The organism is Serratia sp. PL7 (assembly GCF_945957435.1).
This window is the reverse complement of record NZ_CAMFLB010000010.1, coordinates 1-115,343: the sequence shown is the minus strand read 5'-3', so window position 1 is coordinate 115,343 and position 115,343 is coordinate 1. Positions and strand designations below refer to the sequence as shown.

General features: G+C 54.8%; 96 protein-coding genes, 2 tRNA genes and 7 pseudogenes (1 of these 105 running past the window's edge). 51 read left to right on the top strand and 54 right to left on the bottom strand.

The window, feature by feature from the left end:
* Positions 1-1,279, bottom strand: the 5' portion of a protein-coding gene (locus tag N6G83_RS31080; RefSeq protein ID WP_211135722.1) for an arsenic transporter. It extends 11 nt beyond the left edge of the window; only the first 1,279 of its 1,290 coding nucleotides appear in the window; the start codon lies at positions 1,277-1,279; its stop codon lies beyond the left edge, outside the window.
* Positions 1,280-1,332: 53 nt separating this feature from the next.
* Positions 1,333-1,683: a transcriptional regulator gene (locus N6G83_RS31075; protein ID WP_024528714.1), complete on the bottom strand. Its 351-nt coding sequence runs from the start codon at positions 1,681-1,683 to the stop codon at positions 1,333-1,335.
* A 350-nt stretch (positions 1,684-2,033) separates the two neighbouring features.
* Between N6G83_RS31075 and N6G83_RS31070 the strand changes: the two genes are divergently transcribed.
* The 7 genes from N6G83_RS31070 (at position 2,034) to N6G83_RS31040 (ending at position 10,304) form a co-directional block, all read left to right on the top strand.
* Positions 2,034-2,390, top strand: coding sequence for a YdiL family protein (locus N6G83_RS31070; protein ID WP_021805556.1), 357 nt, complete (start codon positions 2,034-2,036; stop codon positions 2,388-2,390).
* A 193-nt stretch (positions 2,391-2,583) separates the two neighbouring features.
* Positions 2,584-3,792 (top strand): MFS transporter, encoded by a 1,209-nt coding sequence (locus N6G83_RS31065; protein ID WP_024528715.1) that lies wholly within the window; start codon positions 2,584-2,586, stop codon positions 3,790-3,792.
* 579 nt (positions 3,793-4,371) lie between these two features.
* Positions 4,372-5,607, top strand: coding sequence for an MFS transporter (locus N6G83_RS31060; RefSeq protein ID WP_024528716.1), 1,236 nt, complete (start codon positions 4,372-4,374; stop codon positions 5,605-5,607).
* A 62-nt stretch (positions 5,608-5,669) separates the two neighbouring features.
* Positions 5,670-6,536 carry a quinate/shikimate dehydrogenase gene (gene ydiB, locus N6G83_RS31055; protein ID WP_065683860.1) on the top strand — a complete coding sequence of 289 codons (867 nt, stop codon included), beginning with the start codon at positions 5,670-5,672 and terminating at the stop codon, positions 6,534-6,536.
* Positions 6,537-6,612: 76 nt separating this feature from the next.
* Positions 6,613-7,365: a type I 3-dehydroquinate dehydratase gene (gene aroD / locus N6G83_RS31050; RefSeq protein WP_199061365.1), complete on the top strand. Its 753-nt coding sequence runs from the start codon at positions 6,613-6,615 to the stop codon at positions 7,363-7,365.
* A 178-nt stretch (positions 7,366-7,543) separates the two neighbouring features.
* Positions 7,544-9,139, top strand: coding sequence for an acyl CoA:acetate/3-ketoacid CoA transferase (locus tag N6G83_RS31045; protein WP_199061366.1), 1,596 nt, complete (start codon positions 7,544-7,546; stop codon positions 9,137-9,139).
* Between the two features lie 13 nt (positions 9,140-9,152).
* A complete protein-coding gene (locus N6G83_RS31040; RefSeq protein WP_024483672.1) occupies positions 9,153-10,304 on the top strand; it encodes an acyl-CoA dehydrogenase in 1,152 nt (383 codons plus the stop codon).
* Between the two features lie 70 nt (positions 10,305-10,374).
* Here the strand turns inward: N6G83_RS31040 and N6G83_RS31035 are convergent, their stop codons facing one another.
* Complete coding sequence (locus N6G83_RS31035; protein ID WP_024528720.1) at positions 10,375-11,259, bottom strand: AraC family transcriptional regulator; 885 nt, start codon at positions 11,257-11,259, stop codon at positions 10,375-10,377.
* Positions 11,260-11,620: 361 nt separating this feature from the next.
* On the opposite strand from N6G83_RS31035, the gene N6G83_RS31030 reads away from it, so the two are divergent.
* The 5 genes from N6G83_RS31030 (at position 11,621) to fadK (ending at position 16,941) form a co-directional block, all read left to right on the top strand.
* Positions 11,621-12,385: an electron transfer flavoprotein gene (locus N6G83_RS31030; protein WP_211136428.1), complete on the top strand. Its 765-nt coding sequence runs from the start codon at positions 11,621-11,623 to the stop codon at positions 12,383-12,385.
* 22 nt (positions 12,386-12,407) lie between these two features.
* Positions 12,408-13,358: an electron transfer flavoprotein subunit alpha gene (locus N6G83_RS31025; protein ID WP_211136427.1), complete on the top strand. Its 951-nt coding sequence runs from the start codon at positions 12,408-12,410 to the stop codon at positions 13,356-13,358.
* Between the two features lie 59 nt (positions 13,359-13,417).
* Positions 13,418-14,707 carry an FAD-dependent oxidoreductase gene (locus tag N6G83_RS31020; RefSeq protein WP_024528722.1) on the top strand — a complete coding sequence of 430 codons (1,290 nt, stop codon included), beginning with the start codon at positions 13,418-13,420 and terminating at the stop codon, positions 14,705-14,707.
* On the top strand, positions 14,704-14,997 hold the full coding sequence (locus N6G83_RS31015) for a ferredoxin family protein (protein WP_260524080.1): 294 nt from the start codon (positions 14,704-14,706) through the stop codon (positions 14,995-14,997). The genes N6G83_RS31020 and N6G83_RS31015 overlap by 4 nt, the downstream gene beginning before the upstream one ends.
* A 258-nt stretch (positions 14,998-15,255) precedes the next feature.
* Positions 15,256-16,941 carry a medium-chain fatty-acid--CoA ligase gene (gene fadK, locus N6G83_RS31010; RefSeq protein WP_211136426.1) on the top strand — a complete coding sequence of 562 codons (1,686 nt, stop codon included), beginning with the start codon at positions 15,256-15,258 and terminating at the stop codon, positions 16,939-16,941.
* Between the two features lie 4 nt (positions 16,942-16,945).
* On the opposite strand, the gene N6G83_RS31005 is transcribed toward fadK, so the two are convergent.
* A tRNA-Glu gene (locus N6G83_RS31005) sits at positions 16,946-17,018 on the bottom strand.
* 42 nt (positions 17,019-17,060) lie between these two features.
* Positions 17,061-18,380 carry a hypothetical protein gene (locus tag N6G83_RS31000; RefSeq protein WP_211136425.1) on the bottom strand — a complete coding sequence of 440 codons (1,320 nt, stop codon included), beginning with the start codon at positions 18,378-18,380 and terminating at the stop codon, positions 17,061-17,063.
* A gap of 233 nt (positions 18,381-18,613) precedes the next feature.
* Here N6G83_RS31000 and N6G83_RS30995 point away from each other — a divergent pair, with 233 nt between their 5' ends.
* From N6G83_RS30995 to N6G83_RS30985, 3 genes and pseudogenes are all read left to right on the top strand, one after another.
* Positions 18,614-19,156 (top strand): phospholipase D family protein, encoded by a 543-nt coding sequence (locus N6G83_RS30995; protein ID WP_409529731.1) that lies wholly within the window; start codon positions 18,614-18,616, stop codon positions 19,154-19,156.
* 78 nt (positions 19,157-19,234) lie between these two features.
* Positions 19,235-19,312, top strand: a pseudogene (locus N6G83_RS30990) (aldo/keto reductase); the annotation flags it as partial.
* Between the two features lie 26 nt (positions 19,313-19,338).
* On the top strand, positions 19,339-20,328 hold the full coding sequence (locus N6G83_RS30985) for an aldo/keto reductase (RefSeq protein ID WP_211136424.1): 990 nt from the start codon (positions 19,339-19,341) through the stop codon (positions 20,326-20,328).
* Positions 20,329-20,361: 33 nt separating this feature from the next.
* Here N6G83_RS30985 and N6G83_RS30980 read toward each other — a convergent pair whose 3' ends face one another.
* Positions 20,362-21,255, bottom strand: a complete 894-nt coding sequence (locus tag N6G83_RS30980) for a LysR family transcriptional regulator (protein WP_024528964.1) — start codon at positions 21,253-21,255, stop codon at positions 20,362-20,364.
* A 112-nt stretch (positions 21,256-21,367) separates the two neighbouring features.
* Here N6G83_RS30980 and N6G83_RS30975 point away from each other — a divergent pair.
* Positions 21,368-21,445 (top strand): annotated as a pseudogene (locus tag N6G83_RS30975) (hypothetical protein); the annotation flags it as partial.
* 3 nt (positions 21,446-21,448) lie between these two features.
* On the opposite strand, the pseudogene N6G83_RS30970 reads toward N6G83_RS30975, so the two are convergent.
* Together N6G83_RS30970 and N6G83_RS30965 are read right to left on the bottom strand one after the other, a co-directional pair.
* Positions 21,449-21,611: pseudogene (locus N6G83_RS30970) on the bottom strand (alkane 1-monooxygenase); the annotation flags it as partial.
* 171 nt (positions 21,612-21,782) lie between these two features.
* Positions 21,783-22,385, bottom strand: coding sequence for a glycoside hydrolase family 16 protein (locus tag N6G83_RS30965; RefSeq protein WP_211136423.1), 603 nt, complete (start codon positions 22,383-22,385; stop codon positions 21,783-21,785).
* 327 nt (positions 22,386-22,712) lie between these two features.
* Here N6G83_RS30965 and N6G83_RS30960 point away from each other — a divergent pair, with 327 nt between their 5' ends.
* From N6G83_RS30960 to N6G83_RS30950, 3 genes are all read left to right on the top strand, one after another.
* Positions 22,713-23,285, top strand: coding sequence for a DUF1349 domain-containing protein (locus N6G83_RS30960; RefSeq protein ID WP_211136422.1), 573 nt, complete (start codon positions 22,713-22,715; stop codon positions 23,283-23,285).
* 305 nt (positions 23,286-23,590) lie between these two features.
* Complete coding sequence (locus tag N6G83_RS30955; RefSeq protein ID WP_024483657.1) at positions 23,591-23,848, top strand: YjhX family toxin; 258 nt, start codon at positions 23,591-23,593, stop codon at positions 23,846-23,848.
* A gap of 10 nt (positions 23,849-23,858) precedes the next feature.
* Entirely contained in the window at positions 23,859-25,490 is a 1,632-nt protein-coding gene (locus tag N6G83_RS30950) for a class I SAM-dependent methyltransferase (RefSeq protein WP_211136421.1), read from the top strand.
* Positions 25,491-25,577: 87 nt separating this feature from the next.
* Here N6G83_RS30950 and proA read toward each other — a convergent pair whose 3' ends face one another.
* The 5 genes from proA to gpt all read right to left on the bottom strand — a co-directional run bounded on the left by proA (position 25,578) and on the right by gpt (position 30,391).
* Positions 25,578-26,831, bottom strand: a complete 1,254-nt coding sequence (proA, locus tag N6G83_RS30945) for a glutamate-5-semialdehyde dehydrogenase (RefSeq protein ID WP_037434933.1) — start codon at positions 26,829-26,831, stop codon at positions 25,578-25,580.
* Between the two features lie 9 nt (positions 26,832-26,840).
* Complete coding sequence (gene proB, locus N6G83_RS30940; RefSeq protein WP_024483654.1) at positions 26,841-27,944, bottom strand: glutamate 5-kinase; 1,104 nt, start codon at positions 27,942-27,944, stop codon at positions 26,841-26,843.
* A gap of 111 nt (positions 27,945-28,055) precedes the next feature.
* Entirely contained in the window at positions 28,056-28,457 is a 402-nt protein-coding gene (gene crl / locus N6G83_RS30935; protein WP_211136420.1) for a sigma factor-binding protein Crl, read from the bottom strand.
* A 60-nt stretch (positions 28,458-28,517) separates the two neighbouring features.
* Positions 28,518-29,765 carry an esterase FrsA gene (gene frsA, locus N6G83_RS30930; protein ID WP_024528973.1) on the bottom strand — a complete coding sequence of 416 codons (1,248 nt, stop codon included), beginning with the start codon at positions 29,763-29,765 and terminating at the stop codon, positions 28,518-28,520.
* A gap of 167 nt (positions 29,766-29,932) precedes the next feature.
* Positions 29,933-30,391, bottom strand: coding sequence for a xanthine phosphoribosyltransferase (gene gpt, locus N6G83_RS30925; protein WP_021805588.1), 459 nt, complete (start codon positions 30,389-30,391; stop codon positions 29,933-29,935).
* A 336-nt stretch (positions 30,392-30,727) separates the two neighbouring features.
* Between gpt and pepD the strand changes: the two genes are divergently transcribed.
* The gene (gene pepD, locus N6G83_RS30920; protein WP_024528974.1) at positions 30,728-32,188 is read left to right on the top strand and encodes a beta-Ala-His dipeptidase; all 1,461 of its coding nucleotides are present in this window, start codon (positions 30,728-30,730) and stop codon (positions 32,186-32,188) included.
* A 37-nt stretch (positions 32,189-32,225) separates the two neighbouring features.
* On the opposite strand, the gene N6G83_RS30915 is transcribed toward pepD, so the two are convergent.
* The 10 genes from N6G83_RS30915 to N6G83_RS30870 form a co-directional block, all read right to left on the bottom strand.
* The gene (locus N6G83_RS30915; protein ID WP_199061379.1) at positions 32,226-33,239 is read right to left on the bottom strand and encodes a hypothetical protein; all 1,014 of its coding nucleotides are present in this window, start codon (positions 33,237-33,239) and stop codon (positions 32,226-32,228) included.
* Positions 33,240-33,328: 89 nt separating this feature from the next.
* Entirely contained in the window at positions 33,329-34,387 is a 1,059-nt protein-coding gene (dinB, locus tag N6G83_RS30910; RefSeq protein ID WP_211136419.1) for a DNA polymerase IV, read from the bottom strand.
* 371 nt (positions 34,388-34,758) lie between these two features.
* Positions 34,759-34,986 (bottom strand): (Na+)-NQR maturation NqrM, encoded by a 228-nt coding sequence (gene nqrM, locus N6G83_RS30905; protein ID WP_074030683.1) that lies wholly within the window; start codon positions 34,984-34,986, stop codon positions 34,759-34,761.
* A 6-nt stretch (positions 34,987-34,992) separates the two neighbouring features.
* A complete protein-coding gene (locus N6G83_RS30900; protein WP_233169401.1) occupies positions 34,993-36,006 on the bottom strand; it encodes an FAD:protein FMN transferase in 1,014 nt (337 codons plus the stop codon).
* Positions 36,007-36,030: 24 nt separating this feature from the next.
* Positions 36,031-37,254, bottom strand: a complete 1,224-nt coding sequence (gene nqrF / locus N6G83_RS30895) for an NADH:ubiquinone reductase (Na(+)-transporting) subunit F (protein WP_024483648.1) — start codon at positions 37,252-37,254, stop codon at positions 36,031-36,033.
* 15 nt (positions 37,255-37,269) lie between these two features.
* Entirely contained in the window at positions 37,270-37,866 is a 597-nt protein-coding gene (gene nqrE / locus N6G83_RS30890) for an NADH:ubiquinone reductase (Na(+)-transporting) subunit E (protein ID WP_021181925.1), read from the bottom strand.
* Positions 37,867-37,872: 6 nt separating this feature from the next.
* A complete protein-coding gene (locus tag N6G83_RS30885; RefSeq protein ID WP_024528979.1) occupies positions 37,873-38,502 on the bottom strand; it encodes an NADH:ubiquinone reductase (Na(+)-transporting) subunit D in 630 nt (209 codons plus the stop codon).
* Entirely contained in the window at positions 38,495-39,289 is a 795-nt protein-coding gene (locus N6G83_RS30880; RefSeq protein WP_074030679.1) for a Na(+)-translocating NADH-quinone reductase subunit C, read from the bottom strand. Before N6G83_RS30880 ends, N6G83_RS30885 begins: the two co-directional genes overlap by 8 nt.
* The gene (locus N6G83_RS30875) at positions 39,279-40,520 is read right to left on the bottom strand and encodes an NADH:ubiquinone reductase (Na(+)-transporting) subunit B (protein ID WP_024528981.1); all 1,242 of its coding nucleotides are present in this window, start codon (positions 40,518-40,520) and stop codon (positions 39,279-39,281) included. Before N6G83_RS30875 ends, N6G83_RS30880 begins: the two co-directional genes overlap by 11 nt.
* Positions 40,521-40,523: 3 nt before the next feature.
* The gene (locus N6G83_RS30870) at positions 40,524-41,873 is read right to left on the bottom strand and encodes a Na(+)-translocating NADH-quinone reductase subunit A (RefSeq protein ID WP_074030677.1); all 1,350 of its coding nucleotides are present in this window, start codon (positions 41,871-41,873) and stop codon (positions 40,524-40,526) included.
* Between the two features lie 673 nt (positions 41,874-42,546).
* On the opposite strand from N6G83_RS30870, the gene dpaA reads away from it, so the two are divergent.
* Positions 42,547-43,317, top strand: coding sequence for a peptidoglycan meso-diaminopimelic acid protein amidase (gene dpaA, locus N6G83_RS30865; protein WP_024528983.1), 771 nt, complete (start codon positions 42,547-42,549; stop codon positions 43,315-43,317).
* Here the strand turns inward: dpaA and N6G83_RS30860 are convergent.
* Entirely contained in the window at positions 43,255-44,055 is an 801-nt protein-coding gene (locus N6G83_RS30860; protein ID WP_024528984.1) for a class II glutamine amidotransferase, read from the bottom strand. The two genes, dpaA and N6G83_RS30860, sit on opposite strands and share 63 nt — an antisense overlap.
* Positions 44,056-44,139: 84 nt before the next feature.
* On the bottom strand, positions 44,140-44,721 hold the full coding sequence (gene lpcA, locus N6G83_RS30855) for a D-sedoheptulose 7-phosphate isomerase (RefSeq protein ID WP_021181931.1): 582 nt from the start codon (positions 44,719-44,721) through the stop codon (positions 44,140-44,142).
* A 256-nt stretch (positions 44,722-44,977) separates the two neighbouring features.
* On the opposite strand from lpcA, the gene fadE reads away from it, so the two are divergent.
* Positions 44,978-47,434, top strand: coding sequence for an acyl-CoA dehydrogenase FadE (gene fadE, locus N6G83_RS30850; RefSeq protein ID WP_037375284.1), 2,457 nt, complete (start codon positions 44,978-44,980; stop codon positions 47,432-47,434).
* Positions 47,435-47,509: 75 nt separating this feature from the next.
* Here the strand turns inward: fadE and mtnK are convergent, their stop codons facing one another.
* Positions 47,510-48,709 (bottom strand): S-methyl-5-thioribose kinase, encoded by a 1,200-nt coding sequence (mtnK, locus tag N6G83_RS30845; RefSeq protein ID WP_199061382.1) that lies wholly within the window; start codon positions 48,707-48,709, stop codon positions 47,510-47,512.
* 142 nt (positions 48,710-48,851) lie between these two features.
* Between mtnK and mtnA the strand changes: the two genes are divergently transcribed.
* Complete coding sequence (mtnA, locus tag N6G83_RS30840) at positions 48,852-49,880, top strand: S-methyl-5-thioribose-1-phosphate isomerase (RefSeq protein WP_211136418.1); 1,029 nt, start codon at positions 48,852-48,854, stop codon at positions 49,878-49,880.
* Between the two features lie 846 nt (positions 49,881-50,726).
* Here the strand turns inward: mtnA and N6G83_RS30835 are convergent.
* From N6G83_RS30835 to N6G83_RS30825, 3 genes are read right to left on the bottom strand one after another with little or no spacing between them, the layout of a single operon-like run.
* On the bottom strand, positions 50,727-51,269 hold the full coding sequence (locus tag N6G83_RS30835; protein ID WP_211136230.1) for a 1,2-dihydroxy-3-keto-5-methylthiopentene dioxygenase: 543 nt from the start codon (positions 51,267-51,269) through the stop codon (positions 50,727-50,729).
* Positions 51,269-51,955: an acireductone synthase gene (mtnC, locus tag N6G83_RS30830; RefSeq protein ID WP_186531101.1), complete on the bottom strand. Its 687-nt coding sequence runs from the start codon at positions 51,953-51,955 to the stop codon at positions 51,269-51,271. Before mtnC ends, N6G83_RS30835 begins: the two co-directional genes overlap by 1 nt.
* The gene (locus N6G83_RS30825; RefSeq protein WP_024528989.1) at positions 51,952-52,566 is read right to left on the bottom strand and encodes a methylthioribulose 1-phosphate dehydratase; all 615 of its coding nucleotides are present in this window, start codon (positions 52,564-52,566) and stop codon (positions 51,952-51,954) included. Before N6G83_RS30825 ends, mtnC begins: the two co-directional genes overlap by 4 nt.
* Before the next feature lie 176 nt (positions 52,567-52,742).
* Between N6G83_RS30825 and N6G83_RS30820 the strand changes: the two genes are divergently transcribed.
* Positions 52,743-53,900 (top strand): pyridoxal phosphate-dependent aminotransferase, encoded by a 1,158-nt coding sequence (locus tag N6G83_RS30820; RefSeq protein ID WP_199062981.1) that lies wholly within the window; start codon positions 52,743-52,745, stop codon positions 53,898-53,900.
* Positions 53,888-54,661, top strand: coding sequence for an amidohydrolase (locus N6G83_RS30815; RefSeq protein ID WP_024528991.1), 774 nt, complete (start codon positions 53,888-53,890; stop codon positions 54,659-54,661). The genes N6G83_RS30820 and N6G83_RS30815 overlap by 13 nt, the downstream gene beginning before the upstream one ends.
* Before the next feature lie 41 nt (positions 54,662-54,702).
* On the opposite strand, the pseudogene N6G83_RS30810 reads toward N6G83_RS30815, so the two are convergent.
* The 10 genes and pseudogenes from N6G83_RS30810 to N6G83_RS30765 all read right to left on the bottom strand — a co-directional run.
* Positions 54,703-55,002 (bottom strand): annotated as a pseudogene (locus tag N6G83_RS30810) (IS4 family transposase); the annotation flags it as partial.
* Positions 54,985-55,089, bottom strand: a pseudogene (locus N6G83_RS30805) (IS6 family transposase); the annotation flags it as partial. The pseudogenes N6G83_RS30810 and N6G83_RS30805, both read right to left, overlap by 18 nt.
* A 98-nt stretch (positions 55,090-55,187) precedes the next feature.
* Positions 55,188-56,351: a sugar phosphate nucleotidyltransferase gene (locus tag N6G83_RS30800; protein ID WP_024528992.1), complete on the bottom strand. Its 1,164-nt coding sequence runs from the start codon at positions 56,349-56,351 to the stop codon at positions 55,188-55,190.
* A gap of 34 nt (positions 56,352-56,385) precedes the next feature.
* The gene (locus tag N6G83_RS30795) at positions 56,386-56,718 is read right to left on the bottom strand and encodes an STAS domain-containing protein (RefSeq protein WP_024528993.1); all 333 of its coding nucleotides are present in this window, start codon (positions 56,716-56,718) and stop codon (positions 56,386-56,388) included.
* A 621-nt stretch (positions 56,719-57,339) separates the two neighbouring features.
* Positions 57,340-57,534, bottom strand: a pseudogene (locus tag N6G83_RS30790) (group II intron reverse transcriptase/maturase); the annotation flags it as partial.
* A 126-nt stretch (positions 57,535-57,660) separates the two neighbouring features.
* Positions 57,661-58,947 (bottom strand): allantoate amidohydrolase, encoded by a 1,287-nt coding sequence (gene hpxK / locus N6G83_RS30785; protein WP_211136231.1) that lies wholly within the window; start codon positions 58,945-58,947, stop codon positions 57,661-57,663.
* Positions 58,947-60,188: a pyridoxal-phosphate-dependent aminotransferase family protein gene (locus N6G83_RS30780; RefSeq protein ID WP_024528996.1), complete on the bottom strand. Its 1,242-nt coding sequence runs from the start codon at positions 60,186-60,188 to the stop codon at positions 58,947-58,949. Before N6G83_RS30780 ends, hpxK begins: the two co-directional genes overlap by 1 nt.
* Positions 60,189-60,379: 191 nt before the next feature.
* Entirely contained in the window at positions 60,380-61,219 is an 840-nt protein-coding gene (locus N6G83_RS30775) for a MurR/RpiR family transcriptional regulator (RefSeq protein WP_074031765.1), read from the bottom strand.
* A gap of 133 nt (positions 61,220-61,352) precedes the next feature.
* The gene (locus tag N6G83_RS30770) at positions 61,353-62,231 is read right to left on the bottom strand and encodes a siderophore-interacting protein (RefSeq protein WP_211136228.1); all 879 of its coding nucleotides are present in this window, start codon (positions 62,229-62,231) and stop codon (positions 61,353-61,355) included.
* A 1-nt stretch (position 62,232) separates the two neighbouring features.
* Entirely contained in the window at positions 62,233-63,459 is a 1,227-nt protein-coding gene (locus tag N6G83_RS30765; RefSeq protein ID WP_199062979.1) for an MFS transporter, read from the bottom strand.
* Between the two features lie 133 nt (positions 63,460-63,592).
* Here N6G83_RS30765 and N6G83_RS30760 point away from each other — a divergent pair, with 133 nt between their 5' ends.
* The 11 genes from N6G83_RS30760 (at position 63,593) to N6G83_RS30710 (ending at position 78,407) form a co-directional block, all read left to right on the top strand.
* Positions 63,593-65,323, top strand: coding sequence for an IucA/IucC family protein (locus N6G83_RS30760; protein WP_211136227.1), 1,731 nt, complete (start codon positions 63,593-63,595; stop codon positions 65,321-65,323).
* On the top strand, positions 65,320-66,270 hold the full coding sequence (locus tag N6G83_RS30755) for a GNAT family N-acetyltransferase (protein WP_211136226.1): 951 nt from the start codon (positions 65,320-65,322) through the stop codon (positions 66,268-66,270). The genes N6G83_RS30760 and N6G83_RS30755 overlap by 4 nt, the downstream gene beginning before the upstream one ends.
* Positions 66,267-68,015, top strand: a complete 1,749-nt coding sequence (iucC, locus tag N6G83_RS30750) for an aerobactin synthase IucC (protein WP_211136225.1) — start codon at positions 66,267-66,269, stop codon at positions 68,013-68,015. The genes N6G83_RS30755 and iucC overlap by 4 nt, the downstream gene beginning before the upstream one ends.
* Positions 68,012-69,337 carry a lysine N(6)-hydroxylase/L-ornithine N(5)-oxygenase family protein gene (locus N6G83_RS30745; RefSeq protein WP_065683822.1) on the top strand — a complete coding sequence of 442 codons (1,326 nt, stop codon included), beginning with the start codon at positions 68,012-68,014 and terminating at the stop codon, positions 69,335-69,337. The genes iucC and N6G83_RS30745 overlap by 4 nt, the downstream gene beginning before the upstream one ends.
* Positions 69,338-69,359: 22 nt before the next feature.
* Positions 69,360-71,555, top strand: coding sequence for a TonB-dependent siderophore receptor (locus N6G83_RS30740; RefSeq protein ID WP_211136224.1), 2,196 nt, complete (start codon positions 69,360-69,362; stop codon positions 71,553-71,555).
* A gap of 574 nt (positions 71,556-72,129) precedes the next feature.
* Positions 72,130-72,585, top strand: a complete 456-nt coding sequence (locus N6G83_RS30735; RefSeq protein ID WP_098928578.1) for a transcriptional regulator — start codon at positions 72,130-72,132, stop codon at positions 72,583-72,585.
* Between the two features lie 124 nt (positions 72,586-72,709).
* Positions 72,710-73,288, top strand: coding sequence for a fimbrial protein (locus tag N6G83_RS30730; RefSeq protein ID WP_074423324.1), 579 nt, complete (start codon positions 72,710-72,712; stop codon positions 73,286-73,288).
* An 18-nt stretch (positions 73,289-73,306) separates the two neighbouring features.
* On the top strand, positions 73,307-74,095 hold the full coding sequence (locus N6G83_RS30725; protein WP_211136223.1) for a molecular chaperone: 789 nt from the start codon (positions 73,307-73,309) through the stop codon (positions 74,093-74,095).
* 49 nt (positions 74,096-74,144) lie between these two features.
* Entirely contained in the window at positions 74,145-76,703 is a 2,559-nt protein-coding gene (locus N6G83_RS30720) for a fimbria/pilus outer membrane usher protein (RefSeq protein ID WP_211136222.1), read from the top strand.
* Between the two features lie 29 nt (positions 76,704-76,732).
* Complete coding sequence (locus N6G83_RS30715; RefSeq protein WP_211136221.1) at positions 76,733-77,851, top strand: fimbrial protein; 1,119 nt, start codon at positions 76,733-76,735, stop codon at positions 77,849-77,851.
* 13 nt (positions 77,852-77,864) lie between these two features.
* On the top strand, positions 77,865-78,407 hold the full coding sequence (locus tag N6G83_RS30710) for a fimbrial protein (protein WP_211136220.1): 543 nt from the start codon (positions 77,865-77,867) through the stop codon (positions 78,405-78,407).
* Between the two features lie 67 nt (positions 78,408-78,474).
* On the opposite strand, the gene speD is transcribed toward N6G83_RS30710, so the two are convergent.
* The 7 genes from speD to fepB form a co-directional block, all read right to left on the bottom strand.
* Entirely contained in the window at positions 78,475-79,248 is a 774-nt protein-coding gene (gene speD / locus N6G83_RS30705; RefSeq protein WP_211136219.1) for an adenosylmethionine decarboxylase, read from the bottom strand.
* A 1-nt stretch (position 79,249) separates the two neighbouring features.
* A complete protein-coding gene (locus N6G83_RS30700; RefSeq protein WP_211136218.1) occupies positions 79,250-80,410 on the bottom strand; it encodes a YncE family protein in 1,161 nt (386 codons plus the stop codon).
* Positions 80,407-82,635, bottom strand: coding sequence for a condensation domain-containing protein (locus N6G83_RS30695; RefSeq protein ID WP_211136217.1), 2,229 nt, complete (start codon positions 82,633-82,635; stop codon positions 80,407-80,409). Before N6G83_RS30695 ends, N6G83_RS30700 begins: the two co-directional genes overlap by 4 nt.
* 52 nt (positions 82,636-82,687) lie before the next feature.
* The gene (locus N6G83_RS30690) at positions 82,688-84,709 is read right to left on the bottom strand and encodes a TonB-dependent receptor (RefSeq protein ID WP_370592651.1); all 2,022 of its coding nucleotides are present in this window, start codon (positions 84,707-84,709) and stop codon (positions 82,688-82,690) included.
* 305 nt (positions 84,710-85,014) lie between these two features.
* Entirely contained in the window at positions 85,015-86,001 is a 987-nt protein-coding gene (locus tag N6G83_RS30685; RefSeq protein ID WP_211136216.1) for a FecCD family ABC transporter permease, read from the bottom strand.
* Positions 85,998-86,993 carry a FecCD family ABC transporter permease gene (locus N6G83_RS30680; RefSeq protein ID WP_211136215.1) on the bottom strand — a complete coding sequence of 332 codons (996 nt, stop codon included), beginning with the start codon at positions 86,991-86,993 and terminating at the stop codon, positions 85,998-86,000. Before N6G83_RS30680 ends, N6G83_RS30685 begins: the two co-directional genes overlap by 4 nt.
* A gap of 1 nt (position 86,994) precedes the next feature.
* A complete protein-coding gene (gene fepB / locus N6G83_RS30675) occupies positions 86,995-87,963 on the bottom strand; it encodes a Fe2+-enterobactin ABC transporter substrate-binding protein (RefSeq protein ID WP_211136214.1) in 969 nt (322 codons plus the stop codon).
* A gap of 188 nt (positions 87,964-88,151) precedes the next feature.
* On the opposite strand from fepB, the gene N6G83_RS30670 reads away from it, so the two are divergent.
* Positions 88,152-92,507 (top strand): amino acid adenylation domain-containing protein, encoded by a 4,356-nt coding sequence (locus N6G83_RS30670; protein ID WP_260524079.1) that lies wholly within the window; start codon positions 88,152-88,154, stop codon positions 92,505-92,507.
* A gap of 43 nt (positions 92,508-92,550) precedes the next feature.
* Here N6G83_RS30670 and N6G83_RS30665 read toward each other — a convergent pair whose 3' ends face one another.
* Complete coding sequence (locus N6G83_RS30665) at positions 92,551-93,873, bottom strand: condensation domain-containing protein (RefSeq protein WP_211136345.1); 1,323 nt, start codon at positions 93,871-93,873, stop codon at positions 92,551-92,553.
* Positions 93,874-94,369: 496 nt separating this feature from the next.
* On the opposite strand from N6G83_RS30665, the gene N6G83_RS30660 reads away from it, so the two are divergent.
* From N6G83_RS30660 to N6G83_RS30640, 5 genes are all read left to right on the top strand, one after another.
* Positions 94,370-95,293: an aminoimidazole riboside kinase gene (locus tag N6G83_RS30660; protein ID WP_211136344.1), complete on the top strand. Its 924-nt coding sequence runs from the start codon at positions 94,370-94,372 to the stop codon at positions 95,291-95,293.
* 165 nt (positions 95,294-95,458) lie between these two features.
* Positions 95,459-96,976: a carbohydrate porin gene (locus N6G83_RS30655; RefSeq protein WP_211136343.1), complete on the top strand. Its 1,518-nt coding sequence runs from the start codon at positions 95,459-95,461 to the stop codon at positions 96,974-96,976.
* A 137-nt stretch (positions 96,977-97,113) separates the two neighbouring features.
* Complete coding sequence (locus N6G83_RS30650) at positions 97,114-98,484, top strand: sucrose-specific PTS transporter subunit IIBC (protein WP_074031748.1); 1,371 nt, start codon at positions 97,114-97,116, stop codon at positions 98,482-98,484.
* The gene (locus N6G83_RS30645; RefSeq protein WP_199062962.1) at positions 98,484-99,884 is read left to right on the top strand and encodes a sucrose-6-phosphate hydrolase; all 1,401 of its coding nucleotides are present in this window, start codon (positions 98,484-98,486) and stop codon (positions 99,882-99,884) included. Before N6G83_RS30650 ends, N6G83_RS30645 begins: the two co-directional genes overlap by 1 nt.
* A 30-nt stretch (positions 99,885-99,914) precedes the next feature.
* On the top strand, positions 99,915-100,919 hold the full coding sequence (locus tag N6G83_RS30640; protein ID WP_074031746.1) for a LacI family DNA-binding transcriptional regulator: 1,005 nt from the start codon (positions 99,915-99,917) through the stop codon (positions 100,917-100,919).
* 292 nt (positions 100,920-101,211) lie between these two features.
* On the opposite strand, the gene N6G83_RS30635 is transcribed toward N6G83_RS30640, so the two are convergent.
* A tRNA-Asp gene (locus N6G83_RS30635) sits at positions 101,212-101,288 on the bottom strand.
* Between the two features lie 154 nt (positions 101,289-101,442).
* Complete coding sequence (dnaQ, locus tag N6G83_RS30630) at positions 101,443-102,189, bottom strand: DNA polymerase III subunit epsilon (RefSeq protein WP_021181966.1); 747 nt, start codon at positions 102,187-102,189, stop codon at positions 101,443-101,445.
* Between dnaQ and rnhA the strand changes: the two are divergent.
* Positions 102,143-102,729 (top strand): annotated as a pseudogene (rnhA, locus tag N6G83_RS30625) (ribonuclease HI). The gene dnaQ and the pseudogene rnhA overlap by 47 nt on opposite strands.
* Here rnhA and N6G83_RS30620 read toward each other — a convergent pair.
* Complete coding sequence (locus N6G83_RS30620; RefSeq protein WP_024529025.1) at positions 102,726-103,445, bottom strand: class I SAM-dependent methyltransferase; 720 nt, start codon at positions 103,443-103,445, stop codon at positions 102,726-102,728. The pseudogene rnhA and the gene N6G83_RS30620 overlap by 4 nt on opposite strands.
* Positions 103,446-103,488: 43 nt before the next feature.
* On the opposite strand from N6G83_RS30620, the gene gloB reads away from it, so the two are divergent.
* The gene (gene gloB, locus N6G83_RS30615) at positions 103,489-104,244 is read left to right on the top strand and encodes a hydroxyacylglutathione hydrolase (RefSeq protein WP_211136341.1); all 756 of its coding nucleotides are present in this window, start codon (positions 103,489-103,491) and stop codon (positions 104,242-104,244) included.
* A gap of 71 nt (positions 104,245-104,315) precedes the next feature.
* Positions 104,316-105,689 carry a murein transglycosylase D gene (gene mltD, locus N6G83_RS30610; protein WP_037434951.1) on the top strand — a complete coding sequence of 458 codons (1,374 nt, stop codon included), beginning with the start codon at positions 104,316-104,318 and terminating at the stop codon, positions 105,687-105,689.
* Positions 105,690-105,744: 55 nt separating this feature from the next.
* Here mltD and N6G83_RS30605 read toward each other — a convergent pair whose 3' ends face one another.
* Together N6G83_RS30605 and N6G83_RS30600 are read right to left on the bottom strand one after the other, a co-directional pair.
* Entirely contained in the window at positions 105,745-106,539 is a 795-nt protein-coding gene (locus N6G83_RS30605) for an endonuclease/exonuclease/phosphatase family protein (protein WP_024483606.1), read from the bottom strand.
* Between the two features lie 229 nt (positions 106,540-106,768).
* Entirely contained in the window at positions 106,769-107,944 is a 1,176-nt protein-coding gene (locus N6G83_RS30600) for an MFS transporter (RefSeq protein WP_211136340.1), read from the bottom strand.
* 105 nt (positions 107,945-108,049) lie between these two features.
* Between N6G83_RS30600 and yafC the strand changes: the two genes are divergently transcribed.
* The gene (yafC, locus tag N6G83_RS30595) at positions 108,050-108,940 is read left to right on the top strand and encodes a DNA-binding transcriptional regulator YafC (protein WP_211136339.1); all 891 of its coding nucleotides are present in this window, start codon (positions 108,050-108,052) and stop codon (positions 108,938-108,940) included.
* On the opposite strand, the gene N6G83_RS30590 is transcribed toward yafC, so the two are convergent.
* A complete protein-coding gene (locus N6G83_RS30590) occupies positions 108,937-109,809 on the bottom strand; it encodes a hypothetical protein (RefSeq protein WP_211136338.1) in 873 nt (290 codons plus the stop codon). The genes yafC and N6G83_RS30590 overlap by 4 nt on opposite strands.
* A gap of 178 nt (positions 109,810-109,987) precedes the next feature.
* Here N6G83_RS30590 and N6G83_RS30585 point away from each other — a divergent pair, with 178 nt between their 5' ends.
* From N6G83_RS30585 to N6G83_RS30565, 5 genes are read left to right on the top strand one after another with little or no spacing between them, the layout of a single operon-like run.
* Positions 109,988-111,274 carry a PTS sugar transporter subunit IIC gene (locus N6G83_RS30585; RefSeq protein ID WP_024529031.1) on the top strand — a complete coding sequence of 429 codons (1,287 nt, stop codon included), beginning with the start codon at positions 109,988-109,990 and terminating at the stop codon, positions 111,272-111,274.
* Between the two features lies 1 nt (position 111,275).
* Positions 111,276-112,241, top strand: a complete 966-nt coding sequence (locus N6G83_RS30580; RefSeq protein ID WP_211136337.1) for a N(4)-(beta-N-acetylglucosaminyl)-L-asparaginase — start codon at positions 111,276-111,278, stop codon at positions 112,239-112,241.
* Entirely contained in the window at positions 112,234-113,694 is a 1,461-nt protein-coding gene (locus N6G83_RS30575) for a M17 family metallopeptidase (protein ID WP_248006674.1), read from the top strand. Before N6G83_RS30580 ends, N6G83_RS30575 begins: the two co-directional genes overlap by 8 nt.
* A 1-nt stretch (position 113,695) precedes the next feature.
* Entirely contained in the window at positions 113,696-114,007 is a 312-nt protein-coding gene (locus N6G83_RS30570) for a PTS sugar transporter subunit IIB (protein WP_024483599.1), read from the top strand.
* A gap of 1 nt (position 114,008) precedes the next feature.
* Positions 114,009-114,320 (top strand): PTS lactose/cellobiose transporter subunit IIA, encoded by a 312-nt coding sequence (locus tag N6G83_RS30565; RefSeq protein WP_024529034.1) that lies wholly within the window; start codon positions 114,009-114,011, stop codon positions 114,318-114,320.
* A 47-nt stretch (positions 114,321-114,367) separates the two neighbouring features.
* On the opposite strand, the gene dkgB is transcribed toward N6G83_RS30565, so the two are convergent.
* Positions 114,368-115,171 carry a 2,5-didehydrogluconate reductase DkgB gene (dkgB, locus tag N6G83_RS30560; protein ID WP_211136335.1) on the bottom strand — a complete coding sequence of 268 codons (804 nt, stop codon included), beginning with the start codon at positions 115,169-115,171 and terminating at the stop codon, positions 114,368-114,370.
* Positions 115,172-115,343 lie beyond the last annotated feature (172 nt).

Here is a 115,343-nt window from a genome sequence, read left to right as displayed (position 1 = left end):
TGGATAGACGTAACGCCAAGGCCGCCAGCGTGACCAACAACACGGGCACGGTCATGATGATTCCGGTACGGAAATAATATCCCCAGGTGATCGTCATGTTTTTCTGCGACAACACATGCAGCCAGAGCAGCGTTGCCAAGCTGCCAATCGGCGTGATTTTGGGCCCCAGATCGCAGCCAATAACGTTGGCGTAAATCATGGCCTCCTTAATCACCCCTGACGCAGCACTCCCCTCAATGGACAGCGCGCCAATCAATACCGTTGGCATATTGTTCATAATGGATGACAAGAATGCGGTCAGGAAGCCAGTGCCAAGCGTGGCGGCCCATAAGCCATTATCCGCCAGTAGGTTCAGTACGCCGGAAAGGTATTCCGTTAATCCGGCATTACGTAGGCCATAAACCACCAGATACATCCCCAGCGAGAAAATGACGATCTGCCAGGGCGCATCGCGCAGCACCTTCCCGGTGTTGATGGCATGACCTCTTTTGGCCACCGCAAACAGGATCATCGCCCCCACGGCAGCAATAGCGCTGACCGGAATGCCGAGCGGCTCCAGCACGAAGAAACCCACCAACAGCAGGATTAATACCACCCAGCCAGTTTTGAACGTGGCCGGATCTTTAATGGCTTGCGCCGGTTGTTTCAGTCGTTCGAGATCATAGGTCGGCGGAATGTCCTTGCGAAAGAACAGATGCAGCATCACCAACGTCGCGATAATCGCAGCGATATCAACAGGCACCATCACCGAAGCATATTGCGTGAACCCCAGATCAAAGAAGTCTGCCGAAACGATATTGACCAGATTGGACACAATCAGCGGCAGACTGGCGGTATCAGCAATAAACCCGGCAGCCATGACAAACGCCAACGTGGTGCCTTTGCTGAATCCCAGTGCCAGCAGCATGGCTATTACTATGGGGGTAAGGATTAGCGCTGCACCATCGTTGGCAAACAAAGCCGCCACGGCTGCGCCTAGTAAAACGATGTAAGTGAACAGCAGGCGCCCCCGCCCGTTTCCCCAGCGGGAGACATGCAGCGCAGCCCATTCGAAAAAACCAGACTCATCAAGCAACAGGCTGATAATGATCACGGCGATGAAGGTCGCCGTAGCATTCCAGACAATATTCCATACCGCTGGGATATCGGCAATCTGCACCACGCCGGTGAGCAAGGCCAATCCCGCGCCAAGTGTGGCACTCCACCCAATCCCTAACCCTTTCGGCTGCCAGATCACCAGCACAATGGTCAGGATAAATATCGCCCCAGCCAATAACATACTTACCACCTCACATTTATATATGTATTTTCATATGTGTTTGCACAAAAAATTTAGCTACACAGGGTTTTACCCTCGCTGGAGCAATTCGCCGCTGCCAGCTTACGTGCCATAGTGTGGACTTCGTCCTGTTGACTCAACCAGGCTTGTTCAACAACCAGGGCTGCCCAGGCAGGAATATGCGGGGAAAGACGATAATGCACCCACTTCCCCTGCTTACGATCCAGCAGCAATCCGCACTCTCTGAGCATTGCCAAGTGGCGTGAAATCTTGGGTTGCGACTCTTCCAGCCCAGTACAAAGATCGCACACGCACAGTTCACCCAACTGTTTGAGCAGCAACACGATACCCAGGCGGGTTTCGTCCGACAGGATTTTGAACAGTTGCAAGGAAGTCAGGGTCATCGGTCTCTCCGTTACGATCGGTGGATAAAGCATACCCGCAGGCGCTTTCAAGTCAATGACACATTTGAATTTTCATATGTGTATTTTCTCTCTTCCCTTGCCCCAGAAAGCGGTCAACGTTGTGTCGATACGTCGCGTAGCAACGGTGGCCAGAAAGCCCCCTGACCACCCGATGCGTCCGGCAATACGGCTTCACATTTAAGCCAATTTAAAAGCCATAATGCGGTAATATATTCACACCCCGGCAACAAATAATATTGCACCCAATAGTGTGAGCCTGTTCAAGACGAAAAAAGCCCAATAATGCTATTTATTCTGCATGGTTTTCTCTAACGTGGATCTGCGTCATCATGAATCATTTAGAACTGCAGGCACTGCGTCAGCTTTTTTTTATGACGGTCGAAGAATGTGCGACCTATATTTCACCTGACAACAATTTAGCTACATGGCAGCAATGGGAGCGTGGTGAAAGTGAAATACCGGCCGCTATTATTGATACATTCACAAAAATGATTAAAAAAAGAAAAAACCACATCAACGCCATCATCGACAAGATCAACAATCGCATTGGTAATAACACCATGCGCTTCTTCCCCGATTATGCGTCCTTCCTGGCTGTCTATGCCCAAGGTGATTATCTGGAATGGAAAATTTATCAGTCGGTCGCCGCACAGCTTTATGCTTATGATCTAGAGCGGCTATGTTAACCCAAACTAATAGGACACATCGCGCTCGTTAACCTTGACGGGATTATATAAGGAAGGTTTATCAACACCACCTGCCCATCGTTTTGACTGACTATCACCCCTGACAGCAGGCTAACGCCTGTAACAATCTCGTGCCCAGCCGTTTTTCCCGGCACGAATAATTTATTATGAACGAGTTTCTGAGCAACAACCTATGGAAAACAAGTATGTACCAACAGCCTTGGGGCTGTATCTGAATTATCTGGTGCACGGTATGGGGGTAATATTAATCAGCTTGAATATGCCTTATCTGGCAGAACAATGGCACACCGATGCCGCTGGCATCTCGATCGTCATCTCTTCTTTGGGCATTGGCAGGCTCAGTGTGTTATTAATCACCGGCATGTTATCCGATCGTTTTGGCCGCAGGCCCTTTATTTTTCTGGGGATCCTGTGCTATTTAGGCTTCTTTTTCGGCATTCTTCTCAGCCCCACGATTATTATCGCTTATGTATTTGGTTTTTTAGCCGGCGTTGCCAACAGTTTTCTCGACTCGGGCACCTACCCTACGCTGATGGAGGCATTCCCCAAGTCGCCAGGCACCGCCAATATCCTGATTAAAGCCTTTGTCTCCGGCGGCCAGTTTCTGTTACCGATGGTCATCAGCCTACTGGTCTGGGCCGAGGTCTGGTTTGGCTGGTCCTTCCTGATCGCTGCTGGCATTATGCTGCTCAACGGCCTGTTCCTGCTGCGCTGCCCATTCCCCGCTCACCCGGTGCAACGCATAGCCACCAGGACCGATAAAAATGCAGATGAAAACCATCACTGTTCCATCGTGGATCTCATCAGCTATACCTTATATGGCTATATCGCCATGGCCACCTTTTACCTGATCAGCCAGTGGCTGGCGCAGTATGGGCAGTTTGTGGCGGGTATGAGCTATACGATGTCGATCAAGCTGCTGAGCATCTACACCATCGGATCATTGATGTGCGTGTTCATCACCGCCGGCCTGGTAAAGAAAAGGTTTAAATCAACCACCTTTCTGATGTTGTATACCTTTATCTCCTTCATTACCTTACTCACCGTTTGCCTGTATCCCAACATGTACGTCGTGATGGTTTTCGCCTTTGTTATCGGCTTCTCTGCCGCAGGTGGGGTCATGCAACTAGGGCTGACGCTGATGGCGACCCGCCTTCCCCACGCGAAAGGCAAAGCCACCGGCATTTATTACAGCGCCGGCAGCCTGGCAACATTCACCATTCCTTTGATTACCGCCAAGATTTCCGAAACCAGTATCGCCAACATTATGTGGTTCGATACCGGTATCGCGGCCTGTGGCTTTCTGTTGGCGCTGTTCATTGGCTACCGTAGCCATAAAGAGGCCAACAATCCCTTCAAGATAGCCCAAGTGATCAACTGATCCCACAGTTTTAACCTCACCCCAAACATGTCGTTAAACGGGCGCTGCATGCAGCGCCCCTACGTATAGTGAGCCGGTTGAAGAATGTGCTGTTATTCCTCTACCCCACACCAGATACAATATTATTATGCCCCCGTGCAATATGAGACAGTATTCCGCTAGTGGCTGCCACCCAGACAAAGTAAATAGCTTGTTAATTACCGTAGGTATACGTCGCTCCTAAATGGCCAGCCCCTGATAACAGTCCTCCAGACCTAATTTAGCCGGCGAAATTTCGGCACAATTCAGTAACACCATCAAACGCCGCCTCAGCATCTTTGTCTGCAATAAAGTTGAAAACTAAAACGGCATATTACGTATTTATCACCTACTGCATTACCTATACTCAGCACACGTCAGGTTGCCGGTGTATTGGCGGTTATCCATGACCCAAGTTATTTACCGCAGCGTGACTTATCGGGATATTTTCACCCATTACTTTCCCGCAATGATTAATGATTGATGAAAAAGAAAGGCCACCAGAACAACAAGTCCCCTGGATCTAGATAACGTAAAAATTAGCGACAAGCGGAGAACAGTATGAGCCAGAGCAAGGCCTTCAAAGCGCCATTTTTGTTAGCGGTCATCAGTATCTATTTGAGTTATTTTCTCCACGGTGCCAGCGTCATTACGCTGGCACAAAACATGACCCCACTGGCCGAGAAGTTCGGCACCGACAACGCGGGCATTGCCTACCTGATATCCGGTATTGGGTTGGGTCGACTAGTCAGCATTCTGTTCTTTGGCGTGATATCGGATAAGTTTGGCCGCCGCGCCGCCATTTTGATCGGCGTCGCCCTGTATATTCTGTTCTTCTTTGGCATCCCGGCCAGCCCTAATCTGATTGTCGCCTTTGGCCTGGCGGTTTGCGTTGGCGTTGCCAATGCGGCGCTTGATACCGGCGGCTATCCTGCCCTGATGGAGAGCTATCCCAAGACTTCCGGCTCGGCGGTGATCCTGGTGAAAGCCATGGTCTCTTTCGGCCAGATGTTCTATCCGATGCTGGTCAGCTACCTGCTGGTCAGCCACATCTGGTACGGCTACGCGATGGTTATCCCGGGGATCTTGTTCGTCCTCATCACGTTACTGCTGCTTAAAAGCAAGTTCCCCAGCCAGCTGGTTGATGCCTCCGTGGCTAAAGAATTGCCGCAGATGAACAGTAAGCCGCTGGCCTGGTTGGAGGGTGTCTCGTCCGTTATCTTCGGCGTGGCTGCATTCTCTACCTTCTACGTGATCGTGGTCTGGATGCCGAAATACGCAATGGCATTTGCCGGTATGGCGGAGGCCGATGCGCTGAAAACCATCTCCTGGTATAGCCTTGGCTCGCTGCTGTGCGTGTTTATCTTCGCCCTGCTGTTAAAAAGCACCGTGCGCCCGGTATGGGCCAACGTGTTTAACGCCGGCGTCTCGGTGATCGCGGCAACCATTATCTATCTGTATCCCTCACCGCTGGTTTGTAACCTTGGCGCCTTTGCGATTGGTTTCTCTGCCGCCGGTGGGATATTGCAGCTTGGCGTCTCCGTCATGTCGGAGTTTTTCCCGAAAAGCAAAGCCAAGGTCACCAGCGTTTATATGATGATGGGCGGGTTAGCCAACTTCTTGATCCCGTTGATTACCGGCTACCTCTCCAACATTGGTTTGCAATACATCATCCTGCTGGATATTGCCTTTGCCCTGCTGGCATTTGTTACCGCCATCATCGTCTTCATTCGCTATTACAGAGTATTCAAAGTCCCGCAAAGTGACCTGCGATTGGGCGAGCGCTTTTTCCAATAACCCAAAACAACGATTACGCAGGTTTGCGCCCCACACGAACATGGTTAGACAAGGAGTTTAGAATGGATGTAACCGCAAAATATGAGCTTATCGGGCTGATGGCCTATCCGATCAGACACAGCTTATCGCCAGAGATGCAAAATAAAGCGTTGGAAAAAGTCGGGTTACCTTTTACCTACATGGCTTTCGAAGTCGATACCACCACCTTCGCCAGCGCGATTGAAGGGCTGAAGGCGTTAAAAATGCGCGGCACCGGCGTCTCGATGCCTAACAAGCAGTTTGCCTGTCAGTATGTCGATGAATTAACGCCAGCGGCCAAACTGGTTGGTGCTATCAACACCATCGTCAACGACGACGGCTACCTGCGCGGCTATAACACCGACGGCACCGGGCATATTCGGGCCATCAAGGAAACCGGTTTTGATATCAAGGGTAAAACCATGGTGCTGGTCGGCGCGGGTGGCGCATCTACCGCTATCGGCGCGCAGGCGGCCGTTGAAGGCATCAAAGAGATCAAGCTGTTTAATCGTAAGGACGAGTTCTTTGATCAGGCGCTCGCCTTTGCCAAACGGGTCAACGATAACACCGATTGTAAAGTGACCGTGACCGATCTGGCAGACCAGCAAGCGTTTGCCCGCGCCATCGCCAGCGCGGACATCCTGACTAACGGCACCAAGGTCGGGATGAAGCCGCTGGAAAACGAGAGTATCGTCAGCGACATCACCCTGCTGCGCCCGGAACTGCTGGTGACGGAGTGCGTATATAACCCGCACATGACCAAGTTGCTGCAAATGGCCCAACAGGCAGGTTGCAAAACGGTGGACGGTTACGGCATGTTGTTATGGCAAGGCGCCGAACAGTTCAAGCTGTGGACTGGCAAGGATTTCCCACTGGAATACGTTAAGCAGGTGATGGGATTCGAGGCGTAGCATTCCCGTAGCGCGTGGTGATGGGCTTGAATCACCACCTTATTGATTGCGGCAAAAGAGCATGCAAAAGGTAAAAATGAAAACCATAACCGTAAAAAACATTGTGTTCGGCGAAGGCGCGCCAAAAATCATTGTCTCGCTGATGGGTAAAGATATCCCTAGTGTGGTGGCTGAAGCGCAGGATTATCGTCACGCCGATTTCGATATTCTGGAGTGGCGCGTCGATCATTTTGAGGATGTCGCCACGCTCAGCAACGTGATAGCCGCCGCACGTCAGATCAAAGAGATCATTGCCGACAAGCCGCTGCTGTTCACCTTCCGCAGCGCCCAGGAAGGCGGTGAGCAGGCGTTGCCCCCACAGGCCTATATCGCGCTCAATCTGGCTGCGGTGGACAGCGGCCTGGTCGATATGATCGATCTGGAGCTGTTTACCGGTGACGAACTGGTCAAAGAGGCCGTGGCCCATGCCCACGCCAAGAACGTTAAAGTCATCATGTCGAATCATGATTTCCATAAAACGCCGCCGCAGGAGGAAATCGTCAAGCGCCTGTGCAAAATGCAGGAATTGGGAGCCGATATTCCGAAAATCGCCCTGATGCCGCAAAACAAGAGTGACGTATTGACGTTGCTGGCCGCGACGCTGGAAATGCACGAAAAACATGCCAACGGGCCGATAATCACCATGTCGATGGCCAAAACCGGCATTGTGTCCCGGTTAGCGGGCGAAACCTTCGGCTCAGCGGCCACCTTTGGCGCGGTCAAGAAAGCCTCCGCGCCAGGGCAAATCTCCGTCACGGATTTACGCACCATATTAACGATACTGCATTAATTCAGTGGTGCACTGATATTACTGTCGGCGGGAATAATTGTATTCCCGCAAAATAAAACCAGTCACTAAAAAGAGCATTCAATTTTAATACAGCTTAATTGCGGTATCCGCACGCCTGCGTGCGGGTTGAGTTGCCCGCAAAATAAAATAAATGCATCGGTCATCAACAGGAGTAGTTATGGATCTGGTAAAACCGAAAAGAATCAATGGCAGAGTCCCGGTATTATCGGCACAAGAGGCGGTAAATTATATTCCTGACGAAGCCACCTTGTGCGTATTAGGGGCCGGTGGCGGTATTCTGGAGGCCACCACCTTAATTACCGCGCTGGCAGAGAAATATCAAACCACGCAAACCCCGCGTGACCTGTCATTAATCAGCCCGACAGGGTTAGGTGACCGGGCCGATCGCGGCATCAGCCCGCTGGCACAGGTTGGGCTGGTGAAATGGGCATTGTGCGGGCATTGGGGACAATCCCCACGCATCTCCGATCTGGCCGAGCAGAACAAAATTGCGGCCTACAACTATCCCCAAGGCGTGTTAACCCAGACCCTACGGGCCGCAGCGGCGCACCAGCCGGGGATTTTAACCGATATCGGTATTGGTACCTTCGTCGACCCGCGCCAGCAAGGCGGCAAACTCAATGAGGTGACCACAGAAGATCTTATCAAGCTGGTCGAGATCGATAACCAGGAATATCTCTACTACAAGGCCATTGCGCCCAACGTCGCCTTTATTCGCGCCACCACCTGCGACAGCGAAGGTTATGCCTCGTTCGAAGACGAGGTGATGTATCTGGACGCACTGGTGATTGCGCAGGCGGTGCACAACAACGGCGGCATCGTGATGATGCAGGTGCAAAAGATGGTCAAGAAGGGGACGCTGCACCCTAAATCGGTGCGTATCCCTGGCTATCTGGTTGATATCGTGGTGGTCGATCCACAGCAGACGCAGCTGTATGGTGGCGCCCCGGTAAACCGCTTTATTTCCGGCGATTTCGTGCTTGATGACAGCACCCAAATCGCCCTGCCCCTTAACCAGCGCAAACTGGTAGCGAGACGTGCACTATTTGAGATGCGTAAAGGGGCGGTGGGCAACGTTGGGGTGGGCATTGCCGACGGCATCGGCCTGGTCGCCCGCGAAGAGGGGTGTGCCGATGATTTCGTGCTGACGGTCGAAACTGGCCCCATCGGCGGCATTACCTCTCAGGGTGTGGCCTTCGGTGCGAACGTCAACACCCGAGCCATCCTGGATATGACCTCCCAATTCGATTTCTACCACGGAGGTGGGCTGGATGTCTGTTACCTGAGCTTTGCCGAGGTAGATCAACAGGGCAACGTTGGCGTGCATAAATTCAACGGCAAAATCATGGGGACCGGTGGCTTTATCGATATCAGCGCGACGTCAAAAAAGATTGTGTTCTGCGGCACCCTCACCGCCGGCAGTTTAAAAACCGACATCACCGACGGCAAGCTGAATATTGTGCAGGAAGGACGCGTCAAAAAATTTATCAAGCAATTACCGGAAATCACCTTTAGCGGCAAAATCGCGCTCGAGCGGGGATTAGACGTGCGTTACATCACCGAACGTGCCGTCTTTACGCTCAAAGCTGATGGCCTGCACCTGGTTGAAATTGCCCCCGGAGTGGATCTGGAAAAAGACATTCTGGCAAAAATGGATTTCGCCCCGGTTATTTCCCCGCAGTTAACACTGATGGACAAGAGATTGTTTATCGACGGCGTAATGGGTTTCACTTTACCTGAAGCGGTATATTAAAAGGAGTAAGGCTATGGACTTTTCTTTAACTGAGGAGCAGGAACTGCTGCTTGCCAGTATTCGGGAACTGATCGGCAATAACTTTTCGGAAGAGTATTTCCGCACCTGCGATCAGACCTCAACCTACCCTACCGAGTTTATGCGCGCGCTCGCCGATAGCGGTATTTCTCTGTTAGGTGTGCCAGAAGAGTTCGGCGGCATACCGGCGGACTATGTCACCCAGATGCTGGCGCTGATGGAAGTCTCCAAATGTGGCGCACCGGCGTTCCTGATCACCAATGGCCAGTGTATTCACAGCATGCGCCGTTTCGGTTCGGCCGAACAGTTGCGCAAGACGGCAGAAAGCACGCTGGCCACCGGCGATCCGGCCTATGCGCTGGCCCTGACCGAACCGGGCGCGGGCTCGGACAACAGCGCCGCGACCACCACTTACACCCGTAAAAACGGCAAGGTGTATCTGAACGGGCAAAAAACCTTTATCACCGGTGCGAAAGAATACCCGTACATGCTGGTATTGGCGCGCGATCCTGAGCCCAAAGATCCGAAGAAGGCCTTCACCCTGTGGTGGATGGAATCCAACAAGCCGGGCATTAAGGTCAATCCGCTGCACAAGATCGGCTGGCACATGCTGAGCACCTGCGAAGTTTACCTCGATAACGTTGAGGTGGATGAGAGCGATATGGTGGGTGAAGAAGGCATGGGGTTCCTCAATGTGATGTACAACTTTGAAATGGAACGCCTGATCAACGCCGCACGCAGCGCCGGTTTCGCCGAGTGCGCGTTTGAAGATGCCGCCCGTTATGCCAACCAGCGTATCGCCTTCGGCAAGCCGATCGGCCATAACCAGATGATCCAGGAAAAGTTGGCGCTGATGGCGATCAAGGTCGACAACATGCGTAATATGGTGATGAAAGTCGCTTGGCAAGCGGATCAAAAACAGTCACTGCGCACCAGTGCCGCGCTGTGTAAGCTCCACTGCGCCCGTACGGCGATGGAAGTGATTGATGACGCCATCCAGATCATGGGCGGGCTGGGCTATACGGATGAGGCTCGCGTTTCCCGCTTCTGGCGTGACGTGCGCTGCGAAAGGATTGGCGGTGGCACCGATGAAATCATGATTTATATTGCTGGCCGCCAGATCCTGAAAGACTACCAGAGCAAATAAGGTAATAAAACGCCAGGAGGCAGCCAATAAGCCAACCTCCTGGCGAGTTATCAATAAACCACCAGCTAATTCAACCCGGCAAACACGCCGGTTCTGCCAAGTTATTATTGAACTGTTTACGATAATCACTTGGGGAACAACCGACATGGCGCATAAATAATTTGGCAAAATGGTCGACGTTTTCGTACCCTACCCGCCAGGCGATCTCATTGAGGCTATTATCGGTATTGGTCAGCGTAAACTTGGCCTCGGTGATCCGGCGCTGAATAACGTAATTAATCGGTGATATATGATATTCGCGGGCAAACTCATGGCAAATATAGCTGACGCTGGCGCGAAACTTTTTAGCTAACTGTTCGAGAGTGATCTTTTCACGATAGTTATTATTCAAATAAACCAGTACATCCTTCACCAGCACATCTTTCTTTATGTATCCCAACTCTGAACGGTAAGCGTTTTTAAAGTTCTCATAAAACAGTGCGGTGAGGGCATAACCATAAGCATCGTAAATCGATGAGCTTAACTCGTTTTTCTGCTGGGGTAGCCTCACGCCGAGTTCATGAAGGATCGTTTTTATCACCTCTCCCCCTTGCCCAACGGAAACTACCGGGCAGGAGTGAGGCTGTAAAATCTGATTCTCTTCCCAGCCCTGAAACTTGAAGCCATGGACGGCACAGGTATAGGTGGTAGCCGGAGAGGTGCAGTCAGATGCTACCGCATGGAGTCGGCCAGGCTCAATAACCACGATATCACCAGCGTGTGCCACGTAGTAAGAGGAGTCGATGACCAGCCTGGCCACCCCCTGCTTAACGTAAATCAGTTCGCTCTCATCATTATGCACATGATGCCCAGACTCCCAGTTGGGATCGTCACTGATGACGAACCGCGAGAGTTTTGGCGTCATCCCCTGCGCAAAAAGGGCTTCTTTTTTATTATCGAAACAGCGCTGAAACATGGCAACCTCCACACAATACAGTTGGCTTTGGCAAAATGATCAGTGGCTAAAATAGAGCGACAGAAAACAATATACAATATGAGCCCAGACGACTAAAACAAGATAGTTTGCCCCGCATGCAAGATGGCACGAGAATAAAATCACGACGTTCGTGCCGCCGGCTTACCTTACTCACTGGCAAACCATTTTCCCGCACGGCAATCCATCCGTTGTTAGCCATTTTTTTGCAAGATTGTTAGCAACAAAAACAGATTATCCAGTCGTAAATCCCCCTGCGCACTCGCAATATATTGTCATGCTTTTTGTCCTTTCCGCTGATAGAACGCTCTCTGCCGCCAGCGAGCGCCCCACAGGAGATATCATGAAAATAATAACCTGCTTTAAGCTGGTCCCCGAAGAGCAAGATATTGTGGTTACCGCACAACGTACGCTCGATTTCGATCACGCCGAAGCCAAAATCAGCCAGTTCGATTTGAATGCGATCGAGGCTGCCACCCAACTGGCCACCGAGAACGATCAGATTACCGCGCTCTGCGTGGGCGGCTCGCTGCTGCAAAACTCCAAGGTGCGTAAGGACGTGCTGTCGCGCGGCCCTCATGAGCTTTATCTGGTGCAGGATGCGCAACTGGAAAACGCGCTGCCGATGGATACCGCACACGCACTGGCCGCCGCCGCAGATAAAATCGGCTTTGACCTGATGCTGTTTGGTGAAGGTTCCGGGGATTTGTATGCACAACAGGTGGGCCTGTTGGTTGGGGAGATCTTACAGCTCCCTACCGTTAATGCCGTCAGCCAAATCCAGTTTGCCGGTGACCGTGTGCTGGTTGAGCGCACGCTCGAAGAAGAAGTAGAAGTGCTTGAACTGCCGCTTCCAGCGGTGATCTGCGTAACCTCAGATATTAACGTTCCCCGCATTCCGACAATGAAGGCGATCCTCGGCGCTGGGAAAAAACCGGTCAATCAGTGGCAAGCCAATGATATCGCCTGGAGCCAGACGCCGCCTTTGGCCGAGCTGGTCGAGATCACCGTACCGCCGCAGAAACAGCGCCAACGCATCATTCTGGAAAACGACTCGCCGGAAGCCATTGCCGAGCTGGCGGACCATCTGAAAAAAGTGCTGAACTAACCCACGACTGGAGAAAATCATCATGAGTAAACTGACAAACGTATGGGTGTTCAGCGACAACGTTGAGCGCTACGGTGAACTGATGGCAGGTGCACGCCAGTGGGGCGAGCATGTTTATGCCCTCGTGCAGGACAGCGAACAGGTTGCCCGGCTCAAGTCTCTGGGGGCAGACGGCATCTACGTGCTGGAGAAAACCTCTGCACTGCAGCGTATTGAAAATTATGCTGAGACCCTGGTGGATATCCTGAAAGAGGTGAACGGCGAACAAACTCCAGCCTTGGTGCTGATGGCTGCCACCAAGCGTGGTAAAGCACTCACCGCCCGCCTGGGGGTACTGCTGAACGCAGCGGTGGTGAACGATGTGACCGCCGTGCACGTCGACGGGGCTGATTTCATCGCCGAACACCGTATGTATGGCGGATTGGCCTTCGGTAAAGAAAAGATCAACTCCACCACCGCCATCATCACCCTGGCTCCCGGTGTGGTGGAGCCTGCCGCTGCCGACCCGGCGCATGACTGCCTGGTCACTCAGCTCAGCTATGTTGCCCCGCGTCAGGAAATCCTCTGTAAGGAGCGCCGTGCCAAAGCGCTGAGCAGCGTCGATCTCAGCAAGGCCAAACGCGTGGTTGGTGTCGGACGTGGGCTGGCTGCACAGGACGACCTGAAAATGGTCCATGAGTTGGCAGCCCTGTTAGGAGCAGAGGTTGGCTGCTCTCGCCCTATCGCCGAGGGCGAAAACTGGATGGAACGCGAGCGCTATATCGGGGTATCTGGCGTGCAGTTGAAATCCGATCTCTACCTGATGCTGGGCATTTCCGGGCAGATCCAGCATATGGTCGGCGGCAACGGTGCCAAGATCATTGTCGCGGTGAACAAGGACAAAAACGCCCCGATCTTCAACTATGCCGACTACGGCCTGGTGGGCGACATTTACAAAGTGGTCCCAGCCCTGATCGACCAATTAGGTCATTAACCCTTTGATTCACCGCACGCATCTCGCCGCACACCCGCGGCGGGATAGGGAGCATAAGCATGTCGGATGATAAATTTGATGCCATCGTGGTCGGTGCTGGCGTCGCTGGTGCCGTAGCCAGCTACGTGATGGCGCAGGCCGGGTTGGATGTACTGGTCATCGAACGCGGCAACAGCGCTGGCAGTAAGAACATGACCGGGGGGCGCCTGTATGCCCATAGTCTGGAACGCATTATGCCCGGGTTCGCTGAGGAAGCGCCGGTAGAACGTAAAGTCACCCGCGAAAAGATCTCATTCATGACGGAAGAAAGCGCCGTCACGCTCGATTTTCACAGCGAGAAACCCGACATTGCCGCCCAGGCATCATATACCGTGCTGCGCAACCGGTTCGATCCCTGGTTGATGGAAAAAGCCGAACAGGCCGGAGCACAGTTTATCTCGGGTGTCCGCGTCGACGCGCTGATACGGGAAGGTAATCAAGTCACCGGCGTGCAGGCGGGCGACGATATCCTGAAGGCTGACATAGTGATCCTGGCTGACGGTGTGAACTCCATGCTCGGCCGCTCGATTAACCTGGTGCCCCCCTCTTCACCGCATCACTATGCGGTAGGTGTCAAAGAGCTTATCGGTTTATCCCCCTCGGTGATCGAAGATCGCTTTAACCTCTCTGGCAATGACGGAGCCGCCTGGCTGTTTGCCGGTTCCCCGTCCAATGGCCTGATGGGGGGCGGATTTCTCTATACCAACCGGGACTCCATTTCTTTAGGGCTGGTATGCGGCCTTGGGGAGATTGGCCACGCGGGGAAAAGCGTACCCCAGATGCTGGAGGACTTTAAACAGCACCCCTCCATTCGCCCACTGATCCAGGGAGGAAAACTGCTGGAGTACGGCGCGCATCTGGTTCCGGAAGGCGGCAAGGCCATGGTGCCAACGCTGGCTGACGGCGGCGTGATGATCGTCGGCGACGCGGCAGGATTCTGCCTGAACCTGGGCTTTACCATACGTGGCATGGATCTCGCTATTGCATCGGCACAGGCCGCAGCCAATACGGCCATCGCGGCCAAGCAGCGGCAGAACTTTTCCGCCAGCAGCCTGGGGGAATATAAGCACGCCCTGGAGCAAAACTGTGTGATGCATGAGGTACACCACTTTCGCAAAATCCCTGCGCTCATGGAAAACCCGCGCCTGTTTACCCAGTATCCGCGCATGGTCGCGGACATCATGGGGGATATGTTCACCATCGATGGCAGCCCCACTCAGCCCGTGCGTAAGGCTCTGATGAAAAGGGTGAAACAGATTGGGCTGATGAATTTATTGAAAGACGGCATCAAGGGGGCAACAGCGCTATGAGCAGCGAAAATCCGGTCAACGTAGACGTCAAACTGGGCATCAACAAGTTCCATGTCAATGAAGGCCATCCGCACATCATTCTGGTGGATAACCCCAATATGGACGAGTTCCGTAAGCTGATGCTGGCCTGCCCTGCCGGGCTGTATAAGCAAGACAGCGCAGGCAATATCCATTTCGATTCCGCCGGTTGTCTGGAATGCGGGACCTGCCGCGTGCTGTGCGGCAACACCATTCTTAAGCAGTGGGAATATCCTCTGGGGACGTTTGGCGTTGAGTTTCGCTACGGGTGAGCGTCTGCCTGAAAGAGCGTGCCAGCCCCTCACCCCAACCCTCTCCCGTAGGGAGAGGGAGCTGATAGCCCTTGCACTTTTGGCAGTAAAGAGACCCTCTCAGCAAACCGCTCGTCACTGATCAAAGGTGGGTCACTACAATTTCAAACACGCTCGATCGGTCCCCTCTCCCTGTGGGAGAGGGCTAGGGTGAGGGGCAATGTTTACCGGACCAGAACAGTTCACCATCCCCCCAGAAATAATGAATAGAGATAAACAATGAGTGTCACGATAAAACTCAATCCCGAACGCCGGGCCAAATACCGGCAGCAAGGTTTTTGGGGCGATGCATCGCTTGCCGATTACTGGCATCAAACCCTGCAGGCCATGCCGGAAAAGATTGCCGTGATCGACAATCGGGGGACGTCCTACACTTATGCCGCCCTCGACCGCGCGGCAAGTAGCTTGGCAGCATGGTTGATCTCCTGCGGTATCGAACCGGGTGACCGCATCGCATTTCAGCTTCCCGGCTGGTGTGAGTTTACCGTGATCTACCTGGCTTGCCTGAAAACGGGGGCGGTTTCCGTTCCCCTGCTCCCCTCTTGGCGAGAGGCCGAGCTGGTCTGGGTGCTGAACAAATGCCAGGCTAAGGTGCTGTTCGCGCCAACCTCATTCAGAAATACCCGCCCAATTGACCTCATATTGCCGCTACGCGATCAAATACCGGGCCTACTTGAGGTGGTGGCCGTCGATAAGCTTTCTCCCGCAACTACCGCCCCCGCACTGAGCCAGTTGCTGCGAGACACTCCGCCACTGACCAAGCAGGTCAACGTGCATGGCGATGAACTGGCCGCCGTACTGTTCACCTCCGGCACCGAAGGCAAACCCAAAGGCGTGATGCTGACGCACAACAATATTCTGGCCAGCGAGCGTGCCTACTGCGCACGGCTCAATCTTACCTGGTTGGATACCTTCCTGATGCCCGCACCGCTGGGGCATGCGACCGGTTTCTTGCACGGCGTGACGGCCCCCTTTCTGATTGGCGCACGCAGCGTCCTGCTCGATATCTTTAATCCGCTCGATTGCCTTGCCCTGCTGCAACAAGAGCGCTGCACTTGCGTGCTCGGAGCAACGCCTTTTGTCTATGACCTGTTATGCACCCTGCAACAGCAGCCGCACGACATCTCATCGCTACGCTTCTTCCTGTGCGGCGGCACCACCATCCCGAAAAAAATTGCCCAGGACTGCCTGCAAATGGGCATTAAACTGCTCAGCGTCTATGGCTCAACGGAAAGTTCGCCCCACGCGGTGGTCAACCTGGACGATCCCCTTTCCCGCGTGCTCAACACCGACGGTTTTGCCGCACCTGGGGTAGAAATCAAAGTGGTAGATAAAGACCGCAATCCACTCCCCTACGGCGAAGAAGGTGAAGAAGCCTCACGTGGCCCCAACGTATTTATGGGGTATCTGGATGAACCCGAGCTGAGCGCCCGTGCGCTGGATGAGGATGGCTGGTACTACAGCGGTGACCTGTGCCGCATGGACGCTGACGGCTACATTAAAATTACTGGCCGCAAGAAGGATATTATCGTGCGTGGCGGGGAAAATATCAGCAGCCGCGAAGTGGAGGATATCCTGATGCAACATCCTCGTATCCATGATGCCGCTATTGTTGCCATGCCGGATGAACGATTAGGGGAAAGGTCCTGCGCCTACGTGGTGCTAAAGGCCGCTTACGGTTCACTCACCCTGGAGGAGGTCATCGCGTTCTTCGGGCGCAAACGGGTCGCCAAATACAAATACCCGGAACATCTGGTGATGGTGGACAGCCTGCCGCGTAACGCCTCGGGCAAGATACAAAAATTCCTGCTACGTCAGGATATTATCCAGCGTCTTGGCGAAGAGGTTAAACAGGCGGCTATGGGGAAAAGAGACGATGTTCGCATTACGGAACAAGCAAAATGAAAGGCTCTGGCAACAGGGCTCGAACCTGTGTCCAGTCGGATGGAGAGCCGACTGCTCTACCACTGAGCTATACCAGAGTTAGGGCTATTATCTACGAGCCGTCAGCCCGGTCAAGCGGGCTAACCGCCTTTACCGGAAAAATAGCCCGCCTTGCGCAGTATCAGGGCGATCTCCGGCTTATCGACCACCACCCCATGAACCAGCTCCGGCGTTGGCACAAACGCCACCGCCTGCCGATTGCGGCGTGGGCCGATCCACCCCTTGTTATAAGGATCGACGCCAAACTGCTCGCAGACCCGCTGCACATCGGCTTTGGTGCAACTGCTGGCACCAGAAAACACTTCCCAAGGCAACGGCAGATGCGCCCACACCTGAGTATCCGGCTCCAACCCACCGCCCGTCTGATAGTGCCAGGCGGCGACGTCCCCAGCCATCAGGCGCAGCACTTTGCCCAGGCACATCTGTTCGACCATCTCCTCCATCCCTAATACGACAGCCAGCGCAAGCCACCCTTGCCGGGCGCTGTTCCAGGCTCCGGCCAGGGCATTCCAGGTAGAGGAGTCGTCGCCACGCTTCACAATCATGGTCTGGCGATTGAAGGTATTGCGTTGCCAAATCAATTGTAGCAATCCGGCCAGTTCATTGAGCTGTGCCAGATAGAGAGTGAACAGGCTCAGCTTTTGCCGATCGTCGAGGTGCTTTACGATGTCACGATCCGGCATGATATGGGCAATGGCGTACCAGCCTGCCGATGTCGGCGCCTGTCGTACCCGCGCCAGCAGCATCTCGCCAATCTGGTCAAAAGCACGATCCTGTGCCTGGTTGGTAAACACGCTGCGGCGGTTCAGGCGGGCGGAAAGCCAGGCAATAAAGCAGGCAACGTCCGGCGTGGAGGCAAAATCCTCATAGCGGATCATCATCGCCAGCCCAGATTTAGCCATCCGGGTCGCCTGGTATTTTTGCGTTTCCAGTTGGTAGGTCGCCAGCTTGCTCTCAAAGCGCTGCAGAAAACGGAACAGCTTGTTATAGCGCCGTTTGGAGATATCCATGCCCGCCTGCTGCCGCTGCGCACGGCTGAAACGGTCGGCGATAAAATTATTACTGCCTGGGGCTTTCTGGATCTCCACCGATAGTTGCTCAATCAGTTGGCGAACCTGTTGAATATCGCTGCAATCAATGCTGTCCAACACCGGGGCACCAGCAAACAACTCCCCTGCCTTCACCACCTGTTTCTCTGGAGCAATCGGTTGACGAAACTCCTGCATCATCGAGGTCATCTGTACCAGGCCGGACTTCAGTGACCCAGTTGCCGCCTGTCGTAGCAGAGCCGTTTCTACGGGTGTCAGGGAATCCCCCAATTGCGTGAGGATCAGTTCAGCCACGTCTTCCGGGCGAAGGCGGGCTTGCAGTGAGGAGAACAGCCGAGCGAGGTTATCCATCAGGGTTAATCCATTAAAAAGTTAAAATCTTAAGGGGGTCAGTTGATGCAGGCTTCAGCCTGAGCATCATCCAAATGACATACTGTTGACTATTTTGATAGAGGTCAATTGATCAACCCGTTTAGTCGTGAAATGCCCCCTGCGACCAAGTTAAACTCACCGAACCTGGCCCAGTGCCTGCTGCTTTGTTATTCCTACCGCGTTCACCTTGGAGCACAGAATTGTTTAAAAACCTGATAAATCGGCTAGTGCTGATCGCTGCCGTCGCCTTGCCTGCCGCTGCCAATGCGGCTCCTAACGTGCAGGTGGGGTTTTCGCCTGAGGGCTCGGCGCGGGCGTTGGTGCTGAACATTATCGGCCACGCACATCGGTCCATCCAAATGATAGGTTATTCTTTCCAGGCACCCGATATCACTCAGGCGCTGGTAGCGGCGCACAATCGGGGAGTGGAGGTGCGCGTGGTAGTCGACAAACGCCGGAATCAGGGCAAAACCAGCCAGACCGCGATTAACTTCGCGGCCACTCACGGCATACAGATGCGCATCGATGGGCATTATCATATTCAGCACGACAAGACGATTATTGTCGATGGCAAGACGGTGGAAACCGGCTCGTTTAACTATGCTTCCTCAGCTGAGACGCAAAATAGCGAAAACGTGGTGGTACTGCGCCATATGCCCGACGTTACCAGGCAGTTCATCGCACACTGGCAAAGCCGCTGGGATTTGGGCCTCCCTTACAAGGTGAGGCTTGAAGCCACGAAACGGCCACATTGATGAATTCTACTCATAGTGCCTATCCTATTATCCGTGATTATCTCCCTGCCTTTACCCGCTAACATAAGTTCATCTGCAAGCGCGACCAGTGCTTTCTTCTCGCATCGCGATCCGGCCATGGTGGAACGGCTGACCGGCCGCAAACTCGACGTTTAACGACATAAAATTGGAGAAATTCCCGAATGCAAACACGTTATCTCGGTAAATCCGGGCTGGAAGTGTCAGCGCTGGGCCTGGGCTGTATGGGGTTGAGCTTCGGCTATGGCCCGGCAACGGATACCCGTCAGGCCGTTGAACTTATCCGCGCAGCCGTTGAGCGTGGCGTGACCTTTTTCGATACCGCCGAAGTGTATGGCCCGTATCTGAATGAAGAAGTGGTCGGCGAAGCCTTAAAACCCTTGCGCGATCGGGTCGTTATCGCCACTAAATTTGGCTTTACCTTTGGTGATGATAACAAACAGCAAATTTTAAACAGCCGCCCAGAACATATCCGCCAGGCAGTGGAAGGCTCACTGCGCAGGCTTAAAACCGACGTGATCGATCTGCTGTATCAACACCGCGTCGATCACGATGTCCCCATTGAAGACGTTGCGGGCACCGTGAAGGATCTGATTGCTGAAGGTAAGGTCAAACACTTCGGCCTGTCAGAGGCTGGCGTGCAAACCATTCGGCGCGCTCATGCGATACAGCCGGTTACCGCCCTACAGAGTGAATACTCAATGTGGTGGCGTCAACCTGAGCAGGAAATCCTGCCGGTGCTGGAAGAGTTAGGGATTGGATTCGTGCCATTCAGCCCATTGGGCAAAGGCTTTTTGACCGGAGCTATCAAAGCCGGCACGACATTCGGTGAAGATGATTTCCGCAGCAAGGTGCCGCGTTTTGCCGCAGAGGCGCTGGAAGCGAATGAGCAGTTAGTCAGCCTGCTGACAATACTTGCCACAGAGAAAGGCGTGACGTCAGCGCAAATTGCTCTGGCCTGGCTACTGGCACAAAAACCGTGGATTGTGCCCATCCCAGGGACAACCAAACTGCATCGGCTGGAAGAGAATCTGGGGGCTGCAGATCTCATTCTTTCCCAGAATGATTTGCTCAAGATGACTCAAGCGCTGGAGAAGGTGAAAATCGTGGGTGAACGTTATCCGGCCGCCTTACAGGCACGCGTGGGTCGTTAAGGTTTCTCTGGCTTGCGGTTTCCCGCAAGCCATTTAATCACCCCAGCGCAACGCATCAATCAATAGAGCAAACGCGGGAGGATGCTGCTTTCTACTGGGGTAATAGAGATAGTAACCCGGGAAAGAGGGGCACCACTCTTGCAGCACCTGAACAAGTTCGCCGGATTTGACCAAGCCTTGGACCATATCCTCTGGCACGCAGGCAAGGCCAAACCCTGACAGCACCGCGTCGATTCTCTCCGACAACAAGTTCAACGTCAGTTGGCCCTCAACCCTGACGCGCAGCGGCTTGCCTGCTTTCTCAAACTCCCAGTGATATAAGCCGCCTGCGGTAGGTAAACGCATATTAATGCACTGATGATCCTGCAGTTCATGTGGTGTCTGCGGAATGCTGTTGGTGGCGAAATACGCTGGCGCGCCAACCACCACCATACGCATATCCGGGCCGATCTTCACGGCAACCATGTCCTTATCGACGCTTTCGCCAAGGCGAACTCCGGCATCGAAACGCCCATCCACAATATCGATAAATCCGTTATCTACCACCAGCTCAACGTTGATTTCCGGGTATTGCCGTAGAAACGGCTTTAGCTTTGGCCATAGCAGGCTGCGCACCGCATGTTCGCCCGCCGAAAGCCGAATATTACCGGACGCGGAACCATTCAGTTGAACGAGAGCTTCCAACTGCTGTTCAAGGTCTGCAATACGGGGTTCGAGACAGGCAATGATCCGCTCACCCGCCTCCGTGGGGGCAACGCTGCGAGTGGTTCTAGTTAGCAGACGCAGGTTTAAACGCTCCTCCAGCGCCTTTATAGCGTGGCTGAGTGCAGACTGTGAAACACCCAGCTTACCCGCCGCTTTGGTAAAACTTCTCTCCCTCGCCACGACGAGAAAAACCTGTAGCTCATTGAAGTTTTCTTTCAGCATGCGTATTCCCTTGGTTGACGTAAACCTTGCCTGTTCGGACAGAATTTATGAAACTAGTTCATAGACACTACCATTTTAGCGCCGTTGCCAACAAAGGTTGCTGATAACTCGCCAACAAAAACGGCAAATCGTCGCGCAATTCAGACAAAATTCGCTGCTACGCCTGATCTTCAATGCGCTGCCTGGCCGGGAGGCTGGCCAGGCGCGGAGTATTGTGATGCTCAGCAATCCAGAATCGATGGTAACCCCCAGGATTCGGCGTATTTAGCCAAGTACAGCGTACGCTGCAAAGCGGCAGAGGCTGTTTCCTCTTCTGCAAGCGGGCCCTTATCAGGAAGGCTGATTCGATGATAAATCTAATACACTCGTTCTGATTAACATGTCTTCATTATGGGAACATCGGGTAAGCATGCGGAACCCGGCAACATAGTCGATATAGAAACGCATATTTTCAGCGTTGTTATTTTCAAGATCATAAATATTTAACATCAGCTGCATTTCATAATCGGGTGATTGATTGATGGTTCTCACTTTTCGATCATTGATAAAGAAATCAATCTTGCTTTCCGTCCTTGCAATGGCGTAAGTGTTGAATAGAGTGACATCAATCTCAACAGGCTCCTCATAGAGTAGCCGTTACGGATATTCTTACCCTTAAGCTCGAAGAGGCAAATCTCCGCAGACCGCTCGGGGAGATCTTCGTAACCTATCATCCAGAGTGCAGCGACATTGTTTGCTGCAATAAGGCATTTGGCTCGCAGTTCGAAATAGCCATATTTTGGCAGATATTTTTTCTCAGCCACCTGTGCCTGACGCACCCGGCAGTCTGGCGAAAAGCGATGCTGACCAAGTAGTGACCCCTCCGGGCCAGAGTAAACACCGGTTTGCAGAGAAGATACTCTGACTTCCCCATTAAACTCCGGGCACCAGGGCTGTTGATCTTGCTCGATATTAAGTGAAAAGCCGTTTTCAGAAAATTCGAATCTGGGTGAGGATAACGCCCGGCTACTCCACTGCGGTAGATAGTAGGGAAGCCAATGAGACTCATCGAGATAACCGCGATCAAACCCGTCATAAAATTCCAGCTGGTATCTTTCCCCGTCAATGATTTTTTGGCTTGCAATTTTCATTATTACCCACCTGAAATATAACAGTGTTGCTTTAGAATTTATGTGTTGGTTAAAGATGCCGGTTAACCAATGGGCGATCAGAGATTATCAAACTTGAAACGAGTCGCTATCTGCGCTCAATCAATATTTGTGGGCTTGCTTGCAGAATTATTTAATCTGGAACCACCAGCCAAGGCGATAATGATACCGGCAGTCCCATTTTTGACGCTGGTCTGGCGCATCATAGCGCTGAAAGACGATGGGCTTCGGGGGGAGGTCATTGTATCAACAAAGGCATAAACTGATTTCCTGTAGACAAAGGTGTATTTTTTGGCCCTGGGAGGACCGATGCTTGATTCCTTTTACTGGATTAATGAACCCGAACAATGGCAGTGCGATAACGGCAAGTTAAGCGTTGTCACAAATGACAAAACCGACTTCTGGCGAAAAACCTGGTACGGGTTTGAGCGTTTTTCAGGGCACATCTTCGCCACCGACGTCAGTGAAGACTTCACCTTTCAGGTTAAGGTCTGCGCGGACTTCACCACGCTGTATGACCAGGCCGGGCTCATGTTCATGACCGATGACCAGCACTGGCTTAAAGCCGGCATTGAGTTTAACGACGGCACTCCCGCAATCGGCAGCGTGCTGACGCTGGAGAACTCAGACTGGGCAACCGGCACCTTTACGGGTGATCCACGTGAGTTCTGGCTTCGCTTGACCCGCAAAGGCAACAGCCTGCGGTTACAATACTCAACGGAGGGTCATCACTGGCCGTTGCTACGCCTATGTTATTTTCCGCAGGGCCCAGCGAAAATCGGTGTGATGTGCTGTACGCCTGAACGTCGCGGGTTATCGGTGGATTTCCTGAATATCACGCTAACTCCGCCGGTGGATAAAACATTACATGACCTAAGTTAATCGTTCGAGTCTGTGCGATTCGGTATGCTGGATCGCCTTCACTCTCGTCCGACAACATTAGCGTTGATGTATCAAGGATCACACTTTTAAGTGGCTGCTTATTCCCATACAAAAAACATGTGTTAACATCGTTGCGTAAAACCCTTTCAACTCATACCGAGGCTTTGATGCTGGAGAATGTAATCATCCGATAATCAGCTTCCCGACCTTTTCAGGCCGGACTGATTATCAATGCGCCGAAATCGAATGCGGACACCGCTGTGTGTTTGCACGTTTTGCACATGATGATTAACAGGTTTTTCAGCATGAATTTATCCCGTCAGGAACAACGTACCTTACACGTTCTCGCCAAAGGTGGACGTATTGCGCACGTCCGCGATACATCCGGCCGCGTCACTTCCGTTGAATGCTACAGCCGTGAAGGGCTGCTGCTCAGCGACTGCACGCTCGCCGTATTCAAAAAACTCAAAACCAAAAAGCTGATCAAGTCCGTCAATGGACAACCGTACCGCATCAATACCAGCGGGCTGAACAACGTTCGCGCCCAGTTGGACAACCGCTAAGGAGAGTGTGATGGACATCAACACGATTATTTCTGGCTCCTACCTCATAAAACTGTCGCCAGATGAAAGCAAAATCCCTTGGAACGATCCGGCGTTTAGCCAACGCATGCTGGAGAACCACTTGTCGCAGGAGCACGACTGGGCCAGCCGGAAACTACCGGTCATTGAACGACAGGTGGCATGGATCACCAGCCAGCTCCCGGCAGGCGCACGCATTCTCGATCTCGGCTGCGGCCCAGGCTTTTACACCCGCATGCTTACAGAGCAAGGCTTTCACTGTACCGGCGTGGATTTCTCTCCAGCATCTATCGCCTATGCCCGTCAGCAAGCACAGGCGGCAGGATTGGTCATTGAATATATCGAACAGGATGTACGGATGTACTCCCCGGAGAAGCGGTTCGATTTCATCATGATGACCTTTGGTGAACTGAATGTCTTCAGCGCGGTGGACGCCCATACCTTGCTTAGCCGTTGCGCACAGTGGTTAGTTCCAGGAGGCAAGCTGCTGGCAGAAGTGCATACCTTTGATGAAATAAAGCGTCAGGGCATGGCTGCACCGAGCTGGCAACGCTGTCCGCAAGGACTGTTTCTCGCCAGGCCTCACTTGTTATTGACGGAACACGCCTGGGATGAAACGGCGCAGACCAGCTCAACGTTGTTCTGGGCCATCGAAGAAAATGGTGACGTCACCCGCTTTGGTAACCAAATGACGGCCTGGCACGATGAAGAATATCTCCACCTGATCGGTGATTGCGGCCTCACCGTGCTCCCCGGCCCGGATAGTGCAGCATGGCCAGTCAGCGAAACGTTCGAAGGAAAACTGATTGCCCTGCTGGCAGAAAAAGCAATCACAGCAACCTCTGACACTACACAAATCAATGAAAGGAATTCTGCATTGGATATCCCACGTATTTTCACTATCTGCGAAAGTGCTCACCGCATCCATAACCCGTTCACGCCCGAGAAGTACGCCACTCTCGGCGCAGTATTACGTATGGCTCCAGGCACGAGAGTGCTCGACCTCGGCAGCGGTTCGGGGGAGATGCTCTGCACCTGGGCGCGCGACTACAATATCACCGGTACTGGCATCGACATGAGCCCATTATTTACTCAACAGGCCAAACTGCGCGCAGATGAACTCGGTGTCACCGATCGCGTCGATTTTATCCATAACGACGCTGCCGGTTACGTAGCCGATGAAAAATGTGACGTGGTGGCCTGCGTCGGTGCCACCTGGATTGCTGGAGGCGTCGCCGGGACTCTCGAGCTGCTGAGTAAAAGCCTCAAACCTGGCGGGCTCCTGCTAATCGGTGAGCCTTACTGGCGTCTGTTGCCGCCGACGGAAGAAATCGCCAAAGAGTGTGGCGCCAATGCCCTCTCAGACTTTCTCCCCCTGGCAGATCTTGTCACCTCTTTCGACACGCTCGGTTACGACGTCGTAGAAATGGTGTTGGCAGATCAGGAAGGTTGGGACAGGTACGTAGCAGCCATGTGGTTGACGATGCACCGGTGGTTAGAGGCAAACCCCGATGACGACATGGCGGAGGAAGTCCGGACACAGTTGACGACAGCGCCAAAACGCCACGTGGCGTTCACGCGTGAATACCTTGGCTGGGGGGTGTTTGCTTTGATGGCTCGATGATCAAAAGCGGCGAGTGAGCCAATAGCCAGAAACAACAAGGGCGCAGTATCTATACACTGCGCCCTTTCGCATCATTTAAACCTGAACCTAGCTGCGCACCAAATCGTCGCCGTAGCCAATCCACTTATAGGTGGTCAGCGCATCCAGCCCCATCGGGCCGCGGGCGTGCAGTTTCTGAGTGCTGACCGCGACTTCTGCTCCCAAACCAAACTGGCCGCCATCGGTAAAGCGGGTGCTGGCATTGACGTATACCGCAGAGGAATCCACCGCACGGACGAAATACTCGGCGTTGCTCAGCGAGCGCGTCAGAATGGCATCGGAATGGCTGGTGCCGTGGGTACGAATATGATCGATGGCCTGATCGATATCGTCCACCAGCGTCACGTTCAAATCCAACGATAGCCATTCGTCATCGTAATCTTCCGCGGCCACTGCAACCACCTTCGCGGGCCCTTCCTGCAACAACGGCATGGCGTTATCGCTGGCGTGCAACGTTACCCCAACGGCGGCCATACGCGCGCTCAGCGCAGGCAGGAAGCTGTTAGCGATAGTGCGGTTAACCAGCAGGGTTTCGACCGAGTTGCAGGCGCTTGGCCGCTGTATCTTGGCGTTTTCGATGACGGTCAGCGCCTTGTCGTAGTCTACGCTGTCGTCTACATAGATATGGCACACGCCGATACCGCCGGTGATCACCGGAATGGTCGATTGCTCGCGGCACAGCTTATGCAGCCCGGCACCGCCGCGTGGGATCAGCATGTCTACATAGCGATCCATTCGCAGCAGTTCATTCACCAGTTCACGATCCGGGCTTTCGATCGCCTGCACCGCCGCCGCTGGCAGGCCGCACTGTTCCAGCGCCTGCTGGATCACTTTCACCGTCGCCTGATTGGTGTGGTGAGTTTCTTTACCGCCGCGCAAGATCACCGCATTACCGGTTTTCAAGCACAGGCTGGCAACGTCAATGGTGACGTTGGGGCGCGCTTCATAGATCACGCCAATCACCCCGAGCGGCACACGGCGGCGCTCCAGCTTCAGGCCGCTGTCCAGCAGATTGCCGTCCAACACGTGACCAACCGGATCGCTCAGGCGGCAGACCTGGCGCACATCGTTGGCGATCGCCGCCAGACGCGCTGGGGTTAACAACAGGCGATCCAACAGGGCTTCACTCATCCCGGTGGCACGCGCCTGCGCCATATCCTGCTCATTCGCCTGTAGAATTTCTTCGCTGCGAGCCTCCAGCATGTCGGCCATTACCGCCAACACCTGGTTCTTTTTCGCCGTGCTCAGTACCGCCAACTGCCAGGAAGCCTGTTTAGCGGCTTTCCCCATCTGCTCGAGCATGTTCACTCCTTAACTTACGATCATATCGTCGCGATGCACGGCCACCGGGCCATATTCATAGCCCAGGATCTCGCTGATTTGCTGCGAGTGGTGCCCGGCGATCATGCGCATGGCATCGCTGTTATAACGGCTGACGCCATGAGCCAGATCGCGCCCCGCCAGATTGCGGATGCGGATCACCTCACCGCGTGAGAAATCACCTTTAACATCGCGGATCCCCTTCGGCAGCAGTGAACTGCCACGGGCCATCATCGCTTCTACCGCCCCATCGTCAACGGTGATCTCGCCTGCAGGCGGCGCACCGAAGATCCAGCGTTTGCGGTTCTCCAACGGGGTTTCCAGCGCATGGAAGCGGGTGCCCACCGGGTTGCCCTCAATCACATCGGCCACTACGCCCGGCTTGCTACCGGCAGCAATAATCACATCAATGCCCGCACGGCAAGCCACGTCGGCCGCCTGGAGTTTGGTGCCCATGCCGCCGGTACCCAGACCGGAAACGCTGTCACCGGCAATGGCACGCAGCGCATCGTCAACGCCGTGCACTTCACGGATCAGCTCGGCTTCCGGGTTATTGCGCGGGTCGGCGGTATACAGGCCCTGCTGATCGGTCAGCAGCAGCAGTTTATCGGCACCGGCCAAAATGGCAGCCAATGCAGACAGGTTATCGTTGTCGCCGACTTTGATTTCTGCGGTGGCAACCGCATCGTTCTCATTAATCACCGGGACAATGCGGTTATCCAGCAGCGCGGTCATGGTGTCACGCGCGTTGAGGAAGCGCTCGCGGTCTTCCAGATCGGCACGCGTCAGCAGCATCTGCCCGATATGAATGCCATAGATCGAGAACAGCTGTTCCCACAGCTGGATCAGCCGGCTCTGCCCCACTGCCGCCAGCAACTGCTTGGAAGCGATGGTGGCAGGCAGCTCGGGGTAGCCCAGGTGTTCCCGCCCGGCAGCGATCGCCCCGGAGGTAACAATAACGATGCGGTGACCCGCTGCATGTTGCTGGGCGCATTGGCGCACCAGTTCGACAATATGGGCACGGTTCAGACGCAGCGAACCGCCGGTCAACACGCTGGTGCCCAATTTCACAACCAATGTCTGGCTGCCGTTCATAATAGTTCTGCCGTTGGAGTTAAAAGGAATGCAAAGGACGTTGTAACAGGAGAGACGCGTTATGCCAACAGGCACAACGCGATTTCGGCGTAAATTTGCGGGGGAATTGATTTAGGCGGAGAGTTTTATCGGTTGCTCGATGAAATCATCGGCGGGTTCCAGCTTCAGCTCCATGGTGGCCAGCAGTTCACCCAGCCGACGATGGAACACGCGCAGCGTGGTTTCCAGCTTATCTTTCACTTCAGCATCTTTAATCTTTTCTTCGTTCCAACGCCCTTCCTTGTCAAACAGACCAAAGTGGTAGCTATAGGTGAAACGGGAATTATCGGCCTGCAGTTCGATCCACCAGCCCCAGAATTCACGTTTTTCCGGCGCGGGCTTGACGTTGACGCAGACCGCCAGGCAGTCAAAGAAAAAGCGGTCGTTCTCACATTGCCCTTCGCGCAGATAAGGGCCCAGGCTGGCAAAGCGTTTCATTAGTCGGCTTTTAGGGTGGCCACTCGGTAGCGTCATTTTTCAACCTCCACAATGTAGTCCACCCTTTTTAACAAACTGTTAAAAATTAGCAACTGGTTAGCGCATTTTATCTCTTAGCCAATCACAAATTTGCAGTAAGGATTGATGGAAACTCTGATAAACCGGCGTACGCGGGATGGCGATCAGTTTGCCGTTCAGTGAAGAAGACGCGATCAGCTGCGACTCTTCTTTTGGGCTGAGCGGATCGTCATCCCAGTAGGCGGCCAGCATCGGCGTTGGGCAGCGGCGGCCCAGCAATCCCTGGGTTTTCAGGGAATAGCGGTTGAGCTCGGTTTTCAGCACGCTGTCAGAGGCGTTGGCCATGCCCATGCGGCTGGCCAGCACGTCCATATACATATCCGGCACGTGGTCCTGGCACTTCAACTCACACAGCAGGCTGTGCACCACCGGCCCTACGCAGGCTACGCCGCGCAAACGCTGCGACTCCAGATAGGCCAGGCGCACCGCCACGTTGGCACCAAAGCGGAAGCCGAAGGCGCTGACACGCGTATGGTCAACCCAAGGCACGGAAGGCAGTTGAGCCAACACCTGCTGATGCAGGAAGCTGGAATCTTGCGTCAGCTTCCACTTATAGGATGAACCGATGGACGGCATATCGATGGTCAGCATCGCTATACCGTGTGGCGCCAGATAATCACGGAACAGGCGGTGATAATCGGTCTGCAAAGTATCCAGGCTACCGCACATCAGCACCGTTGGGTACGGTGCCTGGCCGTTATCGGGCATATGCAGGAAGCCGGTGATGGAGCTGCCCCCCTCAATGGCGAACTCCAACTCTTTAAGCTGGTATGGCAACAGCAATGCAGCTTCTTCATAGGCACGATTTGAGAGCACCTCTGCCTGTTCAGCCAGCTCATCCCCTTTTAAATGTGGATAACCGGCAATGCTGTATAGATTGGCGGCATTCAGCCAATATTGCCCGCCGACCAGCGGATCTTTTTGCTCCAATGCCCGCTGTTGCCACAGCATCCCCTGGCGCACCCATTCGTAGATCCAGTTGCCGTTTCGGTAACCGACCACGGTATCCAGCAGGTGATCGTCGCTATGTTCTGCGTTGGAGGCCGCAATGCGCGCCAACACTTCGCTGATCTCCAGCGGATCGGTCCCGCGCCAGGTCCACAGCAGATGGTTGAGCATGCGATACCAGTTGCCATCGGTGTCCCCCTCCAAGGCGGAGTGCATATCGGCACCTACCGCATGATGGGCACGGGTGACTAACGTCGAGGTTTCGACATGTTTAAATGAAGGTTTGAACAGTACTTCGGAAAGGTTGGCCTGTGCCATGGTAACAACAGCCTCCTGAGACTTACATCAAGGCTTGAATAGCCGGGATATCTAGGTGCTAGTGTACCTAACTCTGGGGGGATAAGGCGGGGAATTTAGCGAATTTGACGAAACCGCTGCATAAACAACAACGCCCGGTATTGCCGGGCGTTTGAAGCAGAGGCTGATTAACGGCCGCCGATCGGTGGCACGAAGGTCACCGCCATATCCCAAGGCTGCTCGATCCAGGTGTCCTGCGGGATATCCACCACGTAATCGTCAACCAGTGGGCGGCCAGCAGGCTTGGCGAAGATGGTCACGAAATGGGCTTTCGGGTACATGTCGCGGATCGCTTTGGCGGTGCCGCCGGTATCCACTAAATCGTCAACGACGATAAAGCCTTCACCATCGCCTTCGGCGCGCTTGAGCACCTTCATTTCGCGTTGGTTGTCATGGTCATAGCTGGAGATGCAGACGGTATCCACATAACGGATGCTCAACTCACGTGCCAGCAGTGAAGCAGGTACCAGGCCGCCACGGCTTACAGCAATGATGCCTTTCCATTGATCGGCAGGCAGCAGACGGTGAGCCAGTTTGCGCGCTTGCATTTGCAACATATCCCAGGTAACAACGTATTTTTCGCTCATAGAATGGTGTCCCAGCCAGCAATGATGTGGCTTACTCAGTAGTTCAGGGGGAAAAAAGGTTGCGCGAGATTATAGAGACTGCGCGCCACGAATACCAGTTGAACCGAGGAGTTGATGCATTTTTCCTGTGATTATCTTTGCGGCGAGCCGCGTGGCTTATCTGCGCAACCGCCCGTAAAACGGGGAGCCCAAGCCGATAAACAGCGTTATACGGGGCGCGCACAGCCGCAAATAAAATGATATTCTCAGGCTCACGTGCCTGAAGCACAGATAGCCACTCACCCTAACCGCACAGCATTCACTCCCTGCTGAAAATGCTGTCACAGGAGACTTATAGTGTCTGAATTGTCTCAACTTTCGCCACAGCCGCTGTGGGATATTTTTGCCAAAATCTGCTCAATTCCGCACCCTTCTTACCATGAAGAAGCGCTAGCGCAGCACATCCTCGACTGGGCCAAAGAAAAGAACCTGCATGCCGAGCGCGACCAGGTTGGCAATATTCTGCTGCGCAAGCCTGCCACCAAAGGTATGGAAAACCGCAAGCCGGTAGCGCTGCAAGCGCACCTGGATATGGTGCCGCAAAAGAACAACGATACGGTTCACGATTTCGCCAAAGATCCGATCCAGCCTTATATCGACGGCGAATGGATCAAGGCACGCGGTACTACGCTGGGTGCCGATAACGGTATCGGTATGGCCTCTGCGCTGGCGGTGCTGGCCGATGACAGCGTAGAGCATGGCCCGCTGGAAGTCCTGTTGACCATGACGGAAGAAGCCGGTATGGACGGTGCCTTTGGCCTGCAGCCAAACTGGTTACAAGCCGACATCCTGATCAACACCGACTCCGAAGAGGAAGGCGAAATCTACATGGGCTGCGCCGGGGGGATCGATTTCATCACCACCCTGCCACTGCAACGTGAAGCACTGCCAGCCGGTTACCAAACGCTGAAGCTGACCCTGAAAGGGTTGAAAGGCGGCCACTCCGGTGCCGATATCCATCACGGCCTGGGCAACGCCAACAAGCTGCTGGCCCGTTTCCTGTTTGCCCACACGCCAGAGCTGAACCTGCGCCTGCTGGAGCTGAACGGCGGTACGCTGCGTAATGCCATCCCACGTGAAGCCTCTGCCGTAGTAGCCGTTCCGGCCGCCAAAGCCGATGCGCTGAAAGCCCTGAGCCAGCAGTTCCTGGCAACGCTGCAAAACGAACTGTCTGCCAAAGAGAAGAACATTACCGTTCTGCTCGAACCAGCCACCACCGCTTTGCAGGCGCTAACCGCAGACAGCCAGAACCGCTTTGTGGCACTGCTCAACGGTACCCCTAACGGCGTGATCCGCATGAGTGACGAAGTGAAAGGCGTGGTAGAAACTTCGCTGAATGTCGGCGTGGTGACCACCAGCGAGCATGAAGCCGAGATCATTTGCCTGATCCGCTCCCTGCTCGACAGCGGTAAAGACTATGTGGTGGATATGCTGACCGCATTAGGCCAACTGGCCAACGCCAAAGTAGCACCGAAAGGCGGCTACCCAGGCTGGCAGCCAGATGCCAAATCTCCTGTGATGCAGTTGGTGCGTGAAACCTACCAAAAGCTGTTCAACAAGACGCCAAACATCATGGTGATCCACGCCGGGTTGGAGTGTGGCTTGTTCAAGAAACCTTACCCACAGATGGATATGGTGTCGATTGGGCCGACCATCACCGGGCCTCACTCGCCGGATGAGCAGGTGCATATCGCCAGCGTTGGCCAATACTGGACGCTGCTGACCGCTCTGCTGAAAGCGATCCCTGAGCGCGGATAAGTTATTGGGCCCGGTTAAAAGCTGGGCCCATTTTTCCTTATGACAGTTGTTCTTCTCGCTTCAGATTGCCGTTGATTTCATTCATCTGCGACTGTATCAACGCCGCACTAACAGGTGGTAACAGGAAAGCAAACAGGATAATCAGCCAGGTTTTATACCTTGCGGTTTGCCCATGGCTTTCAATGATGGCGCGTAGATTGTCGTTAAGTGTGGAAAATATCACCGGCGTGACAAAGGCGGTAATAAAAGCTGACCATCCAGCCCCTCTGGGCGTTAGCAGAGCCGCGGACTGGGTGTAATTTCTGATCTCCCCATGGATTTTTACCAACCAGTAAATATTGTAAAACGGCACCAAGAACAGCAGGAAAGTCACGGCAGGATCGCGGTATTTGACCGGCTGTGGTATTGCTTGCCGCACAGGCGGTTCGCAATTAAATAAACAGGCCTTAATCGGCAGCAGGAACAGAGTCCCGATAATGACGGGGACCAATAGCAGGGTAAAGAAGTTCTCAGGGCTGGAAAATAACCGCTCCATATCAAAAAGCCATCCGGCTATCGCCATCATGGATGAGCCAAACACCATTTTTAACGTCACCATCAGGCCAAATGACAGCACAAATGCCTCTACGCTGCCAACTGCCCCCGCGATAAAGGCCGGAACGATCAGCATGATAGCCCCAAGCCCCATCCCTATCAGGACCTCTCCCGTTATCATCAAAAAGTGATTGCTGGTATGAAAGCAGAACAAAAACAGGCCAAACAAATACAACCCGCTAAAGAGATACAGTAAATAATAACTTTTCATCCGGCTGGCCATCCAGGCCAACAAAGCTCCAAACAGCATGCCAACCTGTTGTAATCCAACTGCGACCCCAATCATCGAGATCGGTAAATCTGCAGTTTGCCGGATATAGAGTGCCGAATAGGCATTAAAGAGATATTGGCTAGTCACAATCGCGGTGAAATAAACTACCAGGCCCCAAAATCGATAGCTACTTTGTAAATCGGCCCATGTCCATCTTTTGGCCGGTTTTTGCTGAATCACGTCCATTTTTAACTCTTCCCGTTGAATGTCTTAATCCCAAAGAACTGCCAACGATTGTACCTACGGCTGTGCACTAAACACACCCGATTTTAATATCACCACGTCAGTACCAACTGCCGTTCCAACTGAGGATCGAGCAGCGTTACATGCAGGCCAACCAGGCGCACACCACGCCCTTCCCTCCGCTCCTGCCATGCCTGACGGGCAACGTTGAGCAAATCCTCAATATTGAGCACTGGCCAAACGTGCTCCTGGGTAGTTTGCTGGAAATCCTGGAACTTCAGTTTTACCCCTTGGCGAGCGATATGCAGATCCGGTTTGACCTTGCGCAGCCGCATCTCTAACTCTGGGTAGAGCTTTTCAACGATCAACGCCTCACAATCTTCCCACTCATGAATATCGGCTACCAACGTTCGCTCGACCCCTACCGACTTGCGTAAACGATCGGGAGACACCTCACGCTCATCGATACCCTGGCAGCGTTCCCACAGCACCCGGCCAAATTTGCCGAAGCGCTTTAACAAATCGGCCAGATTATAGTTCTGCACATCGGCGCAGGTGATTAACCCAACCTCTTCCAACCGTTTGGCGGTGACCTTGCCCACGCCGGGGATTTTACTCAGCGGCAGTTGCTGCAAGAAAGCGGGCACCTGGGCCGGTGTGATGACGTATTGGCCGTTTGGCTTGTTCAACTCGGAGGCTATCTTGGCGAGGAATTTGATCGGGGCAATGCCCGCCGAGGCGGTCAGGTTCAATTCAGCGGCAATGTCCTGGCGGATCTGTTGGGCGATCAGGGTGGCAGAGCCGTTGCATTGGGTGCTGTTGGTCACGTCCAGATAGGCTTCATCCAGAGAGAGCGGTTCTATCAGCGGGGTATAGCGGGCAAAGATTTCACGGATATGCAGTGAGGCTTCTTTATAGGCCGCCATGCGGCCCGGTAACAGCGTCAAGTGCGGGCAGAGCTTGAGCGCCGTGGCGGTCGGCATGGCGCTATGCACGCCATAACGGCGCGCCGGGTAGTTGGCGGTGCTGATCACGCCACGCCGATCGGCGCTGGCACCGATAGCCAGCGGGATATCGCGCAGGCTGGGGTTGTCGCGCATTTCTACCGCTGCGAAGAAGCAGTCCATATCGACATGAATGATTTTACGCATCGCGCCTCCAATAATACTGTATAAGTATACAGCCAATTATTAAAAGCTCAATATGGAGAGTGTAGACTAGTGACGCCCCTCACCCTAACCCTCTCCCACGGGGAGAGGGGACCGAACGTGCCACAAATTAGCTCCGGCACCTGACCGCAACTCCGCACTAGACCCTCTCCCCAAACAAGTGTTCATGAGGTACTCGGTATGTACATTGGGAGAGGGGACCGAACGTGCCACAAATTAGCTCCGGCACCTGACCGCAACTCCGCACTAGCCCCCTCTCCCCAAACAAGTGTTCATGAGGCACTCGGTATGTACATTGGGAGAGGGTTGGGGTGAGGGGCTGTGCAGAGCCCCTACATGGAAAACCTATGTGGCTAGAGGATCCGATGTTTTTCCAGCATTTCCCGGCGCTGTGCTTCCTTCGCCATACGCTTCTTGCGCGCATCGCAAGGCTCCGGGCAGTCACAGACCTTCTCCATCCCCAGCGCGGTAATGCCACCACAGCTACCCTGCAAGGTTTTACGCTTGAACACATAGCCCAGCGACATCCCGCCCACCACCAGCAGAAACAGCACAAAGGATGCAGCGAACATCGTCAACATAACGGTCTACCCTTTCTTCAGATAGGGTTTGAACGCATCGGAATAACGTTCTTCAAACCCCTTGGCGGTTTTCACGATCATAAACACCGGGATCCCCAGCAGGTTGGCCAGCGCCATACCCCGCTCCGGCCCCATCACGTTTAACCCGGTAGAAAGGCCGTCCGCCGTCATACACAGCGGGCTGATCACCGTGATCGACACTAAATTGTGGTGGATCGGTTTGCCGGTGAGCGGATCGATAGTATGAGAATAGCGCACTCCGTCCTGCTCGAAGTAGTTTCGGTAATCCCCGGAGGTGGCCATCGCCATCTCACCCGGCTCGATCACCAGTTGCGCCTGCTGCTCCCCCCCGGCGTTTGGCCGTTCGATGGCAATGCGCCAGGGTTTCTTCTCGCCGTTATGGCCACGGGTGCGGACCTCCCCACCAATATCAACCATGTAGTTTGCGACGTGCTGTGATTGCAGATACTGAGCAATCGCATCAACGCCGTAGCCTTTGGCAATGGAAGAGAGGTCGACATACAGCTCAGGAATACGTTTCACCAGCGCATTGCCTTCTACCGACAGCTTGTCGATCCCCGTCCAGTTGCGGCGCTGTTCCAGCTCGGCGACGCTCGGCACTTTATCAGGCCGCCCTTCTGGGCCAAAACCCCATAGGTTCACCAGCGGCCCGACGGTCACGTCCAGCGCGCCGTCGGTCACACGGTTAATGCGCAGCGCTTCCAGCACCACTTCCGTGGTGGCAGCAGAAACCGGGAAAGGTTTGCCCACTTCCCGGCTGGCGTTAAAGCGGCTCAACTCGGAATCAGGTTGATAGGTCGACATCTGATCGTTGACCTGTACCAGCCGTTTGTCGATCTCCGCTTGCAGGGTTGCCAGCGAAGGCGTTCCGTCCCCAGGGAGATAACTGATCGAGTACGACGTCCCCATGGTTTTACCCTTGAGGTTTTCCTGTTTCGGCTCACAACCGGTCAGTAACACTGCGGTGGCCAGCGCCACCACCATCATCCAAGCCTTCATTCCATCGCCGCCTGCTGCTCGCATTTAACCGCCAAAGTCATCGAGCATGATGTTTTCATCTTCCACACCCAAATCTTTCAACATTTTGATCACCGCCGCGTTCATCATCGGCGGCCCACACATATAGAATTCACAATCTTCCGGCGCTGGATGGTTACGCAGATAATTTTCCAGCAGGACATTATGAATAAAGCCGGTGTAGCCCGTCCAGTTATCTTCGGGCTGCGGATCGGAGAGCGCTACATGCCAGGTGAAGTTTTCATTCTCTTCCTGCAGGTGGTTGAAGTCGTCCTCGTAGAACATCTCGCGCAAGGAACGCGCACCGTACCAGAAGGTGATTTTGCGCTTCGACTTCAGGCGCTTCAACTGATCGAAGATGTGGGAACGCATCGGTGCCATGCCGGCCCCTCCGCCGATAAAGATCATCTCGGCGTCGGTGTCTTTGGCAAAGAACTCACCAAACGGCCCGGAGATGGTCACCTTATCCCCCGCCTTCAGCGACCAGATATAGGAAGACATAATGCCCGGCGGCACGTCCGGGTTGCTCGGCGGCGGCGTAGCAATACGCACGTTGAGCATGATGATGCCTTTCTCATCGGGATAGTTGGCCATCGAATAGGCGCGCACCGTCGGTTCTTTGACGACCGAACGATAGCGGAACAGATTGAATTTATCCCAGTCGCCACGGTACTCCTGCGGCACGTCGAAATCGGCATAGCTCACTTCATGCTCGGGCGCTTCGATCTGGATAAAGCCCCCGGCGCGGAAAGGCACATCTTCCCCATCAGGAATGCGCAGCTTCAGCTCTTTGATAAAGGTGGCTTTGTTATCGTTGGAGATCACCTCGCAGTCCCATTTCTTCACGCCGAAGATCTCTTCCGGCAGCTCGATTTTCAGGTTCTGCTTCACGTTAACCTGGCACGCCAGGCGGCAGCCCTCTTTGGCTTCACGCTTGCTGATATGAGAAAGCTCGGTTGGCAGAATATCGCCGCCGCCCTCTTTGATCACCACCCGGCACTGGCCGCAGGAACCGCCGCCGCCACAGGCCGAGGAAACAAAGATCCCCTGACTGGACAGCATATTCAGCAGCTTGTCCCCCGCTGGGGCGGTAAAACTTTTGTCTTGATCGCCGTTAACCTCAACGGCAATGTCACCGGTGTTCACCAACTTGGATTTGGCAAACAGGATCAGTAACGCCAGCACCATTACGATGCAGGTAAACATCACCACGCCTAAAATAATTTCCATAAATGCTTCCTGCCTTTACAACTGGACGCCGGAGAACGACATAAAGCCCAATGCCATCAATCCGGTGGTAATAAAGGTAATGCCCAGGCCACGCAACCCGGCTGGCACATCGGCATACTTCAGTTTTTCACGGATCCCCGCCATGGCAACAATCGCCAGCATCCAGCCGGTGCCGGAGCCGAAGCCATACACCACGGATTCCATAAAGTTGTAATCACGCTGCACCATGAACGACACGCCGCCGAAAATGGCACAGTTCACCGTGATCAACGGCAGGAAGATCCCCAGGGCGTTGTAGAGCGCCGGGAAGAAGCGATCGAGGATCATCTCCAGGATCTGCACCAGCGCCGCAATCACGCCGATAAAGGTGATGAAGTTGAGGAAGCTCAGATCGACGCCTTCCACCAGCGCCCCGTCACGCAGGATCAGGTTATAGACCAGGTTGTTGACCGGTACCGAGATCCCCAGTACCAGCGTCACGGCAATCCCCAAGCCAAACGAGGTCGAGACCTTCTTCGACACCGCCAGGAAGGTACACATCCCCAGGAAGAACGCCAGCGCCATGTTCTCAACGAACACCGCACGCACAAACAGGCTGATATAGTGAGCCATCGGCGGTTACTCCTTTTCTATCTGCGCTGGCTTGAGGGCACGTAGTCCCCAAATCAGCAGGCCGATGATAAAGAACGCACTCGGCGCCAGCAGGAACAGGCCGTTGGGCTGATACCAGCCGCCGTTCTGCACCGTTTCCAGCACCGTAATGCCAAACAGTTTGCCCGAACCGACCAGCTCACGCAGGAAGCCCACCAGGATCAGGATCACGCCGTAGCCCAGGCCGTTGCCGATACCGTCCATAAAACTCTCAATCGGCGGTGACTTCATGGCATACGCCTCGGCGCGACCCATCACGATACAGTTGGTGATGATCAGCCCGACGAATACCGAAAGCTGTTTGGAGATTTCAAACGCATAGGCACGCAGCAACTGATCGACCACGATCACCAGCGAGGCGATGATCGTCATCTGCACGATAATGCGCACGCTGTTGGGGATATGGTGGCGGATCAGCGAAATAAAGAAGCTGGAAAACGCGGTGACCAGGGTGACCGCAATCGTCATCACCACCGCCGTTTCCAGCTTGGTGGTCACCGCCAGCGCCGAACAGACGCCAAGCACCTGCAGCGCGATCGGGTTATTGTCAAACAGCGGCCCCAACAGGACCCGTTTAACCTCTTTGGAATCAGCCATTTTTCAGCGCTCCTTCACGGACTTTCTGCAGGAATGGGCCAAAGCCATACTCGCCCAACCAGAAATTAAACGTATGCTGTACGCCGTTAGCGGTCAGCGTCGCGCCGGACAGGCCATCCACACCGTGGATATCACCTTGCCGCGCTCCGCCCTTCACAATGCGGATAGCCGGGTTGCCGTTGTCATCAAACAGCTGCTTGCCGATCCACTGCGCGCGCCAGCTGGCGTTCTGGATCTCGCCGCCCAGGCCCGGGGTTTCGCCGTGCTGGTAGAAACTCAACCCGCGTACCGTATTGCCATCGGCATCCAGCGCAACAAAGGCGTACATCATCGACCATAGACCAGTGCCGTAGACCGGCAGCACAATCTTGTCCACCGCACCGCTTTCGTTACGCACCAGGTAGATTTCGGCCTCATTGCTACGGCGGCGGATGCCGGCCAGATCCTGCTCGGCGGTCAACGCCCGACTCTTGGCATCGCTGCGAAGCGCGGCGGCCAGATCGAAGGCGGCCGCATCGCCAGGCACAAACTCGCCGCTGTCCAGATCCAGCAAACGCGGTTCGATGCGCTTGCTAAAGGTGGCTTTCACCTGTTCGCCAGTCATCCCCGGTTGCAGTAAACCGGCTACGTCCAGGATGTTGCGCTGCTTATCCAGCAACCGCTGTTCTTGCTGCCTGGATTGCAGCCCAACGGCAGAACCCGCGACCACTACAGAACACACCAGACACAGCAGCAGCACTACCAGCAGCGTTTTGCCAATGCTGTCATTTTTAGATTCATTCGCCACGTGCTTTTCTCCGCTTGATGTTAGCCTGCACCACCAGGTAATCGAACAGCGGTGCGAACAGGTTGGCGAACAGGATCGCCAGCATCATGCCTTCCGGATAGGCCGGGTTGACCACCCGGATCAGCACGCACATCACGCCGATCAGGATGCCGTACCACCACTTCCCTTTGTTGGTAAACGAGGCGGAAACCGGGTCGGTAGCCATAAACACCATACCGAAGGCAAAGCCTCCCAGCACCAGATGCCAGTACCAAGGCATGGCAAACATCGGATTGGTGGTAGAGCCGATGGCATTGAACAGATATGCCGTGGCGATCATGCCGATCATCACACCGGCCACGATGCGCCAGGAAGCGACACGGCCAAACAGGATAATCGCCCCGCCTAGCAGGATCATCAGGGTTGAGACTTCCCCGATCGAACCAGGGATGTTACCGATAAATGCATCCATCCAACTGATGGACTGGCCGGTGGTGACGTTGGTCAGGCTGTGAACTCCGCCGACGCTCCATTGCGCTAACGGTGTCGCACCGGAAAAGCCGTCTGCCGCCGTCCACACCAGATCGCCAGAAATCTGCGCCGGATAGGCAAAGAACAGGAAGGCACGCCCCGCCAACGCCGGGTTGAGGAAGTTACGCCCGGTACCGCCGAAGATCTCCTTGGCGACCACGACACCAAAGCTGATGCCCAGCGCGGCCTGCCATAACGGCAGGGTTGGCGGCACAATCAGGGCGAACAGAATGGAGGTGACGAAGAAGCCTTCGTTGATCTCATGTTTGCGTACCATCGCAAACACCACTTCCCAGAAGCCGCCCACCAGGAATACTACGGCATAGATCGGCACGAAGTAGGTCGCACCGAGCACCATCTTGCTGATCCAGCCAGCATCGGTGCCGAGTGTTGCCCCCAACATTTGTGCCAGCCAGTAATGCCAGTCCCCCGCCAGCACCTGTTGCAGCTGATCGCCGCTGTACAGATGGTGTAATGCAGGAATGGTCTGCTGGCCCACGTTATACATGCCCCAGAACATGGCCGGGAACACCGCCAGCCACACCAGGATCATCATGCGTTTCAGATCGATGGCATCACGTACGTGCGAAGCCCCGCGCGTTACCGTACCGGGGGTGTAAAACACCGTTGCCGTTGCTTCAAACAGCGGGTACCACTTTTCCAGCTTGCCGCCCGGCGTGAAGTGATGCTCAATCTTGTCAAAAAAATTCTTCAGGCCCATCGGTTATCCTTCCTGCTCAATCTTGGTCAGCACTTCGCGCAGCACCGGGCCATATTCATACTTGCCGGGGCAAACGAAGGTACACAACGCCAGATCTTCTTCATCCAGCTCCAGACAGCCCAGCGCCTGGGCACTGTCCGTATCGCCCGCCAGCAGATCGCGCAGCAGATGGGTCGGCAGAATATCCAGCGGCATCACCCGCTCGTAATTGCCGATCGGTACCATCGAACGCTCACCGCCGTTGGTGGTGGTGGAGAAAGCGAACAGCTTGTGCTTGAGGAAATGGCCCAGCGTGGTGCGGGTGATGGAGAACTTGTCCGATGCCGGAGCAATCCAGCCGAACAACTCTTTCTCCCGGCCTTCCAGCAATACCGACACCTGGTTGTGGAAACGGCCAAGCCAGGCACTCGGGCCGCTGGCATGGAAACCACTCAGCACCGAGCCGGAAATCACACGGTTCTCACCGGCCTTCAGGCGGCCCGCTGTCAGTTGATCCAGGCTAGCCCCCAAACGGGTGCGCAGCAGCACCGGCTGTTCCACCTGTGGCCCCGCCAGAGCGACCACGCGCCGGGTATCCAGCTTGCCGGTAGTAAATAGGGTGCCGATGGCGATCACATCCTGATAACCGATATGCCAAACGGTTTTCTTCAGGCTAACCGGCTCCAGGAAGTGAATATGTGTGCCCACCAGCCCCGCAGGGTGCGGGCCAGCAAACTCGCTGTAATCAATCTGCGCGCCAGCAGCCGTATCCAGCCGCGTACCCGCTGCGTGGCAGACGCGTACCTTTCCGTCTGTAAGGCGTGCCAATACCGTCAGCCCGGCATTAAATGCCGCCAATTGCTCGTTGATAATCACCAACGGATCCGCTGCCAGCGGCTGGGTATCGATAGCGCTGACGAAAATAGCGCGCGGTGAGGTACCTGGGCGGGGGGTTTTGCTAAATGGGCGAGTACGCAGTGCGGTCCACAGGCCGCTGGCGATCAGATCGCTTTCAACCTGTTGGCGCTCCAACATCGGCAAATCGGCCTGCTGATAATAGGCCAGTTCCACCTGCTCTTCGCCGCCGTTGTCGATGTCAATCACCACCGATTGCAACATGCGGCGTTCGCCGCGATTGATAGCGGCGATCTGCCCGCTGGCCGGTGCCGTGAAGAAAACCCCAGGGTTCTTCTTGTCTTCAAACAGCGCCTGACCTTTTTTAACGCGATCGCCAACCTGTACCAACATGGAGGGGCGCATACCAACATATTCCTGGCCTAGCAGCGCCACTTGCGTGACCGCTGGACCATCCTGGATCGCCTGCGAAGGCGCCCCAGCGATTGGCAGATCTAACCCTTTTTTTATTTTGATCATAGGATTTATACGATGTTTTTAATTTTCACACGCCTAACCAACCCAGAGGCAGGCACAAAGCATGCAGGATGATGAGGTGGCCCTAGCCCCCTCCGGATGAACACGATGACCTCATGCCCAACTTGAATATTCACACTGACCGCCGACATCCAGGCCAATGATTAAGCCAATACCGCATATTGTTAAAACATTGCTATCAACGATGGCGGAATTGTTGCTATTTCACACAATATCCCTGTACTGATTACCGATTAATAACGATGCAGCATGGGCAAGATATTAACATTTTCGACAGAATTTTTCCGTGCTATCTAGTGACCTGAGTCGAGGAAATGCAATTAAACACCTGTTATCTCTTGACACTACTCGTTAAAAACGTGGGTTCATTTCACTTTTACCGAGTATTGTAGTTTTTTTATACACTTCGCATATTGCTAAAAAACAACACGCTGGTAATCTGACGGGGTTAAATACGAAATCTCGTCAGTGGCATGCTGGCTACATTAGTTTTTATCCCCTATGAATTTCAAGCTGCAGCTAGGCGACTAGCTTGTTCATCCCCAGGAGCTTACTTAGGTAAGTGACTGGGGTGAGCAAGCGCAGGTAACAACGCTGCAGCTTGAAAAGCGACGGGGATATGCCAGCAAATAAATATAAGCAGGATAAATTAAGAATGAGCAAAATCGCGCTGTTGTTTGCGATGCTATTTTGTACGCCGCTGATCACGGCGTGCAGCGCCAGTGAGCCAGCCCCGGCTCCCCAGGCCCCGTTGGTTGCACAGCAGTTATTAGGTTCACCGGTCTATATCCAGATATTCAAAGAAGAGCGCAAGCTGGAGTTGTACGCCAAGATGGGTAACGAATTCCGCCTGGTGAATAGTTTCTCTATCTGTAACTTCTCCGGAGGGCTTGGCCCAAAGCGCCGTGAAGGGGATTTTAAAAGCCCCGAAGGCTTTTATAGCGTCGACACCCGCCATCTGAAACCAGACAGCAAATATTATCGCGCCATCAACATCGGTTTCCCTAATGATTACGATAAAGCACAGGGATATTCCGGTGCCTATCTGATGATCCACGGGGAATGTAAATCGATTGGTTGCTACGCGATGACCAACGCCTATATGGACGATATCTATCGTTACGTTGAAGCGGCGTTTGCTCACGGACAAAGCCGGGTGGATATCAGCATTTATCCGTTCCGCATGACCGAACAGAACCTGCAACGCCACCGTTCTTCAACCTACATCAGCTTCTGGCGTCAGTTGAAACCGGGGTATGACTACTTCGTCAAAAACCGCCAGCCACCGATGGTTAGCGTGGCCAACGGCCAATACGTGATGGCACAGCCGGTCATGAATAGCGCCCAGCCGACTCAATATGCCTCAACGCTTGAGACGAACACCAACCCGTTCGCCCGTAGCCAGCCGCTCACCGTAGTGAAATAACGCAAACTCGCCTGGTGCTATCTTGTGCCAGGTTTCATTGCCCGTCAGCGGTTGGGTTGCAATGACCGTGACCACGTCATCCGGCGTGGTCTGCCGCTGAAAATCAATCTCTACATCCTGATCGAGCAAGGTGGCTTTGCCAAACGGTGCTCGCCGGGTGATCCAATAAAGATTGGTGGAGCAATAGGCCATCACAAAGCGCCCATCTGACAACAGCATATTGAACACCCCTTTCTCTCTGAGCCGATCGGCCAATAACGCTATATAGCGAAACACGGCTGGCCAGTTGCTGGGAGTGCGAGGGTATTTCAGCGCCAACTGATGTAACAGCCAGCAGAAGGCATATTCACTGTCGGTCTGCCCTACCGGGCGGAAGTTGCCGGTCGCCAGTTGGCGATAGCCTTTCAGTTGCCCATTGTGAGCGTAAGTCCAGTTGCGGCCCCACAGTTCACGGGTAAAGGGATGGGTATTTTCCAGCGCCACTTCACCGCGATTAGCCTGGCGGATGTGGGAGACCACGGCACAGGACTTGATCGGGTATTCCTGCACCAGGCGGGCAATAGGTGAATTAAAGCTGGGTTGGGGATCCTTGAATGTGCGACAACCGTTGCCTTCATAGAAGGTAATGCCCCAGCCATCTTTATGTGGCCCGGTTCGGCCACCGCGCTGTACCAGCCCGGTAAAGCTAAAGCAGATGTCGGTTGGTACGTTGGCGCTCATCCCGAGCAGTTCACACATCGATTGCCACCCCTTGAGGACTACTGACATTGGTATAAGGGCGCAGCTTGATGCCACGCCCTTTATTTAATGCTGATCTCGCCGTTAAGCCTTAACCATCTCTTTTTCGATCAACAGGATCAAGATGTGGATCGCTTTGATATGGATTTCCTGGATACGGTCGGCGTAGCCAAAGTGCGGTACGCGGATTTCCACGTCGGCGCTACCGGCCATTTTGCCACCGTCTTTGCCGGTCAGGGTGATCACTTTCATCCCCTTGGCGCGAGCCGCCTCAATGGCTTTGATAATGTTGCCAGAGTTGCCCGAGGTAGAGATCCCCAACAGCACGTCGCCTTCGCGGCCTACGGATTCCACATAACGGGAAAACACGTACTCATAGCCAAAATCGTTGCTGACGCAGGACAGATGGCTAACGTCAGAAATCGCGATGGCCGGATAGCCCGGGCGATTCTCACGGTAGCGGCCAGTCAGCTCTTCCGCGAAGTGCATCGCATCACAATGCGAGCCACCGTTACCGCAGGAGATCACTTTCCCGCCGGCTTTAAAGGAATCCGCCAGCAGCACTGCCGCGCGTTGGATGGTATCAATGTTGGCATCATCGCTGAGGAATTTCGCCAAAGTATCAGCCGCTTCATTCAGTTCACTGCGAATTAAATCGTGGTACATAGAGATCGCCTCTTGTTTTGCGGTGGCATCGTCAATCTTTCGTCTCGCAGTGTAACGGATTGCAGAAAAACCTAGAAGCGTTGCGACGCAAACAGCGCTAGTGTGAACCGACCCGGCGATTTTTTGACAATTGATGCTGTCAGTTTGTGACTTAAGTTGTAATTAAAGTGTAAATACATTGATAAAAAAATGGGTATGGACTAAAACCATTAGATATACACAACAGGTCAGACCTCTTACTACTTCGGAGCTTCTTATGATGGTTCTTAGTATCGTTGTTCTACTCGCACTCATTGGTGTGGTGTTTTATCACCGAGTGAACCTGGCTCTCAGCAGTCTGCTGCTGTTGGCCTTTACGGCGGCCATGGGCGCTATCGGCCTTTGGACCTACTGGATGCTGGTACCGCTGGCAATCGTGCTGCTGCCGCTGAACATCGTTTCGCTGCGCCGCTCGCTGCTTTCTGCCCCAGCACTGCGCGCCTTCCGCAAAGTGATGCCGCCAATGTCCACCACGGAAAAAGAAGCCATCGATGCCGGGACCACCTGGTGGGAAGGCGATCTGTTCCGTGGCCAACCGGATTGGAACAAGCTGCACAACTATCCGCAGCCTAAGCTGACGGAAGAAGAGCAAGCCTTTATCGACGGCCCGGTAGAAGAAGCCTGCCGCATGGCCAATGACTTCGAGATCACCCACGAACTGGCCGATCTGCCGCCGGAGCTGTGGGCCTATCTGAAAGAACACCGCTTCTTTGCGATGATCATCAAAAAAGAGTACGGCGGGCTGGAATTCTCCCCTTATGCTCAGGCCCGCGTCCTGCAAAAGCTGGCGGGTGTCTCAGGTATTCTGGCGATCACCGTCGGCGTGCCTAACTCCCTCGGCCCAGGCGAGCTGCTGCAACATTACGGCACTGAAGAGCAGAAAGATCACTACCTGCCAGGCCTGGCGCGCGGCGACGAAATTCCTTGCTTCGCACTGACCAGCCCAGAAGCGGGTTCCGACGCCGGGGCCATCCCGGACGTAGGCACCGTATGCATGGGCGAATGGCAAGGCAAACAGGTGCTGGGCATGCGCCTGACCTGGAACAAGCGCTACATTACCCTGGCACCGATTGCCACCGTGCTGGGGCTGGCCTTCAAGCTGCATGACCCAAGCCGCCTGCTGAGCGATAACGAATCCCCCGGCATCACCTGTGCGTTGATCCCAACCAACACCCCAGGGGTAGAGATCGGCAACCGTCACTTCCCGCTCAACGTGCCGTTCCAGAATGGCCCAACCCGCGGCAACGACGTGTTCGTGCCGATCGATTACATCATTGGCGGGCCAAAAATGGCCGGTCAAGGCTGGCGGATGCTGGTTGAATGCTTGTCGGTTGGCCGTGGTATCACTCTGCCGTCCAACTCCACCGGCAGCCTGAAATCCGTGGCATTGGCGACAGGCGCTTACGCCCATATTCGCCGCCAGTTCAAAATCTCTATCGGTAAGATGGAAGGGATTGAAGAGCCGCTGGCACGTATTGCCGGTAACACCTACGTGATGGATGCCGCCGCGTCGCTGATCACCTATGCGTTGATGCAGGGCGAAAAACCTGCGGTGCTGTCCGCCATCGTCAAATACCATTGTACCCACCGTGGCCAACAGGCCATCATTGATGCGATGGATATCACCGGCGGTAAAGGCATCATGCTGGGCGAAGCCAACTTCCTGGCCCGTGCCTACCAGGGCGCACCGATCGCCATCACGGTTGAGGGTGCCAATATCCTGACCCGTACCATGATGATCTTCGGCCAGGGGGCGATCCGCTGCCATCCTTATGTACTGACCGAAATGGCAGCCGCTCAGAACAACGATCTGCACAGCTTCGACCAGGCGCTGTTCGGCCACCTCGGCCACGTCGGCAGCAGCAAAATGCGCAGCCTGTGGCTCGGCCTGACCAATGGCCGCACCAGCAGCACGCCAACCAAAGACGCTACACGCCGCTACTATCAGCAGCTAAACCGTCTGAGCGCCAACCTGGCGTTGCTGTCTGACGTTTCCATGGGCGTGCTGGGCGGTAGCCTGAAGCGCCGCGAGCGTATCTCTGCCCGCCTGGGGGACGTGCTGAGCCAGATGTACCTGGCCTCGGCCACGCTGAAACGCTTTGAAGATGAAGGGCGTCAGAAAGAAGATCTGCCACTGGTTCACTGGGGCGTACAAGACAGCCTGAATCAGGCAGAGCAAGCGCTGGACGACCTGCTGCGCAACTTCCCGAACCGCTTTATCGCCGGGGTGATGCGCCTGGTGGTGTTCCCATTCGGCCGCGTGCATACCGCACCTTCGGATAAGCTGGACCACCAGTTGGCGAAGATTATCCAACAGCCTTCAGCCACCCGTAGCCGCCTTGGCCGTGGTCAATACCTGACGCCAAGCGAGCATAACCCGGTTGGCCTGCTGGAAGCCGCGTTGCTGGACGTGATTGCCGCAGAACCTATCCACCAGCGCCTGTGCAAGCAAGCCGGTAAGAACCTGCCGTTCACCCGTCTGGACCGTCTGGCACAGCGTGCACTGGATGAAGGCAAAATCAGCGCCGACGAAGCCAAGATCCTGGTGAAAGCGGAAGAGAGCCGTCTGCGTTCAATCAACGTTGATGACTTTGCGCCAGACGCGCTGGCGGCGCAGCAGCCGGTAAAGCCAGTAAAGCTGGAAAAACGCCAGAAGCAGACTGAAGCTGCATAACGTTCAGCGGCCGTAAATGCCAAAGGGGCGATACCGTTAAGGATCGCCCCTTTCTCATTGCAGATTCAGATTGGCTCAACCATGTTGGCGGATACGCGCCAGCAAGGCATCGATGTGTTCTATGTGCGGCGCGTTGACGATCAGCGCGCGCCCCAGATTAAGGGCGTTGCGCTGACACTCGGCGCGCATTTCCGCATCGGTGATGCTGTCCAGATCGGCCACGTGCGCCAGCCCGATAGTACGGCGTATCAGCTCCGTACCGCAGTAACCCACCGCATCTGTCCATACCTGTTGCAGGAACTGCTCGGCATAGCCCGGCAGCGCCAACGTTGCGTCACGGCTATGTTGATGGCACAACGCCAGAAAGCGATCGGCAAAGATCAGCCACAGCTCACGCACATCCTGCAACCGCTGCTCACGCCCGGCCGCCGCATCACGCGGGCCGAACAACCCTGGTAACCCACAATAGTTCAGCAGCAGATTACCCAGCGCAGTGCCAATATCGAAGCCGATCGGCCCGTAGAAGCCAAACTCGGCGTCGATCGCCTTCAACTTGCCTTCAGCTACAAATATCGATCCGCTGTGAATATCGCCGTGCAGCAAAGCCTCAGCCTTGCTCAGGAAGCGATGTTTCAGCCCGGCCACCGCCAACTTCAGCGCCGCGTCATCACGCAGTGCCAGCACCTGAGGCAACAGCGCCTCGTCAAACTGATTACGCTCATGATCCTGGTAAGGATCGCTGAAAAACAGATCTTCGGTGATCTGGCACAGTTCCGGATTGGTGAAACGGCTGACTTCTGCCTTTTTCAGCTGTGCGGTCTGGTAAAAATCAGAGGTGTGGAACAGAGTTTGCGCCAGGTATTCTGCCAGTTGCCCGGCGGCCAGCGGATAGTAGCGCCCCTTCACAAGCTCGCTGCGCCAGATGTGATGATCAGAGAGATCTTCCTGCACCATCACCGCCAGCTCAGGATCGTGATGCAGCACCTGCACCGTGTGGCGTGGGCACAACGCCCCGTGGATCAGCAGCGTTTCCGCTTCGATACGCGCCCGATCCAGCGTCAACGGCCAGGATTCCCCCACGCAACGTACATACGGCAGCGCCTGTTTGACTACCACCCGGCTGACGCCGTCAGCATCACGGATTTTAAAGACCAGGTTCAGATTGCCATCACCGATCTCATCGGCACTTACCAACGCCAGTGGATCGGCCAGTTGCCCATATTGGCGCGCGTATTCAACGGCATCGGCAGCAGTAAACGTACGATATTGTGACATCCCCCAACCCCTCTGTTCTTTCCCATAGCGATGATTTTTTATTTTTAGCCGCAAAAGCGTTTGGACGTCTATACATCCGGATGTCATGTTGGCAGAATGGGTTCACAGATGCAATAAGAAACACACAAGGATTTAACCACTGATGCAAGCACTTAACACCACCAGCCTGAGCCTGCAAGACAGCCGCCTCCAAATCCTCGACCAGCAAGCTTTGCCGCAGGAAAAGTGCTGGTTGCCCTGCGACAGCGTGGACGAATTAGTTGGGCATATCCGCGCCCTGCGGGTGCGCGGCGCACCGTTGATCGGGCTATCTGCCAGCCTGCTGCTCGCCCTGTTGGCCGAGCGTGGCCTGTCGCAGGCTGAGCTGGAGCAGGCATTACAGACACTTCGCGCCTCACGCCCGACGGCGGTGAACCTGATGAACAATCTGGATCGTATGAAGCAGGTTTTGGCTCAGCCGGATTGGGTGAGCGCGATGACCGAGGAAGCGCTGCGCCTGGTCGAGGAGGATCGAACCCTGTGCGATCGCATCGCCGATAACGGGGCCGAGTGGGTGAAACCGGGAAGTCGCCTGCTCACCCATTGCAACACCGGGGGACTGGCGACGGCGGGCGTGGGCACGGCGATTGGCGTTCTGCTTCGTGCACATCAGCAAGGCAAGATTGCCCAGGTTTGGGTCGATGAAACTCGTCCGTTGCTGCAAGGGGGCCGCCTTACCGCCTGGGAACTGGGAGAGCTGGGCATTCCTTACCGCTTAATCTGCGATTCCATGGCCGCCAGCCTGATGGCTACGGGCCAGGTCGATGCCGTCTGGGTAGGCGCAGACCGCATTGCGGCCAACGGTGACGTGGCCAATAAAATCGGTACTTACAGCTTGGCGGTGCTGGCCCATTACCACCGTATTCCGTTTTACGTGGCCGCCCCACATACCACGCACGATCCTCACTGCCCCAACGGCGCAGCCATTCCTATCGAACAGCGCGCGGCCGAAGAAATCACCGGCGTCAGCGGCAGCTTTGGTTCCTGCCAGTGGGCACCGCTCAATGCGCCAACCTACAACCCGGCATTTGATGTGACTCCTGCGGCGCTAATCAGCGGCTGGGTGTTGGATAGTGGCGTCATTACGCCAGAGCAGGTTGCCGACGGGATTTTCCAGCGCGCATTGGCATAACCTTTTGCCCCTCACCCCAACCCTCTCCCACAGGGAGAGGGAGCTGCCGGGAGCACTTGGTTGGATCGTGCAACGTCGAGAAGTTGGGAGCAAGAACGACGAGGATGCCGGTAGAATGCAGAAAAATCAGCAAGCTCGATCGGTTCCCTCTCCTCGAAGGAGAGGATTGGGCTGAGCTGCCCGGAGCGCGTGGTTGGATCGTGCAACGTCGAGAAGTTGGGAGCAAGAACAACGAGGATGGCGGTAGAATGCAGAAAAATCAGCGAGCTCGATCGGTTCCCTCTCCTCGAAGGAGAGAATTGGGCTGAGCTGCCCGGAGCGCGTGGTTGGATCGTGCAACGTCGGGAAGTTGGGAGCAAGAACGACGAGGATGGCAGTAGAATGCAGAAAAATCAGCGAGCTCGATCGGTTCCCCCTCCTCGTGGAAGAGGATTGGGCTGAGCTGCCCGGAGCGCGTGGTTGGATCGTGCAACGTCGGGAAGTTGGGAGCAAAAACAACGAGGATGGCGGTAGAATGCAGAAAAATCAGCGAGCTCGATCGGTTCCCTCTCCTCGTGGGAGAGTATTGGGCTGAGCTGCCCGGAGCGCGTGGTTGGATCGTGCAACGTCGGGAAGTTGGGAGCAAGAACAACGAGGATGGCGGTAGAATGCAGAAAAATCAGCGAGCTCGATCGGTTCCCTCTCCTCGTGGGAGAGTATTGGGCTGAGCTGCCCGGAGCGCTTGGTTAGATCGTGCAACGTCGGGAAGTTGGGAGCAAGAACAACGAGGATAGCGGTAGAATGCAGAAAAATCAGCGAGCTCGATCGGTTCCCTCTCCTTGTGGGAGAGGGTTAGGGTGAGGGGACTCAATCTAGCTTTGGATATGCCTCGGCAATTTTGTCACCGGTGAAATGGGCCACCCAACCTTCCGGATTATCAAAGACGCGGATGGCGGTGAAGTTGGGGGCCGAGCCCATATCAAACCAGTGGCGAGTATTGGCTGGCACCGAAATCAGATCGTTTTTCTCACACAGGATTTGGAAGATTTTCCCTTCGAGATGCAGGCAAAACAGCCCCGCACCTTCGACAAAGAAGCGCACCTCATCCTCGCCATGGGTATGTTCGGCCAGGAATTTTTCCCGCAGCGCTTCACGCTGGGCGTTGTCTGGGCGCATGCTGATCACATCCCAGCTCTGGTAGCCCTTTTCCGCCACCAGCCGGTCGATCTCATGCTGATAGGCGGCGATAACCGCTTCTGGCTGTGGGTTCTCGCCCAACTCGCGATCGGCCTGCCAACGCTCAAAACGCACGCCAATTTGCGCCAACTGCTGCTGGATAGCCTGCGCATCCTGGCTCCGCCATAACGGCTGCTGCGGCTCTTTATCGCTAAAAATGGTCAATCCACTCATTAGACAAACTCCCCTAACTCGATGTGATCAAAACGCTTAACCTGCCGGTGCTGGCTTTGCAGATCGGCAGCATCACGGATCAGTTGGCAGGTATGCCAGCCCGCTAGCCGTGCCGCGTCCAGCTCCTGATGGATATCAGAAAGGAACAGCAGCTCAGTTGGCTCCAGACCGATGGCTTGGGCAATATTGTGGTATGACGCGCTTTCACGCTTGGCCCCCACGTGCGTATCAAAGTAACCGCTGAACCGCGGTTGCAGATCTCCCGCATCGCTGTAACCAAACAGCAGCTTTTGCGCTTCAACCGAACCGGAGGAATAGACGTACAGCTTCAGCCCTTGCTGCTGCCAGGCGGCCAGTTGTTCGGCCACCTCGGGGTAGAGATGCCCCTGAAAATCGCCGTTCAGGTAGCCACTACGCCAGATGATGCCCTGCAAGGCCTTCAGCGCGGTCGATTTGCGATCTTCATCCATAAAACGATAAAGCGTGGTAATAAGCAGCTCATTATCGGCATCGGGTTGCGCAATCTCTGCACGCAATGCCGCCAGCGGAGCCGCAACTTCGGCGTCGTTGGCATGGCTGCGGATAAACTCCCCTAGTCGCTCACGGGCATAGGGGAACAGCACCTGATGCACAAAGCGGATATCGCTGGTGGTACCTTCAATATCGGTGACGATGGCGCGGATCATTTTGCCTCCAGTAAACGGCGTTGCAGTTCGCACTGGAACAGGAACTCCAGCCCTTCAAGGTGGCGGCGCGCTTCCTCTACCTGTTTGCCCCAGCAATACAAGCCGTGGCCGCGCACCAAAAAACCGTACTGCAAGGGCGTTACCTCGGCAAATGCGGCCACACGCGCAGCCAGCGCCGGAATATCCTGGTCGTTATCAAAAATGGGGATGCTGACGCTGTCCAGATGGCTCTTCTGGCCACTAAGGGATTTCTGCATTTCATACCCTTGCAGCACCAGTGCTTCACTTTTTTCCACGCGGGAAAGCACGGTAGCATTGACCGAATGGGTATGCAGGATGGCACCGACGGTGGGATAGAGGCGATAGATCAGCGTGTGCAGGCCGGTTTCCGCCGAAGGCGTGCGGCCGCTGGGGACATGGTTGTTTGCCGTTTCCACCAGCAATAAATCCTGTTCGCTCAGGCTGCCTTTGTCTTTACCGGATTCGGTCACCAGGCAATGTTGGGCATCAAGGCGCAGCGACATATTGCCGCCGGTCGCCGGACACCAGCCTTTCTCACCGATCCAGTGGCAGGCGGCCAATAGGGCAGATAATTGCGGGTTTTCCATCATTCTCTCTATTTCCTGGCAGGTAGCTTTTGGCGATTGATTGAATGTGACTCACTTATCCTCTAAGAATTTCAAGTGGTAGCTAGGCGACGAGGATAGACGTCTATACGTCTTGATTGCCAAATATTAACACCGTGTTATATTGTTCGCAACATAAGCGCCAGGAGAAATAGCCTGATATGAGCACCGCACCTGTCCCAGCCAGCAAGTTACCTGACCTCGGCACCACCATCTTTACCCAGATGAGCGCCCTGGCGCAGCAGCATCAGGCGATCAACCTGTCGCAGGGCTTCCCGGATTTTGATGGCCCGGAGTATTTAAAGCAGCGCCTGAACTGGCACGTCAGCCAGGGGGCAAACCAATACGCACCGATGACGGGCGCAGCGCCGTTACGTGAGGCCATTGCGGAAAAAACTGCTCAGCTCTACGGCTGGCAGCCCGATGCCAATAGTGAAGTGACTATCACTGCGGGTGCAACCGAGGCGTTGTTCGCTGCGATCAGCGCCCTGGTACGCTCCGGCGATGAAGTGATTTGCTTCGACCCAAGCTACGACAGCTATGCCCCAGCGGTGCAGCTTTCCGGCGGCGTTCTGAAGCGCATTGCCCTACAGCCGCCAGCCTTCAAGGTCGATTGGCAACGGTTCGCCGAACAGCTTTCACCGCACACACGGCTGGTGATCCTTAATACTCCGCAGAATCCCTCCGCCACGGCCTGGTCGGCAGAGGATATGCAGCAGCTATGGGCTGCCATCGCCGATCGGGAAATCTATATTCTGAGCGATGAGGTTTACGAGCATATCTGCTTTGCCAAAGGGGGACACGCCAGCGTGCTGGCCCATCCACAACTGCGTCAGCGGGCGATTGCCGTTTCCTCGTTTGGTAAAACCTTCCATATGACCGGCTGGAAAGTGGGTTACTGTGTAGCTCCGGCAGCGTTGAGCGCGGAGGTGCGCAAGGTTCACCAATATCTGACGTTCTCTGTCAACACCCCGGCCCAGTTGGCCTTGGCCGATATGCTGCGCAACGAGCCGGAACACTGGCAGCAGCTACCCGCGTTCTACCGTGCCAAGCGCGATCGCTTTGTGCAGGCGTTAGCTAACAGCAGGCTGGAAATCCTGCCCTGTGACGGCACTTACTTCTTACTGGCCGATTACAGTGCCATTTCCGATCTGGATGATGTCGCCTTCTGCCATTGGCTGACCGAGCACGCAGGCGTAGCGGCGATCCCGCTGTCCGTCTTCTGTGCCGATCCGTTCCCCTATAAACTGATCCGGCTGTGCTTCGCGAAGCAAGATGCCACGCTGGATGCCGCTGCGGAGCGCCTATGTCGACTCTAAAAATTACCCTGTTGCAGCAACCGCTGGTCTGGCGTCAAGGTGAGGCCAACCTGCGCCAGTTCGATGCCTTGTTACCCTCGATTAGCGGCCGCGATCTGATTGTGCTGCCGGAAATGTTTACCACCGGCTTTGCTATGGATGCCGGGGAAAGCGCGTTGCCTGAACAACAGGTAATAGACTGGTTACATACCTGGGCGGTGAAAACCAACGCCTTGGTGGGTGGCAGCGTAGCGTTGAAAACTGCCAAAGGGGCGGTTAACCGTTTCCTGCTGGTGGAACCTGGCGGCAAGGTGCATGGTTATGATAAACGCCATCTGTTCCGTATGGCCGGTGAACACCAGCATTATCAGGCTGGGAAACAGCGCACCATTTTCGAATGGCGTGGCTGGCGTATCCTGCCGCAGATTTGCTATGACCTGCGCTTCCCGGTGTGGTCACGCTATCAGCAGGATTACGATCTGGCCCTGTACGTGGCCAACTGGCCAGCAGCACGTAGCATGCACTGGCAAACGCTGCTGGCGGCGCGGGCGATTGAAAACCAGATTTACGTGGCGGGTTGTAACCGCGTGGGCGAGGACGGCAATGGCCTGAATTACAGCGGTGACAGCCTGATTATCAGCCCGCAGGGAGAAAGGTTGGCCAGCGCAGAACCGGGCCAGGCGGCGAGGCTGGATGCCGAGCTTTCGCTGGAAACGCTGCAAACCTACCGCGCCGCGTTCCCTGCCTGGCGTGATGCAGATGGCTTCCAACTGCACGATTGAGTCAATGCCCCCCCTAACCTCCCCAAGGAGCTGTCTCTTGATCAGATCTCCTGATCAAGAGACTTCGCCAGTTTATACCCTTCGACGATATCCTGAAGCTTGAATCATCCCTCCCACATCACTACCCATCCTGCTCGTCCCGTTCGTTTACTGTCATACCAACGCCCCAGCTTCGCCAGATTCAGGCACGCCCACTTCAGACTCGGCGGCATCTTTGGCAAGGTTTTACCTTCATGTTTCACCCACAGCAACGTCCATTCAACTGGACTCAGTACCCGTTCACAGCTTTCATTGAGCGTCTCTTCACTTAACCCGCCCTGGCGTAACGTCAGCGCTGCTATGTTGGCACCACTTCGATCAATGGCCACTACCGCAGATTCTCCGTAGTGTCGAATGACCTTACGAAAGAAGCACAACGCCGCTGCAGATCAATTTACCATCTCCGTATTTTTGCAACGGTGCGGGTTTGCTGACTTATTTTCGTTAATGCGACAGAGCCATTTAGACGCTTCCAGCGTAGAACCCCTTATAGAAAGGTATCTTTGGTGAGCAGCTCTTTGAATAACGACTTCTCCGCCGTAATAATGTCTGTGCGCCGTTTATCATCAATAAGCCAGTTCAGACCGGCATCAGACAAATCAATGGCTGTACCGTCCGGCGAGATCACTTTACCGGCAAAAATCATCTGCTGGTACAACTGGGCAATCCCACCGACTCGGGTGTAATCAGCTACAAAGCTTTGATCGACCATGGCCCCTTGCTCTAATAAACAACCAGCGCCAATGATCGCGGGCCCTCTGATTGTCACTCCAGGCTGTATTTCAGTACTGCTGCCAATATAGACCGGCCCTTCAATATCCAGGTTGGCAAAATCGGCTTTAACGTTCAGCCCGCACCAAATTTGCGGCGCAACCTGAATGCCCGGCATCGGATAATCAGGTAGCTCCCGATTAAGGATCATGCGGTTTACATGCCAGAAGTCCTGCAATGAGCCAATATCTACCCATTGGAATGGCAAGACAATGCCGTAGAAAGGAACATCTAATTCAGCAAGTTTAGGGAACAACTGGCTACCAATGTCATATTCAACACCGTCGGGAATATAATTGAATATCTCGGGTTCAAACACATAGATACCCGTATTAGCATTGTTTGATAACGCCTCTTCTGCTTTAGGTTTTTCCTGAAACTGACTGACTCGGCCTTGGTCATTGGTGACGACAATCCCGTACTTACTCACTTGATCGGCTGGCACAGGGCGCATGATCAGGGTGGCGACACTTTTTCTGGCCCGATGAAAAGCCAATACCTGATCAAAATCCACATCAATTAATGCGTCACCACACACCACGACAAAAGTGTCATCAAAAAAGCCCGAGAAATTTTGGATGTGCTTCATTCCACCGGCGGAACCCAGCACGTTATCAACAAAGGTATTACCTTCCATCACCCCTTCGTAGGAGTAACCCATTTCCACGCCCCAGGCATGGCCATCGCGAAAATAATTCTCGATATCTGCGGAAAGGTAGCTTGTATTGACCATTAACTGATTAAATCCATACTCTCTTAAATGCTCAACGATCGACTCCATAATCGGCTTGCGAATTAATGGGATCATTGGTTTTGGCAATATGGTGGTCAACGGTCTGGCTCTGGTTCCTTTACCTGCGGCAAGAATCATGGCTTTCATAATGAACATTCCTTTTTAATCAATGAGATGATTATCAGATTTGCTGTAATGCGTTGCTTTTATCAGCGCCGATGGTAAATATTTTATCCATCCGGGTTAACTTGAACATACTGTGGATATTGTTGTTCAGTGAGCAGACCGCGAGCTCACCTTTTCCATGTAAGGATTTCAAAAGAGAGACCAGAGTGCCTAAAAAACTGCTGTCGATGAAATCGACCTGACCGAAGTCCAGTAAAATATGGTGAGTCCCCTGCGCAATCATGGCTTGTATGTCTTCCTTAAACTGAGTGGAAACCGATGCATCCAAACGCCTGTCCAAAAGAGTGACAACCAAGACATTGCCAATTGACTGAGTTTCAAAGTTCATTCTTTCTTCCTTACAATACCGTTGGGAGGGGAAAACAGCTATTACGTTAGCTCACCAGTAAAGAAATATCGTTATTCAATGCCACAGTTCCATACCGAGTATCACTGTGCTGTTCATCTGTTTGTGTTGGATATCAATAATGTAATGGTCGTTGTATTTGCCGCAAACGTAACATAGGACGAAGATATAACCGCGCCAAGCGGCCAGCAGTTTTGCTGTCACCGGTGAGCCATCCTCTATTTGCTAATCAGAAGGTGAAGACTTTTCGCGAGGAGTTTCTAGCATCAGCGGGGTCCCTCCATGTTACATTGTCGCGATTGGCGTTCATTCAGCAAAGCATCCAGCGCAGGCCATAAACATCGTGATAACCAATATTCCTGAGCACTCCCTGTGCAAACTTTTGACTATCAATTACGGTATTAAGCGTAGCACAGAGTTCAGGACCTTCAATTCGTGACCCAGATGGGGTTTGATGCAGCCCCAGTGGAAGCGAAGCTTGCGATTTGACAATACAATTTCCTAACCATGAACGTAGCGCATCTAAGGTGCGAGCACGCTGACGCCGAGGCTCTTTTCCCATGCCCTGCCACCCTCGATACTCTTGAGAGCATGGAAAAGGCTATCGCCATAGCGACTACGCTTGCGAATGATACGATGCCCCAGGAAGATAAATCCATCATTGACATGGGTGATCCTGGTATTGTCCAGGTTCTGCCTCAGTTTCAGGCTGTCTTCTAGCACGCGCCGGCATTCTTCCCTGATGGCCTCCGCCTGTGCTTTACTGCCTTTGACTATGAGGACAAAGTCATCCGCATATGAGCCCCCTTTGAGGCCAGCGTGATCCGCGCAGCTTCGGCCAGCCATGTGGGCAGTGTTATCAGACGCAGCAGCCACTCACCCCGTCGTGACAGGTCTGCTTTACGTCCAAAAGAGCAGGGGCTATCAGCTCCCTCTCCCTTTGGGAGAGGGCTGGGGTGAGGGGTCTGTTATACCCACAGCCAGGCAGTAAGCCTGGATCGCTAGCGCCACGTCGCCCACGGTGACGGCTTCATCGGGATGATGGCTGATGCCGCCCTCGCAACGAACAAACAGCATCCCCACCGGCCAACGGGCGGCGATAGCAATGGCATCATGCCCCGCACCGCTAGGCAGCATTAGGCTATTCCCTTGCACCTGCATTACTGCGTCATGCCAGCGCTGCTGCCACTGAGGGTCACAAGCGGTAGCCGGTATGCGGTAGAACTCCTCGCTGTAGAAACAGACCCCACGACGCGCGCTAATGCTCTGCGCCTGCAACAGTAATTCGGCCAGCAACGCGTCTAGCGGCTCATCTTGCGGGCCACGAACGTCGAGGGATAGCCTGACCTGCCCAGGGATCACATTCACTGCCCCCGGAAAGCTTTCTATCTGACCGACCGTGGCGACCACATGCGGATCGTATTCCATGGTGAGCCGCTCAACCGTGAGCATCCATTCAGCAGCGGCAGCCAGCGCATCCCGGCGCTGCCCCATCGGCACGGTCCCTGCATGGCCAGCATGTCCGGTAAAGGTACCGTTGAGGCGGCGGGCACCGTTAATCGCCGTGACCACTCCCAGCGCCAGATCGGCGGCTTCAAGACAAGGCCCCTGCTCAATATGCAGTTCGAGATAGGCGCAGATCGAGCCTTGTGCACGCTCGGCAGAACTCACCGCCGCAGGATCAAGCCCCGCGTCACGCATAGCCTCAGCCACGCTGATGCCCTCAGCATCGGTACATGTCAGCCAATCCTCTGCCCACTGCCCAGTGATCCCTTTGCTGCCGAGTAAGGTAATGCCAAAACGCGTGCCCTCCTCGTCGGCAAAACCGATCACCTCGATCGCCTGCGGCAGACGCCGATTGCGGCTATGCAACAAGGCGACAACCTCGAGCGCGGTCAAGACCCCCAGCATGCCATCGTAGCGCCCAGCGTTGCGCACCGTATCCAGATGAGAGCCAAGCAGCAGCGCCGGTGCGGCCGGTTGCTGCCCTTCGTAACGTCCGCAGATATTGCCCACGCCGTCTTGCCAGACCTCCATCCCAAGCTCGAGCATCCAATTCTCTACCAACTGGTTGGCACGTAAATGTTCTGGGGAGAGATAAACCCGCGTCAGATGGCCTGGCGTGCTGCTGATTGCCGCCAGTTCGTCGCAGCGAGCCATCACTCTGGCCGCGGCTCGTTCCGCTTCCAGAGGGGTCAGCAGCATTGCCATCAGTTCTGCTCGGCGTCGTAAATGTTCCATGCTGCCTGCATAGCTTCCCCGTGCGGGCTAACAAAACCGAGACGGTTGAGTACCGCTTCCAACGCGGCCAACGTTTGCAGCACGCAGTCTTTCCGCGCGTTATACCCCATGGTACCAATCCGCCAGATCTTGCCCTGCAACGGGCCAAACGAAGTGCCGATTTCGATGGCGAAGTCATTGAGCATCATCTGGCGTACCTGCTCGCCATGGATGCCCTGCGGGATCACCACGCCCAGCACGTTGTTCATCTTGTTGGCGATATCGCCAAAGACCTCCAGCCCCATCCCCTGGATCCCGGCCAACATCGCCGCGCCATTCAGTTTATGGCGAGCAATAGCGTTATCCAGCCCTTCCTCCAGGATCACCCGGGCGCATTCACGCGCGGCAAACAGCATGCTGGTGGCTTCCGTATGGTGGTTCAAGCGCTCCGGCCCCCAGTAATCCATGATCATGCCGAGGTCGAAATAGTTGGAGTAGATCATCTCGTCGTCACCGTCTGTGTGATCGACGGTACGGATCCCCTCCTCAACGCACTTACGACGGCGCACGATCTCTTCAAACTGCGGGCTAAGGGTGATTGGAGAACTGCCAGAAGGGCCACCGAGGCATTTTTGCAGCCCTGCGGATACCGCATCCAAACCCCAGGCATCGGTTTCCAGCTCGTTACCGGCGAACGAGGCGGTAGCATCGGTATAGAACAAGACGCCGTGGCGGCGACAGATATCCCCTAATTCCGCCAGCGGTTGCAGCATGGTGGTGGAGGTATCCCCTTGCACCGTCAGCAATAGGCGTGGCCGTACTTTCTTGATCGCATCCTCGATCCGATCGGCACTGAATACTTCACCCCAAGGCGCTTCGATGGTGTGCACATCGGCACGGCAACGGCGGGCGATTTCACACAACAGATGGCCAAAACGGCCAAATACCGGCACCAGCACTTTATCGCCAGGGCGAATGGCAGAAACCAGCATTGCCTCGATACCGGCACGCGAAGTCCCGTCTATCAGCATCGTCCAGCGGTTCTGCGTGCGAAACAGGCCGCGATACAGCTCCATCACCTGATTCATATAGCCGGTCATGGCCGGATCGTATTGGCCAATCAACTGGCTGGACATGGCACGCAGCACGCGCGGATCGGCATTGATCGGCCCTGGGCCCATCAGTAGGCGATGCGGAGGATTGATTTGATCGAATTGGTTGATAGCTAGCATGTTCATTCCTTGTCAACTTAATAACTTAGCCCGGAGATTGCTACGTCTGCGACCGGCCGGTTTTTTGTTATTGCTAGATTATCGCCAAGCGAGAAAGGATGAAACAAAAGATTCTTAAATTATCTATCTGCAACTAAAGAATCAACGGACGCAGCAAATAGCGCCCGTTTAGCCGCGTGATAACCAATGCCTCAGCGCTGCTCCAACTCCTCCAGATCGCTGAACAGATTGGCCACCTGATGAATACGCTGCCGCCCTTGCGACAATCTGTCATGCAGCAACGCATTGCTCAGCAGGCTCGCCAGGCTCATGGCGCTGGAGTAGCTGTCAAACGCCGAGACGCTATCGAGCGGCGTCATCAAATGCCAGCTAGCCAGCGGGATCAGCGCCTGGGCCTGCGGTTCGCAGATCAATAACGTTGGCACCTGCTTGATCTGCAACTGTTGCAATACCTCTCGCGCCAGGCGTGGACGGCGGCGAAATGCGACCACTACCACCATGTCCTGCGGCCCCAGATCCACCAGGTCTTCGGCCAAGGTTTGGCCCGGCTGCGGTATTAACAAAACCTGTTCACGCACCTGCATCAGTTGCTGGCGCAAATGCATCGCGACGGGATAGCTATTGCGCATCCCCAACAGTAGCAGCCGCTGGGATTTCCCCATGGCCGCGATCACCGCACCAAACTGTTCCGCATCAATCTGCTTTACCCAATGCGTCAGATTGGCCATTTCCTGCTGGTAATGGCGGGCTAGTAAGGTGTTGCCCTGCACCGCGTCACGGCTGTCGGTCAATGGCATACCGCTTTGGCGTAGGGTACGCAGCTCGTCACGCATTGCGCGATAGCTGGCATAGCCCAGCCGCTTGAACAGACGGCTGACCGTGGCCTTGGACACTCCACTCAGGCGCGCCAACTCGGTGCTGTTATAGCTAATCAGGTCGTCAAAGTGATCGAAGATAAAGTCGGCTACCCGCTGCTCTTGAGGGGCCAATTGCGGGTATTCGCTGCGCAGGCGTTCATCAATCTGTTTCATCGCTACTCCCGCTGTAACTTTTGTTTCAGCGGAACATAGCACAGCAGCCAAAGCGGCCGCCAGAGTTGAAATTGATCTGCATGACTTCCACCTGTAGCGCTATTAGACACAGCAATTTAGTAGGCCCAGAAACTTAACACCAATACGCCATAAAGTTCACCGTGGAACGGTCCAGATCGCGTTCGCCAATCAGGTAACGGCGCAACGTTTTCACCACCGAAGACTCCGCCGCCACCCAGGCGTAAAAGGTCTTAGCCCCTTCGGCACGCTCCCACAGCAAATCCCCACCCAGGCTGTTTTCAGCCAGAGACTGCGCTTCGGCCCGTGCCGAGGCAGGGATATTCACTCGCTGACGTACCGCCTCCACCAGCAGCGTGCCATGCAGTTGCTGATGCCCAACGTCACGTGGCAGCCAGTAAACCTCGGCAAATGGGAAGTGCGCCATATTGAGGCAGTCCCCCGCTACCGGTACTTCAAAGAAAGCCTGCACACTCGGCGGGTTAACCTGCTGCGCCAACTGTTCGAGGATACCCATCGCCGCTGGCAGTGCCGTTTCATCGGCGATCAGCAGCGCCTGCCGAGTTTGCGCCGGAGGAGCCCACTCATAGCCGCCGCTATCCTCAGCAAAATCGGCATTTGGCGCTACAGCCTGGAGTTTATCTCCCGCAACGGCATGCGTTGCCCAGGCAGAGGCCAGGCCATTAATGCCATGGAGCACAAACTCCACGTCCATTTCATTCTCAGCAGCGCGCAGCGCCCGCAACGTGTAGGTACGCATCACGGGCCGTTGCTCTTTCGGTATCGCCATGTAGTTGCGGTACCAATCGTCGCTATTCGCCAACTGCGAGCTTTGCCCTTCCGCTACCGGGAACAACAGCTTGATCCGTTGATCCGGGGCTTCCAGCTTCATGCGCTGTACCTCTGGGCCGGTAAACACGCAGCGCAGCAGCGAGGGGGAAACATTTTCCTTGTGCTTCAAGGTAAGATCAAAGATGCGATAGCTTGCGGACATATCACTGACTCTCCCGCGCAATGTCTGCCATTCGATGCTGGCACCATAGCCAGCTGCTAATGCCGCCCAACAGGACGGCGGCTACCAGTGCCGCCGCCACCAACTGCGACTCACCGTAAAATTTACTCACCACCGGCACCATCAGCGCGCTCGCGCCGTAGCCCAGTGTATGGCTAGTGGCGATCGCTCCCGCCCCTTTGCCGGTAGATAACTTATCGTTCAGCATCAGTTGATAGCCCGGCGTCGCCATCGCGGCCCCAAACGAAGCCAGCGCACAGCCGAGATAAAACAGCACCAGCGGAGCGGTACACATCAGCCCCAAGCCAGCGATCATCAACAAAGCGGCAACCATCAGCAGCTGCGGCGGAGTGAGACGCTGTGGCCGCACCACCAGAAACTGTGCCAACAGCGTGCAACCTGCCGCTACGCTGAGCAATACCGCCACATGGTGGCTAACGGTCGTCGCCGAATGGCTGAACAACTGCTGCAAATGCGGAGCCAAGCCCAACTGCATCAGGCTGACGCAGCCCGCCAGCAGCAACGCACACAATAAATAGGGCATCATCGTCAGCCGCAGGCGGTTTTGTTGATGCGCCACCGCGGGCAGAGGAGGATCGTTATGCTGGCGGCAGATCACCAGTAACGCGATCAGCGGCGCAATCGCCATCAGCCATAGCGGAGCCATCGGATGCAAAGACAGCGCCACGGCTGCGCACAGCGGGCCAAGCAACCGGCCACAGCTCAGGCCAGAGCTGATAGTGGCCAACGCCGCCATACGTTGTTCATACCCAGCACGTTGCAGCGCCCAAGTCTGGCTGGCGGGCACCATGCCTGATACTGTCAGGCCATAGATAATGCGCGCCACAATCAATCCGCCCAACCCAGCCATTTCAGGCAGCCAGCCAGCAGCCAGCCCCCACACGGCCAAGGCCAATAACGCAAAGCTGAGCAGGTAACCCGCCAGGGCCATAACCACCACGTATTTACAGCCGCGAATTTCTGCCTGCCGCCCCCACCACGGAGAACCGACAAGAAACAGCATCGATCCCAGCGTTAGCAACCCCGCCCACACCGACAACGAAAGTTGAGTCAGGCTGACCAACACGGGTAATGCAACCAGCAAGCCATTTTGCCCAATGCCCAATAGCCCGGCACAAAACGCCAGCGGCCAGTTTGAAGGAGAATCATTACCAATTGCAACGATTTTTGAACCCGAAAATAAGCGCATCAAGTGAAATAACCGTTAAGAAAATGATGTTTTTGTGTGTAATTAATCAAAAAATTGTATCATGCGGTGATTGATAATAATAAGAACTATTGATATAAGAATCATTCTCAATCGCTCCAGAGTGACAAGGGTCATGACCATCCAGTTAGCAAGCGCAGCAACCGATGTGGCTGCGCAATGTTTCCTCAACGCGCTAATGCGTGAAACTCGGGACTGGCACATCGTGCCGGCAACCAATAGCCAACCTCCTCAGCTACATCTCCCACTTTCGGATAGCCAGTTTATACGCATTCCATTACGGCATATCTCGCCAACCCAACATCATCAATATCAGTTCCCCGCCTGCCTGAATGGCAACGGTGAAGCGCTGAGTTTTGAGCGTTTGGTTACGCTGTTGCTGGCCAAACCGGCGATAAAAGGCCAACTGAGTGAGGAGGTTTTGGCACGCTTTCTCCAGCGAGTGCTGGAAAGTCATGACAATACCCAACAGGCGATCGCCATCCGGCTGGACTGGCCAAAGCTACGTGACCAGCCGCTGAATTTTGCCCAGGCGGAACAGGGGTTATTAGCTGGCCATGCCTTCCACCCGGCTCCGAAATCCCATGAGCCCTTTGATCATCAGCAGGCACAGCGCTATCTGCCAGATTTTGCTGGCAGCTTCCCCCTGCGCTGGTTTGCGGTAGAAAAGCGCCACCTGTGTGGCGACAGCCTGGATCTGACGTTACAGCAGCGCCTGCAACGCTTCGCCGCAGAAAGCGCACCACAGTTGCTAGGCCATTTTACCGATGACGTCTGGCTGCTGCCGATGCATCCATGGCAGGCCGATTATCTGCTGGCACAAAGCTGGTGCCGCGAGTTGGTCGAGCAGCACAAGCTGTGCGATCTGGGTGAGGCCGGTGAGCGTTGGTTGCCAACCAGCTCTTCACGTTCGCTGTATCACGCGGGCAGCCGCGACATGATCAAGTTTTCCCTCAGCGTACGGCTAACCAACTCGGTGCGTACGCTGTCGGTCAAAGAAGTGAAACGCGGCATGCGTCTGGCACGTCTGGCAAAGACCTCCCGCTGGCAGGAGTTGCAAGCTCGTTATCCAACGATGCGCGTGATGCAGGAAGATGGCTGGGCCGGGTTACGCTCCGCAGACGGCACAATCCAGGAAGAGAGCCTGATGGCGCTGCGCGATAACCTGCTGTTCGGCCAGGCACAGAATCAAACCAACGTGTTGGTCACCTTGACGCAAGCAGCGCCAGACGGTGGCGATAGCCTGTTAGCTGCGGCAGTGCGCCGCCTGGCTGCCCGCCTGCACTTGCCATTGCAGCAGGCCGCCCATTGCTGGCTGGACGCTTACTGCCAGCAGGTGCTGCTACCGCTGTTCAGCGCCGAAGCCGACTACGGCCTGGTACTGCTGGCCCATCAGCAAAACATTCTGGTGGAAATGCAGCAGGACTTGCCGGTGGGCATGCTGTACCGCGATTGCCAGGGCAGCGGCTTTACCCGCGATGCCACGCCTTGGCTGGATGAAATCGGCGAAGCCGAAGCGGAGAACCGCTTTAGCGAGCAGCAGTTGTTACGCTACTTCCCCTACTACCTGCTGGTGAATTCGACGTTGGCCGTTACCGCCGCTATGGCAGCAGCAGGGTTCGACAGTGAAGAGAGCCTGATGAGACGAGTACGGGATGCGTTAACCACGCTGCGTAACACGGCGAAAAATACCCGTTGCCTGGACTATGTCCTCGACAGCCAACATTGGAACTGCAAGGGCAACTTCTTCTGCTATTTGCACGATCACAATGAGAACACCATTGTCGATCCGGCGGTGATCTACTTTGACTTCACCAATCCGCTGCGCGTGGAGGCCGCTCAATGATGCCCGTTGCCAAGATTGTCCACGCCACCAGCGGATTCCGCTGCGAACTGCTGGGGAAAAACCTGTCCCTTAGCCTGGGATTGGACGGCAGCGCTACGTTGCATTACCCAGGCTCACTGCCAGCAAGCTGGCTGATTCAGGCGTTGGATCAGTTGCTGATCGCGGCTCCACAGCTGAGCGGCATTGCCCTGCCCTATGCCGAATGGCGTGAGGAGCCACAGGCTCTGGCACTGTTCTCCCAGGCCTGTGGTGATTACCTGGCCCGTGAAACCTTCTACCAACTGCCGCTGTGGCTGATCGCCGAACGCCATACCGCTGGCGGCCAAATGCATTACGATGCCGAGCGCGAGCTGTGGTTTCCGCAGCGCCCTGCACGGCCCAGCGGTGAGGTGTATCGCCGCTACGATCCGCAAATCAAACGTAGCTTGAGCTTCCGTTTGCCCGAAGTGGAGCGCGACGCCGAGCAGTTCACCCGTTGGATGAACTCCCCCCGCGTTGACGCCTTCTGGGAAATGAGCGGCCCACTCGAGGTCCAGGCCGCCTATTTACAGCGCCAGCTGGATTCCAGCTATTGCTACCCGTTGCTGGGCTGCTTTGACGACCAGCCGTTTGGCTATTTCGAAGTTTACTGGGCACCCGAAGATCGCATTGGCCGCCACTATCGCTGGCAGCCGTTCGATCGCGGCCTGCACATGCTGGTCGGTGAAGAAGACTGGCGTGGCGCACAGTACATCCGCAGTTGGCTACGTGGCCTGACCCACTATTTATACCTGGATGAACCTCGCACCACTCGCGTCGTGGCCGAGCCACGCGCAGACAATCAGCGGCTGTTCCGCCATCTGCCCACCGCTGGCTACCACACGCTGAAAGAGTTTGATTTCCCCCATAAGCGTTCACGGCTGATCATGAACCAGCGTGATGACTTCTTCCGCGAGGGACAGGTATGAGCCGCCACGAGTACGCCGATTGGCAACGCGTTAACCTGCAGATGATCGCCAAGATCCTGGCGGAACTGGAGTATGAGCGCACTTTGCAGGCCGAGGAGCACGACGGGCAATGGCAGATTGCTCTAGGTGATACGACCTACCGCTTCAGCGCCAAACGCGGGATCTGGGGTTGGTTGCACATCGACACCAACAGCCTGAGCTGCGATCGCCTGCCGCTGGCCGCCGATCAAACGCTGCGGCAACTGGCGCAGGTGCTGAAGATGGACGATGCGCAGATCGCCGAACATTTGGAAGATCTGTATGCCACGTTACGCGGTGACATGCAGTTACTCACCGCTCGCCACGGGATGAGTGCCAACGATCTGATTGCGCTGGATGCCGACGCACTGCAATGCCTGCTGGCAGGTCACCCGAAGTTCGTCTTCAACAAGGGGCGTCGTGGCTGGGGGCTGACGGCGTTGCAACAGTATGCGCCAGAATATCAAGGCCAGTTCCAGCTGCACTGGGTGGCCGCCAAACGTAGCAGCTTTGTCTGGTGCATTGATGAGGACTTCCCGCTAGAAGACCTGCTCAACAGCGCGATGGACATAGGGGAACGCCAGCGCTTTGACCGCCGTTGGCACGACCTGAAGTTGAACAACGACTGGCTGCCGGTGCCGTTGCATCCATGGCAATGGCAGCAAAAAATCGCTCTGCATTTCCTGCCACAGCTGGCCAGCGGTGAACTGGTCGAGCTGGGTGAGTTTGGCGATCGCTATCTGGCTCAGCAGTCTCTGCGCACTTTGACCAACACCAGCCGCCGGGTGCCCTTCGATATCAAGCTGCCGCTGACCATTTACAACACCTCCTGCTATCGCGGGATTCCGGGCAAGTACATCAGCGCCGGGCCTGCGGCTTCACGCTGGTTACAGCAGATTTTCGCCAGTGACAGCACCTTGCAGGCCAGCGGCGCCCAGATCCTGGGTGAACCGGCGGCGGGCTATCTGGCCCACCCAACCTACGGCGCACTGCCCAAGGCCCCCTATCGTTATCAGGAAATGCTCGGGGTGATCTGGCGTGAAAACCCATCCTGTTATCTGCAACCGGGCGAGCAGGCGATCCTGATGGCTACGCTGATGGAAACCGACAATCAGGGTGAGCCGCTGATCGCTGCCTACATTGCCCGTTCCGGCCTGAGCGCAGAGGCGTGGCTGGCGCAGATGTTCCAGGCGGTGGTGCTGCCGATGTACCACCTGATGTGCTGCTACGGGGTAGCGCTGATCGCCCACGGCCAGAACATCACATTAGTGATGAAAGACCATGTTCCGCAGCGGGTCCTGCTAAAAGATTTCCAGGGCGATATGCGCCTTGTGGATCATGACTTCCCACAGGCCGCTTCACTGCCACAGGTGGTAAAAGACGTAACGGTGCGCCTGCCTGCCGACTATCTGATCCATGACCTGCAAACCGGGCATTTCGTCACCGTGCTGCGCTTCATTTCGCCACTGATGAGCGACTGCGGCATGAGCGAACCGCGTTTCTATCAAGTGCTGGCACGGGTGCTGGAGCGCTATATGGCGCAGCATCCGCAGTTGGCCGACCGGTTTGCCCTGTTCGACCTTTTCAAGCCACAGATTATTCGCGTGGTACTCAACCCGGTGAAACTCACCTATTCAGAGCAGGATGGTGGCAGCCGCATGTTGCCGAACTACCTGCAAGATCTGGATAACCCTCTTTATTTGGTCTCCAAGGAGTTTGCCCAATGAATCAGCCTCTGGATTTCATCGGCATCGGCGTCGGCCCATTCAATCTGAGCATTGCCGCACTCGGCAGTGAGGTTACCGGCTTTAACAGCAAGTTCTTCGAACGTAAACCGCACTTCTCCTGGCACCCCGGCATGATGGTGCCGGACTGCCATATGCAAACCAGTTTCCTCAAGGATCTGGTCAGCGCGGTTTCGCCGACCAACCCGTACAGCTTTCTCAACTACCTGGTGAAAAGGAAGAAGTTCTACCGCTTCCTGACCACCGAGCAGCGTACGGTCTCCCGCGAAGAGTTCGCCGACTATCTCGACTGGGCGGCTAACGGGCTGGAGACGCTCGAGTTCAGCCAAGACATCCGCAGCGTGGATTTTGACGACCAGCAACGCCAATTTGTTGTCACCACCCAGCGCGATGTCTACCGTGCCCGCCATATCTGCCTAGGCATCGGTAAACGCCCCAAACTGCCGGACTGTGTCAGCGAGCAAAACGATCGCTGCTTCCATGCCAGCGAAATGAGCCTGCGTAACCCGGATCTTACCGGCAAACGCGTCACGGTGATCGGCGGCGGCCAAAGCGGTGCCGATCTGTTTTTGAATATTTTCCGCGCCGAGTGGGGCCAGCCCAAGCAGTTGAACTGGATCTCGCGCCGCAACAATTACAACGCGCTGGACGAAGCCGCCTTCGCTAATGAGTACTTCACGCCGGAATACGTAGAAAGCTTCTACACCCTGAGCGACAGTGCCAAACAGCGCATGCTGACCGAGCAGAAGATGACGTCGGACGGCATCACCAGCGGATCGCTGCTGGCGATCTACCAGGCAATGTATCACCGCTTTGAAGTGTTACGAGAAAAGCCTTGGGCCCACCTGCTGCCTAGCCGTTCATTGGCCGCGATGCACGCATCCGGCAATGGCTATCAGCTGGTCACCCATCACCATCTCGATCAGGGCAAGGAAACCTTCGACTGCGACGTGGTGATCTTCGCCACCGGCTATCAGCAAGACCGCCCGGCGTTTCTCGCACCGCTGGCCAATCGCCTGCTGACCACGGCGAACGATGAGTATCGCATCACGCCGGATTTCACCCTGGAATGGCAGGGGCCGAGCGAAAACTGTCTGTTTGCCGTCAACGCCGGCATGCACAGTCATGGCATTGCCGAACCCCAGCTCAGCCTGATGGCCTGGCGTTCGGCCCGTATTCTCAACCGGGCATTAGGACGCGATCGGTTCGACTTAACGTCCACCCCGGCTGTGATCCAATGGCGTAGCCAGCAGGCAGCGGTCACCGCCCAAACTGCACACGACGCCATCTTTAACTTTAACTAACCATGGAAACGTTTGAACAACAATGAAACGCAGACACCTCTGGGTACTAAACCCTTGCCTGTTGGCAATGCTCGCACCAACGGCCTGGGCAGAAGAACAAAAAAATGATGACCAACTGGTGGTTTCCGCCAGCCGCTCTCACCGCAGCGTAGCGGAAATGGCCCAGACCACCTGGGTGATTGAAGGCCAGGAAATTGAGCAACAGGTGCAGGGCGGTAAAGAGATCAAGGATGTGCTGTCGCAGCTGATCCCGGGCATGGACGTCAGCAGCCAGGGCCGTACCAACTACGGCATGAACCTGCGTGGCCGCTCGATGATGGTGATGATCGACGGCGTGCGCCTGAACTCATCGCGCAGCGACAGCCGCCAGCTCGATTCAATCGATCCGTTCAACATCGCCCATATTGAGGTGATTTCCGGGGCTACCTCGCTGTACGGCGGCGGCAGCACCGGTGGCCTGGTTAACATCGTGACCAAGAAGGGCCAGGAAGAAAAACAGGTTGAGCTCCAGCTTGGCGGTAAAACCGGCTTTAACAGCAGCAGCGATCACGATGAAAACGTGTCGGCAGCGGTCAGCGGTGGCACCGATAAGGCTTCCGGCCGCCTGTCGGTTTCCTATCAGCGTTACGGCGGCTGGTATGACGGCAAAGGCGACGAGGTGCTGATCGACAACACCCAAACTGGCCTGCAATATTCCGATCGTATCGACCTGATGGGCACTGGCACCATCAATATCGACGATCACCAGCAATTGCAACTGACCACGCAATATTTCAACAGCGAGTCAGACGGTAAGCACGGCCTGTATCTGGGGCAAAACTTCTCGGCGGTAACCGGCAGCGGGCAGGCCTACAACAGCGGTAACCTGGATTCGGATCGTATTCCAGGCACCGAGCGCCATCTGATCAACCTGCAATACTCCAACACCGATTTCTGGGGCCAGGATCTGGTGGCGCAGGTGTATTATCGAGATGAATCGCTGACCTTCTATCCGTTCCCTACCCTGAGCGGCGGCAAGGTAACCAGCATCGGCGCTTCGCAACAGAAAACCGATTTCTACGGCGGCAAACTGACCCTGAACAGCAAGCCGATCGACAGCCTTACGCTGACCTACGGCTTCGATGCCGACCATGAAAGCTTCAATGCCAACCAGCAGTTCTTCAATCTGGCGCTGGCCCAGCAGTCTGGTGGGATGACGCTGCAAAATGCCTACAACGTCGGCCGCTACCCGAGCTATACCACCACCAACCTGGCACCGTTCATGCAGGCCAGTTACGACATCGATCCGATGTTTACCCTGAGCGGCGGCGTGCGCTACCAGTACACCGAAAACAAGGTGGATGATTTCGTTGGCTACGCGCAGCAACAAGGGATAGCCAACGGCCTGGCGACCTCTGCCGATGCCGTGCCGGGCGGCAAAACCGACTACAATAACGCGCTGTTCAACGCCGGTTTGCTGGCCCATCTGACAGAACGCCAGCAGACCTGGTTCAACTTCTCACAAGGGTTTGAGATCCCGGACCTGGCCAAGTATTACGGCTCCGGCACCTATAAGCTGGTGAACGGCCACTATCAGCTGCAAAAAAGCGTCAACGTCAATGACTCCAAGCTGGACGGCATCAAGGTCGACTCCTACGAGCTGGGCTGGCGCTACAATGGCGACAATCTGCGTACCCAGGTTGCGGCCTACTATTCTCTGTCAGACAAGACCATCACCATCAACAAAACCGATATGACCATCAACATGAACGCTGACAAACGTCGGATTTATGGCATGGAAGGCGCGGTGGATTACTTCTTCGACGACAGCGAATGGAGCACCGGTGCCACCTTCAACCTGATCAAATCGGAAACCAAGACCGATGGCAAATGGGAGAAGTTGACCGTCGACACCGCCAGCCCGTCGAAAGCCACTGCCTACGTTAATTGGGCACCGGGTGACTGGACGGTGCGCGTGCAGTCGCAGCAAACCTTCGACGTTTCCGACAGCCAGGGCCGCAAACTCGACGGCTATAACACCATTGACGTCCTCAGCAGCTATGCCCTGCCGGTGGGCAAGGTCAGCCTCAGCGTAGAGAACCTGTTGGACAAAGACTACACCACCGTATGGGGCCAACGTGCGCCAATCCTGTATAGCCCAACCTACGGCGCGCCGGAGTTGTACAGCTATAAAGGCCGTGGCCGCACCTTTGGTTTGAACTACTCAGTCCTGTTCTGAGACCTCTCTGATATCACCAGGCCGAATTAATCTATTCGGCCTGCTTATCATCCACACAAAGAATGCATGCCCCACCAAGACTAAAATCATAAATAAAAAAGCATAGATATGTTTAACATCTATACACACCTGTTATTATTGCGATTCATCCCACTTGCGAATAGCGAAAATAAAATATAAGATAAAAAGTCATTAGGATTCCTCTGAATACAAATCTGTCAGATAACTGATTATTTCAACCTTAACTCCACCCACGCGTTTTTTTAAAAGAAAAAACAAAAATCATAGGCGATTAAGCCCCCAAAACAGCACATTATGCTTATGCATTAAATTTCCTACTGTAATGATATTAAACATCAAAAATCAGCCAATCAACCGATAAAAACAAACAAAAACACCAAAAATCAGGCAGCAATAAGATTTAAACTCTTTTTATTCTGGTTATTTTTTTATTTTTATGAATTGACATTAACTCTTCAGGCAATAATATATAAAGCCAATGTGTGGAAATGACAGTTCCAATTTCTGAAGTCGGAGCCAGACAGTTTTAGCAGCGGATGCGGCGGAGTTGATAATGGATGTTACGAGTCAATTTAAATATGTAGCAGCCCCCATCACCAAGGCGGGCGAGAGTGGATTATTGCTTTTTGGCTATATTATCAATGATGAGTATCAGGTAGATATCAAATCGAGTTCGGTAATCAAACTCTATAATACGATAGAGTACCCCCATCAGGGTGAGGAACGATTTACCAACTATCTAAGACTGCGTGAAACGATGCTGCGGTTGCTGACGTATCTATTGGCACACGCAAGCTGTGGCTATGTTTCCAACCAGGAGTTACTGGTACAGGTTTGGGAGAATCATAACCTCTCCTCCTCAACCACCAGATTGACCCAAGTAATTTCCGAACTTAAAGCAAGGCTAAGTAAAATTGGTATCGCCGATGACTTTATTAAAAGCTCGCGAGGAAAAGGATATACCTTACGTGGAGCCTCTGTAACGCCACTGTATATAAAAAAAATATGATTTGATTGTTTATCACCAACAAAAAGGGAACAGCATTTTCACTACCATAGTGAAATGACGGCTCTGATGTCACTCCATGTAACGCTCAGAGTATTTTAAGGATAATTAACAAGGATCATATGCAATGAAAAAAACCACATTAGTAATGGCTCTCTCACTGGCTATCGGCGGCTTTGCTGCGCTTCCGGCTTCCGCCGCTATCACCGTAGCGGGTGGTAATATCAATTTCACCGGCGAAGTCACTGACGCAACTTGCCTGATCAACGACCAGACGCCAAATGGTGCTGTTGATCTGAACGTGCCTTTAGAGACGGTCAGTGCCAGTGAGTTAAGCTTTGCTGGCGCCACGGCCAAGCCTGCACCATTTACCATCAAACTGGGCGGTCCTTCTGATTTAAACTGCACCAACGGTAAGATTGCTTCAGTATATTTTGAACCAACCAGCCCGGCTATCGATAATGCGACCGGTTGGTTGAAAAATACTTCAGCAACCAATCCTGCGGTAAACGTTCAGGTACAAATCCTGAACGGCGAAACCAACAGCCCGATCAACCTGGTATCCGGCAATAACAACCATGCGCCGAAAACCATCGCCAATCAAACTGCCGAATATACCTACTTTGGCCAGTATGTTGCTGTAGGTGGCGCGGCGGGCCCGGGCCAAGTTGCCTCAACGGTTAAATACAGCATCGTTTATCAATAAAACCTGACTGAATAGGTTATGGCCCTGTTACCACAGGGCCATATTTGCCACGTCTATACTGACGAGATTGTTATGCGCTTGATTAAAAAATATTGGCCACTGCTATCGCTGCTGTTAAGCGGATTTTTTTCCTCCTCTTTGTATGCCGGTATTGTCATATCTGGTACGCGCGTGATCTACCCAAGTGATGCCAAAGAAATCACGCTGAAGCTGGAAAATAAAAGCCGTTTTCCACTGTTGGTGCAATCCTGGATTGATGCAGGCGATGCGAATTCAGCGCCTGAGGACAGCGATGTCCCCTTTATAATCATGCCACCGGTTTCACGAGTTGAACCCGCCAAGGCACAAACCTTGCGTATTACCGCAACACCGTTGGTAAGCCACGCCACCGACCGCGAGACGCTATATTGGATCAACGTGCTTGAAGTCCCTCCCCAGTCGAAAGGGGATCAGAATTATCTCTCCATCGCCTATCGCAACCGCCTGAAGGTATTTTACCGCCCCTCAACGTTGCCAGGGCTGTCACTGGAAACCATGGATAAGGTGAGTTGGCAACGGCAAGGGGAAAAATTGCTCGCTAAAAACCCCACGCCATACCATATCAGCTATGCCTCCGTGCAGTTATCTGGTTATGGCATCGCCTCGGTAGCTGGCACTGATGGCGGCATGATCGCGCCCTTCTCTGAACAAACCTTTCAACTAAAACGCGATAACAAGGCTGTTGCGGCGCCACCAAATAGCGTAATCACCAAGGCGATTAATGACTATGGGGCATTTATTGAAAAAATATACCCGTTAGGCCGCTGACATAACCCTTTTTCAGAAGTATTGGCTTATCTGAGTCATCAAGGATGCTATGACTAGGTGTAAACCGACAATAAAAACCGTGCTGACGTGGTTTCTTTCATGTGCCATGGTTTCGGCCACTTCCAGCTATGCGGCAGACACGCCGGAAGAAGTGACATTCGACCCCAGTTTTTTCCCTGGCGGTAAGGTCGGAACATTCGATCCGGCCCAATTCAGCCGCAGTAACGTCGTTGTTCCTGGTATCTACACCGTGGCGATCGAGCTTAACGGCCAACGGATCGGCAATGAAAAAATCCAGTTTAAGGCCCAGCCGGGCAATAATCTGCAACCCCTTCCCTGCTATCCGGGCAGTTTCTTCTCGTTGCTCAATTTGAGCGCAGAGAAACTGTTGACTCAGACCCCTGCCGTGCAATTGGCGCCATTAGTGCAAGAGGGCTATTGCGGTTCATTCAGTGACCTCCTACCCGGGGCCACCGTCAGCTTTGATGTCGGAGAGCAAAAGCTGACGTTGACGATACCGCAGTTGCTGCTCAACAGGACACCGCGTGGCTATGTCAATCCCGAGCTGTGGGAGGATGGCTTAACCGCCTTGATAGTGAACTACAACGCCAACGTTTATCAGTCAAGACAGCGGGAAAACAGCAACACCTACGGCTATCTCGGGCTGCGTAACGGTCTGAATTTCGGCCCTTGGCGAGTGCGAAATAACGGCAGCATCAATTGGTCCTCGGGAGAGGGTGGCGGGGATTACAAAAGCACATCTTCCTATATCAGCCGCGATGTTACCGCGCTGCAATCTCAATTGATCCTGGGTGACGCCTTTACCAGTGGCGAACTGTTTGACGGCGTACGTTTCCGCGGGGCCAGACTTTATTCTGATGACCGCATGCTACCTGACGCTCTGCGTGGCTACGCCCCCGTAGTACGTGGCATAGCCAATACCAATGCCAGAGTGATCATTACTCAGAATGGTTACACGCTCTATACCACTACGGTATCTCCGGGGCCTTTCGAGATCAACGATCTCTACCCCACCAGCTATGGAGGGGAATTGACCGTACAAGTAGAAGAGGCCAATGGCCAAGTCAGAACCTTCACGGTTCCTTATGCTTCAGTGACTCAAATGTTGCGGCCTGGAATAAGCCGCTACGAAGTGGCTGCAGGTAAAGTGAATAGTGATGGGTTGGCAAACAAGCCTGAATTTGGCAGCCTGACCTACCAGTTGGGCCTGAGTAATTTCATTACCGGCTACACCGGCGCCACCGCCAGCAAAGGATACTTTTCGGCCTTATTGGGTGGCGCTATGAACACGTTTATCGGCGCCTTCTCATTGGATGTCACCCAAGCAAAAACCCGGTTGCCCGGCCAGCCCCCGCGTTCAGGGCAAAGCTATCGTATCGGCTTCAGCCAGATGTATCCAGAAACACAAACCAGCTTCTCAGTGGCCGCTTATCGTTACTCAACCGACGGTTTCCTGAGCTTAAATGACGCTGTGCAGCTGCGCGATCTGGCCCTACGTAATGGAAATATCGATGCCTATGGCCGTCAACGCAGCCTGTTTACGCTTTCGGTCAACCAGCAGTTGGGAGAAGGCTGGGGAAGCCTGTATGCCACCGGCAATCATACCTCTTACTGGAACCAGAGCAGTTCGCAACAGAGCCTGCAGATAGGCTATAGCAACTTCTGGCGCAATCTCAGCTATACCCTCTCGGTCAATCGAACGCTGAGCGGTCAACTCACAGGAAATACAGAAGAGACAACGGCAAATCGGCGGGAAACCCAATATGCGTTGACGCTCTCGTTACCGCTAGGCTCGAGCCTCCATGCACCAACGCTCAATGCTACCGGTACTACCGACGACAAGGGGAGCACTGGCCTGATTGGCCTGTCGGGCAATGCGGGTGAACAGAATCAGTTTAATTATGTCATCAGCACCAGCCGTAATACTGAAGGCAATAGCAACTTTTTCAACGGTGGCGTTGGCTACCGCTCATCCCTTGCCCGTATGGGCGCAAACTATAGCTATGGGCAGGGAAACCGGCAGGTTTCAGCAAGCATGGATGGTGCTCTGGTGGCCCACCGTGGTGGTATCACTTTAGGGCAATCACTTGGCGAAACGGGTGGTCTGGTAAGGGCACCTGGTGCTGAAGGCGCTCTCGTCACCAGCGCTCCCGGCGTTCAGATCGACCGTTTTGGCTATGCCATCGTCCCTTACCTGCGGCCCTACTATCTCAATCAGATCGATATCGACCCCAAGGGCAGTTCACAGGACGTGGAGTTGCTGTCTACCCGCAATACCACCGCTCCCCGCGCTGGTGCATTGGTCCTGCTTGATTATGAAACCAAACGCGGCAAGGTGACCTACATCAGAGCCAAGCGACCGGACGGTAGCCCACTGCCCTTCGCTGCCAACGTCTATGATGCGCGAAACAACGCCGTAGGGGTTGTCGGCCAAGCCAGCCTGGTGGTGGCACGCGATCTCGACCTGAAAGGCGTGTTGCAAGTGAGATGGGGGGATAGTCAGGCAGAGCATTGCAGTATCCATTATTCGCTACAGCCAGGCACCGCTGAAGAGGGCAGGCAGTTGATTCAAGGCGTCTGCCAATGACGAAGTGCCCACACGAAATGAGAAACAACATGAAAAGAATATTCGCCTCAGCAACAGCGATATCACTGATGCTCTGCGGCGGCCTGTATGCACAGAATGCGCTCGCAGCAAGTGCGGGTTGTGATTGGGATAGTTCCTCCGCAGTCAAAGCTCCGCTTGATACCCGATTGACCATCGGCGGCTATGTTACCGTGGGAGAGGATCTTCCCATCGGCAGTGTGATCTATTCCCAACGTATCCAGACCAATGGCAACGGCGCCAGTCTGCTGTGCCGCGCGGGGGTTTATGACCTGGTTAACACCGTCATCAGTGCTCCCCATGGCCAATCCAGCTACCGTGACGCAACGTTTCCCACCGTGTTCAATACCAATATTTCTGGCGTCGGGGTAGCCCTGTGGCAAGGTACCCCAGACGGTAACAGCGGCTCCCATCTTCAGCTCCCAGGTAGGCTTACTGCCTTCTTTTCACCCAGCCGCGACAGCGTTTTCAACTTTACCGGTCAGGACGATGCCGCAGTCAGTTTTAATATTGCAATGATTAAAATAGCCGCCAATGTCGGCAGCGGAACGATTAGCAGCAGCGATCTCCCCAGGTTCAAAACCTCATTCGATGGCAATGGTGAAAGTTTTGTCTATCAACAAGCGAGGATAGTGGGCAACCTGACGGCGATCCCGGCGACCTGCAACGTTGGTAACAATTATTACCTGCCGCTCGGGGAGCACTATCCTGATGAGTTCAACGGTATCGGCAGCACGGCAGGCAGCGCCGAGACCCAGATTGTGCTGTCGGGTTGCCCTGCCTTCTATGGTTCAACCTCTTACGGCGTTTTCAAGCCCAACGTTATCAGCCTCAAGCTGACGCCGCGCAACGGATTTATTGATGCTGAACGCGGGATCTCGAAACTGAATACCACCGCCGGTGACGCAGCCTCAGGGATAGGTGTCCAACTGAGCTTCAGGCAGGAAAACGGCAACTACCAATGGGCCAAATTCAACCAGAACATCAATCTGGCAAATTACATCACCTTCCTTGAAGACCGCGGCAGCGATTACAGCCTGGGCGTCAAGGCGACTTATATACAAACCTCAACCCCTATCCGGGCGGGCAGGGCTGATGCCCAAATAGAGTTTATGATCACCTATCAATGATCGGGAGCGGTGAATGAAGATAACGAATACGCAGAGAATACTGTCTCTGCTGGTGCTGATTTGCTGCGGCACCAGCGTTGAAGGCGCCTCTACTGGCATACTGAACGTCACTGGCTCCATTAAGCTCGCGACCTGTTATTTTGACAGCGTCGAGGGGCAACAACATAAGGACTACGACTGGATGATGCCGCAGGTCTCTGCGGGGAACCTACGCGCAGCCGGTATGACTCATGGCCGTTCGCTAGGCAGTATCCATATCGGTGGGGTACATTGTACCAATGGTTACACGCCCTATATTACGCTGGGAAATGGGCCGACGGTCAGTCGGGATACCGGCAACCTGGTCAATACGCTGAACGGCGAGGCCGAAAACGTCGAAATCAGGCTTCTGATGAATGACAAGCCGCTGGATTTACGCACTGGCCCGCGCGTTGGCTGTGCCGTTATTGCCGATCACCGGAGCCAGTGTGATATCGGCTATGAGTATTATGCAACCGGGCGCGCAACCCCCGGAAAAGTGAAGAGTGCGGTATTATTTAATATCGGCTATGACTGATTTCTTCAGTGCACCAAGCAAATTGATGCCTGCGATTGTCCGGTAGCAGGCATCACCCCCACCCCGTCTATGGCATATTTCGTCCAGAGTAAATCTCCTGCATCTCTTTACATAACAGCTTGCCGATCTCCTGTTGCCTGGCCTCACTGAGGGTATGCAACCTGGTGCTGAACAGGTAATTATGCAAATCGAATGCTTTCAGCAACATCTTGGTATGGAAGATATTTTCCTGATAAACGTTCACATCCACCATCTGGTATAACGACTGTATCTCTGGCGAAATGAAGTTTTGGATCGACGTGATCTCATGATCGATGTAATGCTTCACCCCATGCACATCCCGGGTAAAACCTCTGACCAGATAATCAATCGTCACAATATCTGACTCCAACTGCTGGACCAGGTGGTTGAGGGCTTTCAGCGGCGAAATCACCCCGCAGGTCGAGACGTCGATATCGGCACGAAAGGTGCAAACCCCACACCCAGGGTGACTTTCCGGGTAGGTATGAACACAGATATGGCTTTTGTCCAAATGCGCCACAACGGACTCTGGCTGGAGAGGTTTGACGCCATTTGGGTTTACCGGCTCCTCACTGGCGAGAATAGTCACGCTAGCCCCCTGAGGCTCATAGTCCTGGCAGGCAACGCTCAACACGTTAGCCCCAATCAGCGAACAGGTTTCAACCAGGATCTCGGTCAGACGGTTAGCATTATATTGCTCGTCGATGTAGGCGATATAGCCGTCGCGCTCCTCTGCCGTCTCGGCGTAACAAATATCATAGATACAAAAACTCAGACTCTTGGTCAGATTATTGAATCCGTGCAGCTTGAGCCTTGGCAATTTACTTTGCCTCCCTTGTCCCTTCACCTAATTGCATACGGGCAACGCATTCCGGCAGCCCAGCCTTAATCATGGTTTCATCATTTTTGACGGTGATAAACAGGCACTGCTTATCCTCATCAAATGCCAGGCTATTGGGATGTGGAGCCATAGGTATGGTCTGTAGCAGGCAATAGCGGGCAGTATCAAATACCGTTAGCGTGCCCTCGCCAATATCCACGCGAATGCCTTTGCGATTGGCGACGTACAGCCTTTGCCGCTCGCCATCCCATGCCAGGCCGATCGGCACTTCATCCGTTGCCATACGTGCGATAACGTCGCCATTATCGGCGTTCAGAGCAAAGACCTGATGACCCGCGCTACGGGCAATATATTCACGTTCCAGATGATTGTTACGCCAATCGCTACGATCAATGCCCTGATCGACACCGAAGATCCGGTTTTGCTGTGGGTCATAGACCATATTAAGCAGTTGATCGGCTTCGATCTCCCATCGGGAAACGATCGTCAAGCTATCTGGATCAACCACAAACAGCTGGCCCTGCATGTTAGATACAAAGACACGGCGCCCCGTTTCATCCAGCGTGATCCCCACTACGTTATAGCCGAAACCGTGAATAATCGTCTCCAGTTGACGCTTGCGGGTATCCACCACCAACAGCACGCTATCGATACCCAACCCCAGCCCTGGCAAGAACAGGCGCTCACTACGTGGATCGAAAACCAGCTCCCGCAGCTTCCATGGAAAACCTTCACTCACGCCAAAGCGCTCCAATTCCCGTAATAAAAAAGCCTGCCGCTCGCCGACAATCCCTTCTCGTTGATACAGTTGCTTGAAAGCAATCTCCTGCATCAGCGCAATGGTGGCGATCGGCCGATTGGCGGCGATATCCACCACGGCGACGGTGCCGTTAAACCCCTGGGAGAGGTAAAGATGCCCACGGCGATCGTCCAGCGCTACGCCAAACCCTTTGACTTGCAACGGGATCTCTTCCTCAACGGCCAGGGTTCGCGGATTTATCCGCAGTACACGGGATTGCCGCTCATCCTCCCAATCGGGAGAGCTGACAAACAGCGCCTGCTGTGAGGCGCTATAAACCAGCTCTACCAGGGTTTTAGCCGGGTAGATGCGCTGAATATCGGTCAACGGCTCCTGCTTCATAACACACTCCTGTTATGGCGTAATGCATCAAGCCGTAGCGCCGGTTGACCAACGGAATCGGCCATAACGGCAAACACCTGACGTGTCGTTTGGACGATCTGCTGCACCTGCTCGCATGAATAGCGATCGGTGCGATAGCTCAACATGACGCGAACCGAAGGCTCGCCGTCGATTTGCTCTTCCATCACCTCAAACTGCAACCCCAGCACCGATTCCGTTTTCTCGGGATCGATCTGGCGAAAGCGGATCTGCTGGCCGTCGGCCAAGCTAAATACCCCGTTAAGCTTATTTTTGGCATGGAGCTGAATGAAGACCTCAAACATATGGCTGTCGCGCGGTGCGCAATCACCAAACAGCCTCTCTTCGACCAGATCGATCGGGATGTCGCTAAAAGGCAGCGAATCATTTATCTGCCGTTTCACGTCATCGATCAGCCCGTTCAGAGTGGTGCCATCGGCAAAACCGATCCGATGAGCGACAACGGTGGTGAAGTAACCGATGGTATCGAAAAATTGCGCGTCGTTACGCCCAGAGGCCGAAGTGCCAATGACCAGATCTTTCGCGCCACCAAGCAGATAGAGTGCCGCAGCAATTCCGCTGTATACCACGTTAAACAGTGAGGCACCCTGCTGCTTCGCCAGGCGGTAAAGCCCAGTGGTGACGGCGTGTTCCAGTTTGAACTCAACCCAGTTGCCGGAGTGAGAAGCCGCATCGGCCTGTTGCGCTTCGCTGGCAAAAATCGATGCCGAAGACGGTGCATGGTGCAAACGTTCCAGCCAGAACCGCAGATGTCGATCGTTGACCCCGGCCTGTTGCTGTTGGATTGCGAACGCGTGGAACGGCGCGGGTGTCTGCTGCCACTCCGGTGCCGATCCGGCGAAACGGCTTGCCATCGCCAAAGCCAATTCATCCATCAGGATATTCACCGACCACTCGTCCAATACAATATGGTGGAACAATAGCGACACCACCTGTTGGCCATTTTCCTCATCCTGCAGGAAGGTGATGCGTACCGGTAACTCATCATCGAGCTCAAAGTGGTGGCTGGCTGCGCGTTGTAGCGCCTGATCCAGCGGCACATCCTGAGACTGTGAATGCCAGAACCATTCGTATTGAGACAGCATCTCCGGCGGAACGATCTGCTGATAAACCTCGCCGGAAATGTCGACAAACAGGGTGCGCAGAGCTGGATGACGCAGCAAAATATCCTGGAAGGCCTGGAAGAAAAGCCCTTCATCAATCGGGTCGAGAAAGCGCAGCGCAAAGGGAATATTGAAGGCCTCACCGCAGCCTAGCGCCTGATAGATTTTCCACAATGACCGTTGCGCCAGCGATAAAGGAGCCTGCGGACTTAGCAATGCCAAACTCTCCGCTTGCTTACCCGGCGAAGCGGGCACGTTATTAACTATGTAGGCATAGCGCGCCAATTGAGCCGCGCTGGGATAGCTGAAGAGATCGTTGATATTGATCTCAATATGCTGCTGGCTCTTCAAACGGCCAATAATGCGGGTGGCAATCAGCGAGTGCCCGCCGCAATCGAAGAAATCATCATCTTCTCCCATCGTGGGCACGGCGAGCGCCTCGCGGAAGGCTTGCAGGATATGTTGCCGTATTGCCGCATCAGATCCCGGCGTGACAGAGGAAGCCACTGCCCCCGGAAATACGGCCACCGAGGTCTGCCGAGCGGCACAATCTGGCAGGGGCAAGCGCTCCATAATGAACGGCTCAGAGGAGTGCGAGAGAACTTGTTGCTGATACAGTGCACTGACCTTTTGCGGTATATCTCGCCAATCCAGCGATGCCGACAGAATGCGATGCACCACCATCCCCAGAATGCCCCCCCTGTCGCCGGAAAACAGCATAAAGCGCAGTGGTGGAGCCTGTTCCAGGTCAAAAGGTATCGCTTTGGCGCTTAACAGGGTGTCAATAGCTTCCTGGGGATGGCGGATCGTCTGGATGGTCAACGCTGGCGGTGAACACGTATTGTCACTGCGCATCAGCCCGCGCTCACCATAAACGTAACGGGCGTTGATACCTGGCAATTGCCGCTGGGTTTGTTCCAGTACGTTGACCAAGCGGCCATAATCCACGGCACCGGTTAACTGCCAGGCCAACACCTGTTGGCCTTCCCCATGTAGCTGTTGCTGGTGTTCGAACCAGGCCTGCTGCTCAAACTCGCTAGCAGCTTCTTCTTCACCGCTGAATTCGCTAAAACTCGTGTTCACATTTCCCTCCCAGGCAAAAACCTGCTGCGCCTTTCATTGACGATAGATGGCCTTAGAAATCCAGTTGGACAACGGCGCCAACCAGGCGTGGCCGCTGAATAACCGCGGTAGAAACGTCGTTATTCATCACCATGACGCGTTTATCAGAATCAAACAGGTTTTGCGCAAACACGCTGACGCGCCCCTGCTTGAAGGTATAAGCCAGCTGCATATTGGCAATCACTCTGGAAGGGATTTTCCCGCGTGGATCGTTGTCGTACTGGGAATAATAGGTATCGGAAAGCGTTACATTACCGCTTAACTCCAACCCCGGCATAAGATTATATTTCGCCCCCATATTGGCGGTGACTGCCGGAGCGCGCGGTAATTCATGCCCATCGATTCTGCTGTCAGAGAATTTCTTGATTTTTGTTTTTAATAACCCTACTGAGCTATTCAACTCAAAATTCCCCGTCGGTTTCCAGATAGCCCCAAGTTCAGCACCATAGGTTTCGACTTTATCTGCATTGCGGATCATCATAGAGTTCATAGTGGAGTCCAGATAATACGGCAGCTGCATGTCTTTATAGTCGTTATAAAACAGGTTGGTGATCACCTCGAGATTAAGATCTTCAATGCCATGGCGGCTATACAACTCATAGTTCCAGACATATTCAGGATCGTAGGTATAGTTGATCAGGGGGGCTGAAAACGTCATCCCAGCGCCACCGCCGTTATAGCCGCGAGCCACCTTGGCACCAAAGGTTTGCCGCGATGAAGGCTTCCACGCAACATCCAGCTTGGGCAGGAACACATCCCAGGTTTGATCAAAATCGACCTTACGCGCCTTGCCGCCCTTACGTTGACGGTGCTCTCTCTCCACTCGGCTGGCGGCGGTAATATCGATATGTGGCAACACGGCCCAGGTCAATTCGCCAAAGGCGGCGTAGGTATCTGTTTTATCCTTGAACGGGCTACCGCCGGGGAACAGGTTAACAAACTCATCCTGCGACGCATGGAAGTAACGCGCACCAACCAGGCCACGCCAACGATCGTTTGGTGTACCGAAAAGCACCAGCGGCTCCATTTGGAACTCTTTGCCTTCGATGTCGGCCCACGGCAGCGCTTCTGCGGTACGGCGATGGTTACTAAAATCGGTATAAACAAACTTGTTCTGGACGCTTAACTGCTCCGACGGCTCCCAGGCAATATCCCAAATACCACTGGTGGATTGGGTCTCAACGACTGGGCGACGCCGGTCAAAACGGGAGCTGGCATGGTTAGCCGGGCTTAGCGCTTCATTCTGCGGTGCCTGGCTTTCATAGTGATTTATCGAAAGTTTAGTGGTGAGATCACGTAGCCCAGCAGGGTTATACAGCAGCTTCCCACGGATGTTGGTCACTTCGATTTCGCGTGGATTACCCACAGGTTCGTAGGAGATCAGATCGACAAAACTCTCCCGCCGCTGACGATCGGCGCTCAGGCGAAACGCCAATTGGTCCTCAACAATCGGCCCCGATAGCATGGCAGAAGCCTGAGTAGAATCCTGATTTCCGCCCCCGGCCCTGACCGCCGAAGTCCAGTCAAACGTCGGATCCTTGCTGCTCATGACCACCGCACCGGCAATCGCATTACGACCCTGAATGTAGTTTTGCGGCCCTCGGTAGACTTCGACCCGTTGCATATCCCACAGGGATTGCGGCCCGACGGCTAATTCGTTATAGGTTAAGGAACGCCCATCGAGCGAGAGGTTCATACGTGGCCGCGTACCGCTGAGGAAGGCATTGGCGCCATTGGCTGGCCCTGAACCATCAATACCGCGAATGGTTGGAATATCGTTACCAATGCCCGTATCCAGGACGTTGGCCGTCATTTTTAATAAATCGGATACCTGCGTTGCACCGGGCAGTGAATCTATCCGCGCATCGTCAAACACCTCAATACTGGATCCGGTATCGTAAATAGTACGTCTTACTTTCTCCCCGGTAACAATAATGGTATCAGGCTCGTTATTCTCATTGCGTATTGGAGCATCATCGGCAGCAATCGCATCCGCTGCGGCGAAAACACATAACCCCAGCATGACGGAGGGCATATGATATTTTTTATAAATACGTTGGGGCCTGTTACATAATGAAACCGGGCATTTTTTATCACCCTTTAGTTCGCTCATTGATATCTCCTTTGCCAAATGCACACTAAATTTTTATTTTTCAACTGAGCGACAAAGAACACACTGCTTAATTGGCTGGTCTTTACGACCTTATTATTCGTCATCCACCAGGATTTCCCGAGGTACGTCGGCCAAGAAACAAGCAAGCCAACGCACGTAAACGATAATCATTTACAATATTGAATGCAAATCAATTTGATCATATTTGCGACACTCATCCCTTAGCCTTAGCGACAGCCGCCACGCAGTAGCAGAGCCAGCAAGTACCCGCCACCTATCATCCCCGTCATTAATCCTACCGGCATCATCAGCCCTGATGGCTGTATCTGGGCGACAATGTCGGCCCCTAACAACAGGCAGCCGCCCACCAGACCCGCACTGATCACCGGCAGGTTCGGACTGCGTGTCAGGCGGATTGCCAGCTGTGGGGCCATAAGCGCGATAAAGGCAATCGGCCCTGCCGCGCTGGTTGCCACCGCAGCCAGAATCACGCCGCAAAACGTCATAATCTTGCGGATGAGATCAACACGGACACCCAACTGGTGGGCTACCTCATCCCCCATTGTCATGATGTTCAACGCCCTGGCACATATCAGCACCACCGGCAATAACAACGCGATGCTGGTGGCCACAGGGATAACGTGCAGCCAGTTTCTCCCCTGTGTGGTTCCCGCCAGCCACAAAGTGGCCATCACGGCGTTATCAATATCGCCTTTAACCAGCAGCAAACCATTGAGGGCACTGAGTACCGCACCAACACCAATGCCCATCAATATCAGACGGTATCCCTTTACCACACCGTGATGATGGGCTAGCCAGTAGACCAGCAGCGACGTCGCCAGCCCCCCGGCCATGGCCGAAAGCACAATCGCCACGGTGTTACCGTTAAGCAGGACAATCTGCGCAATCGCACCGGTTGCCGCACCGGTGGTAAAGCCAATGACGTCTGGCGATCCGAGCGCATTACGCGATACGGACTGAAAAATCGCCCCGGAGATGCCCAAGGCGCCCCCAACGAAAACCGCCGTCAACACGCGCGGCAGACGGATCGCCCTGACAATTTGCTGCGCCATGGGATTTCCTTCCCCCGTGATGGCTTGCAGCACGCTCGATACCGGCAACGTAAAGCGCCCCACCGTCAGAGCGAAAGCGGCAGCAACCAACAGCAGAGAGGCCAAAGCCAGGCATACCAGCACCGTCCTGTTGACGCTCATACCCGTTCCCCCTGCCAACGCTTCACCAGCAACACAAAACAAGGACCACCGGTTAGTGCCACCATGACGCCAACGCTGACTTCACCGGGATAGCCAACGATGCGCCCCAGAATATCAGCCAACAACACCAGCATGGCGGAAAGCAGCATGGCCCAAGGCAATAGCGTTCGATGCTGCAATCCGGCAATGGCACGGGCAAAATGCGGCGCGGTCAGGCCAACAAAAACGATTGGCCCAGCCGCCGCCGTGGCCGCTCCGGCCAGTATCACGATAATCAGCGCGGACATGACCACCAGCCAGCGCGGATTAACGCCGAGTGCCTGGCCGGCATCCGAGCCGAGTGCCGCAATATCCAGCATTTTGCTGCTGGCCAGCGCCAGCAACAGCCCCACGCCCACCAGCATGGCAACCGGGAGCAGTACGTCGAACCCTCTTCCCTGTAACGATCCAATCACCCAGTGCCGGAAGCGATCGAACGCCTCTGGTTCACTGTTGATAATGACGAGCTGAGTCAGGCTAAGCAGCACAATAGTCAACGCGGCTCCGGCCAGCACAATCCTTACCGGGTTATTGCCATCAATGCCGCCCACCAGCAACACCGCAACGCTGACTATCGCCGCACCGGCCACGCCAAACCACATACTGCTAAAGACATTCGTCACATCAAACAGCGCAATTGACAAGACGATCGCCAACGTGGCACCGGCATTCACCCCGAGCAGGCCGGGATCCGCCAGTGGATTACGGGTGAGCGTCTGCATGATGACGCCAGCCGCGCCAAGTGCCGCCCCAACCACCATTGCCAATAAGGTGCGCGGCAGCCGTAGATAGCAGACCAGTAAATGCTCACTATTGTGCGGATCAAACTGCGTGATCGCCTGCCAAATCACCGCAGGCGGAATGGGGCGAGCACCGAAATAGAGGCTAAAGCAACTGAGAACCAGCAGTAAAACCAGCCCAGAGACCAGGCCAGCCTGTCGCCAAGCACACATTTCACCGCTCCTGCGTTGGGCTACCGGCAAAATGGCGGACAATGTCTGCCACCATCTCACTGGCGCTGTAGTAATCCACCCGGAATGCATGTGCACCGAGGCTGTAAACCCGGTGTTGTTGTACCGAAGGCAACCGCTGAAGCAGAGGGTCATGCAGAAACTCGTTAATCCTGACGTCGCCTGCGCTCAACAGAAACGTGGTGCCCGCCGTTAACTGCGTCAGATTCTCATATTCAGCCCAGATAAAGTCGCCGGAGCGGGTAAGATTGCTTTGCCAGGCCGGGTTTGGCGCTTCGATCGAAAACCCTAACGACTCGAGTAAACGGGCATGCACGCTGGCCGGTGTTGCCACGGGATTGACGGTTCCCGGGCCGTTAAAATTGATAATATTGGCTTGTCCATCAGGCAGATGGATTTGCTGGCGGGCGTTGGTAAGCAGCGAGTCAAAACCGCCGATCCGCCGTTCAACCTGCGCCTCAAGCCCTAGCGCGGCTCCCAGCTCACGGGCCAGAGCTTGCCAGGTCTGGTTGCCATAATTCACGATAATGACCGGCGCAATGGCCCTCAGTTCAGCCAAATGAGCGCGCGATGAGTCTGCGCCATTGATTGAGACGACGATCAAATCGGGGGCGGTGGCATAGGCCAGTTCGAGATCAACACTGCCCGCAGGCCAGGCTTTAGCAATGTTGCGCTGCTCGGCCACCTTGACCCATTGCCCAAAGAACTGGCCGTTCACGGCCGTCGCGCTGGCGACAACCGGCGCATCAATCGCCAGTAACGTTCCGGTGACACTGACGGAAGTCGAAAGAATACGGCCCGGAGGGGACGGGATCTGAGTGAAGGAGCCATCCGCGTTGTGAAACGCCCTGGGCCAACCTTGTGCAAAGCCCTGGCCGCTGCCCATCAGCAAGGCCAGTAATAATAAAAACCCCAACACGGGATGACGACGTTTACCCGGTAACAACCTCATCTTCTGCTTGCTCCCTGTGCATAGCCCCGGGGTGCCATCTCAGTGACCACGGAGTGAATTTATGTGCCTCGTATAACCTTACCCTGCTCAATGTATCGCCAACAACATAAAAAAGAATAATTTTCATTCGCATTAAGCTCTGTTATATATTTAGGCGGCTTCCGTTGGCCAATCAGGAACGATATGCAATGAAATCATTGACTCCAATGCAGGCGGCCTCATGGGTAGGCAGGCACTCTGAGCAGGCATTAGGCGGCGTTGCCGCACATTTGTACGCAGAATTCGATGGCACTATCACTGATATCCCCCGCTTTCGGCACGCTGTGGATGCACTCTACCGCACGCACCCAATGCTGCGTCTTCATGTCACCGCAGAAGGGCTACAGCATGTGGTTGCCAGTCATCCACCACTGGGCATCGATGATTTTTGTCATTACCCACCAGCCGAAGTACAACGATTGCTGGCTGACAAGCGGCGGCGCATGGAGAACCAGCAGTTGCTGCGTGATCAAGGCTACCCGTGCGAAATCAGCCTGACGATATTGCCAGGGCAGGCCAGCCGGCTGCATATCGATCTGGATATGATCGCCGCGGATGCCCTCTCTTTTCGGATCGTGGTGGAAGATCTCGCCCGCTTCTACCAACAACCACCGCCACAGTGCGCCCCAGTGATGGAGGTCGCCTGGTTTCGCTATCTGGCACAGCGTTCTCACGATCCGCTGCTGCTTAGCGCCAGAGAACGAGACCGCGCCTGGTGGCGGCAGCGTTTAGCGGATATTCCCCCTGCTCCCGCCATTCCCTATACGGACAGGCAGTGTCAAACCCGCAGAATGGCAATCCAGCTTAATCCCCAAATCAGCCATGCCTTGCAGCGCTGCGCGCGTCACCACCATCTGACGTTAAGCTCGCTTTTCCTTGCTTTGTTCAGCCTGACGATAATGGAAGGTTTCAGGCAACCCGCGTTGCGCATCAACGTACCGACCTTTTTCCGCGCTCCCAAGATTGCGGGCGGTGACGACATCGTCGGTGATTTTTCCGATCTGCTGTTGTTCAGCGCCGAGCTGCGACCCGATGAAACGCTGCTGCATTATTGCCAGCGCACCATGACGCAGTTGCACGAAATCCTGGGTCACGGCGGCTATTCAGGGGTGAGCGTGATGCGCGACCTTTCGCGCCAGCAGGGCCAACTGCAATACTCCCCCATCGTCTTTACCGCCGGGTTCGGTATCTCCGGTGGCGTGCTGTTCTCTGAGCGGGTCGACAGGCAATTGGGTGAACTGGCGTGGGTCATTTCTCAGGGGCCGCAAGTCGCGTTGGACGCGCAGGTAGCCTGGATTGGCGATGAAATTCTGATCAACTGGGATGTGCGTGAGGATGCGTTTCCCCCCGGCCAACTGCATCAACTCTTTACGCGTTTTCACAGGCTCGCCGAACGCCTGGCCGCGACACCGCAGCATATTGATGACAGCGTTTCCCGCTGGTTGGCACCTCCAGCGGCAGTACGGCAAAAGGAGAAGCGAATGGGGAAACCATTAACGGCGCTCCAGCAGGCTTATCTGCTGGGAAGCAGCGAGCAATGGCCGCTCGGTGGCGTTGCCATGCACGATTTCAGGACCTTTAGGGGGCTCATCGATCCTGCGCACTTCCGCCGTCGGCTGGCAGAGTTGGTTAATCACTTCGCCGCGTTACGCACCTGGATCGAGGAGGAAACACAGCAGCAGCACATTCTGCCTGAGCTGGAACCTCATCTGGAAGAAATCGATCTACGCGATGCCAGTGCAGAAGACGCAGCTAAAAAAGTGCAACAGCTACGACAGCATTACCAACAGAGCCGCCACGATCCGTCGTCGCCCCCTTGGCGGATCATTCTGATTACCTTGCCTGGCGCAACGGAGCACCAGATTTTCACCAGCTTTGATGCGCTGATCCTCGACGGCCAAGGGATCTCGCATATCATCGCCCGGCTATTTGATGAACAACCGCTTGCGGCACTTGAGCATGACACTGCACCGAGCGAAGCAGATGAAGAAGAGCGGGAGCGGGCAAAAGCCTGGTGGCAAGACAAGCTGGCGCAGGTCGTTACTCCTTGCCGGCTTCCCTGGCAGCAACCTTTAGGCGAGATCGTGCAACCCTGCTGGCGGCGTGAACAACAAATTCTGGATGCCAGCCACCTGAAGCTGCTCACTCGCCTTGGTGCATCCCGGGGGCTATTTGCCAACACTACTCTGTCGGCTATCGTACTCGATACGTTGGCGCTCTGGTCGGAAGATGAAGCGCTCACGGTCGGCATCCCCGTTGCCTTCCCGGCCAAAGAGGGGCAAGCCACCAATCGATCGACGTTTATTGCCATTCACTACGTCCGTCATAACAAGCCGTTAGTCGACAATGCCCAACGTTTGCAAGAAGACATTCTTGGCGGATTGCAAAACCTTGCCTGGTCAGGTGTGGATCTGGCTCGCCAATTGTCACCGCGAACCGGACATGCTCCCGCGCTGCCGGTGATCCTGACCAACTGCCTGAGCTGGGAAACGCTTCCGGCCAACACGTCAATCCGTACCGAAAGCGGTCTGACCCAAACGCCGCAGGTCGCACTGGATATTCGCCTAATGTACGATGAGCAGCGCAATTTACTGATAATTGCCGACTATGTTGAGCAGGCTCTCGCGCCCGAACAGGTGAGCGCTATGCTGAATGCAATCCACCAGCGTATGTTGCATATAGTCTCTCAGGGTTCGCTGAATATCCCCGTCCACGAAACGATGAATTACCCGCATTACCGGGCTAACACTCCCGCCAGCACAGCCGTAAGCGACGATTTTCTGGGCCGCATCGCAGAAAATCTGTTTTCCGGCACTCGTGATGGGGTAGCCGTGATCTGTGGCAAACAACAATTGCGCTGGCAGGCGCTGGGTGAGCTCGTCGCCAGCATGGCCAACGGACTGCTCGCGCGTCAGTTGAGGGCGGGGAGCGTGGTGGCAATTTATCTTCCACGCGGCCTGGAGCATATCGGTATCTCGCTAGCCTGCTCCCTGTTAGGGATTATCCGGGTGCCGATAGATATTAGTTCGCCTACAGAACGGACGGCATTTTTACTGGAAAATTGCCAACCCGAGCTGGTGATATGCGATGAAGACGCCGCAATCCCAGGCTCAGCCACGCCTGATGAGCTCAAATCCGCCAACGTCAGCCCACCTCGGTTTGGCGCTCAAAGCGACAGCAGCCAGCCCGCCTATTATCTCTATACCTCTGGCACCACGGGCAAGCCGAAATGCGTCGTGCTGAATAACCGGGCAACGGCCAACGTGCTTGGGCAAACCCTCGCCCACTGGCAGATCACCGAGCGAGATGTCTTTATCTCGGTAACGCCGCTGCACCACGATATGTCGGTGTTTGACGTGTTTGCCTCACTCAGCGTGGGCGCAACGCTGGTGCTGCCAGCCAGGCATGAGGAAAAAGACGCCATCAGTTGGGGCCACCTGGTGGCACAACACCGGATCACGCTGTGGTGCTCTGTGCCAGCGATCCTGGAAATGCTGCTGGACTGCGCAACGCCAGAGCAGCTCTCCTCCCTGCGGCTAGTAGCCCAGGGCGGCGATTACATTAAGCCCGCCACCATCCGGTTATTGCGTTCAAGGCATCCTCATCTGCGGCTGATGTCACTCGGCGGCCCGACGGAAACGACTATCTGGAGCATCTGGCACGAGATCACCGCTAGCGACACGGAACAAATTCCCTATGGCAAGCCGCTGGCGGGTACTCAGTATTTTATCTGTCATGACAGCGGTGAACATTGCCCTTGCGGCGTGGCTGGGCGCATCCACACAGCCGGGGCCAATCTGGCCTGTGGCTATCTGGAGAATGGAGCGTTAGTACAGCACGACTTTGTTGACGTGATGACTCCAGATGGCATTAGCGAGCGAACGTTCCGTACCGGAGACATTGGCTATTACCGGCCTGACGGCGTCATCATGTTTGCCAACCGTATTAATGGCTACGTTAAAATTCGCGGCGTACGGATTTCACTGCCGGAAATCGAAGAAGCGCTGCGCCAGCATCCAGCCATCGAGGATATTGTGGTGCTCGATTACGCGGTGGACGATACACCAGAAAAGTCGTTGGGTGCGGTCTATCTATCAGCACATAAGGTCCTGCCGAGCATGTCGGAGCTGCGCATCTTCGCACAGCGCTATTTGCCCGCAACTCACATCCCTGGCCGCTTCATTGTGCAAACCCGCTTTCCCCTCTCGGCAAATGGCAAAGTCGATCGCCATGCGCTACGTACCGAACTGGAACTATCTCATTCGGCAACGCTCGCCGCCCCGGCGACACCTCAGCAAACGGTACTGGCAATCTATTGCGCCGTGATGGGCCAGCCGCTGCGGCCTGAATGGCATCATCAGACCCCGTTTCTTGCCATGGGGCTGAAACTCGGCCATATGCCCACGCTTAGAGAGAGGATCAACGTGGAACTCGGCGTTTCACTGCCAGTTGCGACCTTGATTAAGTGCAAAAACGCCGATGAGGTTTGCTCGCTGCTGCGTTAAAAAGCCAATCTCCGCCAGCGAACCAGCCCGCTGGCGGAAGATCTTATTGGTTTAGCAGTTGGTAAACCGGCTGCTGTCCCGCTTCGGGCATCATCGCCCTGCTCAGGAAGCTGCGCAGGTGTGTGAACATCTCCTCGACATTCAGCGAAGCATACATCGCAGGATCGGCATCGATGTCGATATGCAGTTCGCTCGCATCCGTACGGCCACGCCAGGTAATGTTAAAACCATCCCCTGGGCCGCTCGCCATGACTTCCCGCTCTGCTTCACAGCCTGCAAACAGCGGAGGATCGAAAGGAAGCACGTTGATCAACGGTGAGAAAAAGTAACGCGTTCCTTTTCCCAACCCCTGATCGGCGGCCAGTGTCTCAATACGATAACGCCCGTGAGCACGCAGGTCTCGCAACGATTTCGCGGTGCGTTTGACGTAGTCCACAACCTTCTCCAGTGGCTCGACCTGAACAAACAGCGGCAGAATATTCACCGCCAACGCTGGGACGCTGGCGGCCACCATCCCACGGCGATTCATAACGGGCACCCAGATTGGCTGTACCTCAGCCTTATTTTCCCCATAAAGCCGAAACGTCAACCAGGCAGCGGAAAGTGCCAGTAGCAAATCCGGCCAGCCTGTACCGCAGCGCTCGGAAAAGGTGCTCAACTGCTGGCTAAAACGCTCAGGTAGTACCGCTTCGCTGTGCAGACACTCCGCACCGTAGTCCTCCCCTCCCTTTTGCAGAACCGGGAGCGAAGGCGCGTTGGTAACATATCGCCGCCAATATTCGGCGTCCTGCTGCGACTTTTCGCTACTGGCGTACCGCTGCTCTTCAGCCAGAAAATCATAAAACGCGTGGAAAGGTTGGCTAGCGGTGGATTTTTGCAGGCGGGCGCGGTAAAGCTCAGCGAGACGATGTTCGATCAGCGCCATGCCGAAACCATCAATAATAATGTGATGTGCCCGGATATATACGGTGTAATGCGTAGGTGAAAAGCGGATCAACCAAACGACCGCCAGCGGCTGACTCAGCAAATTGAGCTGACGCTCGATGTCGGCCTGCATCATCGACTCGGCAACATCGGTCTGTTGTAACTCAAGCAGACGTACCTGAGGACGCAGTTGGGGATTACAGCGCTGTAGCGGTAGTTCGTCATTGTCAGGCAGTTGAAACTGGATGGTAAAAACATCGGTTTCAGCAACAACCTGCTCCAACGCCGCTAACAGCCCCAGCTCATCAAGCTCGCCGCGTAGCGTAATGCGGTGGGCAACGGTAGAGACGGGCTGATGCGGGTGAAAGCTAAACTCCTCCCAAAAATCAAACTGTGCCGGTGTCAGCGGCAACCAACGGACTGACTGAACAGTTTCCAACATGTTCCATCCCTTTTCAGTTTTTCAGTGTTGTGAAACAGCGGCGTTTTATTCACCACCCGGTGAACGCCCAGCTTCACCTCAGAGAACGATATATGGCTCACGACATGCTCAGCACTGAAAATAAAAAGAATAGGTTGCACGATCTGACAGGATGAGTGGCCCACCCATTGATGGAAATAGTAATCATTATCAATAAAAAATGAAATATCTTTGCTGCATTTTCAGCTAAAACCAACGAAGGGAAGAAAGATGAAGACGGTACAATAGAAAAACAAAGCCGCATGCTTTGTGAATCTGCCACTGGATAGCATCTCTTTGAACCTGATTATAAGCCTGGGCTGGCGCTCCCCCTGCTTGCAGAATGCCAGCCCTTTGCCGACCCACTCTTTTTTGCCCTGGCTCGCAATTTTTCGAATGTGACGTTCCCCTCATTCTGCCACTATGCTTTAATGTGCTAAACCGGTTTAATTAAGTTTAGCTAAAGAGAAATATCAGCATGAATACAAAAGTTTGGGTTCTAGGTGACGCAGTCGTCGACCTGCTACCGGAAAGTGAGGGCCGCCTGCTGCAATGCCCTGGCGGCGCACCGGCTAACGTGGCGGTAGGCGTCGCCCGCCTTGGCGGCAACAGCGGCTTTATCGGGCGCGTCGGCGACGATCCGTTTGGCCGCTTTATGCGCCATACTCTGCAACAGGAGCTTGTCGACGTCAGCAATATGCGGCTCGACAGTCAGCACCGCACCTCCACCGTAGTAGTCGACCTTGACGATCAGGGCGAGCGGACGTTTACCTTTATGGTGCGTCCCAGTGCAGACCTGTTTCTGACAGAGGAAGATCTACCGGAATTTGCCGCCAATCAATGGTTACACGTGTGTTCCATCGCGCTCAGCGCCGAACCCAGCCGCAGCACTACCTTCAAGGCGATGGAGCAGATCAAACGAGCCGGAGGCCGGGTCAGCTTTGACCCCAATATTCGCCAGGACCTCTGGCAAGAGCAGGACCTGTTGCACGCCTGCCTCGATCGCGCCCTGCGCCTGGCAAACGTGGTAAAGCTCTCGGAAGAGGAGCTGGTATTGATCAGCGGCAGTGATGATCTAACACAGGGAATCGCCAAGGTAACTGAACGTTATCAGCCTGAATTGTTACTGGTCACTCAAGGTAAAGCGGGGGTACTCGCCGCATTTCAGCAGCAGTTCATCCATTTCCGCACTAAACCCGTTGCCAGCGTGGATACCACCGGCGCGGGGGACGCTTTTGTCGCTGGCCTGCTCGTCAGCCTTTCTACGCAAGGGATGCCGACGGACATCGCCTCACTGGAATCCACGCTCACTCTGGCACAAGCCTGTGGTGCATTGGCCACAACGGCCAAAGGTGCGATGACCGCCCTCCCCTACCAGCGCGATCTTAATCGCCAGTTTTGATCCTTCAGGCCGCCCTGCGCGGCCCACTTTGTTGCATCTATCACACTTATTAAACCGGTTTAGCAAATTATATTCCCAGATCTTGCAGGTCATGTTTAACATAGCAATAAAACCGGTTTAGCAAAAACACACACCTTTCAATTTTACTTTTGGGATGCGACCAGCATGTATAAAAAAAGCACACTCGCGGTTCTTATCGCTTTGCTAACCGGCACCGGCTCAGCCCACGCGCAAACGGATCTCAGTACCATAGAAGCCCGTCTGATAGCGCTGGAAAAACGCCTGCAGGATGCTGAAAACAGAGCGCAAACGGCGGAAAACCGCGCCGAGTCGGCGGAGAAAAAAGTCCAGCAGCTCACGACGCAGCAGCAAAAAAACCAGGACACCACGCGGGAAGTCGCTCAGCGGACCGCAAAGCTTGAGAAGAAGGCCGATGAGAAAAGCGGCTTTGAGTTCCACGGCTATGCCCGCTCCGGTCTGTTAATGAACGACGCAGCCTCCAGCAGCAAAAGCGGCCCTTACCTGACGCCAGCCGGAGAAACCGGCGGCGCTATCGGCCGTTTGGGCAACGAAGCCGATACCTACGTCGAACTGAATCTCGAGCATAAACAGACGCTGGATAATGGCACGACCACCCGCTTCAAAGCGATGCTGGCCGATGGACAAAAAACCTATAACGACTGGTCGGCAGACTCCAGCGACCTGAATATCCGCCAGGCGTTTGCCGAACTCGGCAGTTTACCGAGCTTTGAGGGACCGTTTAAAGGCTCCACGCTGTGGGCCGGTAAACGTTTCGACCGCGACAACTTTGATATCCACTGGCTCGATTCCGACGTGGTGTTCCTCGCGGGAACCGGTGGCGGTATTTACGACGTGAAGTGGAACGATAGCGTTCGCAGCAATTTCTCTATTTATGGGCGTAACTTCGGCGATCTGGAGAATGTCGATAACAATGTGCAGAACTACATTCTGAGCATGAACCACTTTATCGGTCCGGTGCAGGTAATGGTGAGCGGCCTACGAGCTAAAGATAACGACGACCGTAAAGATGACAACGGCAATGCCATCCAGACCGACGCTGCCAATAACGGCGTGCATGCACTGGTTGGCTTGCATAACGACAGTTTCTACGGTCTGCGTGAAGGCAGCAGCAAAACCGCGCTGCTCTATGGTCACGGTCTGGGAGCGGAAGTCAAAGGCATCGGCTCCGACGGTGCGCTCCTCTCTGATGCCAATACCTGGCGTTTTGCCAGCTACGGCACCACGCCGCTTAGCGAACGCTGGCATATCGCCCCGGCGGTACTGGCACAGAGCAGCAAAGACCGTTACGTCAAAGGGGATAGCTACGAATGGGTCACCTTTAACATGCGTCTGATCCAGGAGATCACCCAGAACTTCGCACTCGCCTACGAAGGCAGCTATCAATACATGGATCTGCATCCCGAAGGCTACAAAGATCGCAACGCTGTTAACGGCAGTTTCTATAAACTCACCTTCGCCCCGACGTTTAAAGCAGGCAACATCGGTGATTTCTTCAACCGTCCCGAGCTGCGCCTGTTCGCCACCTGGATGGATTGGAGCAAAAAGCTGGATAACTACGCCAGCGATGACTCCTTCGGCAGCAGCGGTTTCACCGCTGGCGGTGAGTGGAATTTCGGTATTCAGATGGAAACCTGGTTCTGACGGTTAAAAACCTGACGACAGAAACAACCGGGGCGACAAAGCGCATTTTGTCGCCCCGAACACAATAATGACGCAGAAACTGCGCACCCGTCGCCACGGGCACAAAACACGTAAATCATACGCATTCAGAGGGTACTATGGATTTTAAACAGATCTCCCACTCGCTGCTTCCGCTTTTGGGAGGTAAAGAAAATATCGCCAGTGCCGCGCACTGCGCCACGCGCCTGCGTCTGGTGCTGGTAGATGATTCACTGGCCGACCAGCAGGCCATCAGTAAAATCGAAGGGGTTAAGGGCTGCTTCCGTAACGCTGGACAGATGCAGATTATTTTCGGCACCGGGGTGGTGAATAAAGTCTACGCCGCCTTTATCCAAGCAGCAGGTATTAGTGAGTCCAGCAAATCGGAAACCGCCGACATCGCGGCAAAAAAGCTGAACCCTTTCCAGCGTATCGCCCGCCTGCTGTCGAATATCTTCGTACCGATTATCCCGGCAATCGTCGCCTCCGGCCTGCTGATGGGCCTGCTGGGAATGGTCAAAACCTACGGCTGGGTTGACCCAAACAACGCCATCTACATCATACTGGATATGTGCAGCTCGGCGGCGTTTATTATTCTGCCGATCCTGATTGGCTTTACCGCTGCCCGCGAGTTTGGCGGTAACCCTTATCTTGGCGCGACGCTCGGCGGCATTCTGACCCACCCGGCGCTGACCAATGCCTGGGGCGTAGCTGCCGGTTTCCACACCATGAACTTCTTCGGTCTTGAAATTGCCATGATCGGCTACCAGGGCACGGTGTTCCCGGTGCTGCTGGCGGTGTGGTTTATGAGCATCGTTGAGAAACAGCTTCGTCGCGTCATTCCCGATGCGCTGGATCTGATCCTGACGCCGTTCCTGACGGTGATCATTTCCGGTTTTATCGCCCTGTTGATTATCGGCCCGGCTGGTCGCGCGCTCGGCGACGGCATCTCGTTTGTCCTCAGCACACTGATTAGCCATGCCGGTTGGCTGGCCGGGCTGCTGTTTGGCGGTCTCTATTCGGTGATTGTGATTACCGGTATTCACCACAGTTTCCACGCCATCGAAGCCGGGCTGCTGGGCAACCCGTCCATCGGCGTCAATTTCTTGCTGCCGATTTGGGCCATGGCCAACGTCGCCCAGGGCGGCGCCTGTCTGGCGGTATGGTTTAAAACCAAAGACGCGAAAATCAAAGCCATTACTCTGCCCTCGGCATTTTCTGCCATGCTGGGGATCACCGAAGCGGCGATTTTTGGTATCAATTTACGCTTTGTGAAGCCGTTTATCGCCGCGCTGATCGGCGGCGCGGCGGGCGGCGCTTGGGTGGTGTCAATGCACGTCTACATGACCGCGGTTGGCCTTACGGCAATCCCTGGCATGGCCATCGTGCAGGCCAGCTCGCTGCTGAACTACATTATCGGGATGGCCATCGCCTTTGGCGTCGCTTTTGTGGTCTCTCTGGTACTGAAATACAAAACGGACGCCGAATAATGTCACTTCCATCACGCTTGCCTGCAATTTTGCAGGCAGTTATGCAGGGCCAGCCGCGCGCGCTGGCCGATAGCCACTACCCCCGTTGGCACCCTGCGCCCGTGACAGGGCTCATGAACGATCCCAACGGTTTTGTCGAATTTGCCGGACGCTATCACCTGTTCTATCAGTGGAATCCGCTCGCCTGCGATCACAAGTTCAAATGTTGGGCGCACTGGAGTTCAGCCGATCTGCTGCACTGGCAGCATGAACCGATCGCGCTGATGCCTGACGAAGAGTATGACCGCAACGGCTGCTACTCCGGCAGCGCGGTGGATAACGATGGCACGCTAACCCTGTGTTATACCGGCAACGTCAAATTTGCCGATGGTAGCCGAACCGCATGGCAATGCCTGGCGACGGAAAACGCCGATGGTACCTTCAGTAAACTCGGCCCGGTGTTGCCGCTGCCGGAAGGCTATACCGGTCACGTGCGCGACCCGAAAGTCTGGCAGCATGAAGGCCGCTGGTACATGGTGCTGGGAGCACAGGATCTGCAAAAACGCGGCAAGGTGCTACTGTTCAGCTCCACAGACCTCCATCAGTGGATGGCCAAAGGTGAAATCGCCGGATGCGGCATCAATGGCCTGCGTAACGCGGGCTATATGTGGGAGTGTCCGGACCTGTTTCCACTCGGCGACCAGCATGTCCTGATTTGCTGCCCGCAGGGGATCGCTCAAGAGAAAGAGCGCTATCTCAATACCTACCCGGCGGTGTGGATGGCCGGTGCTTTCGACTACGCCAGCGGCACCTTCAAACACCATGAGCTGCACGAACTGGACGCCGGATTCGAGTTTTACGCCCCGCAAACTACGCAGACTAGCGACGGCCGCCGCCTGCTGGTCGGCTGGATGGGCGTGCCGGACGGCGAAGAGGTGCTCCAGCCGACGCGTGCCAACGGCTGGATCCATCAGATGACCTGCCTGCGCGAGCTGGAGTTTATCGACGGTAGGCTCTATCAGCGCCCACTGCGTGAACTGACCGCTCTGCGTGGCAAAGCGCACGGCTGGCAGGAAGCCGCCCTGCCGTTGGTTCCGATGGAAATCACCCTGGAAACTACCTGCCACGACGCGTTAAACATCGATTTCGGCGGCGCGTTAACCCTGGAGTGCGATGCCAACGGCATCCGCCTGGCGCGACGCAGCCTCGCCAGCGACGAAACGCACTATCGCTACTGGCGCGGTACGATCCGCTCGCTGCGTATTTTCATCGACCAGTCGAGCGTGGAAATTTTCATCAACGAAGGTGAAGGGGTGATGAGCAGCCGCTACTTCCCGAACTATCCGGCACAGCTGGTTTTCACGGGCAAAATGCCCGGCGCATTCTGTTACTGGCCGCTGCGGACATGCATGGTAGAATAAGCGTTTTGCTTTCAGGCTCATGGCGTCGTAATGAAAACCAAACGCGTTACCATTAAAGATATCGCCGAACTGGCTGGCGTTTCCAAAGCGACCGCCAGCCTGGTGCTTAACGGGCGTGGCAAAGAGCTACGCGTGGCGCAGGAAACGCGCGAGCGCGTGCAGGCAATTGCCCGCGAGCAGCACTATCAGCCGAGCATTCACGCCCGCTCGCTGCGCGATAACCGCAGCCACACCATCGGGCTGGTAGTACCGGAAATCACCAACTACGGCTTTGCGGTCTTTTCCCACGAGCTTGAGATGCTGTGCCGCGAGGCGGGCATCCAGCTGCTTATCTCCTGTACCGACGAAAACCCCGGTCAGGAGAGTATGGTGGTCAATAATATGATTGCTCGTCAGGTCGATGGACTGATCGTCGCGTCCTGTATGCATAACGACGCCGACTACCTGAAACTTAGCGAGCAGTTGCCGGTGGTGCTGTTTGACCGTTGCCCGAATGAAAGTGGCCTGCCGCTGGTGATGACCGATTCTATTACCCCGACGGCAGAGCTGATTTCTCGCATCGCACCTCAGCATAGCGATGAGTTCTGGTTTTTAGGCGGTCAGCCACGGCTCTCACCATCACGCGACCGTCTGGCGGGCTTTACTCAGGGTTTGGCACAGGCAGGCATTCAACTGCGTCCGGAATGGGTGATCAACGGCAACTATCATCCCAGTTCCGGCTATGAGATGTTCGCCGCACTCTGCGCCCGTCTCGGCCGTCCGCCAAAGGCGCTGTTTACCGCCGCCTGCGGACTGCTGGAAGGGGTGCTGCGCTATATGAGCCAACATCATTTGCTCGATTGCGACATCCATCTGGCGAGCTTTGACGATCACTATCTGTATGATTCGCTGTCGCTGCGTATCGACACCGTGCAGCAGGACAACCGCCAGTTGGCCTGGCACTGCTACGATCTGATCAGCCAGCTTATCGACGACAACACGCCTGAGCCGCTACAGCGCTACCTGCCCGCAGCCCTGCAAATTCGCCATCGTTAATTTACGCATCAAGGCCAGTATGCCTCACTAGATGGAAAGCGATGTTGCTGGCTTCGTCTTCCGCCAGCAGGCGGTTTTGAATGGCGATCCCTTGCAGTGACGTTCGATGGCGGACGTCAGAGGGGCGACGAGGGCATCCTGCGATGCTGTCAGCACGCCAAGCGGCAAAATGAAAATCTGAAGGAATCCGAATAAAAAGGATACAAGCGAATGCGAGCCAGACGGCAATGGCATAGTGGAAATTTTAGCAAAGAAAAAGGGCCACGTTAGTTAATAACATGGCCCTGAATGTTGGCGGAACGGACGGGGCTCGAACCCGCGACCCCCTGCGTGACAGGCAGGTATTCTAACCAACTGAACTACCGCTCCGCAACGTTCCCTCTTGTGTGGGAACGAGGCGAATATTACGGTTGCCTCGCCATTCCGTCAACGTCTTTTCTTATAAAAAGAGTCGTTTGCACAGTTTTTCAACGAACACGCGTTAATTATGCCGCTTAGGCGTCATTTCTATCCCGAGAGGCTGTTATTCGGCTGCTGCGCCGCCACGCCACAGGCAACTACCGCCCTTCTTTTGCACCAGATCCAGACGTGATTCGTGAGCCTGCAATTCTGCGTCACTGGCATAGATCACTTTCATCGCCGTAGCCGGGCGTTGGATGCGTTGGATATCCTGGGCTGAATCCGTCTGCTGGGTATCCCCCTCCATCTGGAAAGCCATCGAGGTCTGGCCACCGGTCATCGCCAGATAGACTTCCGCCAGGATCTCGGCATCGAGCAAAGCGCCGTGCAGCGTTCGCTTGGTGTTGTCTATCTCATAACGGTTGCACAGCGCATCGAGGTTGTTACGCTTGCCTGGAAACAGGCGGCGCGCCATCAACAGGCTGTCGGTAATGGTGCAGAAGGTCTCCGTCTTCGGGATATCTCGCTGCAACATACGGAACTCGTGATCCATAAAGCCGATATCGAACGCTGCGTTATGAATGACTAATTCGCCACCACGGATAAAGTCGATAAATTCAGCGGCGATCTGATCGAAAGTAGGCTTATCCGCCAGGAACTCATCGCTGATACCGTGTACGCCATAGGCTTCCGGATCCACCAGCCGATCCGGCTTGACGTAAACGTGGAAATGGCGCCCGGTCAGGCGACGGTTGATCACCTCAACGGCCCCGATCTCAATGATGCGGTGGCCTTCGTAGTGAACCCCTAGCTTGTTCATACCGGTGGTTTCGGTATCGAGAACGATCTGTCTGGTTGGTGTAGAGATCATAATGCTGTGCTCATGGCGCTGGTTTATGTCAGACTTGGTTTTTATAAAACTGATAGGAAGAGTCTACCAGAGATGCTTAAACAGGTAGAAATTTTCACCGACGGCTCTTGCCTTGGTAATCCAGGCCCCGGCGGTTACGGCGCAATTTTGCGTTATAAACAGCACGAGAAACTGTTCAGCGCGGGTTATTACCTGACGACCAATAACCGCATGGAGCTGATGGCCGCCATTGTGGCGCTCGAAGCCTTGACCACCCCCTGCGAAGTGGTGCTGAGCACCGATAGCCAATACGTCCGCCAAGGGATCACCAGTTGGATCCACAACTGGAAAAAGCGCGGCTGGAAAACCGCCGACAAAAAACCGGTGAAAAACGTCGATCTCTGGCAGCGCCTCGATCTGGCGATTGCCCGCCATACCATCCGTTGGGAATGGGTCAAAGGCCATGCCGGCCACCCGGAAAACGAACGTTGTGACGTGTTGGCACGTGATGCGGCTGGCAGCCCAACGCAGGACGACGTTGGCTACAAGCCCGAAGCTTAAGGCAGTTTGCGATAACTCTTGGTCGCGCCCACTGCGCGGCTGAGAGAGTGTTTTCTCGCCCCCACTTTCATCGGCGTTGGCGTCAGCGGCAAGGTTCGCTTGCGGGCTACAATCACGCTCATACAGCCAAGCGCCGGTAAATGCGTACTCAAGAAAGTCCCTCCCTTGCGCTGCCAAGGCAATACATGGAAGCGCGTCTGATCCAACACCTCATAATTAAGCAGGCTGAGCCAGTCCAACAGGCGCATCTGGGTAAACATCCGGCTGACGTAAGGCTGGTGTTTGCGCAACCGGGGGATCAGCTTCCCCAGACCTAGCAGGCTAAAAGGATTGAAACCGCTGATCACCAGCCAGCCATCGTCAATCATGACGCGATCGACCTCACGCAACATACGGTGTGGGTCATCGGCATAAGAGAGCGTATGGGCCAACAGGCAGGCATCGACGGACTTGGCTGCAAAGGGCAGTTGATAAGGATCGGCCTGCACATGCAGGTTATCCCCGGCCAATCCCACGTTAACCTGATGCGAAATGGCGCACTTTTCGCTATCCAACTCGGCGCTGAGATTGCCGATCTTCAACAGATGGAAACCAAACATCTTGGGCCACCAGGGCTGCAACTGCTGCTCCAACCCCTCACGATAGTATTCGCCCCACGGCAACCCGGCCCAGGAGTAAGGGCTAGTGAGCTTTTCTAGAGTCTGGGCTGGTTTCATGGTTTAGTATCTCTTTCAAGCCATTGCCAACGAGAGGTGTTCCATGAATCTTATCAGCATTCCCGCTTTTCAGGACAATTACATTTGGTTATTGGCTAACCAGCAAGGGCGATGCGTGATCGTCGATCCCGGCGAAGCTGGCCCGGTATTGGCGGCGTTGTCCCAACGGCAACTGACCCCCGACGCCATATTATTGACCCACCACCACCACGACCATGTCGGCGGCGTAGCGGAAATCGTTGCGCAATATCCGGATCTGCCGGTGTATGGCCCCCAGGAAACCGCCAATAAGGGAGCAAATCGGTTGGTTCAGGATGGCGATATCCTGGAAATTGGTGGGCGTAGCTACACCACCATCGCGGTTCCAGGGCATACCCTGGGACACGTAGCATTCTACAGTGCACCTTATATTTTCTGTGGAGATACGCTTTTTTCAGCGGGCTGCGGACGGCTTTTTGAAGGGACGGCAGAACAAATGTACCACTCATTTCAACGGCTCGCGCAACTTCCCGACGAAACCCTAATTTGTTGCGCACATGAGTACACGCTCTCAAACCTTAAGTTTGCCAGGACAATTTTGCCGCAAGACCGCCAAATTGAAACATATCAGCAACAAATTGAGCAATCAAGGGCAAAAGGCGTACCCAGCGTGCCCACAACGTTGCAATTAGAGCGTAAAATTAATCTATTTTTACGCTGCCATGACACTGATTTACAAAAGGAAATAGGCTTTAATTCGCCACCGAGCCAGCTTCATTCGGTTTTTTCCGAATTACGCCTGCGCAAGGATGCCTTCTAAGCTTTTAGTTGTGTTTTTTGGCGAAGCAAAGTATCCTTGCTCGTCTTTTAAGCAACTATATTGACACACACATGAAGGCTAAAGCGATACTTCTCGCCTCGGTCTTGTTGGTTGGTTGCCAGTCATCCTGGCAGGATGTACCGGCACCAAAGCAACATGCACAGAGTCTGTCTTCGGCAGGTCAAGAAAGTGAAGCAGGAGAGTACACAGCGAGTTCGGCACGGTGGCTAGACAGTAACAGTAGCGCCGCTCAGCAGAACCTGTGGAACTTCATTAGCGACGAGCTGAAGATGGAGGTTCCGGAAAACGACCGGATCCGTGAACAGAAAAGAAAATATTTAAAAAGTAAGAGCTATCTCCACGATGTAACATTACGGGCAGAGCCGTACATGTACTGGATAGTCGGGCAGATTAAGAAACGCAATATGCCGATGGAACTGGTACTGCTACCCATAGTGGAGAGCGCTTTTGACCCTCACGCCACGTCAAGTGCCAATGCCGCAGGGCTATGGCAGATCGTGCCGCAAACGGGTCGCAATTATGGTTTGAAAAACAATCAGTGGTATGACGGGCGCCGTGATGTTGTGGCCTCGACGACCGCTGCGCTTAACATGATGGAGCGTTTGAACCGCATGTTTGACGGTGACTGGTTATTGACCGTCGCTGCTTATAACAGTGGTGAAGGCCGAGTCATGCAGGCAGTTAAGGCGAATAAACGTCAGGGTAAGTCCACCGAGTTCTGGGCATTGTCGCTTCCGCGTGAAACGTCAATCTATGTCCCGAAAATGCTGGCACTGAGCGATATCATCAAGCACAGCAAAAAGTACGGCGTCAAGTTGCCAAAAACTGACGAAACCCGTGCACTGGCGCGTATTGATGTCGGGCAGCAGATCCAGCTGACTCAGGCGGCAGAGATGTCTGGGCTTTCTCTCACCAAGATGAAGGCTTATAACCCTGGCTACAAGAAAGGCGTTACGGCACCTAATGGGCCCCATTACATCATGGTTCCCAAAAAGAATGCCGCACAGTTGAAAGACTCGTTGGCCGACGGACAGATAGCTGCGACATTACCAACCACCCAGTTGGCGAAGAACAGCGGCCTGTCAGGCGGAAGTGCGTATAAGGTTCGCTCCGGCGATACGTTATCCACCATCGCCAAACGGTTGAACGTTAAGACCAGCGATTTGCAGAGTTGGAACAATTTGCGTGGCAAGAGCACGCTGAAAGTTGGGCAAACCCTGCAAGTGGCCAGCAATGCCAGAGATAACAGCAGCATCACCTACCAAGTACGTAAAGGTGATTCGCTATCCAGCATTGCACGTCGTCACGGCGTCGAAATTAACGACGTGATGCGTTGGAACTCAACGCTCGGCAAAGGCAGCAGTCTGCAACCCGGTGTGAAGCTGACGCTGTTTGTCAGCAACAAATCGTCGCCGGAAACCTAAGTTTTCGCTACAAAAAAAGCATCCCTCGGGATGCTTTTTTATTGGCCAAATTTCGCTACCAGACCGGTTTATCGGTTTGCGAATGGAACTCCACCAGCAGCGGATTGTGGTCTGAGGCCTGAGTCACCAGCACCGAGGCCTCTGTAACGCCCAGGTTGCGGTAAAAGATAAAATCCAACGGACGGCCAAAAGCTTTGCGGCGATGATCGTCGGCGAAGTTGACCTCGTGCAACGCCATATCGCTGGCAAATTGATACAGCGCGTTGATACGCTTGCGGCTCCAGGCGTTAAAATCCCCCGCCATGATCACCGGCCCCCGATGGAGGGCGATCTGCTCACCAATCGGGCCAAGCTGCTTGCTGTAAACATCCACTCCCAGACTAAAGTTCACCGCGTGGATATTCACGACCATCAACAGTTGACCATCTAATAAAGGATAGACGGTGATCAACGCCGACTTGGCCAAACGCAGCAGCGGCTCCCGCTCGCGCAACGGGCAACAATACACCGGATGTGCGGCCGCCAGCGTCATCACACCAGAAGGGTGTTGCGGCAACACAAAGGCGGGCACCTGATCGGCCGCCAGATAGTTAGAGGTGGCAAAGCTGACCAATTCCGGCGTGGTCTGCGCCTCCTGCAATAGCACCAGCTGCGCATCTTTACCGAAGTCTTTCAACACCGAAAGCCAATCGGCACGCTGCTGTTTGAAAATATTCCATACCATCACCCGCAGCGCACCAGACGTAGGCAACGCAGCCCCCGGCGGTAGCGGCTGATTGATGGCACCAGGGAAAATCCGTTCAACTGGCTGGCCCGCAACATACCTCATTGCATAAGTTCGTTTCGGCACGTTATTCGCCTATTTCCCGTTCGGATGAAAATCACGTTGATAGCAACATGGCTACCAAGACTAAATTGAGTATACGCCTGAGCGGCTCTGCCAACATGGCTTTTAGAGATCCAGTTATAGGGGCAAGGCGGGCCGATTTCAATCAATGCTGTGTATGTGTCTGTAAAGGTTCGCGCTGAATGCGAAAAGGCCCACTAATGCGGGCCAAGAAGAAAGGGGCTAGATGGGATCAGGCGAACTGCTGTTGGTAGCGTTTATCCAAACGGCCACTAAGGCCGATCAACAACAACGCCCCCACCACAATCAGCGCGCCGATCCAAGGCGTTTGCGCCAACCCTAGTGAGGCTACGGTCTGTCCACCAATCACTGATCCCAGTGCGATCCCCACGTTGAAAGCCGCAATATTCAGGCCAGAAGCAACGTCTACCGCGTTCGGCGTGTACTGCTCAGCCTTCTGCACCACATAAACCTGCAAGCCTGGCACATTGCCAAAGGCAAATACCCCCATTACCACCACCGTCAGCAGCGCAGCGACGCTGTGGCTGGCGGTAAACTGAAACACCAACAGCAAGGCGGCTAACGCGGCAAAGATAAAGCTCAATGCACGTACCGCGCCATGACGGTCGGCCAGCTTGCCCCCCCAGATGTTACCGATGGCTACCGCAATGCCATAGGCCAGCAAAATCCAACTGACGGCCGGAGCCGAAAAACCAGCCAGCTCCTGCATCATCGGTGCCAGGAAGGTAAAGGTCGTAAATACCCCGCCGTAGCCCAATGCGGTCACGGCGTAAATCAGCAGCAAGCGCGGGTGAGTCAGCACTTGCAGCTGATCGCGGATGCTGGCACTGGCCTGGTTCTTGATGTTGTTCGGGATCAGGATCAGGCTGGCAATAATCGCCACCATTCCAATCAACGACACCGCCAGGAAGGTCTCACGCCAGCCGAAGTGCTGGCCGATAAATGTGCCTAGCGGCACGCCGGTCACCAGCGCAACGGTCAAGCCACCAAACATGATGGCGATGGCCGTTGCCGCCTTCTCTTTGGCTACCAGGCTAGTCGCAATGGTTGAACCCACTGAGAAAAACACCCCGTGTGCCAGGCCAGTCAGTAAACGAGCAACCACCAGTGACTCATAGCTCGGTGACTGCCAGGCCAGCAGATTGCCAAGGGTGAACAGCACCATTAAGCCCACCAGCAGCATCTTGCGCGGCACTCGGCCGGTTAATGCAGTCAGTACCGGAGCACCGATCGCCACCCCAATGGCATAAAGGGTCACCAGCAACCCTGCAGAGGGCACAGTGACGTTCAACTGCCCGGCGATGGTCGGGATCAATCCGACAATCACAAACTCCGTGGTGCCGATGGCATAGGCACTGATGGTCAAGGCAAGTAAAGCGAGAGGCATTGCTAACTCCAAAATAGCGTTCGGGTTGATAGCGGTGATTATCTGCCTGTGCTTAAATGATAAAAATGCTCAAAATTTCAAATAAATTTTGCTGATGGAGCAACAATGAAGGCAAATTCGGATGAACTGATCACCTTTGTCACCGTGGTGGAATGCGGTAACTTCAGCCGCGCGGCGGAGCACTTGGAACAGGCAAACTCGGTGGTCAGCCGTACGGTAAAAAAGCTGGAGAGCAAGCTGGGGGTCACGCTGCTCAATCGCACCACCCGCCAGATAAGCCTGACGCAGGAGGGAGAAAACTATTTCCGCCAGGTGCAGAAAGTCCTGAGCGATATGGCCGCGGCGGAAAATGCGCTGATGGAGAGCCGCCAGCGGCCCCAGGGCCTGTTGCGCGTGGATGCCGCAACGCCGGTCGTGTTGCACGTACTGACCCCATTGGTTGGCGAGTTTCGTGCCCGCTACCCGGAAATGTCGCTCTCGCTAGTCTCGTCAGAAACCTTTATCAACCTGATTGAGCGCAAGGTCGACATTGCCATCCGCGTGGGGGAACTGACAGACTCAAGTTTGAAGGCCCGCAAACTGATGACCAGCTATCGAAAAATTGTGACGTCACCAGCCTATCTGCAGCAGTTCGGTACCCCGCAAAGCGTGGAGGATCTGGCGCAACACTGCTGCATCGGCTTCAACGATCTGCCCAATCTGAACCGTTGGCCATTAGCCTGCGCCGATGGCCGGCAGTTGGAGATCACTCCGGGGTTGACCACCAACAGCGGAGAAACACAGCGCCACCTTTGCCTACATGGCAACGGTATCGCCTGCCTGTCGAACTTTATGATCGATGAGGATATCCAGCGTGGGGATTTAGTGCAGATCCTGGTCAAGGAGACACTGCCGGTTGCCGTGCCGGTCAATGCGGTTTATTACAGCGACAGCGCCGTAAGCAACCGCCTGCGCAGCTTTATCGACTTTCTTAGTGAAAGCCTCACACCTCGCTAACCTGTCCGATGTTGTAACCAGAATGTGGTGGGAGTCAGGCCACCCAGCTTCTTCTGCGGCCAGTGTTGGTTATAGCTGGCACAGAGCGCTTGCAGCACAACATCCAGCGAAGAGTTCTCCGCTACTGGTAACAGGTCCGCCAGTTGGCTTTCGAGCCGCAGCACAATCTCCATTTGCGGTAGCGCGGGTTGTTGCAACCTTATCCCCTGCTCCCGACACCATAGCTGTAAGGGATGGGCCTGAGACTCGCGATTGCCGAACAGCTTTTTATTTTCAGTCTCAATAGATTGTATATCACCTGGGCAGTGCGGTAACAGTTCCTTCAGCCAGTTGACCACCAGCATCGGCGAGGCTCCCGCAAAGGCTCGTGCACTCAGCCAGCCGCTGACCTTCTCTTCGGCCCACAAGAGGTGTTGCTCGCCGCCATCTTCGGCCGATAGGCTAATTCGTTGATAAAAAAGAGCGAGAGTTCCCGGCAGTTCACCCGCTTTTACCGCCTTTTTACCTCGTAGCGCCCTATTTTCTGCCTCACTACGCTGGCCCACACCGCGCAGATAGCGATCCAAGCCCGCACGGGAGATCGGCTGTTGCATGCCCTGAACCACCACCACCAGCAGCTCATCCAGCGGCAGCTGTAATTTTTGTCTCAGCCAGTTGATAAGCAAACTCTGTTCGTCTGTCAGTGCCTTGCGAAGGCTCTTGGGCACCGTATGGCGATCGGCGACATCCTGGCGCTGCCGCCAACGGCGTACCGTCGCCACGGAAATACCCAGCTCCTGCGCCAATACGCGATCGCTTTTATCCGATTGCTGGATATAACGCCGTACTCGTGGGGTAGTGGTCGCATTGGCATGTAGCTTGATTTCCATCGTAGACTCCACACTAAAATTGATGCCTCATCATAACTAATCTTGTGAGATATTTTATAAATTCACCTCACACTGTGAACTGATTCACCTTTCTTTAAAATCCATTCACTGATAATCCCAGCCAATAAGTCGCCACCCTTACCTGTTTCCTCCAATACGCATACCTATGGGGTTTACCATGAACAACGCTCTGGGATTTCTTGAAGCCAAGCTGATGCCTCTGGCGGCCAAGGCCGCACAGCAGAGGCATTTGTGTGCCATTCGCGGTGCCTATGTTTCCTTTATGCCGTTCATTATCGTCGGCTCGATCCTGCTGGTGATCTCATCGTTCCCCAATCAGGGTTACCAGCAGTTTATGGCGGGCCTGTTTGGTGCCAGCTGGAGCAATATCATCGAGATCCCGTTCAACGCGGTGTTCTCCACCATGTCGCTGTTCGTCAGTTTCCTTACCGCTTACCGCCTGGCGGAACATTATGATGAGGATCGCGTCTCCAGCGGTATTCTGTCGCTGGTATGCTTCCTGATCCTCACGCCGTTTATCAAGGTAGAAGCCTTGGGCAATATCAATGTGATCCCGACCGAGTGGATCGGCAGCAAGGGGCTGTTTGTGGCGATGATCGGCTCACTGCTGTGGACCGAACTGTTCTGCTACCTCAAGCGCCGCAAGCTAATCATCAAAATGCCCGAAGGCGTGCCACCTGCGGTACAGGAATCCTTCGCCGCTCTGCTGCCTGCACTGTTCGTGATCATTCTGGTGCTGGCGATCCGTATTCTGTTCGAACACACCAGCTACCAAACCATTCATCAGTTTATTTATAACGTAGTCGCCACGCCGGTACGTCACTTTGGCACTTCCTATATTGGCGCTCTGCTGACGGTGTTGAGTATCACCATCCTATGGTCGGTGGGGATCAACTCTGGTTCGATGGTCAACGGCATCATCCGCCCGCTGTGGATGGAAAACCAGACCGACAACATCGCCGCTATCCAGGCCGGGGTCACGCCACCGCACATCGTCACCGAACAGTTCTTCGATATGGTCTGGATGGGCGGTGCTGGTGCCACCCTGTCGCTGGTGATCGCCATTCTGTTCTTTGCCCGTAGCAATAGTATTCGCGAAGTAGGCCGCATGGGGGCCGCAGCTTCAATCTTCAACATTAATGAACCGATCCTGTTTGGCCTGCCAGTGATCATGAACCCCATCATGCTGATCCCCTTCAACCTGGTGCCGGTGGTGTTGGTTACCGTGCAATACGTGGCGATGAAGGTGGGGGCCGTCGCCGTCACTACCGGGGTATTTATCCCCTGGACGCTACCGCCGGTGATCAGTGGCTTTATCGTGACCGGCCATTTGAGTGGCAGCCTGATGCAGATCGTTAACCTGCTGATCGGTGCCATGCTTTATCTGCCTTTCCTGCGCATTCTGGACAAACAGTATCGCGCAGCCGAAACATCAGGAGTTTGATATGTGGGGAATGATTGCAACCTGGCGTATGGCACTGGAAGGCGTCACCCAGGCCAGTGAAACGCTGAAAGCCGGGGCAAGCGCCACACAAAGCGTGGTTAGCGCGGTGGCGGAAGTGGAGGATTTTCCGTTTTATAAATCTGTCGGTTACGGTGGTCTACCTACCGAAAATGGTGAGGTAGAACTGGATGCGGCCTTTATGGATGGCGATACGCTGGCCTTTGGTGCCGTTGGCAACCTGGTGGATATCGCTAACCCGGTGAAGGTTGCCCAGGCGCTGAGCCGCGAACGCTTCAACAGCGTCCTGGTGGGAGCTGGCGCACGTGAGTGGGCCCTTAGCCAGGGTTTTGCCGACAAGACCATGCTCACCGAGCGTGCAACCCAGCACTATCGTAAGCGCTGCCGCGAAACCATCGATAAGGGCCTTAGCCCCTACGATGGCCACGATACCGTCGGCATTATCGGCCTCGATCTGCATGGTTCAATGAGCGTGGCCACGTCTACCAGCGGGTTGTTTATGAAACGTCGTGGCCGCCTGGGTGATTCACCGGTGATTGGTTCCGGTTTCTACTGTGACAGCCAGATCGGTGCCGCAACCGCCACGGGCGTGGGTGAAGACCTGATGAAAGGCTGCACCAGCTATGAGATCGTGCGTCGTATGCAGCAAGGTATGACGCCACAACAGGCGGCCGATTCGGTCGTCTTCGAGTTGGAAGATCGGCTGATAGCCCGCTTTGGCCGGGTGGGCGATCTCTCCGTAGTCTGTATGAATCGGCAAGGGGAGTTCGGTATTTCTACCAATATCAAAACTTTCTCGTTTGTGGTCGCCAGCGCTATCCAGCCACCAACGGTGTACCTGGCAGAACGCCGCGCCGAGCATACCCACTTCACCCCAGCCAGCGAGCAATGGCTAGCCGACTATGCCGAGCGCATTCGCGCGCCGATTGAGGAGATCCATTTTGATTAAATATCGGTTACAGAGTGAAATCCCCGCATGGGGAGTTAACAGCCATGTGATTAGCTACCCCGGCAGCCCACTGCAATTACCCTGCAATGCAGCTCTGTTACAGGAACTCCATGCCACCGCCCAGCAGCAAATCGCCGACTGCGCCTATGGCTGTGCTCCGGCAGGCCGCGTCACGCTGTTGCCAAAAACGTTCTGGTTCGATGGGCAAACCAGCAAGCTGGTCACCGCACTGCGTCCTCTACTACGCAGTGGTACTAGTACGCAGTTGATTGTCGACTGCACGGCGTTTGATCACCGCAGCCTGCCGGCACTGACCCCTCTGCTGCATTTCCTGTTCAACCTGGATTACCAACTGAGCGATCTCGGGCTGAAAAAGGCAGAAACGCCGCCCACACCGCGTATCCAGGAGTTGGTGTTCTATTGCCAGCCGGAGCAGCGAGCCACTCTCGAGCCACGCCTGTCTCAAGCGGCTGCCACCGCCATAGGGATGAAGGCAGCACGACGCATTGCCGACATGCCAAGCGATCGCTGCACCCCGGCATTCTTTGCCAGCGAGATCGCCCGCCAGATTGCCCCCTATCCTAGCCTGAGCTGCGAAGTGTTGGATGAACAGCAGATCGCTGAACAAGGTCTGGGCTTGCTACAGGCCGTAGGTAAAGGTGCCGATAATCCTCCGCGTCTGGTGGTGATACGTTACCAGGGGAGCGTCACTGGCCCCTTCAGCGCCTACGTGGGCAAAGGTATCACTTTCGATACCGGTGGCCTGTGGCTAAAGGGCGGCGATGGCATGTACACCATGAAATATGACATGTGCGGCGCAGCTAACGTCTTTGGCCTGATGCTGGCCGTGGCAGAACTCAAGCTGCCGGTCAGTCTGGTTGGCGTACTGGCGCTGGCCGAAAATATGATTGGCCCGGCAGCGATGCGCCCTGGAGATGTCGCAACCAGCTACAGCGGCTTAACCGTGGAAATCAACAACACCGATGCCGAGGGGCGACTGGTGCTGGCCGATGGCATCGCCTACGCCAGCAGGTTGACCAATAATCAGCGGCCGCCAGAATACGTGATCGATCTGGCTACGCTCACCGGCGCGGTGGTCAAGGCCTTGGGTTACGATCTTAGCGGCCTGATGACCGAGGATGAAAACCTGCGTCACGATCTCACTCAGGCAGGCTTGCGCAGTGGCGATCCTCTGTGGTCGTTGCCGTTGGACGATCGCTTCAGCAAACAGGTGGAGAGTCATATTGCCGACCTGTGTAACACGCCGACCAACAATGCGGCGATCAGTACCTCCGCCGCCTACTTCCTGAGTCGTTTCAGCCCGGCGAATATTCCCTGGGCACACCTTGATATCAGCGGCACTGCGTTGTGGCGCGAAAATGGCCGTAGCGTGGCCTCTGGCCGACCGATCCCACTTTTAATCCAGCATTTGCTGGAACGCCTGGAGAAATAACATGAAAAAGATCCTGTTAGTGTGTGACTTGGGTATGTCCACCAGTCTGCTGGTGAAAAAGATGCAAGAAGCAGCCAAAGCGCGCGGCATTGACGCCGAGATCTGCGCCAAGTCGATCCGTGAATACAAAACGGCGGTAACCGAATTTGACGTCGCACTGCTGGGGCCGCAGATCCGCTATAAGCTGGCAGAGTGCGAGAAGATTGCCCACGAGCACCATAAAAAAGTCGCCTGCATCGATATGATGGCCTACGGCACCATGAAGGGTGACAAGGTATTGGATCAAGCCCTGGCGCTGATTGAGGAAGCCTAATATGGATTTGGAAAACGAAGTGATGGAGCTGATTGCCAATGCGGGTTACGCCCGCAGTCTGGTGTTTCAAGCCATGCGCTGTGCGCGCGAAGAAGAAGATTTCGTTCAGGCCGAACAGTATATGCAACAAGCGCAGGAAGCACTCTCTGGCGCTCATCAGGTACAAACTAAACTGATCGAAATGGACGAAGGCAGCGGTAAAATTCCGGTTCATCTGGTGATGGTCCATGCACAGGACCATCTGATGAACGCGATTATGCTGATGGAAATGGGCCGAGAGATTATCGCCCTGCACCAAAAGATCGCTCGTTAAAATCAGCTAAGCCGTCTGTGGCCTCAAAACCACAGACGGCCAACCTATCAATCCCAGTTTGGTGCCAGACCTTCCGGACTAACCAGGCGACCATTGCATTCCAATGCTGCAACCGCCGCCATTTCATCATCAGACAGCGTCAATTGCTGAGCCAACAGGTTGCTTGCCAGATTTTCACGCTTGGTCGAAGACGGGATCACCGCATATCCCAGTTGCATAGCCCAAGCCAGGATCACCTGAGCGGCGGTCACGTCACGGCGCTTGGCGATATTATTGATGACTTCATCCTGCAACGCCTTGCCATAAGCCAGCGTCATATAGGAGGTGATGGCAACGCCATGTTGTTTTGCAAATTCAACCACCTGACGGTTTTGCAGATACGGTGAGAGCTCGATTTGGTTGGTGGCAATCGCATCAGCCCCCACCGCATCAATAGCGCGCTGCATCAGTTCAACGGTGAAGTTGGAAATACCAATCTGACGCGTCAGTCCGAGTTCCTTAGCCTTCACCAACTCCGCCATAGACTCGGCAACCGAGACTTCATCGTTCGGTGACGGCCAGTGGATCAAGGTCAGATCCACATAGGAGGTTTGCAGCTTTTTCAGGCTTTCTTGCAGGCTAGGGACCAGTTGGTCTTTGCCCAGGTTGGCGATCCAGATTTTGGTGGTGATAAATAGCTCTTCACGTTTCACGCCACTGGCCGCGATAGCTTGGCCTACGGCCGCTTCGTTCTCATAGATTTGTGCGGTGTCGATGGCACGGTAGCCCAGTTCCAGAGCGGTGCTAACGGAATCGATCACCACTTGATCTTGTAGACGGAAGGTACCTAAGCCAAATGCAGGGATGCTCATAATTGTGTTCTCTCGGTTTGTTTATCAAAACAGCTTGAGAGGATTATGGCAGCAGTTTTGTTGATCAAAAACGCCCTATTGTGCATAAGACTTTTGATTAGCAGGCAACAATAATCAGAAATTGACGCTAATTGAGGCAGGAATTAGTCGTTGATGAGTTTAATTTAAGCAA

What these genes read in the sequence shown, in the direction of transcription:
- N6G83_RS30645 (WP_199062962.1), top strand. Translation starts at nt 98,484, where the DNA reads ATGTCACTTCCATCACGCTTGCCTGCAATTTTGCAGGCAGTTATGCAG.
- N6G83_RS30660 (WP_211136344.1), top strand. Translation starts at nt 94,370, where the DNA reads ATGAATACAAAAGTTTGGGTTCTAGGTGACGCAGTCGTCGACCTGCTA.
- N6G83_RS30875 (WP_024528981.1), bottom strand. Translation starts at nt 40,520, where the DNA reads ATGGGCCTGAAGAATTTTTTTGACAAGATTGAGCATCACTTCACGCCG.
- mtnK (WP_199061382.1), bottom strand. Translation starts at nt 48,709, where the DNA reads ATGTCACAATATCGTACGTTTACTGCTGCCGATGCCGTTGAATACGCG.
- N6G83_RS31045 (WP_199061366.1), top strand. Translation starts at nt 7,544, where the DNA reads ATGGATCTGGTAAAACCGAAAAGAATCAATGGCAGAGTCCCGGTATTA.
- nqrE (WP_021181925.1), bottom strand. Translation starts at nt 37,866, where the DNA reads ATGGCTCACTATATCAGCCTGTTTGTGCGTGCGGTGTTCGTTGAGAAC.
- N6G83_RS30710 (WP_211136220.1), top strand. Translation starts at nt 77,865, where the DNA reads ATGAAGATAACGAATACGCAGAGAATACTGTCTCTGCTGGTGCTGATT.
- N6G83_RS30570 (WP_024483599.1), top strand. Translation starts at nt 113,696, where the DNA reads ATGAAAAAGATCCTGTTAGTGTGTGACTTGGGTATGTCCACCAGTCTG.
- dnaQ (WP_021181966.1), bottom strand. Translation starts at nt 102,189, where the DNA reads ATGATCTCTACACCAACCAGACAGATCGTTCTCGATACCGAAACCACC.
- N6G83_RS30690 (WP_370592651.1), bottom strand. Translation starts at nt 84,709, where the DNA reads ATGCCCTCCGTCATGCTGGGGTTATGTGTTTTCGCCGCAGCGGATGCG.
- N6G83_RS30860 (WP_024528984.1), bottom strand. Translation starts at nt 44,055, where the DNA reads ATGTGTGAACTGCTCGGGATGAGCGCCAACGTACCAACCGACATCTGC.
- N6G83_RS31035 (WP_024528720.1), bottom strand. Translation starts at nt 11,259, where the DNA reads ATGTTTCAGCGCTGTTTCGATAATAAAAAAGAAGCCCTTTTTGCGCAG.
- N6G83_RS30900 (WP_233169401.1), bottom strand. Translation starts at nt 36,006, where the DNA reads ATGAAGGCTTGGATGATGGTGGTGGCGCTGGCCACCGCAGTGTTACTG.
- N6G83_RS30580 (WP_211136337.1), top strand. Translation starts at nt 111,276, where the DNA reads ATGTGGGGAATGATTGCAACCTGGCGTATGGCACTGGAAGGCGTCACC.
- N6G83_RS30755 (WP_211136226.1), top strand. Translation starts at nt 65,320, where the DNA reads ATGATGCCCGTTGCCAAGATTGTCCACGCCACCAGCGGATTCCGCTGC.
- N6G83_RS30955 (WP_024483657.1), top strand. Translation starts at nt 23,591, where the DNA reads ATGAATTTATCCCGTCAGGAACAACGTACCTTACACGTTCTCGCCAAA.
- N6G83_RS30565 (WP_024529034.1), top strand. Translation starts at nt 114,009, where the DNA reads ATGGATTTGGAAAACGAAGTGATGGAGCTGATTGCCAATGCGGGTTAC.
- N6G83_RS31020 (WP_024528722.1), top strand. Translation starts at nt 13,418, where the DNA reads ATGTCGGATGATAAATTTGATGCCATCGTGGTCGGTGCTGGCGTCGCT.
- N6G83_RS31040 (WP_024483672.1), top strand. Translation starts at nt 9,153, where the DNA reads ATGGACTTTTCTTTAACTGAGGAGCAGGAACTGCTGCTTGCCAGTATT.
- gpt (WP_021805588.1), bottom strand. Translation starts at nt 30,391, where the DNA reads ATGAGCGAAAAATACGTTGTTACCTGGGATATGTTGCAAATGCAAGCG.
- N6G83_RS30770 (WP_211136228.1), bottom strand. Translation starts at nt 62,231, where the DNA reads ATGTCCGCAAGCTATCGCATCTTTGATCTTACCTTGAAGCACAAGGAA.
- N6G83_RS30780 (WP_024528996.1), bottom strand. Translation starts at nt 60,188, where the DNA reads ATGCTAGCTATCAACCAATTCGATCAAATCAATCCTCCGCATCGCCTA.
- N6G83_RS31060 (WP_024528716.1), top strand. Translation starts at nt 4,372, where the DNA reads ATGAGCCAGAGCAAGGCCTTCAAAGCGCCATTTTTGTTAGCGGTCATC.
- N6G83_RS30680 (WP_211136215.1), bottom strand. Translation starts at nt 86,993, where the DNA reads ATGTGTGCTTGGCGACAGGCTGGCCTGGTCTCTGGGCTGGTTTTACTG.
- mtnC (WP_186531101.1), bottom strand. Translation starts at nt 51,955, where the DNA reads ATGATCCGCGCCATCGTCACCGATATTGAAGGTACCACCAGCGATATC.
- N6G83_RS30950 (WP_211136421.1), top strand. Translation starts at nt 23,859, where the DNA reads ATGGACATCAACACGATTATTTCTGGCTCCTACCTCATAAAACTGTCG.
- N6G83_RS31070 (WP_021805556.1), top strand. Translation starts at nt 2,034, where the DNA reads ATGAATCATTTAGAACTGCAGGCACTGCGTCAGCTTTTTTTTATGACG.
- N6G83_RS30725 (WP_211136223.1), top strand. Translation starts at nt 73,307, where the DNA reads ATGGCCCTGTTACCACAGGGCCATATTTGCCACGTCTATACTGACGAG.
- hpxK (WP_211136231.1), bottom strand. Translation starts at nt 58,947, where the DNA reads ATGGCAATGCTGCTGACCCCTCTGGAAGCGGAACGAGCCGCGGCCAGA.
- N6G83_RS31030 (WP_211136428.1), top strand. Translation starts at nt 11,621, where the DNA reads ATGAAAATAATAACCTGCTTTAAGCTGGTCCCCGAAGAGCAAGATATT.
- N6G83_RS30775 (WP_074031765.1), bottom strand. Translation starts at nt 61,219, where the DNA reads ATGAAACAGATTGATGAACGCCTGCGCAGCGAATACCCGCAATTGGCC.
- mtnA (WP_211136418.1), top strand. Translation starts at nt 48,852, where the DNA reads ATGCAAGCACTTAACACCACCAGCCTGAGCCTGCAAGACAGCCGCCTC.
- iucC (WP_211136225.1), top strand. Translation starts at nt 66,267, where the DNA reads ATGAGCCGCCACGAGTACGCCGATTGGCAACGCGTTAACCTGCAGATG.
- ydiB (WP_065683860.1), top strand. Translation starts at nt 5,670, where the DNA reads ATGGATGTAACCGCAAAATATGAGCTTATCGGGCTGATGGCCTATCCG.
- N6G83_RS30885 (WP_024528979.1), bottom strand. Translation starts at nt 38,502, where the DNA reads ATGGCTGATTCCAAAGAGGTTAAACGGGTCCTGTTGGGGCCGCTGTTT.
- proA (WP_037434933.1), bottom strand. Translation starts at nt 26,831, where the DNA reads ATGCTCGAGCAGATGGGGAAAGCCGCTAAACAGGCTTCCTGGCAGTTG.
- N6G83_RS30620 (WP_024529025.1), bottom strand. Translation starts at nt 103,445, where the DNA reads ATGAAACCAGCCCAGACTCTAGAAAAGCTCACTAGCCCTTACTCCTGG.
- N6G83_RS30730 (WP_074423324.1), top strand. Translation starts at nt 72,710, where the DNA reads ATGAAAAAAACCACATTAGTAATGGCTCTCTCACTGGCTATCGGCGGC.
- nqrM (WP_074030683.1), bottom strand. Translation starts at nt 34,986, where the DNA reads ATGTTGACGATGTTCGCTGCATCCTTTGTGCTGTTTCTGCTGGTGGTG.
- N6G83_RS30640 (WP_074031746.1), top strand. Translation starts at nt 99,915, where the DNA reads ATGAAAACCAAACGCGTTACCATTAAAGATATCGCCGAACTGGCTGGC.
- N6G83_RS30720 (WP_211136222.1), top strand. Translation starts at nt 74,145, where the DNA reads ATGACTAGGTGTAAACCGACAATAAAAACCGTGCTGACGTGGTTTCTT.
- yafC (WP_211136339.1), top strand. Translation starts at nt 108,050, where the DNA reads ATGAAGGCAAATTCGGATGAACTGATCACCTTTGTCACCGTGGTGGAA.
- N6G83_RS30795 (WP_024528993.1), bottom strand. Translation starts at nt 56,718, where the DNA reads ATGAACTTTGAAACTCAGTCAATTGGCAATGTCTTGGTTGTCACTCTT.
- aroD (WP_199061365.1), top strand. Translation starts at nt 6,613, where the DNA reads ATGAAAACCATAACCGTAAAAAACATTGTGTTCGGCGAAGGCGCGCCA.
- dinB (WP_211136419.1), bottom strand. Translation starts at nt 34,387, where the DNA reads ATGCGTAAAATCATTCATGTCGATATGGACTGCTTCTTCGCAGCGGTA.
- N6G83_RS30590 (WP_211136338.1), bottom strand. Translation starts at nt 109,809, where the DNA reads ATGGAAATCAAGCTACATGCCAATGCGACCACTACCCCACGAGTACGG.
- N6G83_RS30585 (WP_024529031.1), top strand. Translation starts at nt 109,988, where the DNA reads ATGAACAACGCTCTGGGATTTCTTGAAGCCAAGCTGATGCCTCTGGCG.
- N6G83_RS30765 (WP_199062979.1), bottom strand. Translation starts at nt 63,459, where the DNA reads ATGCGCTTATTTTCGGGTTCAAAAATCGTTGCAATTGGTAATGATTCT.
- N6G83_RS30800 (WP_024528992.1), bottom strand. Translation starts at nt 56,351, where the DNA reads ATGAAAGCCATGATTCTTGCCGCAGGTAAAGGAACCAGAGCCAGACCG.
- N6G83_RS31025 (WP_211136427.1), top strand. Translation starts at nt 12,408, where the DNA reads ATGAGTAAACTGACAAACGTATGGGTGTTCAGCGACAACGTTGAGCGC.
- frsA (WP_024528973.1), bottom strand. Translation starts at nt 29,765, where the DNA reads ATGGCACAGGCCAACCTTTCCGAAGTACTGTTCAAACCTTCATTTAAA.
- N6G83_RS30815 (WP_024528991.1), top strand. Translation starts at nt 53,888, where the DNA reads ATGTCGACTCTAAAAATTACCCTGTTGCAGCAACCGCTGGTCTGGCGT.
- N6G83_RS30820 (WP_199062981.1), top strand. Translation starts at nt 52,743, where the DNA reads ATGAGCACCGCACCTGTCCCAGCCAGCAAGTTACCTGACCTCGGCACC.
- N6G83_RS30835 (WP_211136230.1), bottom strand. Translation starts at nt 51,269, where the DNA reads ATGAGTGGATTGACCATTTTTAGCGATAAAGAGCCGCAGCAGCCGTTA.
- N6G83_RS31065 (WP_024528715.1), top strand. Translation starts at nt 2,584, where the DNA reads ATGGAAAACAAGTATGTACCAACAGCCTTGGGGCTGTATCTGAATTAT.
- N6G83_RS30965 (WP_211136423.1), bottom strand. Translation starts at nt 22,385, where the DNA reads ATGAAAATTGCAAGCCAAAAAATCATTGACGGGGAAAGATACCAGCTG.
- N6G83_RS30760 (WP_211136227.1), top strand. Translation starts at nt 63,593, where the DNA reads ATGACCATCCAGTTAGCAAGCGCAGCAACCGATGTGGCTGCGCAATGT.
- N6G83_RS30740 (WP_211136224.1), top strand. Translation starts at nt 69,360, where the DNA reads ATGAAACGCAGACACCTCTGGGTACTAAACCCTTGCCTGTTGGCAATG.
- N6G83_RS30745 (WP_065683822.1), top strand. Translation starts at nt 68,012, where the DNA reads ATGAATCAGCCTCTGGATTTCATCGGCATCGGCGTCGGCCCATTCAAT.
- N6G83_RS30735 (WP_098928578.1), top strand. Translation starts at nt 72,130, where the DNA reads ATGGATGTTACGAGTCAATTTAAATATGTAGCAGCCCCCATCACCAAG.
- N6G83_RS31015 (WP_260524080.1), top strand. Translation starts at nt 14,704, where the DNA reads ATGAGCAGCGAAAATCCGGTCAACGTAGACGTCAAACTGGGCATCAAC.
- N6G83_RS30985 (WP_211136424.1), top strand. Translation starts at nt 19,339, where the DNA reads ATGCAAACACGTTATCTCGGTAAATCCGGGCTGGAAGTGTCAGCGCTG.
- gloB (WP_211136341.1), top strand. Translation starts at nt 103,489, where the DNA reads ATGAATCTTATCAGCATTCCCGCTTTTCAGGACAATTACATTTGGTTA.
- dpaA (WP_024528983.1), top strand. Translation starts at nt 42,547, where the DNA reads ATGAGCAAAATCGCGCTGTTGTTTGCGATGCTATTTTGTACGCCGCTG.
- N6G83_RS30670 (WP_260524079.1), top strand. Translation starts at nt 88,152, where the DNA reads ATGAAATCATTGACTCCAATGCAGGCGGCCTCATGGGTAGGCAGGCAC.
- fadE (WP_037375284.1), top strand. Translation starts at nt 44,978, where the DNA reads ATGATGGTTCTTAGTATCGTTGTTCTACTCGCACTCATTGGTGTGGTG.
- N6G83_RS30980 (WP_024528964.1), bottom strand. Translation starts at nt 21,255, where the DNA reads ATGCTGAAAGAAAACTTCAATGAGCTACAGGTTTTTCTCGTCGTGGCG.
- N6G83_RS30825 (WP_024528989.1), bottom strand. Translation starts at nt 52,566, where the DNA reads ATGATGGAAAACCCGCAATTATCTGCCCTATTGGCCGCCTGCCACTGG.
- fepB (WP_211136214.1), bottom strand. Translation starts at nt 87,963, where the DNA reads ATGAGGTTGTTACCGGGTAAACGTCGTCATCCCGTGTTGGGGTTTTTA.
- fadK (WP_211136426.1), top strand. Translation starts at nt 15,256, where the DNA reads ATGAGTGTCACGATAAAACTCAATCCCGAACGCCGGGCCAAATACCGG.
- N6G83_RS30870 (WP_074030677.1), bottom strand. Translation starts at nt 41,873, where the DNA reads ATGATCAAAATAAAAAAAGGGTTAGATCTGCCAATCGCTGGGGCGCCT.
- N6G83_RS30715 (WP_211136221.1), top strand. Translation starts at nt 76,733, where the DNA reads ATGAAAAGAATATTCGCCTCAGCAACAGCGATATCACTGATGCTCTGC.
- lpcA (WP_021181931.1), bottom strand. Translation starts at nt 44,721, where the DNA reads ATGTACCACGATTTAATTCGCAGTGAACTGAATGAAGCGGCTGATACT.
- N6G83_RS31000 (WP_211136425.1), bottom strand. Translation starts at nt 18,380, where the DNA reads ATGGATAACCTCGCTCGGCTGTTCTCCTCACTGCAAGCCCGCCTTCGC.
- N6G83_RS30655 (WP_211136343.1), top strand. Translation starts at nt 95,459, where the DNA reads ATGTATAAAAAAAGCACACTCGCGGTTCTTATCGCTTTGCTAACCGGC.
- nqrF (WP_024483648.1), bottom strand. Translation starts at nt 37,254, where the DNA reads ATGGAAATTATTTTAGGCGTGGTGATGTTTACCTGCATCGTAATGGTG.
- N6G83_RS30665 (WP_211136345.1), bottom strand. Translation starts at nt 93,873, where the DNA reads ATGTTGGAAACTGTTCAGTCAGTCCGTTGGTTGCCGCTGACACCGGCA.
- N6G83_RS30685 (WP_211136216.1), bottom strand. Translation starts at nt 86,001, where the DNA reads ATGAGCGTCAACAGGACGGTGCTGGTATGCCTGGCTTTGGCCTCTCTG.
- dkgB (WP_211136335.1), bottom strand. Translation starts at nt 115,171, where the DNA reads ATGAGCATCCCTGCATTTGGCTTAGGTACCTTCCGTCTACAAGATCAA.
- N6G83_RS31075 (WP_024528714.1), bottom strand. Translation starts at nt 1,683, where the DNA reads ATGACCCTGACTTCCTTGCAACTGTTCAAAATCCTGTCGGACGAAACC.
- N6G83_RS30650 (WP_074031748.1), top strand. Translation starts at nt 97,114, where the DNA reads ATGGATTTTAAACAGATCTCCCACTCGCTGCTTCCGCTTTTGGGAGGT.
- mltD (WP_037434951.1), top strand. Translation starts at nt 104,316, where the DNA reads ATGAAGGCTAAAGCGATACTTCTCGCCTCGGTCTTGTTGGTTGGTTGC.
- N6G83_RS30700 (WP_211136218.1), bottom strand. Translation starts at nt 80,410, where the DNA reads ATGAAGCAGGAGCCGTTGACCGATATTCAGCGCATCTACCCGGCTAAA.
- N6G83_RS30960 (WP_211136422.1), top strand. Translation starts at nt 22,713, where the DNA reads ATGCTTGATTCCTTTTACTGGATTAATGAACCCGAACAATGGCAGTGC.
- proB (WP_024483654.1), bottom strand. Translation starts at nt 27,944, where the DNA reads ATGAACGGCAGCCAGACATTGGTTGTGAAATTGGGCACCAGCGTGTTG.
- N6G83_RS30915 (WP_199061379.1), bottom strand. Translation starts at nt 33,239, where the DNA reads ATGGACGTGATTCAGCAAAAACCGGCCAAAAGATGGACATGGGCCGAT.
- crl (WP_211136420.1), bottom strand. Translation starts at nt 28,457, where the DNA reads ATGACGCTACCGAGTGGCCACCCTAAAAGCCGACTAATGAAACGCTTT.
- N6G83_RS30600 (WP_211136340.1), bottom strand. Translation starts at nt 107,944, where the DNA reads ATGCCTCTCGCTTTACTTGCCTTGACCATCAGTGCCTATGCCATCGGC.